Source organism: Caballeronia sp. ATUFL_F1_KS39, from assembly GCF_023630985.1.
GTDB lineage: Bacteria > Pseudomonadota > Gammaproteobacteria > Burkholderiales > Burkholderiaceae > Caballeronia > Caballeronia zhejiangensis.
Map to the genome: position 1 here is coordinate 56,652 of NZ_JALQDZ010000019.1, position 89,338 is coordinate 145,989.

At 63.6% G+C, this 89,338-nt stretch carries 80 protein-coding genes, 1 tRNA gene and 1 pseudogene (1 of these 82 running past the window's edge); 29 read left to right on the forward strand and 53 right to left on the reverse strand.

Features of this window, described 5'->3' with window-relative positions; all coding sequences use genetic code 11:
* The 4 genes in view from thiL to NCR93_RS11565 are tightly spaced (at most 27 nt apart) and all read left to right on the forward strand, a layout consistent with a single transcriptional unit that may run on beyond the window.
* Positions 1 to 260 carry the end of a thiamine-phosphate kinase gene (gene thiL, locus NCR93_RS11550; protein WP_250532228.1) on the forward strand. 730 nt of this gene lie to the left of the window's left edge, so only the last 260 of its 990 coding nucleotides appear in the window; its start codon lies beyond the left edge, outside the window; its stop codon occupies positions 258 to 260.
* Positions 250 to 783: a phosphatidylglycerophosphatase A family protein gene (locus NCR93_RS11555; RefSeq protein ID WP_008342880.1), complete on the forward strand. Its 534-nt coding sequence runs from the start codon at positions 250 to 252 to the stop codon at positions 781 to 783. Before thiL ends, NCR93_RS11555 begins: the two co-directional genes overlap by 11 nt.
* 27 nt (positions 784 to 810) lie before the next feature.
* Entirely contained in the window at positions 811 to 1,311 is a 501-nt protein-coding gene (locus tag NCR93_RS11560; protein ID WP_008342881.1) for a CinA family protein, read from the forward strand.
* A 15-nt stretch (positions 1,312 to 1,326) separates the two neighbouring features.
* A complete protein-coding gene (locus NCR93_RS11565; protein ID WP_250532229.1) occupies positions 1,327 to 4,641 on the forward strand; it encodes a DEAD/DEAH box helicase in 3,315 nt (1,104 codons plus the stop codon).
* Positions 4,642 to 4,650: 9 nt separating this feature from the next.
* On the opposite strand, the gene pyrF is transcribed toward NCR93_RS11565, so the two are convergent.
* The 16 genes from pyrF to mpl form a co-directional block, all read right to left on the reverse strand.
* Positions 4,651 to 5,463 carry an orotidine-5'-phosphate decarboxylase gene (pyrF, locus tag NCR93_RS11570; RefSeq protein ID WP_250478808.1) on the reverse strand — a complete coding sequence of 271 codons (813 nt, stop codon included), beginning with the start codon at positions 5,461 to 5,463 and terminating at the stop codon, positions 4,651 to 4,653.
* 80 nt (positions 5,464 to 5,543) lie between these two features.
* Entirely contained in the window at positions 5,544 to 6,647 is a 1,104-nt protein-coding gene (locus NCR93_RS11575) for an aldose 1-epimerase (RefSeq protein ID WP_502799850.1), read from the reverse strand.
* Positions 6,648 to 6,734: 87 nt separating this feature from the next.
* On the reverse strand, positions 6,735 to 7,610 hold the full coding sequence (locus tag NCR93_RS11580; RefSeq protein WP_250519766.1) for an SMP-30/gluconolactonase/LRE family protein: 876 nt from the start codon (positions 7,608 to 7,610) through the stop codon (positions 6,735 to 6,737).
* Entirely contained in the window at positions 7,601 to 8,389 is a 789-nt protein-coding gene (locus NCR93_RS11585) for an SDR family NAD(P)-dependent oxidoreductase (RefSeq protein ID WP_008342886.1), read from the reverse strand. The genes NCR93_RS11580 and NCR93_RS11585 overlap by 10 nt, the downstream gene beginning before the upstream one ends.
* Before the next feature lie 187 nt (positions 8,390 to 8,576).
* Positions 8,577 to 9,593 carry an L-arabinose ABC transporter permease AraH gene (gene araH, locus NCR93_RS11590; RefSeq protein WP_175982767.1) on the reverse strand — a complete coding sequence of 339 codons (1,017 nt, stop codon included), beginning with the start codon at positions 9,591 to 9,593 and terminating at the stop codon, positions 8,577 to 8,579.
* 18 nt (positions 9,594 to 9,611) lie between these two features.
* On the reverse strand, positions 9,612 to 11,126 hold the full coding sequence (gene araG, locus NCR93_RS11595) for an L-arabinose ABC transporter ATP-binding protein AraG (protein WP_008342888.1): 1,515 nt from the start codon (positions 11,124 to 11,126) through the stop codon (positions 9,612 to 9,614).
* A gap of 56 nt (positions 11,127 to 11,182) precedes the next feature.
* Complete coding sequence (locus NCR93_RS11600) at positions 11,183 to 12,190, reverse strand: arabinose ABC transporter substrate-binding protein (RefSeq protein WP_008342889.1); 1,008 nt, start codon at positions 12,188 to 12,190, stop codon at positions 11,183 to 11,185.
* Positions 12,191 to 12,321: 131 nt separating this feature from the next.
* Positions 12,322 to 13,098 (reverse strand): SDR family oxidoreductase, encoded by a 777-nt coding sequence (locus tag NCR93_RS11605; RefSeq protein ID WP_250482245.1) that lies wholly within the window; start codon positions 13,096 to 13,098, stop codon positions 12,322 to 12,324.
* On the reverse strand, positions 13,095 to 13,772 hold the full coding sequence (locus NCR93_RS11610) for a 2-dehydro-3-deoxy-6-phosphogalactonate aldolase (protein WP_250532230.1): 678 nt from the start codon (positions 13,770 to 13,772) through the stop codon (positions 13,095 to 13,097). The genes NCR93_RS11605 and NCR93_RS11610 overlap by 4 nt, the downstream gene beginning before the upstream one ends.
* A 15-nt stretch (positions 13,773 to 13,787) precedes the next feature.
* The gene (locus NCR93_RS11615) at positions 13,788 to 14,762 is read right to left on the reverse strand and encodes a 2-dehydro-3-deoxygalactonokinase (protein ID WP_250482247.1); all 975 of its coding nucleotides are present in this window, start codon (positions 14,760 to 14,762) and stop codon (positions 13,788 to 13,790) included.
* Positions 14,759 to 15,688: an IclR family transcriptional regulator gene (locus tag NCR93_RS11620; RefSeq protein WP_250482248.1), complete on the reverse strand. Its 930-nt coding sequence runs from the start codon at positions 15,686 to 15,688 to the stop codon at positions 14,759 to 14,761. Before NCR93_RS11620 ends, NCR93_RS11615 begins: the two co-directional genes overlap by 4 nt.
* A gap of 348 nt (positions 15,689 to 16,036) precedes the next feature.
* Positions 16,037 to 16,795 (reverse strand): monofunctional biosynthetic peptidoglycan transglycosylase, encoded by a 759-nt coding sequence (gene mtgA / locus NCR93_RS11625; protein WP_250482249.1) that lies wholly within the window; start codon positions 16,793 to 16,795, stop codon positions 16,037 to 16,039.
* Between the two features lies 1 nt (position 16,796).
* Positions 16,797 to 17,639, reverse strand: coding sequence for a shikimate dehydrogenase (gene aroE / locus NCR93_RS11630; protein WP_034471485.1), 843 nt, complete (start codon positions 17,637 to 17,639; stop codon positions 16,797 to 16,799).
* The gene (locus NCR93_RS11635; protein WP_033536347.1) at positions 17,636 to 19,690 is read right to left on the reverse strand and encodes a ribonuclease catalytic domain-containing protein; all 2,055 of its coding nucleotides are present in this window, start codon (positions 19,688 to 19,690) and stop codon (positions 17,636 to 17,638) included. The genes aroE and NCR93_RS11635 overlap by 4 nt, the downstream gene beginning before the upstream one ends.
* Positions 19,691 to 19,752: 62 nt before the next feature.
* A complete protein-coding gene (locus NCR93_RS11640; protein WP_008342897.1) occupies positions 19,753 to 20,352 on the reverse strand; it encodes a YqiA/YcfP family alpha/beta fold hydrolase in 600 nt (199 codons plus the stop codon).
* Entirely contained in the window at positions 20,349 to 21,752 is a 1,404-nt protein-coding gene (mpl, locus tag NCR93_RS11645; protein ID WP_250532231.1) for a UDP-N-acetylmuramate:L-alanyl-gamma-D-glutamyl-meso-diaminopimelate ligase, read from the reverse strand. Before mpl ends, NCR93_RS11640 begins: the two co-directional genes overlap by 4 nt.
* A 201-nt stretch (positions 21,753 to 21,953) precedes the next feature.
* Between mpl and NCR93_RS11650 the strand changes: the two genes are divergently transcribed.
* The 9 genes from NCR93_RS11650 (at position 21,954) to NCR93_RS11690 (ending at position 30,149) form a co-directional block, all read left to right on the forward strand.
* Positions 21,954 to 22,601, forward strand: coding sequence for a hypothetical protein (locus NCR93_RS11650; RefSeq protein ID WP_008342899.1), 648 nt, complete (start codon positions 21,954 to 21,956; stop codon positions 22,599 to 22,601).
* 18 nt (positions 22,602 to 22,619) lie between these two features.
* Positions 22,620 to 23,159 carry a TlpA family protein disulfide reductase gene (locus NCR93_RS11655; RefSeq protein WP_008342901.1) on the forward strand — a complete coding sequence of 180 codons (540 nt, stop codon included), beginning with the start codon at positions 22,620 to 22,622 and terminating at the stop codon, positions 23,157 to 23,159.
* 527 nt (positions 23,160 to 23,686) lie between these two features.
* Positions 23,687 to 24,160, forward strand: a complete 474-nt coding sequence (gene accB / locus NCR93_RS11660) for an acetyl-CoA carboxylase biotin carboxyl carrier protein (RefSeq protein WP_008342903.1) — start codon at positions 23,687 to 23,689, stop codon at positions 24,158 to 24,160.
* Positions 24,161 to 24,314: 154 nt separating this feature from the next.
* Positions 24,315 to 25,682 (forward strand): acetyl-CoA carboxylase biotin carboxylase subunit, encoded by a 1,368-nt coding sequence (gene accC / locus NCR93_RS11665; protein WP_008342904.1) that lies wholly within the window; start codon positions 24,315 to 24,317, stop codon positions 25,680 to 25,682.
* A gap of 25 nt (positions 25,683 to 25,707) precedes the next feature.
* Entirely contained in the window at positions 25,708 to 26,610 is a 903-nt protein-coding gene (prmA, locus tag NCR93_RS11670; RefSeq protein WP_250481650.1) for a 50S ribosomal protein L11 methyltransferase, read from the forward strand.
* Positions 26,611 to 26,660: 50 nt separating this feature from the next.
* On the forward strand, positions 26,661 to 27,974 hold the full coding sequence (locus NCR93_RS11675; protein WP_250532232.1) for a zinc-ribbon and DUF3426 domain-containing protein: 1,314 nt from the start codon (positions 26,661 to 26,663) through the stop codon (positions 27,972 to 27,974).
* Between the two features lie 118 nt (positions 27,975 to 28,092).
* The gene (gene tpx, locus NCR93_RS11680; protein WP_008342910.1) at positions 28,093 to 28,593 is read left to right on the forward strand and encodes a thiol peroxidase; all 501 of its coding nucleotides are present in this window, start codon (positions 28,093 to 28,095) and stop codon (positions 28,591 to 28,593) included.
* Between the two features lie 120 nt (positions 28,594 to 28,713).
* Positions 28,714 to 29,652, forward strand: coding sequence for a carbohydrate kinase family protein (locus NCR93_RS11685; protein WP_250532233.1), 939 nt, complete (start codon positions 28,714 to 28,716; stop codon positions 29,650 to 29,652).
* A 17-nt stretch (positions 29,653 to 29,669) separates the two neighbouring features.
* Positions 29,670 to 30,149, forward strand: a complete 480-nt coding sequence (locus tag NCR93_RS11690; RefSeq protein ID WP_008342914.1) for an outer membrane lipoprotein — start codon at positions 29,670 to 29,672, stop codon at positions 30,147 to 30,149.
* A gap of 225 nt (positions 30,150 to 30,374) precedes the next feature.
* Here NCR93_RS11690 and NCR93_RS11695 read toward each other — a convergent pair whose 3' ends face one another.
* The 4 genes from NCR93_RS11695 to NCR93_RS11710 form a co-directional block, all read right to left on the reverse strand.
* Positions 30,375 to 31,064 carry a histone H1-like DNA-binding protein gene (locus NCR93_RS11695; protein ID WP_034471475.1) on the reverse strand — a complete coding sequence of 230 codons (690 nt, stop codon included), beginning with the start codon at positions 31,062 to 31,064 and terminating at the stop codon, positions 30,375 to 30,377.
* Positions 31,065 to 31,095: 31 nt separating this feature from the next.
* A complete protein-coding gene (locus tag NCR93_RS11700) occupies positions 31,096 to 31,425 on the reverse strand; it encodes a hypothetical protein (protein WP_239295166.1) in 330 nt (109 codons plus the stop codon).
* Between the two features lie 103 nt (positions 31,426 to 31,528).
* Positions 31,529 to 32,770: a ribonucleotide-diphosphate reductase subunit beta gene (locus NCR93_RS11705; protein WP_034471473.1), complete on the reverse strand. Its 1,242-nt coding sequence runs from the start codon at positions 32,768 to 32,770 to the stop codon at positions 31,529 to 31,531.
* Between the two features lie 693 nt (positions 32,771 to 33,463).
* Entirely contained in the window at positions 33,464 to 33,676 is a 213-nt protein-coding gene (locus tag NCR93_RS11710; RefSeq protein ID WP_008342924.1) for a DUF3820 family protein, read from the reverse strand.
* Positions 33,677 to 33,798: 122 nt separating this feature from the next.
* Between NCR93_RS11710 and NCR93_RS11715 the strand changes: the two genes are divergently transcribed.
* Positions 33,799 to 35,196: an MFS transporter gene (locus NCR93_RS11715; protein ID WP_034471465.1), complete on the forward strand. Its 1,398-nt coding sequence runs from the start codon at positions 33,799 to 33,801 to the stop codon at positions 35,194 to 35,196.
* Positions 35,197 to 36,082: 886 nt separating this feature from the next.
* Here the strand turns inward: NCR93_RS11715 and NCR93_RS11720 are convergent.
* From NCR93_RS11720 to NCR93_RS11735, 4 genes are all read right to left on the reverse strand, one after another.
* A complete protein-coding gene (locus tag NCR93_RS11720) occupies positions 36,083 to 39,085 on the reverse strand; it encodes a ribonucleoside-diphosphate reductase subunit alpha (protein ID WP_008342928.1) in 3,003 nt (1,000 codons plus the stop codon).
* A 574-nt stretch (positions 39,086 to 39,659) separates the two neighbouring features.
* Entirely contained in the window at positions 39,660 to 40,262 is a 603-nt protein-coding gene (gene ampD, locus NCR93_RS11725) for a 1,6-anhydro-N-acetylmuramyl-L-alanine amidase AmpD (RefSeq protein WP_250478817.1), read from the reverse strand.
* The gene (locus NCR93_RS11730) at positions 40,259 to 40,597 is read right to left on the reverse strand and encodes a PP0621 family protein (RefSeq protein ID WP_034471463.1); all 339 of its coding nucleotides are present in this window, start codon (positions 40,595 to 40,597) and stop codon (positions 40,259 to 40,261) included. The genes ampD and NCR93_RS11730 overlap by 4 nt, the downstream gene beginning before the upstream one ends.
* A 27-nt stretch (positions 40,598 to 40,624) precedes the next feature.
* Entirely contained in the window at positions 40,625 to 41,533 is a 909-nt protein-coding gene (locus tag NCR93_RS11735) for a cytochrome C assembly family protein (protein ID WP_250532234.1), read from the reverse strand.
* Positions 41,534 to 41,643: 110 nt separating this feature from the next.
* On the opposite strand from NCR93_RS11735, the gene ffh reads away from it, so the two are divergent.
* Both ffh and NCR93_RS11745 read left to right on the forward strand, forming a co-directional pair.
* The gene (ffh, locus tag NCR93_RS11740) at positions 41,644 to 43,011 is read left to right on the forward strand and encodes a signal recognition particle protein (RefSeq protein WP_008342937.1); all 1,368 of its coding nucleotides are present in this window, start codon (positions 41,644 to 41,646) and stop codon (positions 43,009 to 43,011) included.
* Between the two features lie 123 nt (positions 43,012 to 43,134).
* Positions 43,135 to 43,686, forward strand: a complete 552-nt coding sequence (locus NCR93_RS11745; protein WP_008342939.1) for a hypoxanthine-guanine phosphoribosyltransferase — start codon at positions 43,135 to 43,137, stop codon at positions 43,684 to 43,686.
* Between the two features lie 45 nt (positions 43,687 to 43,731).
* Here the strand turns inward: NCR93_RS11745 and NCR93_RS11750 are convergent, their stop codons facing one another.
* The gene (locus tag NCR93_RS11750) at positions 43,732 to 44,331 is read right to left on the reverse strand and encodes a MarC family protein (protein WP_008342940.1); all 600 of its coding nucleotides are present in this window, start codon (positions 44,329 to 44,331) and stop codon (positions 43,732 to 43,734) included.
* Entirely contained in the window at positions 44,331 to 46,067 is a 1,737-nt protein-coding gene (locus NCR93_RS11755) for a proline--tRNA ligase (protein ID WP_008342941.1), read from the reverse strand. Before NCR93_RS11755 ends, NCR93_RS11750 begins: the two co-directional genes overlap by 1 nt.
* Positions 46,068 to 46,288: 221 nt before the next feature.
* Between NCR93_RS11755 and NCR93_RS11760 the strand changes: the two genes are divergently transcribed.
* Both NCR93_RS11760 and NCR93_RS11765 read left to right on the forward strand, forming a co-directional pair.
* Complete coding sequence (locus tag NCR93_RS11760) at positions 46,289 to 46,933, forward strand: RNA pyrophosphohydrolase (RefSeq protein ID WP_008342943.1); 645 nt, start codon at positions 46,289 to 46,291, stop codon at positions 46,931 to 46,933.
* A 149-nt stretch (positions 46,934 to 47,082) separates the two neighbouring features.
* Positions 47,083 to 47,646, forward strand: coding sequence for a CNP1-like family protein (locus NCR93_RS11765; RefSeq protein WP_033537265.1), 564 nt, complete (start codon positions 47,083 to 47,085; stop codon positions 47,644 to 47,646).
* 61 nt (positions 47,647 to 47,707) lie between these two features.
* Here the strand turns inward: NCR93_RS11765 and proB are convergent, their stop codons facing one another.
* The 4 genes from proB to rplU all read right to left on the reverse strand — a co-directional run bounded on the left by proB (position 47,708) and on the right by rplU (position 50,681).
* Complete coding sequence (gene proB, locus NCR93_RS11770; RefSeq protein ID WP_250518329.1) at positions 47,708 to 48,826, reverse strand: glutamate 5-kinase; 1,119 nt, start codon at positions 48,824 to 48,826, stop codon at positions 47,708 to 47,710.
* Positions 48,827 to 48,851: 25 nt separating this feature from the next.
* The gene (gene cgtA / locus NCR93_RS11775; RefSeq protein WP_008342949.1) at positions 48,852 to 49,937 is read right to left on the reverse strand and encodes an Obg family GTPase CgtA; all 1,086 of its coding nucleotides are present in this window, start codon (positions 49,935 to 49,937) and stop codon (positions 48,852 to 48,854) included.
* 146 nt (positions 49,938 to 50,083) lie between these two features.
* Positions 50,084 to 50,344, reverse strand: coding sequence for a 50S ribosomal protein L27 (gene rpmA / locus NCR93_RS11780; RefSeq protein WP_008342952.1), 261 nt, complete (start codon positions 50,342 to 50,344; stop codon positions 50,084 to 50,086).
* Positions 50,345 to 50,369: 25 nt separating this feature from the next.
* Complete coding sequence (gene rplU, locus NCR93_RS11785; RefSeq protein WP_008342953.1) at positions 50,370 to 50,681, reverse strand: 50S ribosomal protein L21; 312 nt, start codon at positions 50,679 to 50,681, stop codon at positions 50,370 to 50,372.
* Positions 50,682 to 50,938: 257 nt separating this feature from the next.
* On the opposite strand from rplU, the gene NCR93_RS11790 reads away from it, so the two are divergent.
* The 9 genes and pseudogenes from NCR93_RS11790 (at position 50,939) to yacG (ending at position 58,686) form a co-directional block, all read left to right on the forward strand.
* Positions 50,939 to 51,931 carry a polyprenyl synthetase family protein gene (locus tag NCR93_RS11790; protein ID WP_008342955.1) on the forward strand — a complete coding sequence of 331 codons (993 nt, stop codon included), beginning with the start codon at positions 50,939 to 50,941 and terminating at the stop codon, positions 51,929 to 51,931.
* Between the two features lie 40 nt (positions 51,932 to 51,971).
* Positions 51,972 to 52,048: transfer RNA gene (locus NCR93_RS11795), tRNA-Pro, on the forward strand.
* Between the two features lie 143 nt (positions 52,049 to 52,191).
* Entirely contained in the window at positions 52,192 to 53,481 is a 1,290-nt protein-coding gene (locus NCR93_RS11800) for an HlyC/CorC family transporter (RefSeq protein ID WP_250478821.1), read from the forward strand.
* A gap of 71 nt (positions 53,482 to 53,552) precedes the next feature.
* A pseudogene (locus tag NCR93_RS11805) lies at positions 53,553 to 54,720 on the forward strand (GspE/PulE family protein).
* Positions 54,717 to 55,922, forward strand: coding sequence for a type II secretion system F family protein (locus NCR93_RS11810; protein WP_250518330.1), 1,206 nt, complete (start codon positions 54,717 to 54,719; stop codon positions 55,920 to 55,922). Before NCR93_RS11805 ends, NCR93_RS11810 begins: the two are co-directional and overlap by 4 nt.
* Before the next feature lie 31 nt (positions 55,923 to 55,953).
* Positions 55,954 to 56,877, forward strand: a complete 924-nt coding sequence (locus NCR93_RS11815) for a prepilin peptidase (protein ID WP_008342961.1) — start codon at positions 55,954 to 55,956, stop codon at positions 56,875 to 56,877.
* A gap of 21 nt (positions 56,878 to 56,898) precedes the next feature.
* The gene (gene coaE / locus NCR93_RS11820) at positions 56,899 to 57,504 is read left to right on the forward strand and encodes a dephospho-CoA kinase (RefSeq protein ID WP_008342963.1); all 606 of its coding nucleotides are present in this window, start codon (positions 56,899 to 56,901) and stop codon (positions 57,502 to 57,504) included.
* Between the two features lie 171 nt (positions 57,505 to 57,675).
* Complete coding sequence (zapD, locus tag NCR93_RS11825; RefSeq protein WP_008342965.1) at positions 57,676 to 58,431, forward strand: cell division protein ZapD; 756 nt, start codon at positions 57,676 to 57,678, stop codon at positions 58,429 to 58,431.
* A 63-nt stretch (positions 58,432 to 58,494) separates the two neighbouring features.
* Complete coding sequence (gene yacG / locus NCR93_RS11830; protein WP_008342966.1) at positions 58,495 to 58,686, forward strand: DNA gyrase inhibitor YacG; 192 nt, start codon at positions 58,495 to 58,497, stop codon at positions 58,684 to 58,686.
* A 6-nt stretch (positions 58,687 to 58,692) separates the two neighbouring features.
* Here the strand turns inward: yacG and NCR93_RS11835 are convergent, their stop codons facing one another.
* The 4 genes from NCR93_RS11835 to secA all read right to left on the reverse strand — a co-directional run bounded on the left by NCR93_RS11835 (position 58,693) and on the right by secA (position 64,214).
* Positions 58,693 to 59,124: an NUDIX domain-containing protein gene (locus NCR93_RS11835; RefSeq protein ID WP_008342968.1), complete on the reverse strand. Its 432-nt coding sequence runs from the start codon at positions 59,122 to 59,124 to the stop codon at positions 58,693 to 58,695.
* Positions 59,121 to 59,984 (reverse strand): ATP-binding protein, encoded by an 864-nt coding sequence (locus tag NCR93_RS11840; protein ID WP_250518331.1) that lies wholly within the window; start codon positions 59,982 to 59,984, stop codon positions 59,121 to 59,123. The genes NCR93_RS11835 and NCR93_RS11840 overlap by 4 nt, the downstream gene beginning before the upstream one ends.
* Before the next feature lie 14 nt (positions 59,985 to 59,998).
* On the reverse strand, positions 59,999 to 61,240 hold the full coding sequence (gene argJ, locus NCR93_RS11845; RefSeq protein ID WP_250478824.1) for a bifunctional glutamate N-acetyltransferase/amino-acid acetyltransferase ArgJ: 1,242 nt from the start codon (positions 61,238 to 61,240) through the stop codon (positions 59,999 to 60,001).
* Between the two features lie 160 nt (positions 61,241 to 61,400).
* Positions 61,401 to 64,214, reverse strand: a complete 2,814-nt coding sequence (gene secA, locus NCR93_RS11855) for a preprotein translocase subunit SecA (protein ID WP_034471684.1) — start codon at positions 64,212 to 64,214, stop codon at positions 61,401 to 61,403.
* Between the two features lie 276 nt (positions 64,215 to 64,490).
* On the opposite strand from secA, the gene NCR93_RS11860 reads away from it, so the two are divergent.
* Positions 64,491 to 64,976, forward strand: coding sequence for a DciA family protein (locus tag NCR93_RS11860; RefSeq protein ID WP_250507522.1), 486 nt, complete (start codon positions 64,491 to 64,493; stop codon positions 64,974 to 64,976).
* Between the two features lie 45 nt (positions 64,977 to 65,021).
* Here the strand turns inward: NCR93_RS11860 and lpxC are convergent, their stop codons facing one another.
* The 18 genes from lpxC to coq7 all read right to left on the reverse strand — a co-directional run bounded on the left by lpxC (position 65,022) and on the right by coq7 (position 85,458).
* Positions 65,022 to 65,939 carry a UDP-3-O-acyl-N-acetylglucosamine deacetylase gene (gene lpxC / locus NCR93_RS11865; RefSeq protein WP_008342975.1) on the reverse strand — a complete coding sequence of 306 codons (918 nt, stop codon included), beginning with the start codon at positions 65,937 to 65,939 and terminating at the stop codon, positions 65,022 to 65,024.
* A gap of 264 nt (positions 65,940 to 66,203) precedes the next feature.
* Positions 66,204 to 66,707, reverse strand: a complete 504-nt coding sequence (locus tag NCR93_RS11870) for a peroxiredoxin (RefSeq protein ID WP_175982744.1) — start codon at positions 66,705 to 66,707, stop codon at positions 66,204 to 66,206.
* Between the two features lie 285 nt (positions 66,708 to 66,992).
* Entirely contained in the window at positions 66,993 to 68,204 is a 1,212-nt protein-coding gene (gene ftsZ / locus NCR93_RS11875; protein WP_008342979.1) for a cell division protein FtsZ, read from the reverse strand.
* Between the two features lie 117 nt (positions 68,205 to 68,321).
* Positions 68,322 to 69,554, reverse strand: coding sequence for a cell division protein FtsA (gene ftsA, locus NCR93_RS11880; RefSeq protein ID WP_008342980.1), 1,233 nt, complete (start codon positions 69,552 to 69,554; stop codon positions 68,322 to 68,324).
* Positions 69,555 to 69,580: 26 nt separating this feature from the next.
* Positions 69,581 to 70,333 carry a cell division protein FtsQ/DivIB gene (locus NCR93_RS11885; protein WP_008342982.1) on the reverse strand — a complete coding sequence of 251 codons (753 nt, stop codon included), beginning with the start codon at positions 70,331 to 70,333 and terminating at the stop codon, positions 69,581 to 69,583.
* Between the two features lie 34 nt (positions 70,334 to 70,367).
* Positions 70,368 to 71,309 carry a D-alanine--D-alanine ligase gene (locus NCR93_RS11890; protein WP_008342984.1) on the reverse strand — a complete coding sequence of 314 codons (942 nt, stop codon included), beginning with the start codon at positions 71,307 to 71,309 and terminating at the stop codon, positions 70,368 to 70,370.
* Positions 71,310 to 71,331: 22 nt separating this feature from the next.
* Complete coding sequence (murC, locus tag NCR93_RS11895; RefSeq protein WP_034471448.1) at positions 71,332 to 72,726, reverse strand: UDP-N-acetylmuramate--L-alanine ligase; 1,395 nt, start codon at positions 72,724 to 72,726, stop codon at positions 71,332 to 71,334.
* A complete protein-coding gene (gene murG, locus NCR93_RS11900; protein ID WP_250478826.1) occupies positions 72,727 to 73,845 on the reverse strand; it encodes an undecaprenyldiphospho-muramoylpentapeptide beta-N-acetylglucosaminyltransferase in 1,119 nt (372 codons plus the stop codon).
* Positions 73,842 to 75,119, reverse strand: a complete 1,278-nt coding sequence (gene ftsW, locus NCR93_RS11905) for a putative lipid II flippase FtsW (RefSeq protein WP_008342990.1) — start codon at positions 75,117 to 75,119, stop codon at positions 73,842 to 73,844. The genes murG and ftsW overlap by 4 nt, the downstream gene beginning before the upstream one ends.
* Positions 75,116 to 76,627 carry a UDP-N-acetylmuramoyl-L-alanine--D-glutamate ligase gene (murD, locus tag NCR93_RS11910; RefSeq protein WP_250478827.1) on the reverse strand — a complete coding sequence of 504 codons (1,512 nt, stop codon included), beginning with the start codon at positions 76,625 to 76,627 and terminating at the stop codon, positions 75,116 to 75,118. Before murD ends, ftsW begins: the two co-directional genes overlap by 4 nt.
* Before the next feature lie 30 nt (positions 76,628 to 76,657).
* The gene (gene mraY, locus NCR93_RS11915; RefSeq protein WP_008342993.1) at positions 76,658 to 77,827 is read right to left on the reverse strand and encodes a phospho-N-acetylmuramoyl-pentapeptide-transferase; all 1,170 of its coding nucleotides are present in this window, start codon (positions 77,825 to 77,827) and stop codon (positions 76,658 to 76,660) included.
* A gap of 22 nt (positions 77,828 to 77,849) precedes the next feature.
* Positions 77,850 to 79,280 (reverse strand): UDP-N-acetylmuramoyl-tripeptide--D-alanyl-D-alanine ligase, encoded by a 1,431-nt coding sequence (locus NCR93_RS11920; RefSeq protein ID WP_250478828.1) that lies wholly within the window; start codon positions 79,278 to 79,280, stop codon positions 77,850 to 77,852.
* On the reverse strand, positions 79,277 to 80,821 hold the full coding sequence (locus NCR93_RS11925) for a UDP-N-acetylmuramoyl-L-alanyl-D-glutamate--2,6-diaminopimelate ligase (protein WP_250478829.1): 1,545 nt from the start codon (positions 80,819 to 80,821) through the stop codon (positions 79,277 to 79,279). The genes NCR93_RS11920 and NCR93_RS11925 overlap by 4 nt, the downstream gene beginning before the upstream one ends.
* On the reverse strand, positions 80,818 to 82,674 hold the full coding sequence (locus NCR93_RS11930) for a peptidoglycan D,D-transpeptidase FtsI family protein (protein WP_008342998.1): 1,857 nt from the start codon (positions 82,672 to 82,674) through the stop codon (positions 80,818 to 80,820). Before NCR93_RS11930 ends, NCR93_RS11925 begins: the two co-directional genes overlap by 4 nt.
* Positions 82,671 to 83,015: a cell division protein FtsL gene (ftsL, locus tag NCR93_RS11935; RefSeq protein WP_008342999.1), complete on the reverse strand. Its 345-nt coding sequence runs from the start codon at positions 83,013 to 83,015 to the stop codon at positions 82,671 to 82,673. The genes NCR93_RS11930 and ftsL overlap by 4 nt, the downstream gene beginning before the upstream one ends.
* Positions 83,012 to 83,953 (reverse strand): 16S rRNA (cytosine(1402)-N(4))-methyltransferase RsmH, encoded by a 942-nt coding sequence (gene rsmH / locus NCR93_RS11940; protein WP_008343001.1) that lies wholly within the window; start codon positions 83,951 to 83,953, stop codon positions 83,012 to 83,014. Before rsmH ends, ftsL begins: the two co-directional genes overlap by 4 nt.
* Before the next feature lie 28 nt (positions 83,954 to 83,981).
* The gene (gene mraZ, locus NCR93_RS11945) at positions 83,982 to 84,410 is read right to left on the reverse strand and encodes a division/cell wall cluster transcriptional repressor MraZ (protein WP_008343002.1); all 429 of its coding nucleotides are present in this window, start codon (positions 84,408 to 84,410) and stop codon (positions 83,982 to 83,984) included.
* A 391-nt stretch (positions 84,411 to 84,801) separates the two neighbouring features.
* On the reverse strand, positions 84,802 to 85,458 hold the full coding sequence (gene coq7, locus NCR93_RS11950; RefSeq protein WP_034471434.1) for a 2-polyprenyl-3-methyl-6-methoxy-1,4-benzoquinone monooxygenase: 657 nt from the start codon (positions 85,456 to 85,458) through the stop codon (positions 84,802 to 84,804).
* A gap of 462 nt (positions 85,459 to 85,920) precedes the next feature.
* Between coq7 and NCR93_RS11955 the strand changes: the two genes are divergently transcribed.
* Positions 85,921 to 87,096: a porin gene (locus NCR93_RS11955; RefSeq protein ID WP_008343007.1), complete on the forward strand. Its 1,176-nt coding sequence runs from the start codon at positions 85,921 to 85,923 to the stop codon at positions 87,094 to 87,096.
* A 128-nt stretch (positions 87,097 to 87,224) separates the two neighbouring features.
* Here NCR93_RS11955 and NCR93_RS11960 read toward each other — a convergent pair whose 3' ends face one another.
* Positions 87,225 to 88,898, reverse strand: coding sequence for a long-chain fatty acid--CoA ligase (locus NCR93_RS11960; RefSeq protein WP_250478830.1), 1,674 nt, complete (start codon positions 88,896 to 88,898; stop codon positions 87,225 to 87,227).
* Between the last annotated feature and the right edge of the window lie 440 nt (positions 88,899 to 89,338).

Consider the following 89,338-nt stretch of genomic DNA (forward strand, 5'->3'; position numbering starts at 1 on the left):
GCTCCGATGCCGTGCGCGCGCTGCCCGAAACCGCGCGCCGACAATGCACGCTCGCGGGCGGCGACGACTACGAGCTCTGCTTCACCGCGCCCATCGATGCCCGCGACGCGCTCGCCAAGATCGCGACGGACGTGAAAGTGCCGCTGACGCGCATCGGTACAATCGAGTCATCCGGTGCGCCCGCAATCGCCTGGCGCGATGCGTCGGGCGCCCCGCTCTCCCTGACGTTGCAAGGCTTCGATCATTTCCATGCAGACTGACCCCACGCTAGCGGGCGACCCGGCCGCGCCGCGCAGCAAGCCGCGCCGGGCGAGCGCTCGCTTCATGCTCGACCATCCGCTTCATATTCTTTCGCTCGGCTTCGGCAGCGGACTGTCTCCCATCGTGCCGGGCACGGTCGGCACGTTATTCGCATGGGTGTCGTTCGTCGTGTTCAATCCGCATCTGACGGTCGCGGAATGGGGCGCGCTGATCGTCGCCGGCTTCATTGCGGGATGCTGGTTCACCGGCTTCACGGCCAAGAAAATGGGCACCAACGATCCGTCGCCGGTCGTGTGGGACGAGATCGTCGCGTTCTGGCTCGTGCTGCTGCTCGTCACGCCCGCGACCTTCACCGGACAATTGTGGGCGTTCGTCGTGTTCCGCTTCTTCGACATGGTGAAGCCGCCGCCCATCCGGTATTTCGATCGCCGGTTGAAAGGCGGTTTCGGCATCATGTTCGATGATCTTGTCGCGGCGTTCTTCACGCTGCTCGTGATCGCGCTCTGGCGCATGACCCTCTGATTTTTTCCATCCATCGGGACCACCGCCATGCCAACCGACACCGTCGTTCACCAACTTGCGATTCGCGTCGGCAACAAGCTGCACGCCGAACGGCTGATGCTCGCCACCGCTGAGTCGTGCACGGGCGGCATGGTCGCGACCGCCATCACCGATATTTCCGGCAGCAGCGCGTGGTTCGAGCGCGGCTTCGTCACGTATTCGAATCTCGCGAAGATCGAGATGATCGGCGTGCCCGCGACGCTGATCGAACAGCACGGCGCGGTCAGCGAGCCGGTCGCGAAGGCCATGGCCGAAGGCGCGCTGCGCAACAGCCGCGCGCAGGTCTCGGTATCGATTACGGGCGTGGCGGGACCGGCGGGCGGCAGCGAGGCGAAGCCGGTTGGAACCGTGTGCTTCGGATGGAGCAATCGTCTGAATACGCAGATCGAGACCCAGCATTTCAAGGGCGATCGCGAACAGGTCAGAACGCAGGCCGCCGCGCATGCCTTGCGCAGGCTGCTGGAGTTCATGGATCAGAGCGAGCGCTGAGCGAGCGTCTATCGCATGAACAAGCGCATCGACAATCCGGCCGATTCCATCACGTTCAGCAAGGATCAGGTGGCCCGCTGGATGGGTCAGAAGACCTTCGGCAAGGCGCTCGACTACGTTAATGCGGTGCGCGATCTCGGCTGGACGGGCGAAATCCTGCGCGCGCGCGTGCCCGGCACGCAGCTACAGCCGTACTCGGTCGAGATTTCCTTCCGCGAAGAACGGCCGCGCGGCTATTGCTCTTGTCCCGTCGGTTACGAATGCAAGCATGTCGCGGCGACGCTGCTCGCCTATCTGGATCGCACGCAAGCAGCCGATCAAACGGGCGTGAGTTTCGAGGTCGAGCAGTGGCTTTCCAGCTTTCGGGCGAAGGTCGAGGCGACGCGTCGGGCACGCGCGACAGCGGTCCGGCGCACGACAGGCGCAAACTACCAAATTCTCTATGTGCTCGTTCCGTCCATGTACGGGGCGCTGCCTTTCGAGATCGCAATGCTGAAGGCGCGGCTCGGCACCAACGGCGACATTCGCGCGACCGAAGCGTGGTATCCAAATTACGCCCAGTGGAACAATCCGCCGAAATTCGTGACGCCGGCAGATGAACCCATCGTCCGTGCGCTCAGGAACGAGCGCGGAGGTTCAAGCGGCTACTACGCGCTCAAGGGCAAGCGCGGCGCGATCGTCTGGCAGATGATGCTCGCGACGGGCCGCCTCTACTTCGAACCGGACATCCGGGATCCGCGACTCGCACAGCCGTTGCGCGAAGGCGCGATGCGCAGCGGAAACATCGAATGGATTCCGCACGGCGACGACATGATCTTCGCCTCGCTCGAAACGTCGCCGGAATCGAACGTCACATTGCCGACCGAGCCGCCGTTGTACATCGACATCGTTACGAACGAAACCGGATCCATCGACGTACCGATTTCGGACGAACTGCTCGCCGATTATCTGTCGATGCCGGTGCTCACGCTCGACGAAGCGGCCGCCGTGCGTAACGCGCTCGCCGAATTCGCGCCCGATCTGCCCGCGCCGCCCTCCGACGGCGAGACCGGAATACGCACGATCGACGCGACGCCGGCGCCCGTCCTCACGCTCGATACGCTGTTGCTCGATGCACCCGCCAGGCTGGATATGCCCGCGACCGAACTGGACATCGCGTTGCTCGATTTCGACTACGGCGGCGTGACGATCGGGGCGAACAGTCCCGACGCTCTTTTGCGGCTCGCGGACGGCGAGCTCGTCCGTATCGCGCGCCGGATCGATATCGAAGATGCATGCGCCGGACGCCTGCTCGGACGCGGGATGAAGTCGGTCTCCGGCGCGCCTGTCAGCCGCGCCGACTCACCGTATGCGGGCGGCTTCATCATGCCGGCGCGCGACGCGTGGCCGGCGTTCGTCAGCGACGACATTCCCGCTTTGCGCGACGCCGGCTGGCGCATCGAGATCACGCCCAATTCGCGCTTCGATGTCGTCGAGGTCGAGCAAATCGACGCGACCGCGCGCGCCGCCGAAAACGGCTGGTTCGATCTCGAGTTGGGCATCCTCGTCGAGACGGAGCGCGTGCGCCTCGAACCGTTGCTCGCCGAACTTTTCGCCCGGGATCGCCGCTGGTTGAACGGCGCGATCGACGCCATCGACGATGCGCACGCCGTCGAATTCCGCACGCACGAAGGCAGGCGCTTCGCGCTGCGCGCCGCGCGGATCAAGCCGCTCGTGCGCGCGCTCATCGACCTGTTCGACCGCGCCGAGCCGAAAGCCGACGCGTCACTGCGGCTGCAGGCGCTCGAAGCCGGCCGTCTCGCCGCCGCCGACGAAACGCTTCGCTGGCAATTCGATGGCGACGCGTCGGTCATCGAACTTGCGAAACGGCTACGCAACGTCGCGGGAACGCGCCGCATCGACGCCCCACGCGGGCTTCAAGCGACGCTGCGTGACTATCAGCGCGAGGGCGTCGACTGGATGCAATTCCTGCGCGAACACGATATCGCCGGCGTGCTCGCGGACGACATGGGGCTCGGCAAGACCATACAGACGCTCGCGCACATACTCGTCGAGAAGGAGGCGGGCCGGCTCACGAGCCCGGCGCTGATCGTCGTGCCGACCACGCTCGTCAACAACTGGATAGACGAAGCGCGCCGCTTCGTGCCCTCGCTGAAAGTGCTCGATCTGCATGGCCCGTTGCGTCACGAACGCTTCACGGAAATTGCGCGGCACGACCTCGTCGTGACGACGTATGCGCTCGTCTGGCGCGATCACGAAGCGCTGTCGCAGCACGACTATCACCTGTTGATACTCGACGAAGCGCATTACGTGAAGAACGCATCGAGCAAGGCGGCGGGCGTGGTTCGCACGTTGGGCGCGCGGCATCGGCTCTGTCTCACGGGGACGCCGCTGGAGAATCATCTGGGCGAACTTTGGTCGCAGTTCGATTTCCTGCTGCCCGGCTTTCTCGGCTCGAAAAAGGAGTTCGCCTCTCGCTGGCGCAAGCCTATCGAAAAGCAGAACGACGCGATGCGCCGCGATCTGCTCGCGCGCCGGATTCGCCCGTTCATGCTTCGCCGCCGCAAAGATGAAGTCGCGACGGAATTGCCGCCGAAGACAATGATCGTGCGCAGCGTCGAACTCGAAGACGCACAGCGTGATCTCTATGAAACCGTGCGCGCCGCGATGCAGAAGAAGGTGCGCGACGCTATCTCGAAGCAGGGGTTCGCACGCAGCCATATCGTGATGCTCGACGCGTTGCTGAAACTGCGGCAAGTGTGCTGCGATCCGTCGCTCGTCAAGCTGCCGGGGGCGCCGAAAACCGCGGGATCGGCCAAGCTCGCGCTGTTGCTCGAGATGCTTCCGGCGCTCATCGAGGAAGGCCGGCGCGTGCTCGTTTTCTCGCAGTTCACGGGCATGCTCGCGATCATCGCCGCCGCGCTCGACGAGGCCGGTCTCGCGTATGTCACGCTGACGGGCGACACCGCTGACCGCAAGACGCCGGTGCAGCGCTTCCAGGAGGGCGAAGCGCCGGTCTTCCTGATCAGCCTGAAGGCGGGCGGCGTCGGCCTGAACCTGACGGCGGCCGATACCGTCATTCATTACGATCCGTGGTGGAATCCGGCGGCCGAGAATCAGGCGACGGATCGCGCGCACCGCATCGGCCAGGAAAAGCCGGTGTTCGTGTACAAGCTCGTCGCGGCCGGGAGCATCGAAGAAAAGATTCTGGAGATGCAGGGGCGAAAGGCAGCGCTCGCGGCGGGCATTCTGTCCGAAGATGCGCGCGCGGTGGAGAAGTTCTCCGCCGAAGACATCGAGGCGCTGTTCGCGCCTATTGCCGATAGTTGAAGCGCGCGCTCACCGATACTGATTGATCGTATCGCGCGTCTTCTTCGCGGCTTCGGCCGCGGCTTGCGCGTAATGATCGCCCTTGCCGGCGTAGATGATCGCGCGCGACGAATTGATCAACATGCCCGTGCCGTTCGCGGTGCGGCCCGCGCGCACGGTTGCTTCGACATCGCCGCCTTGGGCGCCGATGCCCGGAATCAGAAGCGGCATGTCGCCGACGATCCCGCGTACCGTTTCGATTTCCTTCGGAAACGTCGCACCGACGACGAGGCCCAACTGGCCCTTGTCATTCCACTTTTCCGCCGCGAGCCTGGCGACGACCTGATACAGCGGCTCGCCATCGGTCGTGAGAAATTGCAGATCGGAGCCGCCCGCGTTCGACGTGCGGCACAGCACGATCACGCCTTTGCCCTCATGCGCGAGATACGGCTCGATCGAATCGAAGCCCATGTACGGATTCACGGTGACGGCATCGGCCCGATAGCGCTCGAACGCTTCCTTCGCGTACTGCTCGGCCGTGCTGCCGATATCGCCGCGCTTCGCATCGAGAATCACCGGAATGCCGGCGTGCTTCTCGTGGATATGCGCGATCAACGCTTCGAGCTGATCTTCCGCGCGATGCGCCGCGAAGTACGCGATCTGCGGCTTGAACGACGATGCATACGGCGCGGTTGCATCGACGATGGTCTTGCAGAACTCGAAGATCGCGTCGGCGCGGCCGTTGAGTGCGCCGGGAAACTTCGCCGGCTCCGGGTCGAGGCCGACGCACAGAAGCGATTGAGTCCGCGACCACGCGGCATTGAGCGATTCGATGAAGGACATGGCGGGAAGATGTTGAAAACGTCGATGCCACGCATTTTAACGTGCGTGGCGTCATCTTCCGTCGCGTCTTCCGGCGCGGCTTAGCGCGCCGCGTCCCGTGCCCGCGCCTTCGCGCCTGCCCGCGTGCGCGGCCTTCCGCGCCGCGTCGCTTCCCCGGTGCGCTCGACGGTGAAGCGGAATTCCCGCGACAAGCGTTCGCCCGGTTTGAGCACGGTCATGCCGTTCGCTTCCCCCCCGCCGGGCAGATTCACCGCGTTGATCGGATGATCGACCGGCTCGAAGCAGAAAAAGCTTTCGCCGGGCGGCGCGTAAAGGACGTAGTAGTCGGTGTCGGCGGCGATCGTTAGCGACAGGCGGCGCTTCGGCCACAGCACGCTCGTGCGCCCGCTCCATCCGGTGAACGCGTTGTTGACCATTTCCGATGGCATCGGATACGCAACGCCGAATTGCCACGCGGGCGGCGTCGGAACATGCCGCACAGGCAGCCAGTCGTCGCCGCACAGCCACACGCCGCCCGCCGCCGCCGACAACTCCGTGTCCGCCTCGCGCATCAGGAACGGATGCAGCCCGAGGCCGAACGGCAGCGCTTCGTCGCCGGTATTTTCGACATCGAGCGTCACGGCGAGCGTCGCTTCGTCGAGCGTGTAAGTCTGCGCGGCGCGAAACGCGTAAGGCATGCCGCCGCTGCGATCGAGCGTGACACGCACGCGCGCGGAATCCTGATCCGCGACTTCCCACGCGCCGAGCCAGCCATCGCCGTGCAGCGGCAGCGGTTCGCCCGGGCGATTGCACGGCACCTCGATCGAGCGTCCGGAAAACTGAAAGTGTCCGTTGCCGATGCGGTTCGAATACGGCAAAAGCGGATAGCACGCGAGCTGATTCGGATCGGTGTCCGGTCCCGGCGCGACGCACGGCCGGAAGATCGGCACGAGCGTGCCTTCGTGCCGCCAGTCGAAGCGCGTGATGCCGCCGCCGAGCGACGGTGCCAGTTCGAGCCGCAAATGCGCGTTGGCGAGCGTGATGCAGCCGTCGACATCGGCGCCGCCCATCGCGACGACCGCGGTGCTCGGGCCGGGACGGATCGGCGGTTCGGTGGCGGCGGCGAGCCGCGCACGGCGGGCGTTCGCCTGTTCCTTGGACATCGATGCAGGATTCGGTCTTTGCTCTGTTCGCGCGACAGCCATGACTCGTGCTCCATCGAGAGGCGAAGAACCCGGCGTTGCCGGGATGGGTCGGGCGGCGCGTCGATCGCGCGCCGCCTCGTGTTCTGGTTACGCCTTGCCCGCAAATACGGCTTCCGCGATGCCGCGTGCACCGGGCGTCGCGACGAACACGCCGCCTGCGTGCGCGTCTGTTTCGCCGAGGCCGATGCGCGCCGTCGTCACATACAGCGTGCCGAAGTCCGCGCCGCCGAACGCGGCGCAACTCGGCTGCGCGCTCGGCACGTCGATGCGCGCCGTCTCGCGGCCGTCGCTTTCGTAGCGCACGACGCGCGCGCCGCCCCACTGCGCGTTCCACAAGCCGCCGTCCGCATCGACGATCGAGCCGTCGGGCACGCCGGTCGCATCCGTCAGCTCGACGAACACGCGGTCGTTGTCGAAGGTCGGATAGTCGCATACGCGAATCTGACGCGTGGGCGAATCGCAGTAGTACATCGTCGCCCCATCGGGCGAGAAGCCGATGCTATTCGAGATCGCGCAATTCCCTAGCGGCAGCTTTTCCAGCGACAGATCCGCATTCAGCCGATAAAACGCGCCGACCGGTTGCGCATCGTCCACGTCGTGTTTCGTGCCGAACACGAATCGCCCTTCGCGGTCGCAACGGCCGTCGTTCAGGCGCGTCGGCAGATCGGCTTCGACTTCCATGATGGTTTCGATCTTGCCCGTCGCGATTTCATGGAACGCGAGCCGCGATGCGAGGCCGAGCAGCAGGAAACGCGCATCGGCGCACGGCGTGAAGCACGCAAGCCGCTCGGGCATGTCGAACGATTCGCTCGCGCCGTCGCGCGGATCGTAGCGCCACAGCTTCTTGCCTTCGATATCGGTCCACCAGAAGCGGCCGCTCGCGGCGCACCACGTCGCGCCTTCGCCGAGCGAACACTGGCTGTCGATGAGAAGTTGCGCTCGCATCGGATTCATCAGGCCCATCCTCCGTCGACGATCATGTCCTGCGCCGTGATCATTTTGCTGTCGTCCGATGCTAGAAAGAGCGCCGCGCGCGCGAGGTGTGCGGGCAGCAGTTCTCCGTCGATGCACTGGCCTTGCTTGATTGCTTCCTTGCCGGCCTCGTCGAGCCACAGACGCTTTTGCTTCTCGGTCATCACCCAGCCCGGCACGAGCGTATTCACGCGGATGCCGAATTTGCCGAGATCGCGCGCGAGGCCGCGCGTCATGCCTTGCACTGCCGATTTCGACGTCGTGTAGACGGGGAAGTTGCCTTGCTTGAGCATCCAGCTGATCGAGCCGAGATTGATGATCGAGCCGCCGCCCGCGCGCTTCATGTCGTCGATGACGGCCTGCGCCGCGAAGAATTGATGGCGGATGTTGACCGCGATGCCTGCATCGTACGACTCGGGCGTGACGTCTTCGATTGCGTGGCGTTTGTCGTTGGCAGCGTTGTTGACAAGCACGTTGATGGGCCCGAGGGCGGCTCTTACATCGGCGATGCCTTTGCGGAGTGCGTCGATGTCGGTCAGGTCGACGTTGAGGAACATCGGGCGGGTCTGGCCTTCTTGCAGGGCTGCGCCGAGGCGGTCGGCGAGCGCTTCGCCAGCGTCGGTGTCGATGTCGAAGAAGGCGACTTTCGCGCCCTGATCGAAGAAGTGTTCGACGAAGCCTTCGCCGATGCCGGTTGCGCCTCCGGTTATCAGCACTGTTTTGCCTTGCAGGCTGGGGTATCTTGCGAGGTTCTTTTCGATCGTTGCCATTGGGTTTTGTCTCTCCTTGCTTCGCTTGTCGCGCTCGTTAGCTTTGCGCTTTTTGCCGGATCCCGGTTTCTTAGTGGTCTACTAGCACTGCCGCCCCGCACAGGGGCAACGCTGATAGACCGACACGAAAACGGGATCCAGCGACATCAACGGCAAAACATCAACAACGACATCAACCGCAAAAACATCAATCCCGCGACCCGCGATTCTTCAACTGATCGAGCAGAACGGCAGCAAGCAGGATAGCCCCTCTCACGAGGTACTGATAAAACGCGTCGATATTCAAAAGGTTCATGACGTTCTCGACAGTGCCCATGATGAGCACGCCAATCACGACACCGGAAATCGTCGCCCTACCGCCCAGCAGAGAAACACCGCCAAGAACACAGGCAGAAATGACATTGAGCTCGAAGCCTTGAGCGGCATTCGGCTGCCCCGACGTGATGCGCGAAGCGAGAATGACCCCAGCCAGCGCGGTCACAGCGCCCTGAATCAAAAAGATCCACACACGCGTGCGCTCGACATTGATCCCCGCGAGCCGCGAAGCCTCGGGATTACCGCCGATAGCCAATGTATTACGTCCATACACCGTCTGATTGAGCAATACGCCAAAAACGATGAAGCACGCAAGCGTGACCCAGATAGGCAGGGAAATCCCGATCATCGACAGACTGCCGAGCGCGATGAACGTATCCGACGACACACCCACCGCCTGTCCGTGCGATACGATGAACCCGAGCCCGCGCACGATTTCCATCGTCGCCAAGGTCGTAATCAGCGCATTGATTCGCAGATAAGCGATCACCGCGCCGTTCACAAACCCGATCACCGCACCCGCAGCCACCGCCGCGATGATCGCGATGAAGGTGTTGTCCGTCGCATTCAGAACCATCGCGCACAGAACACCGGCGAAGGCGATCGTCGAGCCCACCGACAAGTCGAAATCGCGCGACGCGAGGCAGAACATCATCGTGCACGCGACCATGCCGATCTGCGAGATCGACAGCGCGAGGCCGAGCATGTTCTCGATCGAGAAGAAGTGATCGACGGTCAGCGACATCGTCACGAACATCACAATGAAGATCACGATCAGGCTGTACTCCGTGATCTGCTGCCACCACTTCTGCTTGTCGTTCTTTTGCGGGATCAGCGCGTTCGCGACGCTTTCCGTCGCCTGCCCCACGATGTTTTCTCTTGCTTCCATGATTCGCTCCTCTCGTCTTTACGCCGCCTGCGCGACCGTTTCCGCCTGCGGCAGCGCAAGGCTCAACACTGTTTGTTCGCTCGCCTTCTCGCGCGCCAGTTCGCCCGCGATACGCCCCTGCCGCATCACGACGATCCGGTCCGACACGCCCAGCACTTCCGGCAATTCCGACGAAATCATCACGATCGCGCAGCCGCGCTCGGCAAGTTGATAGATCACGTTGTAGATCTCATGCTTCGCGCCGACGTCGATGCCGCGCGTCGGTTCGTCGAGAATCACGACCTTCAGGTCCGGCTCCGCGAGCCAGCGCGACAGAATCGCCTTCTGCTGATTGCCGCCCGAAAGAAAACGGATGCGCTGCTTCCGGCTCGGCGTCTTGATCTTCAGCAACTGGATGAAGCGCTCGGCCGTCTGCGCCTCCTTCTTGCGATCCAGAAACAGCCCGCCGCGCAGATAGTGCCGCCGGCACGAAATATTGATGTTCTCCGCGACCGTCGCCATCGCGACGATGCCTTCTTCCTTCCGATCCTCCGGACACAGCACGATGCCGTGACGAATCGCCTCGCCGGTGCTGCGAACCTTGATCGGCTTGCCGTCGAGCATGATGTCGCCGCCCTTCTTCTTGTCCGCGCCGTAGACGAGATGCATCAGCTCGCTGCGTCCCGCGCCGACGAGCCCGAAGAAGCCCACGATCTCCCCGCGCTTCACCTCGAAGCTCGCGGGCGCGCTCAATGCATCGCCCTCCACGTTCTTCACGGAGAAGCGCACGTCGCCCAAAGGACGCGCGCGATAGTTGTAGATGTCGCTGATCTCGCGCCCGACCATTTCCTGCACGAGCGTTTCGCGCGGCACATCCGCGAGCGAAAGATGCGACGCGATCTTGCGCCCGTCGCGGAAAATCGTGCACGCGTTGCACAGTTCGTAAATCTCGTCCATGCGATGCGAGATGTAGATCAGCGCACGGTTATCCGCCTGCAGATCGCGCACGAGCTTGAAGAGCACTTCCGTCTCGCGATGCGACAGCGAACTCGTCGGTTCGTCGAGCGCGATCACGCGCGCGTTGCGCAGCAGCGCCTTGCAGATTTCGACCATCTGCCGCTGCGCGATCGACAGCTTGCGCAGCTTCGCATTCGGATCGAGATCGACGCCCATCGCCGCAAGCCGCTCGCGTACGTGCGCCTTGGCCGCGCGCTTGTCGACCCAGCCGAGCCGGTTCGGCAATGCGCCGAGCAGCAGATTCTCGGACACGGTCAGATCCGGCACGTACTGCAATTCCTGATGAATCACCGCGATGCCCGCGGCAATCGATGCCGCCGCGCTCGCGAAATGCACTTCCTTGTCGTCGATGAGCACGCGCCCCGAATCGGGCTGATACTCGCCGCCGAGAATCTTGAGCAAGGTCGATTTGCCCGCGCCGTTCTCGCCCATCAAACCGTGAACTTCGCCGGCGTTGACGTCGAACGACACGCCGTCGAGCGCGCGCACGCCTGGAAACACCTTGCCGATATTGTCAAAACGCAGCGTCGCTGACACATCGCCTCCTATTCTCGAGCGGACCGCACGCGCGGCCCGCTTCCCTCACGCAAGACTTAGTTCGATGCCAGTCCCATCTGCTGGCGCACCGATGCCACGTTTTCACGCGTGGCCAGCATGCCGGTCGTGAGCGTGAGCGGCGGCGGCGCCTTGCCGTCCTTGATCCACGCGTACATCAGCTCGGACGTCTCTTCGCCGTGGCGCTTCGGGCTGATGATGACGGTGCCGTAGAAGCCCGTCGGATTCGGTTTCTTGAACTCGTTTAACGCCGAGTCCGATCCGCCGATACCGATGCCGATCATGTTGTCCGCCTTGAAGCCGCGGCCTTCCGCTGCGCGCACCGCGCCGAGCACGGCTTCGTCGTTCAGGCCGTAGGCGACCCAGTGCTTGTATTGCGGATTCTTCGTCAGCGCGATGTTCGCGGCGTTGAACGCGTTCTCGGTGTCGGTCTTCGCCTGCGGCGCGGCGACGATGTTCGCCTTCGGGAAACCGGCGGCGACGAGCGCATCGGTCGCGCCGGCCGTGCGGTCATGCGCGGTCGGCAATTGCTCGTAAGTCACGTCGATCGCGCCGACATCCTTCATGTCCCAGCCGCGCTTCTTGATCTCGGCGGCGATCCCGTCGCCCACCTGCTTGCCGATGTTGTATGCGGAAATGCCCATGTGCGGCACGGATTCGATCGGCTTGCCCGAACCGTCGACGAGGCGGTCATCGACCGTCATCATCTTGAGCTTGTCGGCCTTCGCCTTCGCGACGATGCCCGGCCCGAGCTTCACGTCCGGCGTACAGATGATGAAGCCCTGCGCCTTCTGCGCGGCGAGGTTGTCGATCGCGCTCATCACCTTTTCACCCGACGGCGCGCCGATCTTCACGAGCGTGAAGCCCTTTTCCTTGGCGGCGATTTCGGCGAACTTCCATTCGTCCTGAAACCACGGCTCTTCCGGCTGCTTCACGAGGAAGCCGATCTTGACCTCGTCGGCGGCCTGCGCGACCGGCGCCGCGATCATGGACGCGCTCGTTGCCGTGGCAGCGGCGATCAGCGTGAGGAACAGTCTGCGTTTCATTTTTTGTCTCCCGACTTTTTCCGATGTCGAAAAATGCCCGCGCGCGGGCGCTACGAAGTGTGTGGCCGCTTTCTTGTTGATTGATGTCCGCACAGCGGCCAGTGCGTCATTCTTTCGTGATCTCGTTTGCTTCAGTCGTGGTACAGCGCGCTTCGCCCGCCATCCACGGTGATACAGCTCGCGTTGATGAACGGCGCCTCGTCCGATGCGAGGAACACCGCCGTCATCGCGACTTCCCGCGGCTCGCCGATACGCTTCATCGGCTGAAGATCGAGCGTCGCCTGACGCGCGGCCTTCGGATCAGCCTGCGAATTCCACCAGTCGAGCGTCAGTTGCGTTTCGATGTAACCCGGCGCGATCGCATTCACGCGCACGTTGTTCGGCGCGTACTCGATGCCGAGCGCGCGCGTGAGGCCGATCACACCGTGCTTCGCCACCGGATACGGAAAGCAGCCCGGAATGATCTTGAAGCTGTGCGTCGACGCGATGTTCACGATGCTGCCGCGCCCGCGCTCGACCATGCCCGGCAACACCGCGCGGCAGCCGTTCCACACGCCGTCGAGATCGACGGCGAAGCAGCGGCGCCAGTCGTCGTCGGTCATCGTGAGCGGATCGCAGAACACGTTGATGCCGGCGTTGTTCACGAGCACGTCGAGCGGGCCGAGCGCGGCTTCGGTCTGCGCGACGGCTTCCTTCACCGATGCGCTTTGCGTCACGTCCGTTTCGACCGCGATGACGTTCGCGCCGGTTTCTTCCCCGATGCGCTTGGCGGTTTCGCGGGCCGTGCCGATGTCGAGTTCCGCGAGCGCGACGCGTGCGCCCTCGCGCGCGAACGCCAGCGCGATCGCCGCGCCGATGCCGCGTCCCGCGCCCGTGACCATCGCGACCTTGCCGGCGAGGCGGTTCATTTGGCTGCGCCTCGTGCAACGGCCAGTCCGTCAATGAACGCCTTCGCGTGCCGCGCCGTGACGTCCGCGCTCTGGCCCGGCTTGTAGAGCGCCGAGCCGAGGCCGAAGCCGTTCGCGCCTGCGCTCAAGAACGGCTCGATGTTGTCCGGCGCAATACCGCCGACCGGCACGAGCGGCACGTCCTTCGCGATCACCGCGCGCCATGCCTTCGTCACCGTTGGGCCGAGCTGCTCGGCGGGAAACATCTTCAGCACGTCCGCGCCGTTCTTCAGCGCGAGAAACGCCTCGTTCGGCGTCGCGACGCCCGGCGCGCACGCGAGACCCTGCGCCTTCGCGGCGCGCACGACATCGGCGTCGCTGTGCGGCATCACGATGAGCTCGCCGCCCGCGGCCTTCACGCTATCGACGTAACTCGGATGCAGCACCGTTCCCGCACCGACGATCGCATCGGCGGGCAGCGTCTGACGGATCGCCGCGATGCTGTCGAACGGCTGCGGCGAATTCAGCGGCACTTCGACGATGCGAAAGCCCGCTTCATAGAGCGCGCGGCCGTGATCGGCGGCTTCGGCCGGCGTGACGCCGCGCAGTATCGCGATCAGCGGGCACGCGGCGAACGCCTTTGCGAGACCGGCGTGCATGCCGTAGAGCGCGGGCAGATTGATGGGAGGCTGCATCGTGTTCTCTCCTTTTCAGGCCACGCGCCTGGCCGCGACCAGCCCGGCCAGCGCGGCGATTCCATAAAGGCCGTGCTCGGTGGCGTGCGCGACCGTGGCGGCATCGTGGCATCCGAAACGCGCGAGCGCGGCGCGATAGCGATTGCAAAGCGCATCGTTGCCAATCAGGCGCAGGGGCTTTCCCGCGAGCGCGGATTGTTCGCGCGCAAGCACTTCGTTCAGCCCGCGCAATTCATGGCCGATCAACAGGCCCGACAAATAATCCGATTGCTGCTCCGCGCTCAGTTGGCCCGTGAGGCCGAGCGTGCGCGTGCTGAAGATCGTCGCGAGCACGCCGGGATGACCGGCATCGCGCGCCGTCTCGACGCCGCGCAGGAACGCCTGTTCGTCGTGCGTCGCGGTGGGATGCATCGTGCGGCCGAGGATCGTGTGATCGCGCAGCGCGCTGAAGGTCTCGCCCGTCATGAAGGTGTAGAAACGCTCGATGCGCTCATCGGCGACGAACGCCCACTTCGCGTGCGTGCCCGGCAGTCCGATCAGCGCGCCGCCCGCGTTTCCGAGCGCCGGCTCGCTCGCCAGCGCGCCGAAAATCTGCGTTTCCTCGCCGCGCATCACGTTGGGCAACACGCCGCGCTCCAGCACGCCCGGCACGACATGCAGCACGACGCCGCGCGCCGTCTTCACATCGACGATGCCCGCGACGAGCGCATCGGCATTCGCCGGCGTTTCGACGTACGGCGCTTCGACCCAGCCCTGCGCGCTGCCGACCATGCCCGCCGCGATCACCGGCAAGTGCGCGTGCGCGTCGAGCCACGCGCCGCAGGTTTCCTCGAACGCCTGATCGAACCCGCCCGCCGGCAGATTCATGATGCCCGCCGACGATGCGCGCGTATCGAGGGCGAGACCGTCGGCGCCAAGCAGATAGGCGCGCAGCGAAGTCGTGCCCCAGTCGAGCGCGATGAGCGCGGGCGTGGAAACGGATGCGGTCATCGCTTGATCCTGCGGGCGGCCTGCGGCGCGCGCCAGCCAAGTTCCTCGGAGATCGCGTGCGCTTCGCGCTGCACGACCGGAATCAGTTCCTCCATGCGCTCGTGCGGCATATAGGGAATGGTGCTCGCCACCGACAAGGCCGCGACGATCGCGCCCGACGCATCGCGCACCGGCGCGGCGACGCAGCGGATCGACGCCTCGTTCTCTTCGAGATCGAACGTGAAGCCGCCTTGCGCATAGCGCGTCATGCGCTGCTGGAAGGTGTCGAAGTCGGGGCGGTTGTCGGGCTTGAAGCTCATTCTCGCCAGCACGCGATGCGACGCTTCGAGCAGCTTCTTCCACGCGTTCGCTTCGAGGTCGAGCATCATCGCCTTGCCGATGCCCGTCGACGCGAGCGGCATCCGGTGCCCGACGCGCGAACGCATCTCCAGGCCGCGCGTGCCCGGAATCTTGTCGATGTAAAGCACGTCGTCGCCGTCGCGCACGCCGAGATGGATCGTGTCGTGCGTATGCTCGGCGAGCGCCTGCAGATGCGGGCGCGCGACGGTCGTGAGCGGCATCTGTTCGAGCGCGATCGTGCCGAGTTCGATGAGCTTCGGCCCGAGCAGATAGCCGCCCTGCACCTGACGCAGATAGCGCGCTTGCACGAGCGAGCTCACGAGCCGATGCGTCGTGCTGCGCGTCGTGCCGAGCGCCGCGCCGAACGCGCGCAGGTCGCGCGCGCCGTTCGCGGCGGCTTCGAGAATCGCGAGGCCGCGCAACAGCGTCTGCGTGCCCGCCTGCTGCGGCGTGATGTCGACGAGCGCGCTCGGCAGCGCGATGGCGTCGGGATCGGGTGTGTGCTTCGTCCCGCTCGCGCCGTTGGACTTGGCGCGCGCTGCGCCCGCCTCGGCGATGTCGGTTTCAGGGGTCTGGAATTTGGTCATGGCGCGAATCCCTCGTCGATCACGATGCGCGCCGGATGACGCACGCGGGCGCGTCCCCGATGGAATGAGCGTACGAATCGTGCAAGGAGGCCCGCGAGCGCGGGCGTGCGATCGAATGCATGACGTGTCTCCATTGTTCTGGTCGTGCGCGCCGGAAGTCGCTCCGGTCGTCGCCCGCGCGTGCCGTTTCAGGCTTTGGCCGGATTGTAGTTCCGGCTCTTCGATTTATTCAATATGTGATCGTCGTGCTCACATAATGGGAGATAGACTTGCAGCCGAAAGCTTCTGGAAAACAAAAAAGCCCTGAATTATCAGGGCTTTGCATTGTTTATCGCGGCCAGCTAAATTTCACTGCGGCAGTTCCGCCGCCCCCATCCGCCGTGCGATGACGCCCGCGCGCTGCGACAGATACGGCGCATTGCGATGGTCGTCGAAATACTTCGGACGCGGCAGCATCACCGCGAGCCGCGCGCTCTGCCAGGCCGTCAGTTTGGCCGCCGATGTCTTGTAGTAATACCGCGCCGCCGCTTCCGCGCCGTACACGCCGTTGCCCCACTCGACCGAATTCAGGTAGATCTCGAAGATGCGTTCCTTGTCCATCCAGAACTCGAGCATCCAGGTGATGACGAGCTCCTGCGCCTTGCGCACATAGCTCTTTTCGCGCGACAGAAACAGGTTGCGCGCGAGCTGCTGCGAAATGGTCGAGCCGCCCGCGACGATTTTTCCGCGCGCCTTGTTCTTCTCCCACGCTTGAAGAATGGCGTCGGTTTCGTAGCCGTTGTTATTGACGAAATTCGCGTCTTCCGAAGCGATGATCGCGCGCTTCAGATTGCGCGAAATCTGCTCGTACGGCACCCAGGTGCGTTGCAGCGAAATGCCCGGATGCGTCTTCGCGAGCGTCCACGCGTCGGCGCGCATGAAGGCCGTCGGACCGGGATTGACGATCGTCCAGATGCCGATCTGCGCGAAGAACCAGATCTGCGTCGCGATGAACGCGATGCCGAGCACCGATATGCCGTACGCGATCCAGCGCGCCGGGCCGAGCCGCACCGCTTTGCGCACGCGCGGCGAGCGGCTGCCCTGGCTGCCGACGGGCGCGGTGGTCATGTCAGGCTTTCGCGGCCAGCGCGGCGCGCAGATCGCGCAGCACCGCGCCGCCATCCGGGCGCACGCCGCGCCAGATGAAAAACGATTCAGCGGCCTGCTCGACCAGCATGCCGAGACCGTCCGATGCGCGCGCGCCGAGCTTCGACGCGTGTTGCATGAAGACGGTCGGCTGCGCGCCGTACATCATGTCGTAGGCGAGCGTGCCCGCGCCGAACGCGCTGTCGTCGCAATCGGGCAAGGCGGCGTCGAGGCTGCCCGCGGTCGCGTTGACGATCACGTCGTACTGCCCGGCTTCCGCGCTGTTGGCGCCGCCGCCCGAAAAACGCACGCCGCACTCGGACGCGTTCTGCGCGAACTGATCGACGAGCTGAAGCGCCTTCGCCGCCGTGCGGTTGACGATGGTGAGGGCGGCCGGCGCGCGATCGAAGATCGGCAGCACGACGCCGCGCGCCGCGCCGCCCGCGCCGAGCAGCAGAATGCGCGCGCCTTTCAGACTCACGCCGAGATTCACTTCGATGTCGCGCACGAGGCCGACGCCATCGGTGTTGTCGCCGCGCACGCCATCCGGCCCGAAGGCGAGCGTGTTCACCGCGCCCGCCGCTGCCGCGCGCGGCGACAGCGAATCGGCGAGCGCGTGCGCTTCGAGCTTGAACGGCACGGTGACGTTCATGCCGCGTCCGCCCGACGCGATGAACGCCTTCACTTCACGCGTGAAGCCATCGAGCGGCCCGAGAATGCGGCCGTATTCGATCGGCTCGCGGGTCTGCGCGGCGAACTGCGCGTGAATCCACGGCGATTTGCTGTGCTCGATCGGATTGCCGATCACCGCGTATTGGTCTTTCATGGCGTCGGTTCCTGCGCGTTGTCGGGCGTTTCCGGTTGTGGTTGCTCCACCGACGCTTCCGCCTGCGCTTCGGCTTCGCTTTCGGCAGAAAGATCGCTCGTCTCGATGATCTCTTCTTCCGCCTCTTCTTCCTCGACCGGCGCGCTCGCGGACGGCGCGTCGATCACGTGCAGCAGACGGCACGATGCTTCGACCGTCAGCTCGTCGATCGATACGACTTCGAGCATCACACGCGTGCCGCGCGCATGCACGCCGAGGCCGGGCACGTGCAGGATCAGCGGAATCTCTTCGAGCCGCACGAGATCGTCCTTGATGACCGAAGCGGGAACGTGCTTCCTGTTCTCCTGCTTGAGCCAGCGCAGGCACCAGAAATACTCCATGCGGCGCTGGTGATCGGCATACGCGGTGTACGTGTCGTCGAAACCCTGCACGACGGCGAAAAGGTCCGCGTCCTTCGGCTTGAACGGCGCGGCGAGCTTGGCCGTCACGCCATGCTGCACGCACGCGAGCAACTGCCATTGATTGACGAGGTCGACATAACGGCGCAGCGGCGACGTGCTCCACGCATATTGCGCGACGCCGAGGCCTTCGTGCGGCGCGGGCGTCGTCTGCATGCGCGTGCGTTTCGGTCCCGGACCGCCGAAGCCGCGCTGCGAGCGATAGATGCCCGGCACGCCGTGATCGTTGAGGAACGCGCCCCACGACGAATTCGCGAGAATCGCCAGTTCCGCGACGATCAGATCGAGCGGCGAACCGCGACGGCGCGGCGTGATCGTGATGTGCTCGCCATCGACATAAAAGTTGAAGTCGTTGTTGCGCTGCACTTCGCGCTTGAGGCCGTAAGTCGCGCGCGCCTGTTGACGCTTTTCGAAGAGCGCCTGCGCGAGCGGCCACAGCACCGCGATGTCTTCCTTGTGCGGATAGTCGCCCGTGCCGGCCGCGAGCGTTTCCTCGGTGACGAACTCGTCGAGATGGTTGTGGCGCAGGTTGCTTTTCACGAACACGCGTTCGGCGCGCGTTTCAGTGGCGACGATATCCTGCGTCTCGCGATTCACGATGATGTACAGCGACAGCGCCGGGCGCAGCCCGCCCTCGCCGAGCGTGAACACGTCGACGACGTTGTCGGGCAGCATCGTGATCTTGTCGCCGGGCATGTAGACCGTGGAGAGACGCCCGCGCGCGATGGCGTCGATCGTGTCGCCACGCGTAATGCCGAGCGCCGGCGCCGCGATGTGGATACCCACGCGCACGCGGCCATCCGAAAGATGCTCGACGGAGAAGGCATCGTCGATTTCGGTGGTGGTGACGTCGTCGATGGAGAACGCTTCGACGTGCGCTTCCGGCAAATCCTCGGGCAGCGGTCCCGGCTGCACCGACGGAAAGCCAATGCCGTGCGGAAAGAACTCCGACAGGAACTTCGCCTCGTGCAACTGTCGGGGCGACGCGATGCCGCCGCATTCGAGCATCAGCCGCGCCTGCGAGATGCCGCGCGCCGCCGCCGCCGCTTCGAGCGCCTTGTACTCGATCGAATTCTTGTCCGGCTTCGTGAGCAGGCCGATCGCCTTGCCCTTCAGCGCATCGGGCAGCTTGCCCGCCTTCAGTTCCTCTTCCCAGCCCTGCTGCACGAGCGCCTGCTGACGCTTGCGTTCGAGCGACGCGAGCGCCATCTGCAATTGTTCCTGCGGCGCGCGCTGATACTGGCCGCGCCCTTTGCGCCGGAAGTAAACCGGCGCGCCGTGCATGCGCAGGACGAGCGCCGCGCGTTCGGCGGGTCCGAACTTGTCGCCGAAGTAATCCGCGCCCAGCGCGGCGAACGGAAATTCCTCGTCGGGCGCGCATTCCCACAGGAAGTCGAGATCGATCTCCTGCGCGATGGCGTCGGCTTCCTGCATCAGATCGCCGGCTGCGGGCTTCTCGAACTCGATCAGCACGTCTTTCGCGCGCACTTTCGCGCGCCGGCCGCCCGGCAATTCGACCTGGAACGCGTCGCCCTGTTTCGACAACACCGATCCGGCCTTGAAACTACCCGATTCCTCGAAGAAAACGTTCACTCAATACTCTCGTAAAACGGTGGACCGGGCCGCGCTTGCCGCGCGCCGGCGAATGAATGGGCTCAAGCGGCTGCGGTCGCGCGCACGGGTGGCGGCGCCTGGTCGCAGAACGCGATGACATCGGCGAGATAAGCCGGGAAGTCGCTGATCGCGTGATCGCTGCCCTGAATCAGCGTGGTTCGCACGCCGGGATAGTGGTCGAGCATCGTGCGGTAATCGAGCACTTCGTCGCCCGTCGCCGCGATCAGATAGTAGCGCTCGGGCCGCGTGATCGATTCGACCTTGAGCGCGCGCAACTCGTCGAGATGGCGCGGCAGCACGGTGATCGTTCCGCCGCCGTGCCACAACGGCTGCTCGCCGAGAAAATGGCTCAGATCGCGATCCGGCACGACCGCCGGATTGAGCAGCACGGCGCGCCAGCCGTGTTTCTCCGCGAGATACGTCGCGTAATAGCCGCCGAGCGAACTGCCGACGACGGTCACATCGCCCGCTTTCTCGCCCGCCGCGAGCGATTCGGCCAGCGCGACGGCATCGCACGGCGATACCGGCAGCGACGGGCACTGCCATTCGCCGAGCCTCCCGAGTTCCGCGAGCCGCGCGTGCATCACGCGCGCCTTGAACGATTGGGGAGACGAGCGAAAGCCGTGCAGATAGAGAATCACGAATGTCCTCCTGCGCCACGCGCCGAAAGCGCGTCGAGCAGTTTCTGGTGGACGCCGCCGAAGCCGCCGTTGCTCATCACGAGTACGTGGTCGCCGGGGCGCGCGGCGGCCGCGACCGCCTTCACCAGAGGTTCGATTTCGTCGAATGCCCGCGCCTTGTCGCCGAGCGGGGAGAGCGCTTCTGCGAGGTTCCAGCCGAGCTTGTCGCGGCCTTCGCGCGCGCCGTAGCCGAAGACGAGATCCGCGCCCGCGAGACTCGCCGGCAATTGCGCTTTCATCGTGCCGAGTTTCATCGTGTTCGAGCGCGGCTCCAGCACGGCGAGGATGCGCGACGTATCCGAATTGCCGATGCGCGTGCGCAGGCCCGCGACGGTCGTCTCGATTGCGGTCGGATGATGCGCGAAGTCGTCGTAGACGGTGACGCCGTCGACGCTGCCCTTCACTTCCATGCGCCGCTTAACGTTGCGAAAACTTGCGAGCGATTTCGCCGATTGCGCCGCCGGCACGCCGACCGAGCGCGCGGCCGCGATCGCAGCGAGCGCGTTCATCCGATTGTGCTCGCCCTGCACCTGCCAGTCGACGACGCCCTGGCGCTCGCCTTCCCAGTACACGGCGAACTGCTCGTCGACGGCCGCGCCTTGTTCGACGGGCAGCGCCTCCCATCCGCCTTCGACGCCGAAGCGTTCGACGCCCGACCAGCAGCCGCGCGTGAGCACGCGTTCCAGCGCTGCCTCGCGCCCGTTCGTGACGATGCGCCCGACGCCCGGCACCGTGCGCACAAGGTGGTGGAATTGCGTTTCGATGGCCGCGAGATCGGGGAAGATATCGGCGTGATCGAATTCGAGATTATTGAGCACGGCCGTGCGCGGACGGTAATGCACGAACTTCGAACGCTTGTCGAAGAATGCGGTGTCGTACTCGTCGGCTTCGATGACGAAGAAGCTCGAATCGGTCAGGCGCGCGGAAATGCCGAAGTTCAGCGGCACGCCGCCGATCAGAAAGCCGGGATTCATGCTCGCGTCTTCGAGCAGCCATGCGAGCATCGAGCTCGTCGTGGTCTTGCCGTGCGTGCCCGCCACCGCGAGCACCCATTTGCCGTTCAGCACATGCTCGCCGAGCCACTGCGGGCCCGATGTGTATGGCAGGCCGCGATCGAGGATGGCTTCCATCAGCGGATTGCCGCGCGTCACCACGTTGCCGATGACGAAGAGATCCGGCTCGAGCGCGAGCTGCTCGATGCCGTAACCTTCGATCAGTTCGATGCCCTGGACTTCGAGTTGCGTGCTCATCGGCGGGTAGACGCCGGCGTCGCAGCCGGTGACCTTGTGGCCCGCCTCGCGCGCCAGGACGGCAAGTCCGCCCATGAAGGTGCCGCAGATGCCGAGGATGTGGATGTGCATAAACCGTGTCGCGCCGCGCGGGCGATTGAGATGCGAAAACAGGAACGGCGCCGTACCGGTGAACCTGAGGGCAAACCCGTGCAGAAAGGCGCCTGAAGGCGCATATTGTAACCGAGCAGGCTAAGCGCTTTTTCGCCGGCGCAAGCCTGCCGTCCTTGGCCCGCAAAAGGGCCGCTCGAGCTTATCTAGTATCATTCCGGCATGGTTCGCAAATCACATTTCGATCCGCAGCGCGTGCGCGAGGAAATCGCGATCGCTGCCGCGAGGATGATCGCCGAAGACGGCCTCGACTACTCCACCGCCAAGCGCAAGGCTGCGCGGCAGGTCGTCGGCGAGGCGAAGATCGGCGGCGAGTTCCTGCCCGATAACGACCAGATCGAAGAGGAAATCCGCGAGTATCAGGCGATTTTCCAGAGCGACAGCCAGCCAGCCGTGCTGCGCCGGATGCGCGAAGTCGCGCTCGACTGGATGGAGCGCCTGACACCCTTCGATCCATATCTGACGGGCGCGGTGCTCAACGGCACCGCAGGCGAGCACTCCGATATTCATCTGCAATGCTTCTGCGACAATCCCAAGGAAGTCGCGATCTATCTGCTGAACGCGAACGTGCAATACGACGTGTCCGAGACGCGGCACTTCGCCGGGCGCGGCTATGTCGAGACGCTGAGCTTTCTGCATCGCGCACGCGACGAGGAGCCGGTCGGCGTGCATATCGCGCTCTACGGTCCCGACGATCTGCGCGGCGCGGTGCGCGCGGACAACCGCGGCCGCCTCGCCCGCGCGAACGCGGCGGCCGTACGCACGCTGCTCGATCATCCCGATGTCCCGCCGCTCGAGATCAGCGGCTGATCTTTCTTCTCTACGCTCATGAAAAGCACACGCATTCTGGCGGCCCTCGTGGTCGCTGTCGCCGCGACCGTCGGCGGCTTCTACGCGGGCCATCTGTTCACTGGCGGCGATACCGTGGCCGCGACGCAGCCGAGCGGCAACGCCGTCGATCAACTGTGGAAGGCGACGCCGCCGGGCGCTTCCGGCACGTCGCAACCGCTCGCGGCGTTCAAGGGCAAGCCGGTCGTCGTGAACTTCTGGGCGTCGTGGTGCGGACCGTGCGTGAAGGAAATGCCGACGCTCTCCGCGATGCAGCGCGATTACGAAAAGAAAGGCATAACGTTCATCGGACTCGGCGTCGATAGCGAGAAGAACGTCAACGATTTTCTTAAGAAAGTGCCGGTCGACTATCCCGTCTACGTCACCGGCTTCGGCGGCGCGGATCTTGCGCGTAGCTTCGGCAATAATGCGGGCGGCCTGCCATTTACCGTCGTGATCGACGCGAATGGGACAATCCGCTCCACGAAACTGGGCGAAGTGGACCCGGCCGAGCTGAAACATACGCTCGACAGCCTGTAAAAATTGGCTGGTGTACGCCGTGGCTTGCGTCGAGTAAGCTGCGAGTTAGCACGCAGTACGCCGATCTTGCTGGAAATTCGACGCGACTCCCAATACGCGGCGGTAATTTGTCCCATGGTTGCGAGCCGGACTGCACAGTAAAACTAGACAAAATTCTCTAAACGGCGCTAAAGTGCGCCGAATTCCGCACAACCCGAAGCGACTATGACAACTCTGCCGGTGCCATGTGGCCCCCTCGCCGTCAAGTCCGACCTCCGCAAAACGGCGGTCGGAAGGCGTGGAGCATCCGCAGCCGTCATCCGCGTGCTGTTCGGGCGCGCGCTTCGAAGCGACCACGCCGATACGTTCGACACGAACGCTACCGGCGTGCCGACCGATTCTGCAGCCGTCGTTTGCGCGGGCGCTTTCGCGAGCGCGCGCGTGGGACGGCTGGCCGCGCCGACTCGCGGCTGAGCAGTCAGAGCACCCACAAATCAAGTCAAGTGCCGGGCAGTCCCGGTCTCCAAGTATTGAAAGGGGATTTTTCGATGGACCTTCGTAAACTGAAAACGCTGATCGACCTCGTCTCGGAATCCGGCATCTCGGAGCTGGAAGTGACGGAAGGCGAAGGCAAGGTTCGCATCGTCAAGAACGCCGCGCCGGTCTACATGCAGGCGCCGCAGCAGTACGCACCGCAAGTGCAGTCGCCGGCCGCGCCGCAATTCGGCGGTGCAGGCGAAGCCGGCGCGCCGGCAGCCGCTGCGCCCGCGGCCGCCGCGCCGCAAGGTCACATCGTGACCTCGCCGATGGTCGGTTCGTTCTACCGTGCGCCGTCGCCGGGCGCGGATCCGTTCATCCAGGTCGGCGATACGGTGAAGGAAGGCCAGACGCTGTGCATCATCGAAGCGATGAAGCTCTTGAACGAAATCGAAGCGGACAAGGCCGGCGTCGTGAAGGAAATCCTCGTCGAGAACGGCCAGGCGGTCGAGTACGGCCAGCCGCTCTTCGTGATCGGCGACTAAAGGCGCACCGGGCCGTGCCGCGGATGCGCCTCGCAGCCGCCGCCCGGCCCCGCCGCGCCGGCGCGCTTCATGCGGCATCGATTCGTCGAGAAGCGCGCCGCCGATTGGATCCCCGAGGGCCGCTCGCGCGAGCCCGTTGATGAGCCGACCCACTATGTTTGAAAAAATTCTCATTGCGAACCGCGGCGAAATCGCGCTTCGCATCCAGCGCGCGTGCCGCGAGCTGGGCGTCAAGACAGTCGTCGTCTATTCCGAAGCCGACAAGGAAGCGAAGTACGTCAAGCTGGCCGACGAAGCCGTATGCATCGGACCGGCGCCTTCGAATCTCTCGTACCTGAACATGCCGGCGCTCATCAGTGCGGCCGAAGTCACCGACGCCGAAGCCATCCATCCCGGCTACGGCTTTCTCTCCGAAAACGCCGACTTCGCCGAGCGCGTCGAGCAATCGGGCTTCACGTTCATCGGGCCGCGTCCCGAGACCATCCGCCTGATGGGCGACAAGGTCACCGCCAAGCAGACGATGATCAAGACCGGCGTGCCGTGCGTACCGGGCTCTGAAGGCGCATTGCCGGACGATCCGCGCGAGATCGTGAAGATTGCGCGCGCAATCGGCTACCCCGTCATCATCAAGGCGGCGGGCGGCGGCGGCGGGCGCGGCATGCGCGTGGTGCACACCGAAGCGGCGCTCGTGAACGCCGTCAACATGACGCGCGAAGAAGCGGGCCGCGCCTTCGGCAACCCGCAGGTGTACATGGAGAAGTTTCTCGAGAACCCGCGCCACATCGAGATTCAGGTGTTGTCGGACTCGTTCCGTAACGCGATCTGGCTCGGCGAGCGCGACTGCTCGATGCAGCGCCGTCACCAGAAGGTGATCGAGGAAGCGCCGGCGCCGGGCATTGCGCGGCGGCTGATCGAGCGCATCGGCGACCGTTGCGCCGACGCGTGCAAGAAGATGGGCTATCTCGGCGCGGGCACGTTCGAGTTCCTGTACGAGAACGGCGAGTTCTACTTCATCGAAATGAACACGCGCGTGCAGGTCGAGCATCCGGTGACGGAACTCATCACGGGCGTCGATATCGTGCAGGAGCAGATCCGCATCGCCGCGGGCGAAAAGCTCTCGATCCGCCAGAAGGACATCCAGTTCCGCGGCCACGCGATCGAGTGCCGCATCAACGCGGAAGATCCGTTCAAGTTCACGCCGTCGCCGGGACGCATCACGTCGTGGCATACGCCGGGCGGCCCGGGCATTCGCGTCGATTCCCACGCGTATGCGAACTACTTCGTTCCGCCGAACTACGATTCGATGATCGGCAAGCTGATCGCGTTCGGCGCGACGCGCGAGCAGGCGATCAACCGCATGCGTATCGCGCTGTCGGAAATGGTCGTCGAAGGCATTTCGACGAACATCCCGCTGCATCGCGAAATGATGATCGACGCGAAGTTCGTCGAAGGCGGCACGAGCATTCACTATCTCGAGAACAAGCTGGCCGCGCGCCAGGCCGCCGTCGCCGAAGAGTCCTGAAGCACGCCTTATTCAGAGAGATAGCATGAGTTACCGGGAACTGATCGCCGAGCTGGATCGCGAGCACGCGGAAGCGCTGTCGGATGCGCTGCTTGAAGTCGGCGCGCTGTCGGTGTCCGTCGAAGACGCCGACGCCGACACGCCCGACGAACAGCCGCTCTTCGGCGAGCCGGGTCTCGTGCCTGAAAAGAGTGCGTGGAACCGTTCGCGCGTCGTCGCGCTGCTCGCCGAGGACGCAGATCCCGACGTGCTGCTCGCCGCGGCCGCGAACGAGATCGGCCTCGCGGCAACCCCGCAGTTCACGGTGCGCGAGGTCGAGGAGCAGGACTGGGTGCGTCTCACGCAGGCGCAGTTCGATCCGATCGCCATCGGCGAGCGTATCTGGGTCGTGCCTTCGTGGCACGACGCGCCCGATCCGAACGCGCTCGTGCTCGAACTCGATCCGGGCCTCGCGTTCGGCACCGGCAGCCATCCGACCACGCGGCTTTGCATGGAATGGCTGGAGCAGTCGGTGAAGCCGGGACAATCGCTGCTCGATTACGGCTGCGGCTCCGGCATCCTCGCGATTCTCGCGAAGAAGTGCGGCGCCGATCCGGTCGTCGGCATCGACATCGATCCGCAAGCGGTCGAGTCGGCGCGTCAGAACAGCGAGCGCAATCGCGCGGACGTGATCTACGGCCTGCCCGATGCGTGCCCCGCCGGCGAGTTCGATATCGTCGTCGCGAACATCCTCTCGAATCCGCTCAAGCTGATGGCGTCGATGCTCGCCGCGAAGGTAAAGCCGGGCGGCAGAATCGCGCTGTCGGGCGTGCTCGCGCGCCAGGCCGACGAGGTCGCGGCGGTCTATGCGAAGTGGATCGACATCGGCGTTTGGCGCGAGCACGAAGGCTGGGTATGCCTCGCGGGAACGCGGCGCGAAAGCCTTTAGAATAGCGCCATCCTCCACGATCAGGCCGTCAGGCCAACGGCACTTCTTATATGGCGCTGGCAACCCGCTGCCCCCACTGCGAAACCGTATTCAAGCTGGACCCGCATCTGCTCGCGCCGCATGACGGCCGCGTGCGCTGCGGACACTGTCAGGAAGTTTTCGATGCCGCACATCATCGCTTCGAGCTTCCGGACGAGCCGGCCGCGGCAGGCGTCGCTCAGCATGCCGCGATCATCGACGATGATGCCGCCGTCGGTCCCGCAACAAGCTCGGGCGCAGGCCACGCTGCCGCCGCCGATGCACCCGCGCATGTGACCGCGCCGCCCGATGCGCCGCTCAAGCCGCGCCCGTTCGCGCCGCGCAACCTCGATCTCGGCGCGCCGAGTTCCATCAAGCATCCCGATGCCGACAGCGAAGGCACCGTCTATGCGAACGCTCCTGCAGCGTCGAGCGCGTCGAGCCAGACACGCGCCGCGTCGCCGCGCAGCGAACCCGATCAAGCCGATGCCGCGAACGAGCCGTCCGCGTTGCCTTCGGAACCCGCCCGCCTGAAGCAGTACATTCGCGTCGGCGTGCCGCATCCCGATGCCGCGAACTCCGAGCAAGCCGACGATACGCCGCTCGGCGAACCGCCCGTCGCGCCGCTCGCCAATGCTGTCGACGATCGCGCCGAGCCGTTCATCGGTCCGGTTCATCAGCCGGACGCGCCGCCCGCGCGCGCCGCCGTGGAACCGGCCGTACCCGCATGGCGGGACGACGCGGAGCCCGGTTTCGGCGCCAAGAAGCCGCCCGCTCCTGCTCGGCGCGTCAGCGCGAACGAGGCGTTTCCCGTGATTCGCGAGTCGCGGGAAACGCGCGCGCCGGTGCGTGGCCGCGGCGGAGCCGGGAAGGCGGGACGTGTCGTGGGCGTCATCGTCGCCGTGCTGCTGGCGTTGCTGTTGCTCGTGCAGCTCGCATGGTGGCAACGCGAAACGTTGATGGTCTACGTGCCCGGCTCGCACGCGCTCTATTCGAACGTCTGCGATCAGATCGGCTGCACGATCTCGCCGCCGCGCGACATCGACGGATTGCAGATCGAGAGTTCCGGGCTGCGCCAGGTGGACGGCCCGCACAAGCTCGAACTGAAATTGTCGCTGCGCAACCGGATGGACGTCGCGCTGGCGTATCCGGCGCTCGAACTCACGCTGCTCGACGACAAGAACAACGTCGCGATCCGGCGCGTGCTCTGGCCGCAGGATTACGCGCGACCGGGTACGATATTCGCCGTCGGCCTCGCGCCGCAAAGCGCGCAACCGGTGATCGTCCGGCTGGATACGGGCGACGCGGTTGCCGCCAATTACCGGGTTCAGGTCTTTTACCCGTGATGTCGGGCAGGCGCGCGAACGCCGCCTGCCCCGGTTCCACACGACGCGCGTCATGCTCCTCGCGGCGCCTGCACGCGCGATTTTCCCGTCAGCATCTGACAATTCTCTGGAGCGCAACATGAGTCAAGTTACCCTCGGCGGCAACCCTATCGACGTCAGCGGCACGTTCCCGGGCCCGGGCCAGCAGGCGTCCGAATTCACGCTCGTCGGCGCCGATCTCGGCGACGTCAAGCTCGCGAACTTCGCGGGCAAGCGCAAGGTGCTGAACATCGTGCCGAGTCTCGACACGCCGACCTGCGCCACCTCGACGCGCAAATTCAATGAAGCGGCCGCCGGCCTGAACAACACGGTCGTGGTCGTGGTTTCGGGCGATCTGCCGTTCGCCGCGAAGCGCTTCTGCACGACCGAGGGTATCGCCAATGTCGTGACGGCATCGACGTTCCGCGGCCACGAATTCGCGCAGGCTTACGGCGTCGACGTGACGAGCGGCCCGCTCAAGGGTCTGACGGCGCGCGCCGTGGTCGTGCTCGACGAGAACAACAAGGTGCTTCATTCGGAGCTCGTGCCCGAGATCAAGAATGAGCCGAACTACGATGCAGCGCTCGCCGCGCTGAAGTAAATCGTCTCGCCGGACCGCTTCCGACCGGAGCGGTCCGCGCATACGAGGCACGGTGAAGCGCTCGCCGCGCGCCGTATGCGGATTTCTCTCCTCGGCCCCTATCTATAAAGGACGTTCGCCTTGGCTACGCTCATTTGCGGCTCGCTCGCCTACGACAACATCATGACTTTCCAGGGGCGCTTCGGCGACCACATCCTGCCGGATCAGGTGCACATGCTGAACATCAGCTTCCTGGTGCCGACGATGCGGCGCAACTTCGGCGGCTGCGCGGGCAACATCGCGTATGCGCTGAAGCTGCTCGGCGGCAATCCGAAGATCATGGCGACGCTCGGCGCGGCGGATGCGCAGCTCTACATCGACCGGCTCGACGCGCTCGGTTTGTCGAAGGAATACGTGCGCGTGCTGGCCGATCAGCACTCGGCGCAATGCTTCATCACGACCGATCTCGCGAACAACCAGATCACCGCGTTCCACCCCGGCGCGATGATGGAATCGCATCTGAACCGCGCCGACGAAGCGCAGGGCATCTCGCTCGGCATCGTCGCACCGGACGGCGCTCAAGGCATGCGCGAGCACGCCGAAGGGCTGGCGCGCGCGGGCGTGCCGTTCGTGTTCGACCCGGGCCAGGGATTGCCGATTCTGGACGGCGTGGAACTTTGTCGCATGATTGAACTCGCCACCTACGTGGCGGTCAACGATTACGAAGCCAAGCTGCTGAGCAACAAGACCGGCTGGTCGATCGAAGACATCAAGAGCCGGGTCGATGCCCTCGTCGTCACGCGTGGCGAACACGGCGCGCAGATCTATCATGAAGATGGCGTGGCCGAGATTCCGGTCGTCGCGGCGCGTCAGGTGGTCGACCCGACCGGTTGCGGCGACGCATTCCGCGGCGGGCTCCTGTACGGCATCGAAAACAAGCTTGGCTGGGAGAAAACGGGTCGTCTCGCGAGTCTGATGGGTTCGCTGAAAATCGAACATCAGGGGCCGCAAACCTACGCGCCGACGCGCGCCGAAATCGAAGAGCGTTTCAAGCAGGCCTTCGGAAGCAGCCTGTTCTGAATGATTGGAGTGAAGGAATGAAAACGGTAAGTCGTATCGCGCTGGCCATGGCGCTCGTCGGCTCGGTGGCGCTGACGGGCTGCGCCTACAACAGCAGTTCGTCGGACGTCTACACGGCGTCGCAGGCGCAGCGTGAGGAAACGGTGCGCATGGCGACCGTCGAAAGCGTGCGCGGCGTGAAGATCAGCTCGAACAACGGCCAGCCTACGGGCCTCGGCACGATCGGCGGCGGCGCGCTCGGCGGCGTCGCGGCGGCGAGTGCGATCGGCGGCGGCAACGGTTCGATCATCGCGGGCATCATCGGCGGGCTGGCTGGCGCCGTCGCGGGCAACGCGGTCGAGAATAGCGTCGCGATGAAGAACGGTCTCGAGATCACCGTGCGCCTCGATAACGGCGACCTGCGCGCGATCACGCAGACCGCGAACGGCGAAGTGTTTCAGGCGGGCGAGCGAGTGCGTCTGTTGTCGAGCGGCGGCGTCACGCGCGTCACTCACTGACGAGGGCATTCAGCGGACAAATAGCGCCGCGTCATCCTAAGAATGCGCATGTATCGAAAGATGCATGCGCTTTTTCTTTTTCGACGCCCCGAGCAAGCGATGAAATTCGTTGGCCGAAGCGAAAAACCCGCCGCCAGGTTTCCCCGACGACGGGTTCAGGCCGGGTAGGCATACCCGGACTAAGGGCACAGCGCACTGTGCCTGGGTGCTGCGTACTGCGAGAGCTTACGGACGGCTGCCCGTCGGGAACGGCCATGCCGCTGCCGGGTTCAACGCCGTCTTGACCGCAGCAGCCGGAGCGGCCGGAGCAGGCGCCGAGACGGTCGTTGCCGTCGTGGCAGGAGCGGCAGCCGTGGTCTTCTTCGCAGCAGCGGCCTTCTTGGCCGGAGCCTTTTTCGCGGGGGCCTTCTTCGCAGCGGGTGCGGGCGCAGCAGCAGGCGCAGGCGCAGCGGCTGCGGTCTTCGCAGCAGCCTTTTTCGCGGGAGCCTTTTTCGCAGCGGCCTTCTTCGCTGCGGCCTTCTTCGCCGGCGCCTTCTTCGCCGCGGTCTTCTTCGCAGCGGCCTTCTTCGCAGGCGCCTTCTTGGCTGCGGCCTTCTTCGTCGCTACTTTCTTGGTCGCGACTTTCTTCGCTGCGGCCTTCTTCGCGGGAGCCTTCTTCGCCGCAACCTTCTTTGCAGCAACCTTCTTCGCCGCTACTTTCTTGGTCGCGACTTTCTTCGCTGCGGCCTTCTTCGCGGGTGCCTTCTTCGCCGCGACCTTCTTCGCTGCGACCTTCTTCGCCGCTACTTTCTTCGCTGCAACCTTCTTCACAGCGACCTTCTTGGCCGCAACCTTCTTCGCCGGAGCGGCCTTCTTGGCGGTGACTTTCTTCGCTGCAGCCTTCTTTGCGGCGGGTTTTTTCTTGGCAACTGCCATGGTTTTTCTCCTTCAGGTTTTCAGATGAGAGTCAGTTCAAACAACACCCTTCGTCAAAACCCGCTTCCCACGTGTCGCCTTCTCTATAACGCACGCTACGAAGCGGATTATTCATCGGCGTACGCTGATCCCACCTGCTTACGCTAATGAATACGGCAAGGCGCGCCGTGCCCCGAGGCACCGCGCGCCAAATTGAGTCAGCACCGCTTCTTCGCGGCGCCGGCCATCGCTTGATCGAGCCAGCGAGCATGCCGCTGGCATTTTCCGGGGGGAAGTTTGCCCATCCCTTTTCAGGGAGCGCAAAACGCCTGTCTTCTATTCGGGCCACACGGCCCGCCAAGTCAGTAGGCGCACTTTGCATCAGGCGACCGTTCTCCTAAACCTTGTCGGCCGGGCGCGCGTGAGCGACACGCTGCTGCCCGTCCGTCCCATCGATTTCGTCTGCAACACGTCCTGGATTTTTATTATTCCCAGGTGAGCGCGCCGCCGGTTTGATACTCAATCACGCGTGTCTCGAAGAAGTTGCGTTCCTTCTTCAAGTCGATCATTTCGCTCATCCACGGGAACGGGTTTTCCTCGTTCGGGAAGAGCGGGTCCAGTCCGATCTGCTGGCAACGCCGGTTGCAGATGAACCGCAAGTAGCTCTTGAACATCGACGCGTTCAGGCCGAGAACCCCGCGCGGCATGGTGTCTTCAGCGTAGCGATATTCAAGATCGACAGCCTGCTTGAAGAGCTCGCGGATCTCTGCCTTGAAGTCGGCGGTCCACAGTTGCGGCTCTTCCAGCTTGATCTGGTTGATGAGGTCGATGCCGAAATTGCAGTGCATCGATTCATCGCGGAGGATGTATTGATACTGTTCCGCCGCGCCCGTCATCTTGTTCTGGCGACCCAGCGCCAGAATCTGCGTGAAGCCGACATAGAAGAACAGGCCTTCCATGATGCAGGCAAACACGATCAACGACTTCAGCAATTTCTGGTCCGCTTCGAGCGTGCCGGTCGTGAAGGCCGGGTCGGTCAGCGTGTTGATGAACGGAATCAGAAACTCGTCCTTGTCACGGATCGACTTGACCTCGTGATACGCGTTGAAGATCTCGCTTTCATCGAGACCCAGCGATTCGACGATGTACTGGTACGCGTGCGTGTGGATCGCCTCTTCGAACGCCTGGCGCAGCAGGAACTGGCGGCACTCCGGAGCGGTGATGTGACGGTACGTGCCGAGCACGATGTTGTTCGCGGCGAGCGAGTCCGCCGTGACGAAGAAGCCGAGGTTGCGCTTGACGATGCGGCGCTCGTCGTCCGAGAGACCGTTCGGGTCTTTCCACAGGGCGATGTCGCGCGACATGTTCACTTCCTGCGGCATCCAGTGGTTCGCGCAACCGGCGAGGTACTTCTCCCACGCCCACTTGTACTTGAACGGGACGAGCTGATTGACGTCGGTCTTGCCGTTGATGATGCGCTTGTCGGCGACATTGACGCGCGCTTCGCTTTGCGCGGCGATCGCGCTGGCGGAAGGCGTTGCGGCTGCGGGCGGAACGAAGCCATCGGAAAAGATGTTGTTCGCTTGAGCAATCTGATGGGCAGCTTGATGAGTTGCAGCTTGCGCTGCCTGCGTACCGAAAGTCGTGCCTTGAGCGTTACGCAACGGGTTCGGTTGCGGAGCGCTCGAGGGAGCTACGGCAGTGGTCTCGTCATCCCAGTTGAGCATAAATTCTCACCATCAATTTAGATCGGTTTGTACCATCTTTTCATGAGCGATAAAAGAGTTTGCTCATGAAAATTCTCGTTTTCATGCGATTTAGATTCGACGTTGCTACCTGCATACAACACTTGGCTCGAAGCCGTGTGTGTGAAGCTCGATGCGACATCTCTTGAATCGAGTGTGAAGCGGTCCTGATCGAGTGACTTCCGTGACATCGCAGCGTGCTTTCGCGTGACTTCATCGCTGCTCTGCAAGCCTTGTCGCGCAAGGCTCTGCGGACGACGCGGCTTGTGCAATGCAAAGCACGCGCGCTTCATTTCGAAGAACCGCTCGATGCTGTGTTGCCAAGCGCGAACGCATCGAAGCGTGACGCGTTGCGATCATCGATCGAAGTCTCTCGTCGACCCGCGATGCGATGCAAAACATGCGTCGCGAATCGATGAACGCGCGACCTTCATGCGCTCCTCTTCGATGAGCTTCGATGTGTGTGACCGCACGCACTTCGCATCGCTCGATACACGCTGACGCAAGCACTTCGATGGAGCGTCGATGCCTGCTGCGCGCGTCGAATTCGTTGCCGAAGTTTAGCATTTGACGTCTCGTATTTCCACAATATCTTGTGCTTGCAAATCTCGCCAACACAATCTATAGCGTGTTTACGCGACGATCCGTCTCACACGGAACCGCGCTGCGCAAGGCTCATCGGCCGCGCAACGGATCGAGCAGCGAGCGCAGATTGTTGTGATCGATCTCGTGCATCAACGCGAGCAGGCTGCCGAGTTTGCCTTGTGGAAAACCCTCACGCGCGAACCACGCGAGATAGTGACCGGGCAGATCGGCGATGAGCCTGTCCTTGTATTTGCCATAGGGCATCGTCTGCGTGACGAGACGCTGCAGGTCTTGCGGGTCCATCGCTTCTTCACTCCTCGTTCAATGTTCATCGCACCACGCAGCGCGCTTCGATCCTTCAGCGATTGCTGCATATCGGTGCCATAATCGCCGCTCTTGCCGCCGAGAGTCGATCGCGAATCAACATGCCGCTGGCCGTCAAAGCTTTCATTGCCCCTCTCATCGTCGCGTGCGCGATGTTCATGGAAAGCGTCGACGCCAACGTCATCGTTACCGCGATTCCTGAAATGGCGCGCGCGTTTGGACGCGATCCCGTGACGCTGAAGGTTGCGGTCACGAGCTACGTGCTCGGACTCGGCGTCTTCATACCGATCTGCGGATGGGTCGCCGACCGCTTCGGCGCACGCGCCGTGTTCCGCACGGCCATCGGCGTGTTCGTCGTCGGCTCGCTGTTGTGCGCGGCTTCCACATCGCTTGGCCCCTTCACCGTCGCGCGCTTCATCCAGGGCGTCGGCGGCGCGATGATGGTGCCTGTCGGCCGCATCATCATCTTTCGCTCGGTGCGCCGCTCCGAGTTCATACGCGCGATGAACTACCTCTCGGTGCCCGCAATGCTCGGACCAGCGGTCGGGCCGTTGCTCGGCGGCTTCATCACGACGTATCTGCACTGGCGCCTGATCTTTTTCATCAACATCCCGATCGGCATCGCGGGCATCTGGCTGACCAACCGCTACATCGCCAACTCGCACGAGGAACATCCGGGCCGTCTCGACTGGTTCGGTTTCTTTCTCTCCGCGAGCGCGGGCGTGCTGCTGTTGCTCGGGCTCTCGCTCGTCGGCGGCGAACTGATTCCGCAGCGCGTCGCCTTTGCGATGTGCGTCGCCGGCGCGCTGATGGTCGTGCTGTACTGCGTCCACGCGCGACGCGTGGAGAAGCCGCTGCTCGATCTGCGCTTTTTCCGCGTGTCGACGTTTCAGGCGAGCGTGCTCGGCGGTTCGATGTTTCGCATCGGGCTTGGCGCCGTGCCGTTTCTTCTGCCGCTCGCGCTGCAGGAGGGTCTCGGCATGAGCGCGTTCAAGTCCGGCGCGATCACGTGCGCGTCGGCGTTCGGCGGCATGTTCATGCGCTCGTTCGCATCGCGCGTGCTGCATCGCTTCGGCTTCCGTCAGACGCTGTTCTACAACGCGGCGTTGTCGGGTATCGCGATCGCGGCGTGCGGCGCGTTCTTTCCCGGCACGCCGGCCTGGGTGATCTGGGCCGTCGTGCTGCTCGGCGGCTTCTTCCCTGCGTTGCAGTTCACGAGCCTCAACTCGCTTGCTTACGCTGAGATCGAAACACGCGATGTGGGCCGCGCGACGAGCCTTGCTAGCTTCGTGCAGCAGGTTTCGCTCGGGCTCGGCGTGACGATCGCGGGGATCACGCTCGAGCTCTCGCAATATCTGAACGGTCATGCGAGTGTGCAATGGTCGGATTTCTGGCCGGCGTTTGTCGTCGTCGGGCTGTTCTCTTTTCTTTCGATGCCGATTACGGCGCGGCTTTCGCATGATGCTGGGACGGAGATTTCTCGCGGTACGCGGGGGTGAGTTCGCTGTTTTGCGTTTTGTTTCGCTGGAGCCCGTGATCGTGTCGGCTCGGTGTTTCGCCGGATCCCGTGATCGTGTCGGCTCGGTGTTTCGCCGGATCCCGTGATCGTGTCGGCTCGGTGTTTCGCCGGATCCCGTTTTCTTAGTGGTCTATTAGCACTGCCCCTGTGCGGGGCGGCACTCACTTTCTTTGCTGCTGCAAAGAAAGTAAGCAAAGAAAGCAGCTACTGATACGCCCGCGGTCACACGCAATTTGGGTAGTCCTCTCGTCCATCGTGGGCTGCCTAAAGAGTGCCCTCATAGGCCCCATCGGGCTTGGCTCGCGCACGGTCCGTCTCATCGCACCACACACCAAACGGGTTCAGCACCAAATAGCCCCAGCCCGCTCCGCGGCCGTCCGGTCAATCGGGGATGCACGCGCTTCTCTACTAACGTCTCCGTCCCGCTGCACTTGCCGCCCGTTGGTTTCCCTTGCGTACCCGGCGGCAGCGCGTAGCGCTGTGCCGAAGCCATCTCGTGCTGAACCAATGTCCTCAACGTCTTCGGGCGGCGGACCGTGCGCGATCCAAGTCCGATTAGGTGTTTGAGGGCACTCATTAGGCGAGTGCCGCCTGGGACGAGAGTACTACCCAAATTGCGTGTGACCGCGGGCCTGAAAAGCTGCTTTCTTTGCTTACTTTCTTTGCAGCAGCAAAGAAAGTGAGTGCCGCCCCGCACAGGGGCAACGCTAATAGACCGACACGAAAGCGGGATCCGGCGAAACCGAAACCAAAAATGCAAAGCAAAAAGCAAAAAGCAAAAAGCAAAAACGGACCGGCACCGACCGCTTCCATAAGCAGGAAGCATCCAGCACCGGTCCGCAGAGACCGACTCTCAGCTCAAAAACTTACTGACAAGCCTCACACTCATCGAAGCCCGGATCGCCGGGGCGCATCATACAGACGGGACCATCGGCTTCCTGAGCCGCCTCCACCGCCGGCGCGCTCGCGGCAGCAGCATTGAAGCCACCATTCCCGGCAGCCGACGCCGCACCGCCACCAAACCCGCCAGCCGCACCCGCCCCACCGTCACCGGAAGAAGAAGGCACCGCATTCAACGCACCGTGCGCCACGGTCGACTTCTCGACGTGCGTCGCCGCCATCGTGCGGAGGTAGTACGTCGTCTTGAGACCGCGAATCCAAGCGAGCTTGTAGACCTCGTCGAGCTTCTTGCCCGACGCGCCCGCCATGTAGATGTTCAGCGACTGCGCCTGATCAATCCACTTCTGACGGCGCGACGCCGCTTCCACGAGCCACTTCGGGTCGACTTCGAACGCGGTCGCGTAGATCGCGCGCAGATCGGCCGGAATGCGGTCGATGCGCGAAAGCGTGCCGTCGAAATACTTCAGATCGGACACCATCACTTCGTCCCACAGGCCGCGCGCCTTCAGATCACGCACGAGGTAGTCGTTGACCACCGTGAATTCGCCCGACAGATTCGACTTCACATACAGGTTCTGGAACGTCGGCTCGATACACGCCGACACGCCGATGATGTTCGAAATCGTCGCCGTCGGCGCGATCGCCACGCAGTTCGAGTTGCGCATGCCGTACGTCGAGATGCGCGAGCGCAGTTGCGCCCAGTCCATCGTCTCCGAGGTATCCACTTCGACATAACCGCCGCGCGCCTCGGCCAGGAGCTTCAGCGAATCCTGCGGAAGAATGCCGCGATCCCACAGCGAGCCGCGATACGTCGCGTAACGACCGCGCTCTTCCGCGAGTTCCGTCGACGCGTAGTACGCGTAGTAGCAGACGGCTTCCATCGAACGATCCGCGAACTCGACCGCCTCGCCCGACGCATAAGGCGTGCGCAGCAGATGCAGGCAGTCCTGGAAGCCCATGATGCCCATGCCGACCGGACGATGCTTCAGGTTCGAGTTGCGCGCCTTCGGCACCGCGTAGTAGTTGATGTCGATGACGTTGTCGAGCATGCGCATCGCGACGCTGATCGTGCGCTTGAGCTTCGCGTGATCCAGCGCGTAGCTGCCATCGGCCTGCTTCACCATGTGCGCGACGAGGTTCACCGAGCCCAGATTGCAGACGGCGATTTCCGTCTCGCTCGTGTTCAGCGTGATTTCGGTGCACAGGTTCGACGAGTGCACGACGCCGACGTGCTGCTGCGGCGAACGCACATTGCACGGATCCTTGAACGTGATCCACGGATGGCCCGTCTCGAACAGCATGCCAAGCATCTTGCGCCACAGTTGCGCCGCCGGCAGCTTCTTGAACAGCTTGATTTCGCCGCGCGCGGCTTTCTCTTCGTAAGCGACGTACGCCTTTTCGAAGTCGGCGCCGAACAGATCGTGCAGGTCCGGGCAGGTCGACGGCGAGAACAGCGTCCAGTCGCCGCCTTCGACGACGCGCTTCATGAACAGATCGGGAATCCAGTTCGCCGTGTTCATGTCGTGCGTGCGGCGACGGTCATCGCCGGTGTTCTTGCGCAGCTCGAGGAATTCCTCGATGTCGAGGTGCCACGATTCCAGGTACGCGCACACCGCGCCCTTGCGCTTGCCGCCCTGGTTCACCGCGACGGCCGTGTCGTTCACGACCTTCAGGAACGGCACGACGCCCTGCGACTTGCCGTTCGTGCCCTTGATGTGCGAGCCGAGCGCACGCACGCGCGTCCAGTCGTTGCCGAGGCCGCCCGCGAACTTCGAGAGCAGCGCGTTTTCCTTCAGCGCTTCGTAGATGCCGTCGAGATCGTCGGCGACCGTCGTCAGATAGCACGACGACAATTGCGAGCGATGCGTGCCCGAATTGAAGAGCGTCGGCGTCGACGACATGAAGTCGAACGACGACAGCACGTTGTAGAACTCGATCGCGCGCGCTTCACGGTCGATCTCGTTCAGCGACAGGCCCATCGCCACGCGCATGAAGAATGCCTGCGGCAACTCGATGCGCGTGCCGTCGACGTGCAGGAAGTAGCGGTCGTACAGCGTCTGCAGGCCGAGATAGCCGAACTGCAGATCGCGATTCTGATCGAGCGCGGCGCCGAGGCGCTTGAGGTCGAACTGTTGCAGCTTGTCATCCAGCAGGCCGGCTTCGACGCCGCGCTTGATGAACTGCGGGAAGTATTCGGCGTAACGCTCGCCCATTTCGGCTTGCGTCACTTCCTCTTCGAGAATTTCGCGGCGGATCGTGTGCAGCAGGATGCGCGCCGTGACCTGACTGTACGCCGGATCCTTCTCGATCATCGTGCGCGCGGCGAGAATGGCCGAATCGTAGACCTGCGACATCGGCACGCCGTCGTACAGGTTCTTCACCGTCTCCGCGACGATCGGCTCGGCGGACACCGCATCGCCCAGATTCGCGCACGCGGAGACGATCAGCGCCTTCAGCGCTTCGAGATCGAGCGGACGCGTGACGCCGTTGTCCGTCACGTTGATCGCGCCTTCGTGCGACTGCGCGTTTTGCGCGGCCGAGCGCTCTTGCGAACGCTGCTGCGTGCGCTTCTCGCGATACAGCACGTACGCGCGCGCGACGTTGTGCTCGCCGCCGCGCATCAGCGCGAGCTCGACCTGATCCTGAATGTCTTCGATGTGGAAAGTCCCGCCGTGCGGACGGCTGCGCACGAGCGCGCGCACGACGGCTTGCGTCAGTTGCTCGACTTGCTCGCGCACACGCGCCGAAGCTGCGCCCTGACCGCCGTTCACCGCGATGAATGCCTTCGTCACGGCGATCGCGATTTTCGTCGGCTCGAACGACACCACGCTTCCGTTGCGACGGATGACCTTGTAGTCGGCAAACGTCGTGTTCGGCGCGAGCGCCTGAGCGCCCACGCCCTGCGCACCGCTCATCGGCTGTGCGGATGCGCCTTCGAATGAAGTCGTGGCGTTTTCGGTGGTTTGCATGTGCAAAACTCCTGGTGTTCGATTGGTGCGGATGGTCCGCGGATTTATCACTTATGCCGCGCGCGTCACGAACTCGTCGTGAAAGTCGCGCGGTGTTTTGGCGGTCAAGCCGGGCTGTGAATGCAGCAGGCTGAAAACACGAATCGCGGCGCTTACGGCCCGCATTGTCATTGGCGTCTCATGCGGTGCCCGCGTTGGCGCGCGGTGTCGGTCGACGCAATTCGCGCTTGCTTGCATGCCTTCTTCACGGTGCTGCTCGCTGGCGCCCGACGCGCCCGACGCCTCTCTCCTCGCAAAGAGAAACCGTCTCGCGCATCGCCCCGGGCCAGCCAAACTTCTTCTACGCCGGAAAGCCGACGGCGCCGGCTCACTGGAGCGGGCGCCGCGTCAACAACACAAGATCTAGTGCAAAGTACGTCTGTCGGCACCAAGTATAGTGGACAACATCGCAGTCTCAAAAAGTTTTATTTGCCCTGAGTCTGCGGCAGCGGGGTTGACTTTTGCTATCGCAAAGCGCGACAAGGCCTCGCGCGCGACGCTGCTGCGCCGCAACGAGAAAGACCTTACGCAGCGCTCAGATGTTGGATTGAAACGGAAAGAACGACGGCGGCAGCGCGCTGCCGTGACGCAGACGCGACCACTCGAAATGCGGGCCCGGATCGGTCTTGCGGCCGGGCGCGATGTCCGAGTGACCCGCGACTGCATCGATCGGATAGCGCTTCACCACGACTCGCACGAGCGCGGCGAGCGCGTCGTACTGCGCGTCTTCGAAGGGCACGCGATCGCTGCCTTCGAGCTCGATGCCGATCGAGAAGTCGTTACAGCGCTCGCGCCCGCAGAACGACGAGACGCCCGCGTGCCACGCGCGTTCGTCGCAGGAGACGAACTGCTCGATCGCGCCGCCGCGACGGATCACGAAGTGCGCCGACACGCGCATGCCGCGCAGATGATCGAAGTACGGATGCGCGTCGTGATCGAGCTGGTTGAGGAAGAAATCGGCGATGGCGTTCGTCGTGAAATCGTCGGGCGGCAGGCTGATGTTGTGCACGACGATGAGCGTCGGCACCGCGTCGCCCGGACGCGCCTCGAAGTTCGGCGACGGCAGGCGCGTCGCGTGCGTGAACCAGCCTTGCGCGTCGATATGCGGATCGCGCTGTCTGACGACGTTGGTGTTCATCGTGCGTCGCGTCCGGTCGGACGGGCCGCGTAATGGCGCGCGTGATCGCTGCAGCAGAAGCGCTCGCCCGCGACGATGATCGATTCGCTGCGCGGCGTGTGCACGCCACACTGCGCGCAACGGATGAGCGGATCGGCGAGTTGCGGCGCGCTCGCGGCCGCGCCGTTGCCATGACCGTTGCCGCTGCGGGCGCGGCGTGCGTCATGCGCTCCGCCCGCGGTCGCGCCGCCGGCTGGCGCGTCGCCCTGCTGCGCGCGCTCGTTCGCGCGGCGCAGCTTCTTCAGAAGCCACTGGCACAGAAAAAAGAGGACGATCAGAAAGAAGAAATTTCGCATCGATTCAATGCCGATAGATTCAGACGCTCAGACGACCGCGCGATGCAGCAGCACTTCGAACACGAAGCGGCTGCCGACGTACGCGAGCAGCAGCGCGGCGAACGACACCAGCACCCAGCGCAACGCGGCGCGTCCGCGCCATCCGGAGAGGCGGCGCGCGGTGAGCAATGCGCCGAACATCAGCCAGGAGACGAACGCGAACACGGTCTTGTGATCGAAGCGCAGCGCGCGATCGACCAGTTGCTCGTTGAACGCGATGCCCGACACGAGCGTGAGCGTGAGCAGCACGAAGCCCGCCGCGATCAGGCGGAACAGCAGCTTTTCAAGAGTCAGAAGCGGCGGCAGCGTGTCGAGCCAGCTCGCGAGCCAGCCATTGCCGGTATGACGCGTCGCGAGGCCGCGCATGCGCTGCAGGCGGCGTTCGAGCATCAGCATGAGCACGGCGTGCAGCGCGGCGATCGCGAAGAGTCCGTACGCGATGTTCGCGATCAGGAAATGCAGCTTGAACATCGGCGCGGCGGAATACGACAGCACGCGCACGCCGCCGAAGACGAGCGGCAACAGCGACGCGATGCACGCGAGCGGCAATACGAGCAGGCGCAGGCCGTCGAGCGGAAAGAAGAAGCTCTCGATCCAGTAGATGCCCGCGCCGAGCCAGAACATCGCGGAGAGCGCGAACGCGAAGCCGAAGATCATCGCGTTCTGGGGAAAGATGGTCGTGTGCAGCAGGAGGCCGTGCACGAGCAACGCTACTAATAATAGAGCGCGGCCCAATCCGCCCATGTCCGGCGATTTTTTGGCCGCCGCCGGCGATGCGATGCCCGGAGGCACGCCGGCCAGCGCCGGCTCCACGGCCGTGTGGCGATGCGCGCGCCAGCCCGCTACGGCGAGTCCGCCATAGAGAAGCGCAGTGAGGGCATACAGTACAATATCCATGTTCGAAGTTTACACTAGGCCCTTGAATCACGACGTTTTCTCCCTTGCGGCAACGCGGGGCGATTACGTCGTTTTGCGCTGAAAAAGGGCCGCATTCACTACCGTTTCCCATGCTCGATAACCTGACTCAACGGATGGCCCGCGTCGTCAAGACGCTGCGCGGCGAAGCCCGGCTCACCGAGGCCAACACGCAAGAGATGTTGCGGGAAGTGCGTCTCGCGCTGCTCGAGGCCGACGTCGCGCTGCCGGTCGTGCGCGAGTTCATCGCGAAGGTGAAGGAAAAGGCGCTCGGCGAGGAAGTGCTGTCGAGCCTGTCGCCGGGTCAGGCGCTCGTCGGCGTCGTCCAGAAGGAACTGACGGCCGTGATCGGCGGCGATTACGAAGGCAAGGCAGCCGAGCTGAATCTGGCGGTCGCGCCGCCCGCCGTGATCCTGATGGCCGGTCTGCAGGGTGCGGGCAAAACCACCACGACCGGCAAGCTCGCCAAGCTGCTGCGCGAAAAGAGCAAGAAGAAGGTCCTCACCGTTTCCGTCGACGTGTATCGCCCCGCCGCTATCCGTCAGTTGCAGACGGTGACGGAACAGGTCGGCGCCGACTTCTTCCCGTCGGAAGCGAATCAGAAGCCCGCGGATATCGCGCGCGCGGCGATCGACTGGGCGAAGCGGCACTATCACGACGTGGTGATCGTCGATACGGCCGGCCGTCTCGGTATCGACGAAGCGATGATGAAGGAAATCAGCGAGCTGCACGCGCTGCTCAAGCCCGCCGAAACGCTCTTCGTCGTCGACGCCATGTTGGGGCAGGACGCGGTCAACACCGCGAAGGCGTTCAACGACGCGCTGCCGCTCACCGGCGTCGTGCTCACCAAGCTCGACGGCGATTCGCGCGGCGGCGCGGCGCTTTCGGTGCGCAACGTCACCGGCAAGCCGATCAAGTTCGTCGGCGTCGCGGAAAAGCTCGACGGCCTCGAAGTCTTCCATCCGGATCGCATGGCGAACCGGATTCTCGGCATGGGCGACATTCTCGCGCTCGTCGAGGAAGCGCAACGCGGCGTCGACAGCCAGGCCGCGCAGAAGCTCGCCGACAAGGTCAAGAAAGGCGGCGACTTCGATCTGAACGACTTCAAGGCGCAGCTCTCGCAAATGAAGAAGATGGGCGGCCTTTCGTCACTCATGGACAAGCTGCCCGCGCAGTTTCAGCAGGCCGCGCAAGGCGCGGACATGAACAACGCGGAAAAGCAGATGCGCCGCATGGAAGGCATCATCAATTCGATGACGCTGCAGGAACGCGCGAAGCCGGAGCTCATCAAGGCGGCGCGCAAACGCCGTATCGCCGCGGGCGCGGGCGTGCACGTTCAGGAGGTGAACCGCATGCTCAACCAGTACGAGCAGATGCGCGGCATGATGAAGAAGCTGAAAGGCGGCAACCTGCAAAAGATGATGCGCGGCATGAAGGGCATGCTGCCCGGCATGCGCTGACCCGCACTTTTATTGAACCCGCGTTCTCTTCGGCGTCCGACTCGAAAGAAACGCGGGTTTATCATATGGCGCACGCCGCCGTTTTTTTCCACACTTAGAAGTCAGCCTTTCCCGCTTCCCCTTATGAATCGCGAAGAAGCCCTCCATATTTTCAGCCACTCAGAAGAGATCGTGACGGCTGACGAAGTCAACGCATCGATCGGCAAGATGGCCACGGCCATCAAGGCTGCGACGAAAGACGACTTCCCGCTCGTGCTCTCGGTCATGGGGGGCGCGGCCGTGTTCACCGGCATGCTGCTGCCGCATCTCGACTTCCCGCTCGAGTTCGATTACATCCACCTGACGCGCTATCGCAATGCCATCAAGGGCGGCAGCGAGATGCAGTGGCGCGTGGCGCCGGCGGAATCGGTAAAGGATCGCGTGGTGCTCGTGCTCGACGATATTCTCGACGAAGGCGAAACGATGGCCGCGATCCGCGATCGCATCATGGCGATGGGCGCGAAGACGTTTCTGTCCGCGGTGCTGTGCGAGAAGATCATCCCGAAGGCGAAGCCGCTGCGTCCGGATTTTTGCGGATTCGAAGTGCCGGATCGTTACGTGTTCGGCTGCGGGATGGACGCGAAGGGTTACTGGCGTAATCTGCCGACGATCCGGGCGTTGACGGAAGGGGCGTGATCCCCGCCCGTATCCAAAAGAAAAGCGGCCCGCGGGCCGCTTTTTTCATAGCTGATGCACGAAAGTGCGTATGCCCGTGAGCATCATCTCGACGGAAATCGCGACAAGGACAAGCCCCATCAAACGCTCGAAAGCCGTCACCACGCGCTCGCCGAGCCATTGCTGAATCTTCTCGGCGAGAATCAGCACGATCGCGCAGACGATCATCGTCACCGTGAGCGCGCCGATCCATTCGAACATTTTGCCGGGCGCCTGCGACGTCAGCAGCATCACCGTCGCGAGCGCCGATGGCCCCGCCAGCGCCGGAATCGCCAGCGGCACGATCAGCGGCTCGCCGCCGCGCGAATCGCCGCCCATCGCGCCGTCCGGATGCGGAAAGATCATGCGCAGCGCGATCAGAAACAGCACGATGCCGCCCGCGATGCGCAACGAGACATCGGTGAGGTTCATCGCGCGCAGGAAGCGATCGCCCGCCAGCATGAACACCAGCAGAATGACGAACGCGATCGCCACTTCGCGCAGCACGACCACGCGGCGCCGCTCTTTGGCGACGCCGCGCAGCGCGTTGATGAAGATCGGGATATTGCCGAGCGGATCGGTGATCAGCAGCAGCAGGATCGTCGCCGACAGGAAGTTGTACTGCATTACTTCGCGAGCGCGGCCCGCACTTTCCCGACGACGACATCGGCGGCTTCATCGACCGGCAGCAGCGTGGCTTCCGCGTCGCGGCGGCCCTGATATTCCAGCTTGCCTTCCTTCAGCCCGCGATCGCCGATCACGATGCGATGCGGCACGCCGATCAATTCCCAGTCCGCGAACATCACACCCGGACGCTCGCCGCGATCGTCGAGAATCACGTCGATGCCGGCCTGCTGCAGCGTCGCGTACAGCTTGTCGGCCTGCTCGCGCACGGCGTCGCTGCGGTCGTAGCCCATCGGGCAGATCACGACTTCGAACGGCGCAATGGCTTCCGGCCAGATGATGCCCTTGTCGTCGAAATTCTGTTCGATTGCCGCGCCCAGCACGCGCGTCACGCCGATGCCGTAGCAGCCCATCTGCATCGGCGCGGGCTTGCCGTTTTCGTCGAGGAAGGTCGCGCCCATCGAATCGGAATACTTCGTGCCGAGCTGGAACACGTGACCCACTTCGATGCCGCGGCAGATTTCGAGCGTGCCCTTGCCGTCCGGCGACGGATCGCCCGCGACGACATTGCGAATGTCCGCGACTTCCGGCTCGGGCAGATCGCGGCCCCAGTTCACGCCAGTCGTGTGGTAATCGACCTCGTTCGTGCCGACGACGAAGTCGCTCATGTTCGCGACCGTGCGGTCCGCGATCACGCGCACCGGCTTCTTCGTGTTGAGCGGACCGAGGTAGCCCGGCGGCGTGCCGAACCATTCGACGATCTCGGCTTCCGTCGCGAAGCGATAACCCTTCAGGCCCGGCAGCTTGCCCGTCTTGATGTCGTTGAGCGAGTGATCGCCGCGCAGCATCAGCAACCAGATGGTCGGTTCGGCGCCTTCGTTGTCGGTCGCGAGGACGATCGACTTGATCGTGCGTTCCAGCGGAATGTTCAGAAGCTGCGCGACCGCCTCGCACTTCGCGGCGCCGGGCGTGGGCGTCTTCTTCAGTTCTTCGGTCGGCGCGGCGCGTTGCGCGATGAGCGGCAGCGCATCGGCGGCTTCGACGTTCGCCGCGAAGTCCGAGCTCGGGCAATACGCGATGTCATCCTCGCCCGTATCGGCGATCACGTGGAATTCATGCGAACCGCTGCCGCCGATCGAACCGTTGTCCGCCGCGACCGCGCGGAACTCCAGCCCGATGCGCGTGAAGATGCGCACGTAGGCTTCGTACATCTTGCGATACGACTCTGCGAGGCCGTCGAGGTCTTTATCGAAGGAATAGGCGTCCTTCATGATGAATTCGCGACCGCGCATCACGCCGAAGCGCGGGCGGATTTCGTCGCGGAACTTCGTTTGAATCTGATAGAAGTTCACCGGCAACTGGCGATAGCTCTTGATCTCGCGGCGCGCGATGTCCGTCACGACTTCCTCGTGCGTCGGGCCCATGACGAAATCGCGCTCGTGGCGATCCTTGAAACGCAACAGTTCCGGGCCGTATTGCTCCCAGCGGCCCGACTCCTGCCACAGTTCGGCGGGCTGCACGGCGGGCATCAGCAATTCGAGCGCGCCCGCGCGGTTCATCTCTTCACGCACGATGGCCTCGACCTTGCGCACCGAGCGCAGACCGATCGGCATGTAATCGTAGATGCCGCCCGCGACGCGGCGGATCATGCCTGCACGCATCATCAGCTTGTGGCTGACGATCTCGGCGTCGGCGGGAGCTTCCTTCAGGGTGCCGATGAAGAAACGGGATGCTTTCATTCAAATTTTCCAAATGCGGCGCGCTTCGGAGCGGACAGCGCCGAAGCAGGCGGATCAAGGTGAACGACGGAACGACCGGCGAGAAAAGAAGATTTTGCCGCCTGCCGGATGCTCTGGCAAAGACATTCACACGGATGCCCCGAATTGGGGTTCGTGCCAGTGCGTCGAGGCCAATAACTGTTTATAATCAAAGCAATTTTAAAGGATTTGAAGGTGGCTGTATGCTGGATCGTGAAGGCTTTCGCCCGAACGTCGGCATCATCCTCTTGAACGCGCGCAACGAAGTGTTTTGGGGCAAGCGGCTGCGTGAACATTCCTGGCAGTTTCCGCAAGGGGGCATCAAATACGGTGAGACCCCTGTGCAAGCGATGTATCGGGAGTTACACGAAGAAACCGGCCTGCTACCGGAGCATGTAAAAGTTGTGGGTCGCACGCGCGACTGGCTGCGTTATGAGGTGCCGGACAAGTTCATCAAGCGCGAGGTGCGCGGACATTATCGCGGTCAGAAACAGATCTGGTTTCTGCTGCGCATGGTGGGCCGCGATTGCGACATCTGCCTGCGCGCGACGGACCATCCGGAATTCGATGCCTGGCGCTGGAACGAGTATTGGGTACCGCTGGATGCGGTCATCGAGTTCAAGCGCGACGTTTATCAAATGGCTCTATCCGAGCTGTCCCGCTTTCTGCGGCGTACCAACTCCCGCGGTGAACGCGGCGAGCGAGCCGCGCATCACGGACCGCGCTATCCACGCGTCGTCCAGACGATGACGATCGAAGCTCCTGCCGTTACTGCCTCCGGCGCGGCAGTTCAGGCAGAATGCACGGTCAGCGAAGAAGTGCATGTGATCGTGCAGCGCTCATCGTGAATCCGGGCACTGCAACGCTTCGAGCACTTTGACACTCAACTCGATTGCGATCGATGGCACGGCGAACTTCTCGCCGTGCCATCTCGCTTTGTTCCGCCGGGCGGGCGCATGAAGCCCGCGCGCATGTTTCCGGGAAGACCCAATTGAAAGTGAATGCCTCACTCGCGGTAATCGCGGCATCCGCGGCAGCGCTCGCCGTGCTCGCCGGCTGTTCCAGCAACAAGGCGCCGTCCACGCAGGACGACGGCGTGTTCACCTATCTGCTCGACCGCAAGCCGAACTGGACCGAAGAAAAAATCGACACGATGCCACCGCTGCCGCAGGCATCGAATCTGGTCGCGTTCAACGTGTCGCAGAACACGCCGCTCACGTTCGCCGTCGACAAGACCACGCTCACGGTCGGCAAGGATGGCGTCATTCGTTACGTGATCGTCGCGACGAGTCCGGCGGGCGCGCGCAACGTCAACTATGAAGGCATTCGTTGCGACACCTACGAATGGCGTCGCTACGCGAGCATCAACGACGATCAGAACGGCTGGGATCAAGGTTCCGCATTCGACTTCAAGCGCATCGAAAACGGCGAGCTGAACGCGTATCAGGCGGCGCTCTATCAGGATTATTTCTGCACGAGCAAGCTGCCCGTCGGCACCGCGAAACAGATCGTCAACAACATGGAATACAAGCGCACGCAAAGCGTGATTAATCTGCGCTGATTGCGCCGCGCGTCGGCGTGACGATGTGAAAACGCCCGCTGATTCAGCGGGCGTTTTCGTTTCAGACGAGCACGAGATTGTCGCGATGGATCAGTTCCGGCTCCAGCATGTAGCCGAGCACCGATTCTATTTCGCCGCTCGGCCGGCGATGAATCAGCCGCGCCTCCGAACTGCTGTAGTTCGTGATGCCGCGCGCGACTTCCTGCCCTTGATCGTTGATGCACGCGATTACTTCGCCGCGATCGAAGGCGCCTTTCACGTCGATGACGCCGATCGGCAAAAGGCTCTTGCCGTCGGCGGTGAGCTTGTTGACCGCGCCCTTGTCGATGACGACATGCCCGCGCACCTGCAAGTGATCCGCCATCCACTGCTTGCGCGCCGCCATGCGTGCGGTGCGCGCGATGAGTTGCGTGCCGATCATCTCGCCCGATGCGAGGCGCGTGAGCACATCGGCTTCGCGGCCGCTCGCGATGACCGTGTTCGCGCCGCTGTGCGCGGCACGCTTCGCCGCGAGAATCTTGGTCAGCATGCCGCCGCGTCCTAGGCTCGAACCCGCGCCGCCCGCCATCTGCTCGAGTTCGGGCGTGCCGGCGTCGGCTTGCTCGACGAGCGTCGCGTTCGGGTCCTTGCGCGGATCGGCGGTGAACAGGCCACGCTGATCGGTGAGAATGACGAGCGCATCGCCTTCGATCAGATTCGCGACGAGCGCGCCGAGCGTGTCGTTGTCGCCGAACTTGATTTCGTCGGTGATGACGGTGTCGTTCTCGTTGATGATCGGCACGGCGCCCAGGCGCAGCAGCGTGAGCAGCGTCGAGCGCGCGTTCAGATAGCGTTCGCGATCGGCGAGATCGGCGTGCGTGAGCAGAATCTGCGCGGTGCGGATGCCGTGCGCGCCGAAGCTGCTTTCGTAGACTTGCGCGAGACCCATCTGGCCGACCGCGGCCGCCGCCTGCAGTTCGTCGATTTCGCGCGGTCGCTTTGTCCAGCCGAGCCGGTGAATGCCTTCCGCGATCGCGCCCGAACTCACGAGCACGACTTCCTTGCCCTGTTCGCGCAGCGCCGCGATCTGCGACGCCCAGCGCGAGATTGCCGCATGATCGAGCCCGCGACCGTCATTGGTGACGAGGCTCGACCCTACTTTCACTACGATTCGCTTCGCAGCGGCGATGACCGAACGCATCGTGCGCCTTCTCCTCGTGGTTGCTTTATTCCTTCGTTTCGTCGTCGCGGAAGCGCACGTCGGCGGCGAGATCTTCCGCTTCAGCCGCGCGCGATGCGTCCGAATGCTGCGAGATGTAATCGTAGATCGCGTAGGTGAGCGCCTCGCAGCCCTGACCGGTCAACGCCGAAATCTCGTAGACCGGACCGTCCCATTCGAAGCGCTCGACGAAATCGGCGATGCGCGCCTCGCGTTCGTCTTCCGGCACCATGTCGAGCTTGTTCAGCACGAGCCAACGCGGCTTCTCGTAAAGCTGCTCGTCGTACTTGCGCAGTTCGTTGACGATCGCCTTCGCTTCCGCGACCGGATCGACGTTTTCATCGAACGGGGCCATGTCGACGAGATGCAGCAGCACGCCCGTGCGCTGCAAGTGCCGCAGGAAACGATGCCCGAGGCCCGCGCCTTCCGCCGCGCCTTCGATGAGACCCGGAATGTCCGCGATCACGAAGCTCTTGCTCGGCCCGACGCGCACTACGCCGAGATTCGGCGCGAGCGTCGTGAACGGATAATCCGCGATCTTCGGCCGCGCGTTCGACACCGACGAGATGAAAGTGGACTTGCCCGCGTTCGGCATGCCGAGCAGACCGACATCCGCGAGCACTTTCAACTCGAGTTTGAGCATGCGGCGCTCGCCCGGCTTGCCGTCGGTTTTCTGACGCGGCGCGCGGTTCGTGCTCGACTTGAAATGCAGGTTGCCGAGGCCGCCCGCACCGCCCTTCGCGATCAAGACCTGCTGATTGTGCTCGGTCAGATCGGCGATGATCTCGCCCGTTTCCTGATCCGAAATGATTGTGCCGACCGGCATGCGCAGCGTGATGTCGTCGCCGCCCTTGCCATAGCAATCCGCGCCGCGGCCGTTTTCGCCGTTGCGCGCCTGATGCTTCTTGGAGAACCGGTAGTCGATCAGCGTGTTGATGTTGCGGTCGCCGACCGCGTAGACGCTGCCGCCGCGCCCGCCGTCGCCGCCGTCCGGTCCGCCGAACGGGACGAACTTTTCGCGGCGCATCGACGCGCTGCCATCTCCTCCGTCGCCGGCGATGACTTCGATCCTCGCTTCGTCAATGAACTTCATGCGTTGCTCCGTCCCGTGTATTCGCTCTATTTTGCCGTGACCGACCTGGCCGGTCACTCATAACCAATTTTTGACCGCACCAAATAAAAATGGCCCCGCGAACTTCGCGGGGCCATTTCTTCGGTCCTGAAGCCCGTGCGTAAAACTTACGCTGCCGGGACGACGACGACCGTGTGCTTCTTCGCAGCGCCCTTGGTCACGAACTTGACGTGACCGTCGGCCAGCGCGAACAGCGTGTGATCCTTGCCGATGCCGACATTCTCACCCGGGTGCATGCGCGTGCCGCGCTGGCGAACGATGATGCCGCCTGCGTTGATTGCCTGGCCGCCGTACACCTTCACGCCGAGGCGTTTGCTCTCGGAGTCGCGGCCGTTGCGGGAAGACCCGCCTGCTTTTTTGTGTGCCATTTGCTTAGCTCCTTAACCGATGCGCTTACGCGTTGATCGCGTCGATGCGCAGTTCGGTGTAGTTCTGGCGATGGCCAGCGTGCTTTTGGTAGTGCTTCCGGCGGCGCATCTTGAAGATGGTCACTTTCTTGTGACGACCTTGGGACACGACGGTAGCCTTGACGGAAGCCCCACTGACCAGCGGCGTACCGAACTGAATCGATTCGCCTTCGCCTACTGCGAGAACCTGGTCGAGCGTGATTTCAGCGTCAATGTCTGCCGGTATCTGTTCTACTTTAAGTTTTTCGCCAACGGCAACTTTGTACTGCTTGCCGCCGGTTTTTATGACCGCGTACATTGAGAACCTCACTCAGAATTCTTTTTCCACGCACCACGCGGGGAAAACACGCGATTATACATAGAGTTACGCTCGACGTCAAAGCGCCGTGACGATGCCCGCGCGGGCGGCGCAACGCGCGATCCGGCTCCGAACCTCGGCGAAAACGAAGCGAATCGCAGCCGAAATTCGCCGACATTGCGCGAGCCGGAACGCGGGACCACCCGGCGTCTGTCGGATTCGCCTTATAATCCGCCGGATTACCCTTTTTGCCGATCATGTCGTCCACCGCCACTTCCTCTCCCAACGCCGCCGCGCTGCTCGCCCCGATCGCCGAGGACATGCAGCAGGTCAATCGCGTCATCCGGCAGCGCCTGGCATCAGAAGTGATGCTGATCAACCAGATTTCGGAGTACATCATCGGCGCGGGCGGCAAGCGGCTGCGGCCGGCGCTGCTGCTCCTCGTCTCGGGCGCGCTGGGCGACACGACCGGGCATCGTCACGAATTGGCGGCGGTGGTTGAGTTCATCCACACGGCGACGCTGCTGCACGACGACGTCGTCGACGAATCGGATTTGCGCCGCGGCCGCAAGACCGCGAACGCGCTGTTCGGCAATGCGGCGAGCGTGCTGGTCGGCGACTTCCTGTATTCGCGCTCGTTCGAGATGATGGTGAGCGTCGGCAAGATGCGCGTGATGGAAATCCTGTCCGTCGCGACCAACATCATTTCCGAAGGCGAAGTGCTGCAACTGCTCAACATGCACGATCCGGACGTGGACGAAGCACGCTACATGCAGGTGATCCGCTACAAGACGGCGAAGCTGTTCGAAGCGGCGGCGCAGCTCGGCGCGGTGCTTTCGGGTGCGGATGCGCGGACCGAAGCGGCGGCGGCGGAGTTCGGCCGGCGCATCGGCACGGCGTTCCAGATCATGGACGACTGGCTCGACTACACCGGCACGCCCGAATCGATGGGCAAGAACGCCGGCGACGACCTGCGCGAAGGCAAGCCCACCCTGCCGCTCATTTATTTGATGGAGCACGGCACGCCGGACCAGGCGGCCCTCGCACGCGAGGCGATCGAGCAAGGCGGCACGGATCGCTTCGACACGATCTTCCACGCAATCACGACGTCCGGCGCGCTCGATCACACGCTGGAATGCGCGCGCAAGGAAGCTCAGGCAGCGGCAAATGCGATTTCTTCATTTCCCTCTTCCATCTACAAAGATAGCCTGCTAGAATTATGTTCTTACTCGACGTCACGGCAGTCTTGAACGAGACTGAAGCAGCGTAAGAGTCCAAGTTGGTCAAATTCGGGGTGTAGCTTAGCCTGGTAGAGCGCTACGTTCGGGACGTAGAGGCCGGAGGTTCGAATCCTCTCACCCCGACCAGAATTGCAAAAACCCGCATGGTTCGCCATGCGGGTTTTTTATTTCCGGCGGCAAAACCGCGTACGCTGGCCGAAAGGCCGAGGGCGAGCTTGCCGGCCCGTCTGCTATATTGCCTCCCATCTCCGCCCCTACTCGATCACCGCGTGGACAACCTTCCCTTATGGGCGCAAATTTGCGCCATTTTTCTGCTTCTCTTCCTTTCCGGCTTCTTCTCGATCTCCGAAACGTCGATGATGGCGCTCAATCGCCATCGCCTGAAATATCTGGCGAGCCAAGGATCGCTACGCGCCCGCACGACGCAAGGCCTGCTCGCGAAGACCGATCAGCTTCTCTCGGTCATCCTGATCGGCAACAACCTGATCAACACGATCATCCCGGTGCTCACGACATCCATCGCGCTGCGCACCTTCGGCCATAACAACCTCGTCCTGTCGATCACGACGGGCGTCATTGCATTCCTGATCATCGTGTTCGCGGAAATCGCGCCGAAGATCGTCGGCGCGACGTATCCCGAGAAAGTGGCGCTGCCGGCGAGCCTCGTGCTCGCGCCGCTCATGCGCGTCGCGCGGCCGCTCATCTGGTTCGTCAATCTGTTCGCCAACGCGATCCTCGCCGCACTGCACATCAACACGAAGGGCAAGCGCGATCAGCGGATCTCGCCCGAAGAGTTGCGCACCATCGTGCTGGAAACGGGCAGCTTCATGCCGACCAAGCACCGCAGCATCCTGCTCAATCTGTTCGATCTGGAGAACATCACCGTCGATGACGTGATGATCCCGCGCCGGCGCATCGAAGCGCTCGACTTCGACGCGCCCTTCGAACAGATCCTGCATCAGCTTGAGACGTGCTACCACAACAAGCTGGTCGTCTTTCAGGGCGACATCGATCGCGTGCTCGGCATTCTGCACGTGCGCAAGACGCTCTCGGCGCTGCACAACCAGGAACTCGAGCGCGACACGCTGCGCGAACTGCTCACCGAACCGTACTTCGTGCCCGCGGGCACGCCTGTCTTCCAGCAATTGCAGTACTTCCAGGAAAGCGGCCACCGTATCGCGATCGTGGTCGACGAGTACGGCGAATTGCAGGGCCTCGTCACGCCGGAGGACATCATCGAAGAGCTGATCGGCGAATTCACGACGACGATTCCGCGCGGCGCCGGCTCGCGCGGCGGCTGGGACGAGAACGGCGAGTGCATCGTGGCGGGCAGCATGCCGCTGCGCGAACTGAACCGCTGGCTGCATCTGTCGCTGCCGACGGACGGCCCGAAAACGCTCAACGGCCTGATTCTCGAAACGCTCGAAGACATCCCCGACGGCGACGTTTCGGTGCAGATCGCGGGCGTGACCTTCGAAGTCATGCGCAGCGACGATCAGGCGATCCGAACCGTCAAGATTTTTCGCCCGCCCGAAGGCACGCGACACGCGCTGCGTTAGCCATTCGGACGACTGTGCGCCGGCGGCCGAGGACGGGATCATCGGATCATCTCGACTCGACCGCCGACGCCATGATTTCCCCTTCCTTCCGCGAAACGCCATCCGACCACGAGACGCCCGCCGTCTCGCTGCTCACCGACACCTTGCGCGAAGCCGCCGAGCGCAGCGCGTCCGATATCCATGTCGAACCGTCCGAGCACGCATGGCGCATCCGGCTGCGCGTCGATGGCGCGTTGCACGTATTGATGCGCCCGCCGCCCCATTTGCGCGATGCGTTCGTCACGCGGATCAAGGTGCTGGCGCGAATGGACATCGCCGAGCGGCGCGTGCCGCAGGACGGCCGGCTGCGCCTGAATCTGCCGGGCGGGCGGATCGGCGACTATCGCGTCAATTCGCTGCCGACGCTCTTCGGCGAAAAACTGGTGCTGCGCGGCTCGAAGCGCTGCCGCCCGACCTATCGCTCGCCTCGCTCGGTCTCGACGACGCGCAAGGCCGCGCGGTCGAATCGGCGATTCGCGCGCCGCACGGTCTCGTCCTCGTGACCGGCCCGACCGGCAGCGGCAAGACCGTATCGCTCTACTGCTTCCTCCAGATGCTCAACGCGGAAGCCCGCAACGTGTGCTCGGTAGAGGATCCTGTCGAAATTCAACTTGCGGGCATCAATCAGGTGAGCGTGCGCGAAAAGGCGGGACTGACCTTCGCCGTGGCGCTGCGCGCGTTCATGCGTCAGGATCCGGATGTCATCATGGTCGGCGAAATACGCGACGCGGAAACGGCGGACGTCGCGGTGAACGCTGCCAAACGGGCCATCTCGTCCTCTCGACCTTGCACACGAACGATGCGCCCGCCGCGATCGCGCGTCTCATCGATATCGGCGTCGCGCCTTACAACCTCGCGTCGGCGCTCAAGCTCGTCACCGCGCAACGGCTCGTGCGCAAGCTGTGCGAGTTCTGCCGCGCGCCGTCGGCGTTGGCGCTCGCGGACGGGTTTCATCCGTTCGAGCCGCGCGGCTGTCCGGCGTGTCATGGCGTCGGTTATCGCGGGCGCGTCGGCGTGCACCAGGTGATGCCGGTATCGGATGAACTGCGCGAGTTGATCGTCTCGCGCGCGGCGACGCATGCGATCGCGCGCGCGGCGCAGACGCAAGGCATGCCCGCGTTGCGCGATGCGGCGTTCGCGCGCGTGCGCGAAGGCGTAACGAGCGTCGCCGAAGCAGTCGACGCGACGGAGATCGAATGATGAACGACGCGCTCGAACTGCGCTTCGCGTGGCGCGGCATGGATAGCGAAGGCCAGCCGATGCGGGGAAAGATCATCGCTGCCGACGCCCTCGCGGCCCGCGCGTCGCTGCGGCGCGAAGGCGTGATCGTCACCTTGCTCGAAACGCTCGGCGCCGCGCCGCCGCCCAAAGCGAGGACCGCCGACGTGACCGTCTTCACGCGACAGCTCGCCGGCCTGCTGCGCGCGGGACTGCCGCTCGTCGGCGCGCTCGAATTGCTCGCCGGCAGCGCGTCCGCCAGCGGAATGCCGCGCATCGTGCGCGCGCTGGCCCGCGATATGACGCGCGGCGTGCCATTCTCGGGCGCGCTGGCACGGCATCCGGCTGCCTTCGGCTCCCTGTACTGCCAGCTGGTTTCGGTCGGTGAAGTCGCGGGTGCGTTGCCGACGGTGTTCGCCCGCCTCGCCGACGACCGCGAGCGGGCGGCGTCGCAACGGGCCAGATTGCGCGCCGCGCTCACCTATCCCGTGATGGTGCTGCTGCTTTCGCCCGCGATTACGGCGGGATTGCTGATCGGCGTCGTGCCGACCTTCAAGACGATCCTCGACGGCTTCGGCGCCGCGCTGCCCGCGCCGACGCGTTTCGTGCTCGCGCTTTCGGGCGGCGTCGCGAATGTCGGCGTGCCGTTCGGGATTGCAGCCGCATCTGCGGTATTCATCGGATGGAAGTGGATGAAGCGTTCGCCCGATGCACGCGCCGCCGCCGATCACGCCGCGCTGCGCCTGCCGCTTGCAGGCAAGCTGCCGCGCCCGCTCGCGGTCGCGCGATGGAGCCGCGCGCTCGGCACGCTGCTCTCGGCGGGCACGCCGCTGTCGGATGCGTTCAACTCACTCACGCATGCCACAGGAAACCGCGTGTTCGACCGCGCCACCGTCGACATCGCCGCGCGCCTGCACAACGGCGAGCGTCTCGCGGCCGCAGTGCGCGCCGTCGGATGCTTTCCGCAGGACGTCGTGCAGCCGATCGCGGTCGCCGAAGAATCAGGCTCGCTCGATGCGATGCTTCTCGATCTAGCCACGCTCGCCGACCGCCAAATGGACGAGCGCATCGGCGGCTTCGCGAGTCTTTGCGAGCCGATCGTCATCGCGGTGCTGGGCGCGCTCGTGGGCGGCCTTGTCATCGCGATGTATCTTCCTGTCATTCAGCTCGGAAACGTGGTGTAGCATCGCGGGCCAAAGCAACCGTTCGTCCATCATGCAGCCTTCGTTCGATCCGACCGCCGCGCATTTCGCGAGCCGCTATCTGGCGGCGTTCGCGGCGCTGCCCGTGGCCGTGCAGTACGGGTTCGCCATCGTGTTCGGCCTCGTGATCGGCAGTTTTCTTACTGTCGTCGTGCATCGTCTGCCGGTCATGCTCGAACGCGCATGGCGCGCGGAAGTCGACGCTGCCATTCCCGAGGCGTCCGATGCCACCAAATTCGCCGCCGCCGATCCCTATCCCGAGCGCTTCAATCTCGCCGTGCCGCGCAGCGCGTGCCCGCATTGCAAGCACGTGCTGCGCGCGTGGGAAAACATTCCCGTCATCAGCTATCTGGCCCTGCGCGGACGTTGCTCGGCATGCGGCGCACGCGTGAGCCCGCGCTATCCGCTGACCGAACTCGCGACCGGCGCGCTGGCGGCGCTATCGCTTTACGCGTTCGGTCCCACGTGGCCCGCGCTGGCCGCGTTCGGTCTATGCGCGGCCTTGCTGACGGCAGGGCTCATCGACTACGACACACGCTATCTTCCCGATGTGCTGACGCTGCCCCTGCTTTGGGCCGGGCTTCTCGTCAATTTCGGCGAAGGCGGATTCGCGACGCTGCACGACGCCGTGACGGGCGCAGTCGCGGGCTATCTGTTCCTGTGGTGCGTGTACTGGCTCTTCAAGCTCGTGCGCGGCGTGGAAGGCATGGGCTACGGCGACTTCAAGCTGCTCGCCGCGATCGGCGCGTGGCTCGGATGGTCGTCGCTCGCGCAAGTGCTTCTGATCGCGGCCGTCGCGGGCGCCGTGTTCGGCATCGTGGCGACGTGGCGCAAGCGCATGCGTTTCGAAGAGCCGTTGCCGTTCGGACCGTTTCTCGCGGCCGGCGGCGCGATCACGCTTTTCATCGGCACGCCGCTTTATGCATTGTTAGGTTGATCGAACCGAACGGAGCAACGGATGTTCAGCATTGGTCTTACCGGCGGCATCGGCAGCGGCAAGAGCACGGTCGCTGATCTCTTCGCAGCGCGCGGCGTGCCGCTGATCGACACGGACCTGATCGCGCATCGAATCACGGCGCCGGGCGGCGTCGCGATGCCGCTCATCGCGAGCGAATTCGGCGACGGCTTCATCGCGGCGGACGGCTCGCTCGATCGCGCGAAGATGCGCGCGCTCGTCTTCGCCGACGACACCGCGAAGGCGCGCCTCGAAGGCATCGTGCATCCGCTGATTCGCGCCGAGACGGAACGCCAGCGGTTCGCAGCGCAGGGCGCGTATCACATCGTCGTGGTGCCCTTGCTCGTCGAGTCCGGTGAATGGGCGAGCCGCGTGTCGCGCGTGCTCGTGGTGGATTGCCCCGTCGAGACGCAGATCGCTCGCGTCATGCGGCGCAACGGCTTCACGCGCGAACAGGTGCTCGCGATCATCGCGAAGCAGGCGTCTCGCGAAGCGCGTCTCGCGGCTGCCGACGACATCGTGCTCAACGATGAAACCGCCACGCTCGACACGCTCGCGCAGCAAGTCGAAACACTGCACGGTCGTTATCTTTCGCTTGCGTCCACATGACGTGACGGCGATCGCCTGAGTTCGCGAAATCGTCGAAAAGTTCCCGGTTTTCCGCCGAAAGGAGCCATTCGGCGCCCGAATATGGCCCGATTTGCTAGGGTGAGGATGCGGCATTAGAATGTGCTCACTTCCGCTCATGGAAGCAACCGACCCACGCCGAGGCGAGCGCGCTTGATCCTTTACGAGTATCCCTTCAACGAGCGAATCCGGACGCTGCTGCGCCTCGAAGACCTGTTCGAGCGCTTCACGTTCTTTCTGACTCAGGAAGACGCGCGAGAACATCACGTTGCACTCACGACGCTCTTCGAGATCGCGGAAGTCGCTGGCCGCACGGACCTCAAAGCCGACCTCATGAAGGAACTCGAACGGCAGCGGCAAACGCTCGCGCCGTTTCGCGGCAATCCGGGCATCGAACAGGAAGCGCTCGAAGCCGTGCTCGGCGAAATCGAGCAGACGCTCGCCGGCCTCACCGAAATGCACGGCAAGACCGGCCAGCATCTCGCCGACAACGAATGGCTCGCGAGCATCCGCAGCCGCACGATCATTCCCGGCGGAACGTGCAAGTTCGATTTGCCGTCGTATTACGCCTGGCAGCAGTTGCCGGTCGAGGAGCGCCGCCAGGACATCGCGAAGTGGGTCATGCCGATGCTCGCGTTGCGCGACGCGGCGGCCATCGTATTGCGGCTCGCGCGTGAGTCGGGTCAGGCATCGAAAGTCATGGCGATGCAGGGCAGCTACCAGCAGATGTTGTCCGGCCGCACGTATCAGCTGATGCAAGTGCGCGTCTCACCGGACACGCGCGTGATTCCGGAAGCAAGCGCGAACAAGTACATGCTGTGGGTGCGCTTCACGGTGCAGGACGGCGATCTGAAACCGCGCGCCGTCGATGTCGACGTGCCGTTTCATCTGACGCTTTGCAGCCTTTGAATCGGAACGGTTTGGCCTCATGTGGTCAAATATCGTCCGTAACCGGCTCAATTCGTATTCGTCATGACCACTGTCGTCAAATGTCCGACCTGCGGCAAGGATGTCCGCTGGGTTCCCGAAAACCGCTTTCGCCCGTTCTGTTCCGAGCGCTGCAAGCAGATCGATCTCGGCGCGTGGGCTGCCGAGAAGTACAAGATCGCGGGTAATTCGCAGGAAACGCCGCCGGACGAAGACAATCGCGGCGGACTCAACTGAGCGCCGTTATTCGCGCTCTTCCTCTTCGAGCCATTCCAAAATCGGAATGGCTGCCGGCAGGAGCGGCGCGACCTCGACGGGAAGCGTCTGCCACGCGATCGCCTGACCTTCGCGGCCGACCGGCGAACCGTTCCACTCCGTCACTTTGCAGAAGAAAAGCCGCACGTACGCATGGGGATAATCATGCTCCAGCGTGCGCCAGAGCTGGCACGCGGTGACATCGATGCCCAGTTCCTCGTGCAGTTCGCGACCGAGCGCCGCCTCGATGCTCTCGCCTGGCTCCAGCTTGCCACCGGGAAACTCCCAGTAACCTTCATACGGTTTGCCCGCAGGCCGCTGCGCAAGCAGATAGCGCCCGTCGTGCTGCACCATCACGCCGACGGCCACTTCGGTCACCTTGCGGCCATCGGGCGCGATGTCCGGCTTCGCATCGGTCATTGCTTGCGTCCCGACCAGTCGCGCGCGAATTGCCACGCCACGCGGCCCGAGCGCGATCCGCGTTCGAGCGCCCACACGAGCGCATCGCCGCGTGCGCTTTCGACTTCGGCGTCGGCGCAGCCGAAGTGCTTCAGCCAGTGTCCGACGATCGACAGATAGTCGTCCTGCTTGAACGGATAGAAGCTGACCCAAAGGCCGAAGCGCTCGGAAAGCGAAATCTTTTCTTCGACCACTTCGCCGGGATGAATCTCGCCGTCGGACGTGTGCTTGTAAGTCTCGTTGTCGCTCATGTATTCGGGCAACAGATGGCGGCGGTTCGACGTCGCGTAGATGAGCACGTTGTCCGATTGCGCGGCGACGGAGCCGTCGAGCGCGACCTTCAGCGCCTTGTAGCCCGACTCGCCTTCCTCGAACGAGAGATCGTCGCAGAAGACGATGAAACGCTCGGGCCGCGTGGAGATCAGATCGACGATATCGCCGAGATCATGCAGATCGTCCTTGTCGACTTCGATCAGGCGCAAGCCGTCCTTCGCATACGCGTTCAGACACGCCTTGATCAGCGACGACTTGCCCGTGCCGCGCGCGCCCGTCAGCAGAACGTTGTTCGCGGGCAGCTTGTTCACGAACTGTTGCGTGTTCTGCTGAATGAGCGATTTCTGACGATCGATGTTCTGAAGGTCGTCGAGCGAGATCTGCGAGATGGGGGAAACGGGTTGCAGGAAGCCGCGTCCCTGACGCTTGCGCCAGCGAAACGCCACCGCGGATTCCCAGTCGATATCGGGCGCGGCGGGCGGCAACATGCCTTCGATGCGCGCCAGCACCGCTTCGGCGCGCGTGAGAAATTGTTCGAGTTTATCCATCGAGTTGTCCGCGTTCAGGAGCGATAGTCGGCGTTGATGCTCACGTAATCATGCGAAAGGTCGCAGGTCCAGACGGTCGCTTGCGCGTCGCCGCGCCCGAGCACGACGCGAATCAGGATCTCGCTCTTCTTCATCACGCGCTGGCCGTCTTCTTCCTTGTACGCGGGATTGCGCCCGCCGGCTTTCGCGACCAGCACGTCATCGAGATAAAGATCGATCTTGCCGACATCGAGATCCGTTACGCCCGCATAACCGATCGCAGCGAGAATGCGGCCGAGGTTCGGATCGGACGCGTAGAACGCGGTCTTAACGAGCGGCGAATGGCCGATCGCGTAGGCAATCTGACGGCACTCCGCCGCGTCCTGGCCGCCCTCCACCGTGATCGTCATGAACTTGGTCGCGCCTTCGCCGTCGCGCACGATGAGTTGCGCGAGTTCCTGCGCCACTTCGGTCACGGCGTCGCGCAATGCGGCGTACGCGGGCGAATCCGTCGATGTGATCACGGGCAGCGACGACTTCCCCGACGCGATCAGGATGAACGAATCGTTGGTGGACGTATCGCCGTCGATCGTGATGCAGTTGAACGAACGATCCGCGACGTGCTTCACGAGCTGATCGAGGACCGGCTGCGCGACATTCGCATCGAATGCGAGGAAGCCGAGCATCGTCGCCATGTTCGGGCGGATCATGCCCGCGCCCTTGCTGATGCCCGACAGCGTGACGACGTGACCGTCGATCGTTACCTGGCGCGACGCCGCCTTCGGCAGCGTGTCGGTCGTCATGATCGCTTGCGCGGCGTCGAACCAGTGCGCGGCTTGTTGATTCGCGAGCGCGGCGGGCAGACCGGCCTTCAGGCGATCGATCGGCAGCGGCTCCAGAATCACCCCGGTCGAGAACGGCAGGATTTGCTGCGCATCGAGATTGGCGAGACGCGCGAGCTCCGCGCAGGTTTCGCGCGCGTGCGCCATGCCCGGCTCGCCGGTGCCTGCGTTCGCGTTGCCCGTATTCACGACGAGCGCACGAATGCCCTTGCCGCCTTGGCCCGCCGCCGCGAGATGCTCACGGCAGACCGTAACCGGCGCGGCGCAGAAGCGATTCTGCGTGAAAACGCCCGCGACGCTCGCGCCTTCATCGACGCGAATGACGAGCACGTCCTTGCGATTGGGCTTGCGAATGTTCGCCTCCGCGTAACCGAGCGTGACGCCGGGGACGGGATGAAGCGCTGCGGGATCGATCGAGGGGAAGTTGACGGCCATGTTCGCGTCTCGCTGAAAGTGGCGAATGCCGGCTCATCGAACCGGCACATGATGAAAGACTGACGCCGGCCAGCGGATTCGAACCGGCGCCGTGAAGGATGGATGCTGCAAAGACAAACGACGCATCGCTGCGTCGCTTGTTCGTCAGGTCACGAGCCGATTACACCAGCTTGCCGTGACAGTTCTTGTACTTCTTGCCGCTGCCGCACGGGCACGGATCGTTGCGGCCGACCTTCGGCACGTCGTCCGAAGGACGCGTCGCCACGCTGATGTCGTCGCCGGCGGCCATCGCCTGGCTGACCATCTGCGCGGTGGCGCTCGCCGCCGCCGCGGCGGGCGTCGGCTCGGCGGCCGGCGCGTTGAAATCCGCGTGCGTGAACGACACGTTTTCGAGGTGGCTGCCTTTCTCTTCGTACTGCTCGGCGGCTTCTTCGAGCTGCTCCGGCGACTGGATCTGCACGTTCATCACGACGCGCGTGACTTCCTGCTTCACAGCGTCGAGCATCGCGGCGAACAGTTCGAACGCCTCGCGCTTGTATTCCTGCTTCGGGTTCTTCTGCGCATAGCCGCGCAGATGGATGCCCTGCCGCAAGTGATCGAGCGCGGCGAGATGCTCGCGCCAGCGGCTATCGAGCGTCTGCAGCATGATCGAGCGCTCGAACGCGCTGAACGATTCGCGGCCGACCATCGCGACCTTCGCTTCGTACGCTTCGTCGGCGGCGGCGAGCACGGCTTCGCAAATTTCTTCCGCGTCGATCGAATTCGACTCGTTGATCATCTCCTGAACCGCGAGATCGAGCGACCAGTCGTTGCGCAGCACTTCTTCCAGCTCCGGCGCTTCCCACTGCTCTTCGATGCTGCCCGCCGGCACGAAGGTTCGCACGACGTCGCCGATCACGCTTTGACGCATCGCCGCGATGGTTTCCTGCACGTCGTTCGCTTCGAGCAGTTCGTTACGCTGCTGATAGATGACCTTGCGCTGATCGTTCGCGACGTCGTCGTATTCGAGCAGTTGCTTGCGGATGTCAAAGTTGCGCGCTTCGACCTTGCGCTGCGCGCCTTCGATCGAACGCGTGACCATGCCTGCTTCGATCGGCTCGCCTTCCGGCATCTTCAGGCGATCCATGATCGCGCGCACGCGGTCGCCCGCGAAAATGCGCAGAAGCGGATCGTCCAGCGACAGATAGAAGCGCGACGAACCCGGATCGCCCTGACGGCCCGCGCGGCCGCGCAGCTGGTTGTCGATACGGCGCGACTCGTGACGCTCGGTGCCGATGATATGCAGACCGCCCGCCGCCTTCACGTGATCGTGCAGCGCCTGCCATTCGTCGTGCAGCTTCTGGATGCGCGCGGCTTTCTCGTTCTCGGGGATCGAGAGATCCGCTTCGATGAACGACGCCTGCTTCTCGACGTTGCCGCCAAGCACGATGTCCGTGCCGCGGCCGGCCATGTTCGTCGCGATCGTGACGGCGGCCGGACGGCCCGCTTCCGCGACGATCGCCGCTTCGCGCGCGTGCTGTTTCGCGTTGAGCACTTCGTGCTTCACGCCCGCCTGCGTGAGCAGATGCGACAGCAATTCGGACGCTTCGATCGACGTCGTGCCGACGAGCGTCGGCTGACCGCGCTCGACGCAATCGCGGATGTCGCGAATCACCGCGTCGTAACGCTCTTTCGACGTCTTGTAGATCTGATCCTGCTTGTCGACACGCTTCGGCGGACGGTTGGTCGGAATCACGACCGTTTCGAGGCCGTAGATTTCGTTGAATTCGTAGGCTTCCGTGTCCGCCGTGCCGGTCATGCCGGACAGCTTCGAGTACATGCGGAAATAGTTCTGCAGCGTGATGGACGCGAGCGTCTGGTTCTCGGCCTGAATCTGGACGTGTTCCTTCGCTTCGACCGCCTGATGCAGACCGTCCGACCAGCGGCGGCCGGTCATCATGCGGCCGGTGAATTCGTCGACGATCACGACTTCGCCGTTCTGCACCACGTAGTGCTGATCGCGCAGGAAAAGCGTATGCGCGCGCAACGCGGCATAGATGTGGTGCATCAGCGTGATGTTCTGCGGCGCGTAGAGACTCTCGCCTTCGCCGATCAAACCCCACTCGGCGAGCAGCCGCTCGGCCTTCTCGTGGCCCGATTCGGTCAGGAACACCTGACGCGCTTTTTCATCGAGCGTGTAATCGCCCGGCTTTTCGACGCCGGTGCCGTCGGCCTTCTCTTCGCCGATCTGCTGCTCGAGCAGCGGCGGCAGCGCGTTCATGCGCACGTAGAGATCGGTGTGATCTTCAGCCTGACCGGAGATGATAAGCGGCGTGCGTGCCTCGTCGATGAGGATCGAGTCCACTTCGTCGACGATCGCGAAATTGAGCGGCCGCTGCACGCGCGCGTTGGTCTCGTAGACCATGTTGTCGCGCAGATAATCGAAGCCGAACTCGTTGTTCGTGCCGTACGTGATGTCCGCCGCGTACGCTTCCTGCTTCTGCGAGTGTTCCATCTGCGACAGATTCACGCCGCACGACAGACCGAGGAAGTTGTAGAGGCGCGCCATCCATTCGGCATCGCGCTGGGCGAGGTAGTCGTTCACCGTCACGACGTGCACGCCGCGGCCCGACAGCGCATTCAAATACGCGGCGAGCGTCGCGACGAGCGTCTTGCCCTCGCCGGTACGCATTTCCGCAATCTTGCCGTAATGCAGGACCATGCCGCCGATGAGCTGCACGTCGAAGTGGCGCATCTTCAGGACGCGCTTGCTCGCCTCGCGGCAGACCGCGAACGCCTCGGGCAGGATCACGTCGAGCGATTCGCCGCCCGCGACGCGCTGGCGGAACTCGTCGGTCTTGGCGCGCAGCTGGTCGTCCGAATACTTCTCGACGGTCGGCTCGAGGGCATTGATTGCCGCAACGGTCTTTTGATACTGCTTGACCAGCCGCTGATTGCGGCTGCCAAAAATCTTCTGAAGGAAACCGGTCGTCATCGGATCAGTGTCTGCGTCGCGGCTTCGGACGGCCACAGCACAAAGCTGCGTCCGGGCTCGGAGAACCTCGGCGACTTAAGTCCATAAGGTGAAATTCGAATCGGGAATTTTAGCATGTGAGTTTGGCAGACCTTGCGTCGGCGTGCCCGCGCGTGCGTAGACGGAACGCGACAGTCAACCCGCTGAAAGCTCGGGCGAAACTCGTTTCCCCGCCCGAAGCAACGGGCCGCCTCGCGTACAATCGAACCGTTCCGTCGGGCCTGCGCCTATACAAAAATGAGCCGCTTTTCTACGAATTCAAGATCGGGTTTCGATCCGCGGCGGCCGCAAGCCGTCGCCGATGTCCTCGATCGCACCGATGCGTTCCGCGCGTTGCGCGCGGGCGTCGAGCAAGTGGCGGCGCTGCAGCGCGATCTGAGCTCGCTTTTGCCGGATTATCTGGCGTCGAACGTGGAACCGGGGTTCATCAAGGACGGAGTCCTCGCGCTTTTCGCCGCGCACAACGCGCTGGCGGCGCGGCTGCGGCATATCGAGCCGCGTCTGCTTTCCGACCTGCAACAACGCGGCTGGGCCGTCAACGCGCTGAAAATCCGCGTCCGTCCGCAGCCGATGAAAGAATCCGCGCCGCCGAAGCAGGCGCGCATGTCTGCGGCGGGCGCATCGGCGCTGCATGATCTGGCGGCCTCGCTCGAGCCGTCGCCTCTACAGGAAGCGCTCGCGCGGATGGCGGAGCGGCATCAGGCGCGCGGACAAAAAAAATGAGCGGCGCCCGGCCGCTCATTCTTGTTCATCCGTTGAGGCTTTCAGTTAAGCAAACGCGGTCTGCGTGTCGAAACCGAAACCGCGCGGTGCGGTTTTCGTATCTTCAAATGTGACGATTTCATAAGCGTCTTCGTTCGCGAGCAACTCACGCAGCAGCATGTTGTTCATCGCGTGACCGCCCTTGTACGCCTTGTACGACGCCAGCAACGGACGGCCGACCACGTACAGGTCGCCGATCGCGTCGAGCATCTTGTGCTTCACGAATTCGTCGTCGTAACGCAGGCCGTCATTGTTGAGGATGCGGTACTCGTCGAGCACGATCGCGTTGTCCATGCTGCCGCCGCGCGCGAGCCCCAGTTCGCGCATCATCTCCACCTCATGCGCGAAGCCGAACGTGCGGGCGCGCGCGATTTCACGCACATACGACGTGGTCGCGAAATCCACTTCGAGCGCCTGACCGGTCTTGTCGACGGCCGGATGGCGGAAATCGATCGTGAAGCTCAGCTTGAAGCCGAAATACGGTTCGAGGCGCGCGAATTTGTCGCCGTCGCGCACTTCGATGGGCTTCGTCACCTTGATGAATTGCTTCGGCGCGTTCTGCTCTTCGATACCCGCCGATTGAATCAGAAACACGAACGATGCCGCGCTGCCGTCCATGATCGGGATTTCCTCGGCGGTCACATCGACATACAGATTGTCGATGCCGAGGCCCGCGCACGCCGACATCAAATGCTCGATGGTCGAGACGCGCGCGCCGTCCTTCTGCAGCACGGAAGCGAGACGCGTGTCGCCAATCGCCATCGCGGACGCGGGAATATCGACCGGCTCGGGCAGGTCGATACGCGAAAAGACGATGCCCGTCCCGATCGGCGCTGGGCGCAGGGTCAGGTCGACCTTGCGGCCGGAATGGAGCCCGATCCCCACGGTTTTGACGACGGTCTTGATTGTTCGCTGCTTCAACATGATGTTCTTTCCGATTCAAGATCCTATAAAGGAAATTAATCGTGCGTTAAATTCTAATAGGTCGAATTATACTCCATTCGCCGCATGCCGTCCTGATCCAGGTGGTATCAACTGTTTCCCTGTGTTACGCCAAGGCGAAGGATTTGTGAAGTAGAACGGGCCGATGGCCGGAATGGAGGCATTTCCGGTCATCGGCCCCAAATTGCAGCTCAATGCGAGGGCGCTTCAAGCGTTGCGCGCGGGCAACGCGGCGCGCCGCTGCACTCAGCGCAACGTCGCCAGGATACTGCGAGCGTCGCTGACTTCGAACTTGCCGGGCGCTTCGACATTCAGCGTCTTGACCACGCCGTCGTCGACCACCATCGCGTAGCGCTGGGAACGGATTCCCATGCCACGCTCGGACAAATCCTGATCCAGTCCGAGTGCCTGAGTGAAACGCGCACTGCCGTCCGCAATCATCTTCACCTTGCCCGCGGTTTGAAGATCGCGTCCCCACGCGTTCATGACGAACGCGTCGTTGACGGAAACGCACCAGACTTCGTCGATGCCTGCCGCGGACAAATCCGCCGCCGCTTCGACATAGCCGGGCACGTGTCTGGCGGAGCACGTCGGCGTGAACGCGCCCGGCAATCCGAAGATCACCACGCGCTTGCCTGCGCTCCGCTCGCGCACCGGGAACGCATTCGGTCCCACGGCACAGCCCTCGGTGGCCTCGTCGATGAACTCGAAGAGACGCACGTCGGGCAACGTTTCACCCACTTTGATCATGCTCGGTCCTTCCCTCATCAGTGCTCGCGGACATCCTCGCGATCGCATCGTCCCGCAACCGCGCCGAAAGTCTCCGCAGCGATTTCGGCTTCACTCTGCCTTCCTCGACGTCAGGGGCAGATTCGTGGAGGTCGGCTGGCCACGGCCCGGCGTCCATTTTGCATCAGGACGCGGCCTTGGACAGTCGTCCCACGCGAAGCCTGCGTCGTGCGCGCCGGACGTTCAGCGCGTGCACGCGGTGTGCCGCTTCGTCACGAACTCAGCAGCAAATAACGTGCGCTTCGCTCAGTCCGCCTGCTTGCGCAGGAACGCCGGAATGTCGTAAGTATCGACGCCTTTTTCCTGCAGCGCCTGCACGTGCGAAGCCGCCGTTTCACGCGTCGAGCGCCACACTGCCGGCGTGTCGAGCTGACCGTAATCCGTCGTGCTCTGACCGTGCTGCGTACCGTACGAATTGTGCGCGGCGGCGTGATGCGCGTGTGCGACCGGCTGATTGTCGGTGCCCGTGCGCAGGAGGGTCATCGGCGCTTGCTGCTGCTTCTTCGCCGCGCGGCCCAGGCCCGTCGCCACCACCGTCACGCGCAGCGCGTCGCCCATCGCGTCGTCGTACACGGCGCCGAAGATGACCGTTGCATCGTCGGCTGCGTAGGACTTGATGGTGTTCATCACTTCACGCGTTTCCGACAGACGCAGCGAACGGCTCGACGTGATATTCACCAGCACGCCGCGCGCACCCGACAGATCCACGCCTTCCAGCAGCGGACTCGCGACCGCCTGTTCCGCGGCGAGACGCGCGCGATCGACGCCGGCAACCGTCGCCGTGCCCATCATCGCCTTGCCCTGCTCGCCCATCACCGTCTTCACGTCTTCGAAGTCGACGTTCACGAGGCCATCGACGTTGATGATTTCAGCGATACCGGCGACAGCGTTGTTCAGCACGTCGTCCGCGCACTGGAAGCACTTGTCCATCTCGGCGTCATCGCCCATCACCTCGAACAGCTTGTCGTTCAGCACGACGATCAGCGAGTCGACGTGATCCTCCAGTTGCTGCGAGCCCGCTTCCGCGACGCGCATGCGGCGGCCGCCTTCGAACTCGAACGGTTTGCTCACGACGCCAACGGTGAGAATGCCCATTTCCTTGGCGATCTGCGCGACCACCGGCGCCGCGCCCGTGCCCGTGCCGCCGCCCATGCCCGCGGTGATGAACACCATGTGCGCGCCGCGCAGTGCGTCGGCGATACGCTCGCGCGCGTCTTCCGCCGCTTCCTTGCCCTTCTCCGGCTTCGCGCCAGCGCCGAGACCGGTCATGCCCAGTTGCAGAACCGCCGGCGCGCGCGAACGGGCGAGCGCTTGCGCGTCGGTGTTCATCACGATGAAGTCGACGCCCTGCACGCCGCGGTTGATCATGTGCTGAACCGCGTTGCCGCCAGCACCACCAACGCCCACGACCTTGATGATCGTTCCGTTGGTTTCCGTTTCCAGCATTTCGAAATCCATGTTGCCTCCGTCAAGAATGAAGATCGGCGTTATTCGACGAGAGATCGGGCAACCCCTTGTCGCGCACCAGCCGCCGGTACCGGCGCGAAATTCTTTTTGTTACGTGTTGCGTATTGCTTAGAAATTCCCGAGGAACCAGTCTTTCATCCGCGAGAAGACTTGTCCCATCGAACCGTTCTGTACCGCGACCTTGCGGCCGCGCATGCGTTGCGAGCGTCCTTCGGCGAGCAGGCCCATTGCCGTCGAATAGCGCGGATTGCGCACGACATCGGCAAGGCCGCCCGCGTATTCCGGCACGCCGATGCGCACCGGTTTCAGGAAGATGTCTTCGCCGAGCTCGACCATGCCGGGCATCATCGCCGCGCCGCCGGTCAGCACGACGCCGCTCGACAGCAGTTCTTCATAGCCCGACTCGCGCACGACCTGCTGCACCAGCGAGAACAGCTCTTCGACGCGCGGCTCCACGACCGCCGCCAGCGCCTGCCGCGACAGCGTGCGCGGACCGCGCTCGCCCAGCCCCGGCACTTCGATCATTTCGTCCGGATCAGCGAGCGCCTGCTTCGCGATGCCGTAGCTCACCTTGATGTCTTCCGCATCCGGCGTCGGCGTGCGCAGCGCCATCGCGACGTCGCTCGTGATCTGATCGCCCGCGATGGGAATCACCGCCGTATGTCGGATCGCGCCTTCGCTGAAGATGGCGATGTCCGTCGTGCCGCCGCCGATATCGACGAGCACCACGCCCAGTTCCTTCTCGTCCTCGGTCAGCACCGCAAGCGACGACGCGAGCGGCTGCAGAATGAGGTCGTTCACTTCGAGGCCGCAGCGGCGCACGCACTTCACGATGTTCTGCGCCGCGCTCACCGCGCCCGTCACGATGTGCACCTTCACTTCGAGGCGGATGCCGCTCATGCCGATCGGCTCGCGCACATCCTCTTGCCCGTCGATGATGAATTCCTGGGTGAGGATATGCAGCACCTGCTGATCGGTCGGGATGTTGATCGCCTTGGCCGTTTCGATCACGCGCGCGACATCCGCCTGCGTGACCTCCTTGTCCTTGATCGCGACCATCCCGCTCGAATTGAAGCTGCGGATATGGCTGCCCGCGATCCCGGTGAATACGTTTGTGATCTTGCAATCCGCCATCAGTTCGGCTTCTTCGAGCGCGCGCTGGATGGATTGCACCGTGGCCTCGATATTGACCACGACGCCCTTCTTCAACCCCTTCGAGTCGCTCTGACCGAGTCCGATTACCTCGTAGTGGCCTTCGCCCTTCAATTCGGCGACGATCGCGACCACCTTCGACGTTCCGATGTCGAGGGAAACCAGCAGGTCTTTGTAGTCTTTGCTCATAGCGTGCTCATGCCTGTGATGTCTGCTTACTTCTTGGCCTTGTCGGTGTCGTTGATGAAGCGCATGTTCGCGGCTCGTATGGCAAAGCCGTTCGGGTACCGCAAATCCGCATATTCGATGTCCTTCCCCCAGCGTCCCGTGACGGACGGCCACGACGCGACGAAACGCTTGCAACGGTCGTTCAGCGTGTCCTGATTACGCTCGCGTCCGAGTTCGACCTGCGTGCCGTTCGACAGCTTGACCGTCCACGCGAAGCGCGGCGACAGCGTGACTTCTTCCGGCTTCGCGTCGAGCGGCGCGAACCACTTCTCGAAATCGTGATACCGCGCGACCACTTCCTTCGCCGTGCCCTCGGGGCCGTCGAACGCGGGCAGATCGTCGTCGAGTTCGCCCTGATTCGCGGTGAAGAGATCGCCGTCCACGCTCACCAGTTGATCGTTCCCCCACGTGCCGAGCGGCTTGTATTCCTCGAGCGTCACCGCGAGCGCGTTCGGCCATACGCGGCGCACGCTCGCGTGGCGCACCCACGGCACCTGCTCGAACGCGGCGCGCGCCGCATCGAGATCGACCGTGAAGTAGTTGCCCTTCAGATGACCGATCACGCTTGCCCGCACGACCGGCGAGCTGATGTGCGCCGTATCCCCGTCGATCTGAATCTCGCGCAGGCGAAACTCGGGACGCTGGATCGCCCAGTACCCCGCGGCGCCGAGAAGCAGCAGCACGAGCACGACGTGCAGCCCGTTGGCGGCGAGGTTGAGTTGGCGAACGTTGTTCCACATGGTTTCGCTTGTTCGTGTCCTGTGTGTGATCGACCTAGTTCTTCAGCGTGAGCGACAGCACTTTCACGACGAGATCCTTGTAGCTGATGCCGACCGCGCGCGCGGCTTTCGGCGGCAGCGAGTGATCGGTCATGCCGGGCGCCGTGTTCACCTCGAGGAAATACGGGTTGCCGTCCGAGTCGAGCATGAAGTCCGCGCGACCCCAGTCGGTGCAGCCGAGAATCTCGAAGGCGCGCTTCGTCAGCTGCTTCATGCGCGTTTCTTCGGCTTCGGTCAGGCCGCACGGAATCAGGTATTGCGTGTCGTCCGCGACGTACTTCGCGTGATAGTCGTAGAACTCGCCCGCCGGCACGATCTTGATGACCGGCAAGTCGAGATCGCCCGCGATGCAGCACGTAAATTCGCCGCCGCCCTCGATGCTCTTCTCGACGATCACGATCTTGTCGTAATTCACCGCTTCTTCGAGCGCGGGCACGAGCGTCTCCGCGCTCTTCACCTTGATGACCGCGACGCTCGATCCTTCGCTCGCCGGCTTGACGAAGAGCGGCAGCCCGAGCTTCGCGATGATGTCCTGCGCGCGCGCCGCGTAGTCTTCGCCGCGAAAGACGGTTTCGAACGGCGGCGTGGGAATGCCGGTCTGCTGCCACACGAGCTTCGTGCGCAGCTTGTCCATGCCGAGCGCCGAGCCGAGCACGCCGCTGCCCGTATAGCGGATGCCGTAGAAATCGAGCGCGCCCTGCAGTTGCCCGTTCTCGCCGTAACCGCCATGCAGCGCGATGAACGCGCGCACGAAGCCTTGCGCCTTCAGATCCGAAAGCGGATGCCGCGCCGGATCGAACGCGTGCGCGTCGATGCCCGCCTCGCGCAAGCCTTCGAGCACGAGGCGCCCGGAATTGAGCGAGACCTCGCGTTCGGCGGAATTGCCACCGAGCAGCACCGCGACTTTGCCGAAGACTTTCGGATCGATTTGATTCACTTGATTGCTCATGGTCTTGCTCTTACTGAGGCTGGGGGTTAGCCAGCTTGCCGCACACTCCGCCGATGGAACCCGCGCCCATGGCGATCACCACGTCGCCGTTGCGCGCGATGGTCGTCACCGCGTCGGGCACTTCGTCGATCGTCTCGACGAACACCGGCTCCACCTTGCCCGCGACGCGGATCGCACGCGCGAGCGCCCGGCCGTCGGCGGCCACGATGGGCGCTTCGCCGGCGGCGTAGACATCGGTGAGCACGAGGGCGTCGACCGTCGACAGCACTTTCACGAAATCCTCGAAACAGTCGCGCGTGCGCGTATAGCGATGCGGCTGGAACGCGAGCACGAGACGCCGCCCCGGAAACGCGCCGCGCGCCGCCGCGATCGTCGCGGCCATTTCGACCGGGTGATGACCGTAGTCGTCGATGAGCGTGTACGCGCCTTCGCCGCTCGCCGCGCTCACTTCGCCGTAACGCTGGAAGCGACGGCCTACGCCGTTGAATTCAGCGAGCGCACGCTGGATATCGGCATCCGCGACTTCGAGTTCAGTCGCGATCGCGATTGCCGCGAGCGCGTTCTGCACGTTATGCGTGCCCGGCAGATTCAGCACGATGTCGAGCGACGGCGCGTCTTCACGCAGCGTCGTGAAATGCATGCGGCCGTCGCGCGCCTCGACGTTCACCGCGCGCACTTGCGCTTCCGCGCCGAGACCGTAGCGGATGATCGGCTTCGACACGAACGGCAGGATTTCGCGGACGTTCGGATCGTCGACACATAGCACGGCAATGCCGTAGAACGGCAGCCGATGCGTGAACTCGATGAACGCCTGCTTGAGCCGCGCGAAGTCGTGGCCGTAGGTATCCATGTGATCGGCGTCGATGTTCGTGATGACTTCGATCACCGGGAAAAGATTCAGGAACGAAGCGTCCGACTCATCGGCTTCAGCGACGATGAAATCGCCCGTGCCGAGACGCGCGTTCGCGCCCGCGCTGTTCAGCCGCCCGCCGATGACGAAGGTCGGATCGAGCCCGCCCGCCGCCAGCACGCTCGCGACGAGCGAAGTCGTCGTCGTTTTGCCGTGCGTGCCGGCGATGGCGATGCCCTGCTTCAGGCGCATGAGTTCCGCGAGCATCACGGCCCGCGGCACGATCGGCACGCGGCGATGCCGCGCCGCGAGCACTTCTGGATTGTCGGGACGCACGGCCGTCGAAACGACCACCGCATTCGCGCCTTCGATGTTCTGCTCGTGATGACCGATCTCGACGCGCGCGCCAAGCGCACGCAGACGCTCGGTGACCGCGCCGTTCGAAAGATCGGATCCGCTCACGTGATAGCCGAGATTGAGCAGCACTTCGGCGATCCCGCTCATGCCCGCGCCGCCGATCCCGACGAAATGTATATGTTTGACGATGTGCTTCATTTAGTGTGCCTCCCGAGCTTGCGCGTCGAAACGCGCGCCGGCAACGTCGGCGCAAATGCTCGCGACTTTTTCGGTCGCGTCCGGTTTCGCCAGCGCGCGCGAGCGCTCGGCCATAGCCGCGAGCGTGTCGCGCGTCTGTACGCGTAACCAGTCGGCGAGCTTTTGCGCCGACAGATCGCGTTGTTGTATCAGTTCAGCCGCGCCGTTCTTCGCGAGGAACGCGCCGTTGGTCGTCTGGTGATCGTCGACGGCGAACGGGAACGGCACGAAGAGCGCCGCCACGCCGACCGCGGCGATTTCCGAGACGGTCATCGCGCCCGACCGGCAGATGACGAGATCCGCCGATGCATACGCGCTCGCCATGTCTTCGATGAACGGCACGAGTTGCAGGTCTTCACCGCGCGTGAGACCCGCAGCCGCGTAGTTCGCTTCCAGTGCTTCGATATGCTTCGCGCCCGCCTGATGCACGATGCGCGGGCGCTCTTCCGATGCGAGCATCGCGAGCGCCTTGGGCACGGTTTCGTTGAGCGCGGCAGCGCCGAGACTGCCTCCGACGACGAGCACGTTCAGGCGTCCCGAACGCGCGGCGTAGCGTTCTTTGGGTGGCAATGCGCTCGTTAGTTCCGCACGGATCGGATTACCGGTCCATTCTGCATTCGGCAGAGCATTGGGAAACGCGACGAGCACGCGCTTTGCGAGATGCGCGAGCACCTTGTTCGCGAGCCCCGCGATGGAGTTCTGTTCGTGCAGCACGAGCGGGCAGCCCGCGAGCTTCGTCATGATGCCCGCCGGAAACGTGATATAGCCGCCCATGCCGAGCACGACGTCCGGCTTCACGCGGCGCAGCGCGGCGAGGCTTTGCGAACATGCGCGCAGCAGATTCACCGGCAACATCAGCTTGGTCTTGACGCCCTTGCCGCGCAGGCCGCCGAAGCGCACGTATTCCATCGGAATGCCGTGCTTCGGCACGAGCGTCGCTTCCATGCCGCTCGCATTGCCGAGCCACACGACGCGCCAACCGTGCGCCTGCATCCAGTGCGCGACCGCGAGCCCCGGGAACACGTGGCCCCCGGTGCCGCCCGCCATCACCATCAAGGTGCGGTCGCGTTGCGCGGTCATACTTTTCCTCCGCGCATCAAGACGCGATTTTCGTAATCGACGCGCAGCAACACCGCCAGCGCGACGCAGTTCAGCAAAATGCCCGAGCCGCCGTAGGACACGAGCGGCAGCGTGAGACCCTTGGTCGGCAGAAGACCGAGATTCACGCCCATGTTGATGAACGTCTGCGCGCCGAACCAGATGCCGACGCCCTTCGCCATCAGACCGGCGAACGTGCGATCGAGCGCAAGCGCCTGACGGCCGATCTCGAACGCGCGGCGCACGATCCAGTAGAACAGCAGGATCACGCAGATGACGCCGACGAAACCGAGCTCCTCGCCGATCACCGCGAGAATGAAGTCGGTATGCGCTTCCGGCAGATAGTTCAGCTTCTCGACGCTGCCGCCCAAGCCGACGCCGAACCACTCGCCGCGCCCGAACGCAATCAGCGAGTGCGTCAATTGATACGCCTTGCCTTGCGCGTAACGGTCGTCCCACGGATCGAGGTACGCGAAGATCCGCTCGCGACGCCACGGCGACAGCCACACGAGCATCGTGAACGTGCCCACCGCCGTCAGCACGAGGCCGCCGAACAGCTTGCCGTTGACGCCGCCGAGAAACAGCACGCCCATCGCGATCGCGGCGATCACCATGAACGCGCCCATATCGGGCTCGAGCAGCAAGAGCGCACCGACCGCGCCGACCGCGACCGCCATCGGCAGAAAGCCCTTGCCGAAGCTGTGCATGAATTCCTGCTTGCGCACGGTGTAGTTCGCAGCGTAGATCGTCACCGCGAGCTTCATGATCTCCGACGGCTGCATGTTCGTGATGCCGAGCGGAATCCAGCGGCGCGCGCCGTTCACGCCTTTGCCGACGTGCGGAATCAGCACGATGATGAGCATCGCCAGCGCGACGAGAAAAAGCTTCGGCGCGTACTTTTCCCACGTCTTGATCGGAATCTTGAACGCGATGGTCGCGCCGACGAGCGCCGTCGTGATCGAAACGAGGTGACGCACGAGGAAGTGATAGTCGCGATAACTCGCGTACTTGGGCGAATCCGGCATCGCGATCGACGCCGAGTACACCATCACGATGCCCAGGCCGAGCAGCGAGATCATCACCCACAAGAGCGAATAGTCGTAGTCGAGCATGCGCGAGCGCGCCGGGCGCACGCCGTTGACCGCGCTCGAAATGCCGCCGCGCGTGCCCGAATTCGAGCGGCCCGCGAGCGAGTCGCCGGGCATGGCGTTGCGCTGTCCGGTGAGTTTCGATCCGAAGCGTTCCGACCAGCTCATAGCATCACTCCCCGCGCGGCGGCGATATCTTCGACCGCGCCGCGAAACACGTCGGCGCGATGTGCGTAGTTCTTGAACATGTCGAGGCTCGCGCACGCGGGCGAAAGCAGCACGGCGTCGCCGGCTTCCGCGATTTTCGCGGCGGCGTTCGTCGCTTCCTCGAGCGTCGCGTGATCCTGCAATTCGACATTCGTCGATGCCAGCGTTTCGCGGATGCGCGCCGCGTCGCGACCGATCAGCATCACGGCGCGCGCCCAGCGTGCGACCGGCGCTTCGAGCGGCGAAAAGTCCTGGCCCTTGCCGTCGCCGCCGGCGATCAGCACGACGCGTTGCGCGAGGCCGTCGAGCGCGGCGACCGTCGCGCCGACGTTCGTGCCTTTGCTGTCATCGACATAATCGACGCCGTCGATCTGCGCGATCACTTCGACGCGATGCGGCTCGCCGCGATACTCGCGCAAGCCGTGCAAAAGCGCCGCGAGCGGCAGATCGATCGCGCGAGCCAGCGCCAGCGCTGCGAGCGCGTTCGCCGCGTTGTGCAGACCGCGGATGCGCAGCGCGTCGACGGGCATCAGACGCTTGGAAACGAGGTTCGGCTCGGCCTCGTCCTTCTTGCGGCGACGCGAAGTCGCAGTCTCTTCCGACGCGTCCTGATCGATGCCAACGACGAGCCACTGCATGCCGTTATCGCGCAGCAAACCGTAGTCGCCGACATTCAGCGGCTCGTTCAGTCCGAACGTCACGACACGATGTTGCGCGACGTTCGCCGCGAGCTTCATGACGCGGCTGTCGTCGCGGTTCAGCACGCGCGTCGTGGCCGGGCCGAAGATGCGCCCTTTCGCGGCGGCATAGGCGTCGAGGCCGCCGTGCCAGTCGAGATGATCCTGCGTGATGTTCAGCACCGCGGCGGCATCCGGTGCGAACGTATGCGCGGTTTCGAGCTGAAAACTCGACAGTTCGAGCACCCAGACATCGGGCAGCGCGGTCTGGTCGATGGCTTCGGTCAGCTTGTCAAGCATCGCCGGGCTGATGTTGCCCGCGACCGCGACCGACTTGCCCGCGCGCTCGCACAAGAGGCCGGTGAGCGCGGTCGTGGTGGTCTTGCCGTTCGTGCCCGTGATCGCGATGACCTTAGGCGCATAGCCGTTCGCGCCGAGTCCGGCGAGCGCCTGCGCGAACAGTTCGAGTTCGCCCCAGACGGGAATGCCGCGTTCTTTCGCTGCAGCGATCAGCGGTGCGAGGTCATCCGCGAGCGGCGACAGCCCCGGGCTGATCGCGACGAGTTCGATGCCGCCATCGAGCAACGCGGGCGTGAACGCGCCGCCGACGAAATCCGCATCGATCTTGTGGATCGCGAGTTCGGAGAGATTCGGCGGCGCTTCGCGCGTGTCGGCGATCCGCAGGCGGCAACCGTGCCTGGCGCACCAGCGCGCCATCGCCAGACCGGATTCACCCAGCCCAAGCACGAGCACCATCGGACTTTGCCGACCGACAAACTTCTCGCCAAACATCGCTTTACCTTTTACCGAAACTTGAATGAATCAACGCAACTTCAACGTCGACAGACCGAACAGGCACAACATCAACGTGATGATCCAGAAGCGCACCACGACTTGCGTCTCGGTCCAGCCGGACAGCTCGTAATGGTGATGCAGCGGCGCCATCTTGAAGAAACGGCGGCCTTCGCCATAACGGCGCTTCGTGAACTTGAACCAGAAGACCTGCAGCATCACGGAAAGCGTTTCCGCGACGAACACGCCGCCCATGATGAACAGCACGACTTCCTGACGAACGATCACCGCGATCGTGCCGAGCGCGCCGCCGAGCGCGAGCGCGCCGACATCGCCCATGAAGACCTGCGCGGGGTGCGTGTTGTACCAGAGAAACGCGAGACCGGCGCCACCCATTGCGGAACAAAAGATCAAAAGCTCGCCCGCTCCGGGAATGTGCGGGAACAGCAGGTACTTCGAATAGACCGACGAGCCCATCACATACGCGAACGCGCCGAGCGACGCGCCGACCAGCACGACCGGCATGATGACGAGGCCGTCGAGGCCGTCGGTGAGATTCACGGCGTTGCTCGACCCGACGATGACGAAGTAGGTCATCGCGATGAAGCCCCACACGCCGAGCGGATACGTGATCGATTTGAGGAACGGCAGCATCAGGTCGGCGCGCGCGGGCAGGCCCATCGAGAGGCCGCTGCGCACCCACGCCATGAAGAGATCGAACACGCGCGCGTTGTTCGCTTCGGACACGGAAAACGCGAGATACACCGCCGCGAACAGGCCGATCACCGATTGCCAGAAATACTTCTCGCGCGACGACATGCCGCGCGGATCCTTGTGCACGACCTTCCGATAGTCGTCCACCCAGCCGATCACGCCATAGCCGAACGTGACGAGCATCACGATCCACACAAAACGGTTCGTGAGATCGGCCCACAGCAACGTGGAAATGGCAATGCCGATGAGGATCAGCACGCCGCCCATCGTCGGCGTGCCGGACTTCACGAGATGCGTCTGCGGGCCGTCCTTGCGCACGGCCTGGCCGACCTTGAGCAAGGTCAGCTTGCGGATGACCCACGGGCCGCAGACGAGACCGATCAGAAGCGCCGTTGCCGTGGCGCCCACCGCGCGGAACGTGATGTAGGTGAACACGCGCATGAAGCTGGCGTCATTCTGAAGCCATTGCGCGAGTGCGAGTAGCATGCTGGTCCTTCTCTTCAGTGAATCAATGTGCAGCGGGCGCATGGCCCGCTGCGGGTTGTTGTGGACTCGTCAAGGCATCCACCACGCGCTCCATCTTCATGAAGCGCGAGCCTTTCGCGAGATACGTGGCCTTGTTGCCGTAGCCTGCCTGTTCGAGCGCGGTGAGCAGTTCGCGGACATCGGCGAAATGCTGCGCGGTTTGCTTCGATGCGGCCGCGTTGAATGCGTTCACCGAATCGACGCTCGCGGCGCCGAGCGCGAAGAGCGCATCGATGCCGCACTCCGCCGCATACGCGCCGACTTCGCGATGAAACGCGGGACCTTCCTCGCCGACTTCGCCCATGTCGCCCATCACGAGCACGCGGGGCGTTGCCTGCGATGCGAGCACGTCGATCGCGGCGCGCATCGAATCGGGATTCGAGTTGTACGTGTCGTCGATGACGGTCGCGCCGGCGAGCGCGCCGAGCATCGCGCGCTTCACCTGCAAGCGGCCTTTAACCGGCTCGAACGCTTCGAGACCGCGCTTGATGACATCGAGCGAAACGCCTGCGGCAAGCGCTGCCGCGGTCGCCGCCATTGCGTTGCGCGCGTTGTGTTCGCCGAGCACGTTCAGCGCGATGTCGACCGCGCCCTGCGGCGTTTGCATGTGGACCGTCGTGCCTTCGAGCGTACCGGTGACGGCGGCCTGCGATGCATCGGCGGTCAGCGCGAAATCGATGATCGCGTTGCCGGTCGCGGCCGTGCGCCAGAAGACGGCGTACTGGTCGTCGGCGGGAAACACGGCCGTGCCCGTATCGCCCAGCGCATGAATGACCGATGCGTGCTCGAGCGCGACCGCTTCGACCGTCGCCATGAATTCCTGATGCTCGCGCTGCGCGTTGTTGACGACGGCGACATCCGGCGCGGCGATCTTGCCGAGCACTTCGGTTTCGCCCGGATGATTCATGCCCAGTTCGACGACCGCGAGCTTGTGCGACGCCTTCAGACGAAACAGCGTGAGCGGCAAGCCGATGTCGTTATTGAGGTTGCCCGCCGTCGCGAGGCGCGCTTCCTCGCCGACCGCAGCCGCGAAGATCGACGCGATCATCTCCTTGACCGTCGTCTTGCCGTTGCTGCCCGTGACCGCGACGAGCGGCATCGTGAAGCGCTTGCGCCAGCCGTGCGCCAACGCACCGAGCGCCGCGCGCGTGTCCTTTACCTTGATAACCGGAAGTGGCCAGGCACCGGAGTTGCTCGGGTCGCGCGACACGAGCGCAGCAGCCGCGCCGCTCTTCGCCACCTGATCGAGGAAATCATGCGCATCGAAGCGATCGCCCTTCACCGCGACGAACAGATCGCCGGCCTGCACGCCGCGGCTGTCCGTGACGACGCGCGCGATGGCGATACCCGCATCGCCCTTAAGGACTGCGCCGGGAATCATCGCGGCGGCTTCGCGCAAAGTGAACATCGTCATTCGCCGCCTCCGCGTTGTTGTGTGGCGCGTGCGGCCAGCGCGAGACGCGCGTGATCCTGATCCGAGAACGCGCGCTTCTTGCCCATGATTTCCTGCGTGGCTTCGTGCCCTTTTCCGGCGAGCACGACGACGTCCTCGCGCGCCGCACTTCGTATTGCTTGCAGAATCGCGCTCGCGCGGTCTTCGACGCGGCGCGCCTTCGCGGCGTCGCTCATGCCGGCGGCGATTTGATCGATGATCGCGACGGGATCTTCGCTGCGCGGGTTGTCGCTCGTGATGACGACCTGATCCGCGAGGCGTTCGGCGATTTCGCCCATCAGCGGACGCTTGGTGGCGTCGCGGTCGCCGCCGCAGCCGAACATGCAGACGAGCTCGCCGCCGCGCGCCTCGGCGATCGGGCGCAGCGCGGTGAGGGTCTTGTCGAGCGCGTCGGGCGTGTGCGCGTAGTCGATCACGACGAGCGGCTCGTCGCTCTGAATGCGTCCGCCGAGACGCTCCATGCGGCCGTTGACCGATTCGAGCTTTTCGATGCGCGCGATGGCGGCATCGAACGGCACGCCCACTTCGAGCAGCACGCCGAGCACGGAAAGCAGATTGCTCACGTTGAACGTGCCGAGCGTGCCGACTTCGACATCGGCTTCGCCCCAGTCCGACGACAGATGAAACGCAGTGCCGGTCGCAGTCGCGCGGACTTGCGTTGCGAGCAGGAACGCGTCGGCGCTCGGCGCGGCATCGGCGGGCATCTCGACGCCGTAGGCAATTGTCCGCACCTTGCCGCGCAGCGATTCGATCAGACGCTGACCGGCCGCATCGTCGCGATTGACGATTGCCGTCTTCAGCGACGGCCATGCGAAAAGACGCGCCTTCGCCGCTTCGTACGCCTCGAACGTGCCGTGGTAGTCGAGATGATCCTGCGTGAGATTCGTGAAGATGGCGATATCGAAATCGACGCCGTTCACGCGCCCCTGATGCAGCGCATGCGACGACACTTCCATCGCGACGCCTTCCGCGCCCTGAGCTTTCAATTGCGCAAGATTGCGCTGAAGCTGCGGCGCGTCGGGCGTGGTGAAGCCGCTATGCACGAGTTTGCCCGGCATGCCGATGCCGAGCGTGCCGACGATGGCGCACGGACGGCCGAGCGCGGAGAGCGCAGTCGCGATCCATTGGCTGCACGAAGTCTTGCCGTTCGTGCCCGTCACGCCGACGGTAAGCATCGACGCGGTCGGCTCGCCGTACCACGCGGATGCGATCGGGCCCGCGAGTTCGTTCAGCGCCTTCACCGCGAGCGTCTTCGACGCGTCCGGCTTGCCCGCGAAATTCTCCGGCTGATAGAGCGCCGCAGCCGCGCCTGCGGCGAGCGCGGCGTCCAGATACGGACGGTTGTCCGCGCCGTCGACCGCATAGGCTAGAAACACGTCGCCGCTTTTGAGCGAGCGCGTGTCGGCGTGCAATTGCGCCTCGGGCTGCGCGTGGGCGCGCAGCCATTGAACGGCTTGTGATACGTCCTTTTGCATCTTGCTCTGTCGGGTTTGCGCGCTCATCGCACGACTCCCGGGTGCGTCTTCGTATTGCTCGACACCGCGAATTTCTTCGCGGTATTCGCGTTGTTCGTATTCGCCGGCTGCTTGGCGGCCGCTTGCGTGGCGGAGTTCGAATCGTCCGTCACGACCATTTGCTTCACTGGCATATCGGGCGGCACGTTCAGCGCGCGCAAGGTATCGCCGACGATGCCCGAGAACACCGGACCCGACACCTGACCGCCGAAGTGGCTGCCGACCGTCGGTTCATCCACCGATACGGCCACGACGATGCGCGGATTCGGCATCGGCGCCATGCCGACGAACGATGCCCGGTACTTCGAATGGTCGTAGCCGTGGCCCGCATGCTTGTACGCCGTGCCCGATTTGCCGCCGACGCGATAGCCGGCCACCGCCGCATCCGGCGACGTGCCGCCCTTCGACACGACGGTTTCGAGCATCGCACGCACTTCGCGCGCGGTAGTCGGCGAAAACACTTGCTGACCGAGCGGCGGCTGATCGCCCGCCGTGCGGAAAATCGAGACCGGCAGGATCTTGCCGTCGTTCGCGATGGCCGTGTACGCGCGCCCGAGCTGGAACAGCGACACGGACAGGCCGTAGCCGTACGACATCGTCGCCTGCTCGATGCGTCGCCAGCTCTTCCACGGGCGCAGACGCCCGGTCACGGCGCCCGGAAAACCGACTTTCGGCGCCTGACCGAGCCCGATGCTCGTGTACATGTTCCACATTTCCTCGGGACGCAATTGCATCGCAATTTTGGTCGCGCCGATATTGCTCGACTTCTGAATCACGCCGCCGACGGTGAGCGTGCCGAAGCCAGAATCGTCCGTAATGCGGGCGCCGTCGAGCACGAACACGCCGCCGCCCGTTTCGACGAGCGTATTCGGCGTCACCCGATGCAGATCGAGCGCGAGCGAAACGGTGAACGGCTTCATGATCGAGCCCGGCTCGAAGGTGTCCGTGAGAATGCGGTTGCGCAACTGCTCGCCGGTCATCCGCGAACGATCGTTCGGGTTGTACGTGGGATAGTTGACGAGCGCGAGCACTTCGCCCGTCTTCACGTCGATGACCATTGCCGCGCCGGCCTTCGCCTTCGTCTTCTCGACGGCGGCCTTCAGGTTCGTGTATGCGATGTACTGAATCTTGCTGTCGATCGAAAGTTCGACGTCCGCGCCGTTGTGCGGCACGACTTGCTCGTCGACGTCCTCGACGATATGGCCCATGCGGTCCTTGATGACGCGGCGCATGCCCGGCGTGCCGGCGAGGACGTTCTGGTCGCCGAGTTCGACGCCTTCCTGTCCCTTGTCTTCAATGTTAGTAAAGCCGATCAGGTGCGCGGTGATTTCGCCTTCCGGATAGAAGCGCTTGTATTCGCCGCGCGAATAGATGCCGGGAATGTCGAGCGCGGCGACCTTCTGCGCGACTTCGAGCGGCACTTGGCGCTTCACATAGACGAAGGTCTTGTCCATCGAGAGCTTCGCGCGAAGCTCTTTTTCCGGCATTTCGAGAAGTTTGGACAATTGCGCGAACTTGTCCGCGCCGAGATCGTTCGGCACGGCTTCGGGAATCGCCCAGATCGCCTTCACCGGCAAACTCGTTGCGAGCACGAGGCCGTTACGGTCGCGAATCTGCCCGCGCGTCGCAGGCATTTCGAGCGTGCGCTGATAGCGGCTTTCGCCCTGTTTCTTGAAGAACGCGTTGCCCGGGCCCTGAATCCAGAATGCGCGCCCGGCCAGCGCGACGAACGCCATGAATAGCAGGAACACGACGAGCTTCGAGCGCCACATGGGCAGGCGCACGGCGAGAAGCGGATTCGGCGTGTGAGCGATGTCTTTCTGCTTCGCGGACTTTTTCATCGCTTGGCTCCGCGTGCAGGCGGCGCCGACGCCGGCAGCGGCGGCGGCATGGGTGCGTCGGCGGCCTTGTTGGCGGCCGTGTCGTAGGTGAGATATTGCGTTCGGCCGGTCGTCACGGGCTGCATTTTCAGTGAGTTGGTGGCCAACTGCTCGATGCGCGATGTCTTCGACAACGCGCTCTGCTGGTACTGCAACTGCGCGTAATCCTGTTGCAGTTGACGCTCTTGCGATTGCGCCCTTTGCAAGTCGATGAAAATCTCCCGCTGCTGATTGGTGGAGCTGACGACCGACAGCGCGCACCCGAGCACGATGATGAGCAGGAAGATATTGAGGCGATTCATGGCGCGATCCGCTCGGCGATACGCATCACCGCGGAACGGGCGCGCGGGTTATCGGCGACTTCGGCATCACTCGGAAACACGCGGCCGACCACGCGCAGCGGCGGGCTGGGAAGATCGACCGCGCGGATCGGCAAACGACGGTCCACCGCCGGCGCGCTCGCGTGCGCCTGCATGAACCGCTTGACGATCCGGTCTTCGAGTGAATGAAAGCTGATCACGACCAGCCGCCCCCCTTGCTCCAACAATGCCAATGCCGATTCGAGTACTACCTGCAGCTCCGCAAGCTCTTGATTGACGTGAATCCGTATAGCCTGAAAGGTGCGAGTTGCCGGGTCCTTGCCCTTTTCACGGGTTTTGACGACGTGACCCACGATTTCGGCAAGCTCGCGCGTGCTGTCGAGAGGCCCAAGACGGTCGGACTCTGCCCGGCGAGCAACAAGCGCCTTTGCAATCTGAAAAGCAAACCGTTCTTCCCCATAATCTCTGATGACCTCCGTGATTTCCTGCACCGTGGCACGCGCGAGCCACTCTGCCGCCGACTCGCCCCGAGTCGGGTCCATCCTCATGTCGAGCGGACCTTCTGCGCGGAAGCTGAAGCCGCGCTCCGGGTCGTCCACCTGCGGCGACGACACGCCAAGGTCCAGCAACACGCCCGACACCCGCCCTACTCCGCGCTCGCTCGCCGCGTCGCGCAACGCCGCGAAGCTGTCGTGCACGATCGAAAAGCGCGAATCCTGAATCTGTTGCGCCGTGGCGATCGCGAGAGGATCCTTGTCGAAGGCGATCAGCCGCCCCGCGTCACCCAGTCGCTGCAAAATCGCCCGGCTATGACCGCCGCGCCCGAAAGTGCCATCTATATAGATGCCGTCCGCGCGCGTGAGCAGCCCGTCTACCGCTTCCTTCAGCAGCACCGTGCGATGCTGCAGTTCATTTCCCATCGCAGGAGCCATGTTGTTCAGCGCCGCGTCAGAAAGTGAAATTTTTCAGCGCGTCGGGCATGCCCTGCGCCATGGCCGCAGCTTCCTTCGCCGCGTAAGTCTGCGAGTCCCACAACTCGAAGTGCGCGCCCATGCCGAGCAGCGTCACTTCTTTTTCCAGCGACGCGGCAGCGCGCAGCTCGGGCGAGACCAGCACGCGCCCGTTGCCGTCGAGTTCGACATCCATTGCATTACCGAGAAAGATGCGCCGCCACCACATGGCTTCCATCGGAAGCGCGGCGACCTTGGCGCGGAAGACTTCCCACTCCGGGCGGGGAAAGAGCAACAGGCATCCATCCGGGCTCTTCGTGAGCGTCACCCGGCCTTCTGCCTGCCCTTGCAGCGCTTCCCGATAGCGCGACGGAACCGACATCCGCCCTTTCGCATCGAGCGTCAGCGCCGACGCCCCTTGGAACACTCGCCCTTCTCCCCGTTTTCGGACGCCCACCACGACGCCCGTCCCTCTCCAGTTTTGCTCGAAAATGGGTTGTGAATCACACAAAAGACCACTTTCTCACACTGTCTCCCACTTTAGAGGAACGCATTTCCTCGGTCAAGACGCGTACCTTTTTTTCGAGTGCTTTTTATTTGCTAGAACAAGGACTTAGCGCAGGAGCTTGAAGTAACGGCAAAAGAGAAAACCGTTATGAATTAGAGAGCTAGTGCGGGATGTGAAGGTAGTACGTGAAAAGAGCAGGCGAAATGAGGGAAATGTAACGGTTCTTACAGCCGTTTTTTGATTCGATGATGAGTTTCGGCGGCGAATGCCTCGCTCGACCCGGCAAGCGAGCGAACGAGGCTTTGTCACACTATATGTAATAGGCCGTGCGCGTCATGACTTTGGAAGCTGCGCGCATCAACGCGCGCACCGGAAACGGAACCTCGCTCCCACCAGCGCCGATTGCTGCTGCGGCGTGCGCGCTTTCATCGAGACGCATTTGCTCGACGATCGCGCGGGATGCGTGATCGTTGACGGGCAAGGTCTTCATGTGGCCATCGAGATGCTGCTCGACCTGACGCTCGGTTTCGGCCATGAAGCCGAGACTCGCGCGATCGCCGAAGCGCCCCGCGACGAAACCGATCGCCAGCGCACCCGCGTACCACAACGGGTTCAGCAGGCTCGGCCGCGATTCCAGATCTTTCAGCCGCGTCGATGTCCACGCGAGATGGTCTTCCTCTTCACGCGCCGCTCGCTCGAAACTGGCCTTGAGCTCGGGCGAGCTTGTGGCGAGCTTCTGCGCCTGATAAAGCGCTTGCGCGCAGACTTCGCCAACGTGATTCACGCGCATCAGTCCGGCCGAATGGGCGCGTTCTTCTTCGGTGAGTTGCGATTGTTCCGAGAGGACATCGCCGGTCGCGTCCAGAGGCGACATCGTCGATTCAGGAATCGGACGCGACATGCGGCTCACGCCCGTCATGGACCGCAAGCCTCGATCGAATTCGCTGATGACTTCATCGAGCGTCATGGTGTCACCTCTCTCTTCATGGTCCGCAGACGGAGCGGACGCTCGCGGAAAACGCGAATTTTAGCGCACATCGACTGGCGCCGAAGGGGCGCGGGCTTGCCGGATACCGCGTTCAGCGGCCACGGAGCATGTGCGATTTCTCCGGATTACAGGCTCGAAGTCTGATCGCGAATATGGCACCAACCTGACACCGTCGACCGCCCGATCGCCCCTTATGAAGCACCTGTTTTGGTAATTAGGGCAAACACGGGTCGCAAATATCCTGCAAAACCAACATTTTAGCGCCTGTTGCGTAAACGTCACATGAGTCCGGCGGACCAGCCCCTTTTCCTTTGTCCGTTAAAGCCTCTTTGTTACATTACGTGTCACCTTCGTTAAGAAGCAGGCAGGGACCGTCAACACACTGGCGCTAAGAACAGTGACCTTGCCAAAAGTCGCAAACACTCCTTGGAGATTCAATCAATGAAAAAGTCGCTTCTCGCTCTCGCCGCACTGGGCGCATTCGCAGGCGCCGCACATGCGCAGAGCAGTGTGACGCTGTACGGCATCATCGACGCTGGCTTCGCGTACAACAACAACAGCAACGGCCAAAAGCTGTACTCCATGAACAGCGGCAACCTGCAAGGTAGCCGTTGGGGCCTGCGCGGCACGGAAGACCTCGGTGGCGGTCTGAAGGCCATCTTCGTGTTGGAAGGCGGCTTCAACGTGTTCAACGGCCAGCTGGGCCAAGGCGGCGACCTGTTCGGCCGCCAGGCTTATGTCGGTCTGGGCTCGACGCAATTCGGTACGGTCACGCTGGGTCGCCAGTACGACTCCGTGGTTGACTACACCGGCGCATTCGAAGTCGGTAGCCAGTGGGCGTCGTACTTCGGCGCGCACCCGGGCGACCTGGACAACATGAACAACTCGAATCGCGTGAACAACGCGATCAAGTACACGAGCGCGAACTACGCCGGCTTCACGTTCGGCGGCCTGTACAGCCTCGGCGGCCAAGCTGGCCAGTTCAACCGCAACCAGATCTGGTCGGTTGGTCTCGGCTACTCGCAGGGTCCGCTGCAATTGGGCGCGGGCTACTTGAACGTCAAGGACCCGAACTACTCGTTCTTCGGCAACAACGCCACGAGCCGCAACGCTGCCACGACGCCTACGGCTTCGAACATGTCGAGCCGCGTGTACTCGGGCTTCGCATCGGCCAAGACGCAGCAAGTCATCTCGGCTGGCGGTGCTTACACGTTCGGCGCAGCGACCATCGGCGCGACGTATAGCAACACGCAGTTCAAGGACGTCAACAACGAAGCAGGCGCTGGCCTGAACCCGGCTGGCTACACGGGCGGCTCGGGCAAGTTCCATAACGCCGAAATCAACTTCAAGTATCAGCTGACCCCGGCCCTGCTGCTGGGCGTGGCATATGACTACACGAAGGGTTACGGCCTGGCCGATGCCAAGTACCACCAAGGCATGCTCGGCGCGGACTACTTCCTGTCGAAGCGCACGGACGTGTACATCGACGGTATCTACCAGCACGCAAGCGGCACGGATTCGTTGAACCGCCCTGCGGTTGCGAACATCAACGGCCTGTCGGCGTCGTCGACGTCGAACCAGGTTGCCGCTGTTGTCGGTATCCGCCACAAGTTCTAATAAGGTCGTAACAAAGCAGTACGCACTGAAAGGCGCCTTCGGGCGCCTTTTTTTCGTTCCGCTGCGGGCAACAAAAAAGCCTTCGCATCTCGCGACACGAAGGCTTTTCGCTTCGGACGATGCAGCCGCTACGCGCGGCCGTCGCGCAATTCCCGCCGCAAGATCTTGCCGACATTGCTCTTCGGCAACTCGTTGCGGAACTCGATCATGCGCGGACGCTTGTAGCCGGTCAGCCGTTCCCTGCAGTACGCGATGACATCCGCTTCCGTCAGGCTCGCATCCTTGCGCACGATGAAGAGCTTCACCGCTTCGCCCGACGCCTGATCCTTCACGCCCACCGCGGCAACTTCGAACACCCCGGGCAGCATCGCGACAACATCTTCAATCTCGTTCGGATACACGTTGAAGCCGGAGACGAGAATCATGTCCTTCTTGCGATCGACAATCTTCACGTAGCCGCGCTCATCGAGCACGCCGACGTCGCCTGAGCGGAAGAAGCCGTCGGGGGTCATCACCTTCGCGGTTTCGTCGGGACGATTCCAGTAGCCCGCCATCACCTGCGGGCCGCGAATGCAGATCTCGCCGGGCTGGCCGAGCGGCACTTCGTTGTTGTCGTCGTCGCGGATGGAGATTTCCGTGGACGGAAGCGGCAAGCCGATCGTGCCCGTGTATTCGGTCGCCGTCACCGGATTGCAGGTCACGCACGGCGAGGTTTCGGACAAGCCGTAACCCTCGACGATCGGCACGCCGGTCGCCGCGAACCAGCGCTTCGCGACGGCTTCCTGCACGGCCATCCCGCCGCCGTTCGCAGCGATGAGCTTCGAGAAATCGAGCTTGTTGAAGTCTGGATGATTCAACAACGCGTTGTAGAGCGTGTTGACGGCCGGGAATGTGTTGATGGGAACGCCCTTCAGTTCCTTGATGGTTCCGGCGATATCTCGCGGGTTCGGTATCAGCACGCCAAGGCCGCCGGTACGGATCGTGAGCATGCCGCAGACCGTCAGCGCAAAGATGTGATAAAGCGGCAGCGCGACCACGCAAACGAACTGATCGATGTCGGGACGGCGCTTGCGGGCCGGGTCGAGCCACACTTCTGACTGCAGCGTGTTCGCGATCAGATTGCGATGCGTGAGCGTCGCGCCTTTCGCGACGCCCGTCGTGCCGCCGGTGTACTGCAGGAACGCGACGTCATCTGGACTTTGGGTGACGGGCTGGAGCGTGCCGCGGCCGCCTTCGCTCAGCGCTTCGTTGAATCGGACGCTGCCAGGCAGTTTCCACTCTGGCACCATCTTCTTCACGCTGCGCACGACGAAGTTGACGAGAACCCCTTTCAAACCCATGAGATCGCCCATCGCCGCGACGACGATATGTTTGATCGCCGTGTTCTTGACGACCGCCTGCAACGTGCCGGCGAAATTCTCCAAAATGACGATTGCTTCCGCGCCGCTGTCCTTGAGCTGATGCTCGAGTTCGCGCGGCGTGTAAAGCGGATTCACATTGACGACGATGTAACCCGCGCGCAATACCGCCGCGATCGCGATCGGATACTGCAGCACGTTCGGCATCATCAGCGCTACGCGCGCGCCCGGCTTCATTCCTCGCTTCTGGAACCACGCGGCCAGCTTTCTCGACATCGCGTCGAGTTCGGCGTACGTGATCGCCTGGCCCATGCACACGAACGCGCGGCGATCGCGATTCGCGCGAAAGCTGTCCTCGAGCAGCTCCGAAACGGACCGATACGCGGATGGATCGATCTCCGCAGGCACGCCGGACGGGTAAGACTTCAGCCAGGGTTTCTCCATACGGCGTCTCCTTTATATGATTTTAGAATGATCGTGCGGAAACGAGATCCTAGCTTTTCGGCCGGTCTCCGACAATCGGGTTAGACGCCTTCCACCAAACCCGTCCGAGTCCGCCGCTCCGAAGCTTGTCAATGCATTGGCTCCACTTCCACCAGGCAGTCGTAAAACGTCGCCGAGCCCCCGAGGTCGGTCAGCGCCTGACTCGTCACCTGATTGGCGTTGCGGCCATCGGGAGACAACTTCTTCCACCAGATCGACAAGCCGACGACGACGCCTTCGCGGGGGGGGGGCCGCCCCGCCGGGCGGGGCCGCCACCCACCCCCGCCGGTGGAGTTTGGGCCCGCCGGGCCCAACGCGCGGGGGCGGGGGGGGGGGGGGGGGGGGGGGTTTGGGGGTTGCCGCGTGTCGTTGAGTTCTGGTGGATCGCGACGGAGGAGTCG

Coding starts and splice junctions, on each gene's coding strand:
- NCR93_RS11555 (WP_008342880.1), top strand. CDS start 250: ATGCAGACTGACCCCACGCTAGCGGGCGACCCGGCCGCGCCGCGCAGC.
- NCR93_RS11560 (WP_008342881.1), top strand. CDS start 811: ATGCCAACCGACACCGTCGTTCACCAACTTGCGATTCGCGTCGGCAAC.
- NCR93_RS11565 (WP_250532229.1), top strand. CDS start 1,327: ATGAACAAGCGCATCGACAATCCGGCCGATTCCATCACGTTCAGCAAG.
- pyrF (WP_250478808.1), bottom strand. CDS start 5,463: ATGTCCTTCATCGAATCGCTCAATGCCGCGTGGTCGCGGACTCAATCG.
- NCR93_RS11575 (WP_502799850.1), bottom strand. CDS start 6,647: ATGGCTGTCGCGCGAACAGAGCAAAGACCGAATCCTGCATCGATGTCC.
- NCR93_RS11580 (WP_250519766.1), bottom strand. CDS start 7,610: ATGGGCCTGATGAATCCGATGCGAGCGCAACTTCTCATCGACAGCCAG.
- NCR93_RS11585 (WP_008342886.1), bottom strand. CDS start 8,389: ATGGCAACGATCGAAAAGAACCTCGCAAGATACCCCAGCCTGCAAGGC.
- araH (WP_175982767.1), bottom strand. CDS start 9,593: ATGGAAGCAAGAGAAAACATCGTGGGGCAGGCGACGGAAAGCGTCGCG.
- NCR93_RS11600 (WP_008342889.1), bottom strand. CDS start 12,190: ATGAAACGCAGACTGTTCCTCACGCTGATCGCCGCTGCCACGGCAACG.
- NCR93_RS11605 (WP_250482245.1), bottom strand. CDS start 13,098: ATGAACCGCCTCGCCGGCAAGGTCGCGATGGTCACGGGCGCGGGACGC.
- NCR93_RS11610 (WP_250532230.1), bottom strand. CDS start 13,772: ATGCAGCCTCCCATCAATCTGCCCGCGCTCTACGGCATGCACGCCGGT.
- NCR93_RS11615 (WP_250482247.1), bottom strand. CDS start 14,762: ATGACCGCATCCGTTTCCACGCCCGCGCTCATCGCGCTCGACTGGGGC.
- NCR93_RS11620 (WP_250482248.1), bottom strand. CDS start 15,688: ATGACCAAATTCCAGACCCCTGAAACCGACATCGCCGAGGCGGGCGCA.
- mtgA (WP_250482249.1), bottom strand. CDS start 16,795: ATGACCACCGCGCCCGTCGGCAGCCAGGGCAGCCGCTCGCCGCGCGTG.
- aroE (WP_034471485.1), bottom strand. CDS start 17,639: ATGAAAGACCAATACGCGGTGATCGGCAATCCGATCGAGCACAGCAAA.
- mpl (WP_250532231.1), bottom strand. CDS start 21,752: ATGCACATCCACATCCTCGGCATCTGCGGCACCTTCATGGGCGGACTT.
- NCR93_RS11650 (WP_008342899.1), top strand. CDS start 21,954: ATGGTTCGCAAATCACATTTCGATCCGCAGCGCGTGCGCGAGGAAATC.
- NCR93_RS11655 (WP_008342901.1), top strand. CDS start 22,620: ATGAAAAGCACACGCATTCTGGCGGCCCTCGTGGTCGCTGTCGCCGCG.
- accB (WP_008342903.1), top strand. CDS start 23,687: ATGGACCTTCGTAAACTGAAAACGCTGATCGACCTCGTCTCGGAATCC.
- accC (WP_008342904.1), top strand. CDS start 24,315: ATGTTTGAAAAAATTCTCATTGCGAACCGCGGCGAAATCGCGCTTCGC.
- prmA (WP_250481650.1), top strand. CDS start 25,708: ATGAGTTACCGGGAACTGATCGCCGAGCTGGATCGCGAGCACGCGGAA.
- NCR93_RS11675 (WP_250532232.1), top strand. CDS start 26,661: ATGGCGCTGGCAACCCGCTGCCCCCACTGCGAAACCGTATTCAAGCTG.
- tpx (WP_008342910.1), top strand. CDS start 28,093: ATGAGTCAAGTTACCCTCGGCGGCAACCCTATCGACGTCAGCGGCACG.
- NCR93_RS11690 (WP_008342914.1), top strand. CDS start 29,670: ATGAAAACGGTAAGTCGTATCGCGCTGGCCATGGCGCTCGTCGGCTCG.
- NCR93_RS11695 (WP_034471475.1), bottom strand. CDS start 31,064: ATGGCAGTTGCCAAGAAAAAACCCGCCGCAAAGAAGGCTGCAGCGAAG.
- NCR93_RS11700 (WP_239295166.1), bottom strand. CDS start 31,425: ATGCAAAGTGCGCCTACTGACTTGGCGGGCCGTGTGGCCCGAATAGAA.
- NCR93_RS11705 (WP_034471473.1), bottom strand. CDS start 32,770: ATGCTCAACTGGGATGACGAGACCACTGCCGTAGCTCCCTCGAGCGCT.
- NCR93_RS11710 (WP_008342924.1), bottom strand. CDS start 33,676: ATGGACCCGCAAGACCTGCAGCGTCTCGTCACGCAGACGATGCCCTAT.
- NCR93_RS11715 (WP_034471465.1), top strand. CDS start 33,799: ATGCCGCTGGCCGTCAAAGCTTTCATTGCCCCTCTCATCGTCGCGTGC.
- NCR93_RS11720 (WP_008342928.1), bottom strand. CDS start 39,085: ATGCAAACCACCGAAAACGCCACGACTTCATTCGAAGGCGCATCCGCA.
- ampD (WP_250478817.1), bottom strand. CDS start 40,262: ATGAACACCAACGTCGTCAGACAGCGCGATCCGCATATCGACGCGCAA.
- NCR93_RS11730 (WP_034471463.1), bottom strand. CDS start 40,597: ATGCGAAATTTCTTCTTTCTGATCGTCCTCTTTTTTCTGTGCCAGTGG.
- NCR93_RS11735 (WP_250532234.1), bottom strand. CDS start 41,533: ATGGATATTGTACTGTATGCCCTCACTGCGCTTCTCTATGGCGGACTC.
- ffh (WP_008342937.1), top strand. CDS start 41,644: ATGCTCGATAACCTGACTCAACGGATGGCCCGCGTCGTCAAGACGCTG.
- NCR93_RS11745 (WP_008342939.1), top strand. CDS start 43,135: ATGAATCGCGAAGAAGCCCTCCATATTTTCAGCCACTCAGAAGAGATC.
- NCR93_RS11750 (WP_008342940.1), bottom strand. CDS start 44,331: ATGCAGTACAACTTCCTGTCGGCGACGATCCTGCTGCTGCTGATCACC.
- NCR93_RS11755 (WP_008342941.1), bottom strand. CDS start 46,067: ATGAAAGCATCCCGTTTCTTCATCGGCACCCTGAAGGAAGCTCCCGCC.
- NCR93_RS11760 (WP_008342943.1), top strand. CDS start 46,289: ATGCTGGATCGTGAAGGCTTTCGCCCGAACGTCGGCATCATCCTCTTG.
- proB (WP_250518329.1), bottom strand. CDS start 48,826: ATGCGTTCGGTCATCGCCGCTGCGAAGCGAATCGTAGTGAAAGTAGGG.
- cgtA (WP_008342949.1), bottom strand. CDS start 49,937: ATGAAGTTCATTGACGAAGCGAGGATCGAAGTCATCGCCGGCGACGGA.
- rpmA (WP_008342952.1), bottom strand. CDS start 50,344: ATGGCACACAAAAAAGCAGGCGGGTCTTCCCGCAACGGCCGCGACTCC.
- rplU (WP_008342953.1), bottom strand. CDS start 50,681: ATGTACGCGGTCATAAAAACCGGCGGCAAGCAGTACAAAGTTGCCGTT.
- NCR93_RS11790 (WP_008342955.1), top strand. CDS start 50,939: ATGTCGTCCACCGCCACTTCCTCTCCCAACGCCGCCGCGCTGCTCGCC.
- NCR93_RS11810 (WP_250518330.1), top strand. CDS start 54,717: ATGATGAACGACGCGCTCGAACTGCGCTTCGCGTGGCGCGGCATGGAT.
- NCR93_RS11815 (WP_008342961.1), top strand. CDS start 55,954: ATGCAGCCTTCGTTCGATCCGACCGCCGCGCATTTCGCGAGCCGCTAT.
- coaE (WP_008342963.1), top strand. CDS start 56,899: ATGTTCAGCATTGGTCTTACCGGCGGCATCGGCAGCGGCAAGAGCACG.
- yacG (WP_008342966.1), top strand. CDS start 58,495: ATGACCACTGTCGTCAAATGTCCGACCTGCGGCAAGGATGTCCGCTGG.
- NCR93_RS11835 (WP_008342968.1), bottom strand. CDS start 59,124: ATGACCGATGCGAAGCCGGACATCGCGCCCGATGGCCGCAAGGTGACC.
- NCR93_RS11840 (WP_250518331.1), bottom strand. CDS start 59,984: ATGGATAAACTCGAACAATTTCTCACGCGCGCCGAAGCGGTGCTGGCG.
- argJ (WP_250478824.1), bottom strand. CDS start 61,240: ATGGCCGTCAACTTCCCCTCGATCGATCCCGCAGCGCTTCATCCCGTC.
- secA (WP_034471684.1), bottom strand. CDS start 64,214: ATGACGACCGGTTTCCTTCAGAAGATTTTTGGCAGCCGCAATCAGCGG.
- NCR93_RS11860 (WP_250507522.1), top strand. CDS start 64,491: ATGAGCCGCTTTTCTACGAATTCAAGATCGGGTTTCGATCCGCGGCGG.
- lpxC (WP_008342975.1), bottom strand. CDS start 65,939: ATGTTGAAGCAGCGAACAATCAAGACCGTCGTCAAAACCGTGGGGATC.
- NCR93_RS11870 (WP_175982744.1), bottom strand. CDS start 66,707: ATGATCAAAGTGGGTGAAACGTTGCCCGACGTGCGTCTCTTCGAGTTC.
- ftsZ (WP_008342979.1), bottom strand. CDS start 68,204: ATGGATTTCGAAATGCTGGAAACGGAAACCAACGGAACGATCATCAAG.
- ftsA (WP_008342980.1), bottom strand. CDS start 69,554: ATGAGCAAAGACTACAAAGACCTGCTGGTTTCCCTCGACATCGGAACG.
- NCR93_RS11885 (WP_008342982.1), bottom strand. CDS start 70,333: ATGTGGAACAACGTTCGCCAACTCAACCTCGCCGCCAACGGGCTGCAC.
- murC (WP_034471448.1), bottom strand. CDS start 72,726: ATGAAGCACATCGTCAAACATATACATTTCGTCGGGATCGGCGGCGCG.
- murG (WP_250478826.1), bottom strand. CDS start 73,845: ATGACCGCGCAACGCGACCGCACCTTGATGGTGATGGCGGGCGGCACC.
- ftsW (WP_008342990.1), bottom strand. CDS start 75,119: ATGAGCTGGTCGGAACGCTTCGGATCGAAACTCACCGGACAGCGCAAC.
- murD (WP_250478827.1), bottom strand. CDS start 76,627: ATGTTTGGCGAGAAGTTTGTCGGTCGGCAAAGTCCGATGGTGCTCGTG.
- mraY (WP_008342993.1), bottom strand. CDS start 77,827: ATGCTACTCGCACTCGCGCAATGGCTTCAGAATGACGCCAGCTTCATG.
- NCR93_RS11920 (WP_250478828.1), bottom strand. CDS start 79,280: ATGACGATGTTCACTTTGCGCGAAGCCGCCGCGATGATTCCCGGCGCA.
- NCR93_RS11925 (WP_250478829.1), bottom strand. CDS start 80,821: ATGAGCGCGCAAACCCGACAGAGCAAGATGCAAAAGGACGTATCACAA.
- NCR93_RS11930 (WP_008342998.1), bottom strand. CDS start 82,674: ATGAAAAAGTCCGCGAAGCAGAAAGACATCGCTCACACGCCGAATCCG.
- ftsL (WP_008342999.1), bottom strand. CDS start 83,015: ATGAATCGCCTCAATATCTTCCTGCTCATCATCGTGCTCGGGTGCGCG.
- rsmH (WP_008343001.1), bottom strand. CDS start 83,953: ATGGGAAATGAACTGCAGCATCGCACGGTGCTGCTGAAGGAAGCGGTA.
- coq7 (WP_034471434.1), bottom strand. CDS start 85,458: ATGACGCTCGATGAAGTCATCAGCGAATTCGATCGAGGCTTGCGGTCC.
- NCR93_RS11955 (WP_008343007.1), top strand. CDS start 85,921: ATGAAAAAGTCGCTTCTCGCTCTCGCCGCACTGGGCGCATTCGCAGGC.
- NCR93_RS11960 (WP_250478830.1), bottom strand. CDS start 88,898: ATGGAGAAACCCTGGCTGAAGTCTTACCCGTCCGGCGTGCCTGCGGAG.